The sequence below is a fragment of the Pseudoalteromonas sp. NZS37 genome, assembly GCF_015864265.1.
Taxonomy (GTDB): domain Bacteria; phylum Pseudomonadota; class Gammaproteobacteria; order Enterobacterales; family Alteromonadaceae; genus Pseudoalteromonas; species Pseudoalteromonas arctica.
On the sequence record NZ_JADYXL010000006.1, the window covers coordinates 115,343 to 230,685 of the forward strand.

General features: G+C 38.7%; 100 protein-coding genes (2 of these 100 running past the window's edge). 57 read left to right on the forward strand and 43 right to left on the reverse strand.

Features of this window, described 5'->3' with window-relative positions:
* From I6F47_RS13005 to I6F47_RS13015, 3 genes are all read left to right on the forward strand, one after another.
* Positions 1–1,723: the 3' portion of an Ig-like domain-containing protein gene (locus tag I6F47_RS13005; RefSeq protein ID WP_197183984.1), read on the forward strand. It extends 1,376 nt beyond the left edge of the window; only the last 1,723 of its 3,099 coding nucleotides appear in the window; its start codon lies off the left edge, out of view; its stop codon occupies positions 1,721–1,723.
* A gap of 542 nt (positions 1,724–2,265) precedes the next feature.
* Complete coding sequence (locus tag I6F47_RS13010; protein WP_197101447.1) at positions 2,266–2,763, forward strand: (2Fe-2S)-binding protein; 498 nt, start codon at positions 2,266–2,268, stop codon at positions 2,761–2,763.
* Positions 2,760–5,021 (forward strand): xanthine dehydrogenase family protein molybdopterin-binding subunit, encoded by a 2,262-nt coding sequence (locus I6F47_RS13015; RefSeq protein WP_197183985.1) that lies wholly within the window; start codon positions 2,760–2,762, stop codon positions 5,019–5,021. The genes I6F47_RS13010 and I6F47_RS13015 overlap by 4 nt, the downstream gene beginning before the upstream one ends.
* A gap of 68 nt (positions 5,022–5,089) precedes the next feature.
* Here I6F47_RS13015 and I6F47_RS13020 read toward each other — a convergent pair whose 3' ends face one another.
* Positions 5,090–5,287: a CsbD family protein gene (locus I6F47_RS13020; protein WP_007581220.1), complete on the reverse strand. Its 198-nt coding sequence runs from the start codon at positions 5,285–5,287 to the stop codon at positions 5,090–5,092.
* Positions 5,288–5,567: 280 nt separating this feature from the next.
* Between I6F47_RS13020 and I6F47_RS13025 the strand changes: the two genes are divergently transcribed.
* From I6F47_RS13025 to I6F47_RS13045, 5 genes are all read left to right on the forward strand, one after another.
* Positions 5,568–5,981: a group II truncated hemoglobin gene (locus tag I6F47_RS13025; protein WP_197183986.1), complete on the forward strand. Its 414-nt coding sequence runs from the start codon at positions 5,568–5,570 to the stop codon at positions 5,979–5,981.
* Between the two features lie 83 nt (positions 5,982–6,064).
* Positions 6,065–8,491, forward strand: a complete 2,427-nt coding sequence (gene hrpB / locus I6F47_RS13030; protein WP_197183987.1) for an ATP-dependent helicase HrpB — start codon at positions 6,065–6,067, stop codon at positions 8,489–8,491.
* A gap of 96 nt (positions 8,492–8,587) precedes the next feature.
* The gene (locus I6F47_RS13035) at positions 8,588–9,052 is read left to right on the forward strand and encodes a nuclear transport factor 2 family protein (RefSeq protein ID WP_165721290.1); all 465 of its coding nucleotides are present in this window, start codon (positions 8,588–8,590) and stop codon (positions 9,050–9,052) included.
* Positions 9,053–9,067: 15 nt separating this feature from the next.
* Complete coding sequence (locus I6F47_RS13040; protein ID WP_165721291.1) at positions 9,068–9,412, forward strand: DUF6694 family lipoprotein; 345 nt, start codon at positions 9,068–9,070, stop codon at positions 9,410–9,412.
* Positions 9,413–9,809: 397 nt separating this feature from the next.
* A complete protein-coding gene (locus I6F47_RS13045) occupies positions 9,810–11,375 on the forward strand; it encodes a diguanylate cyclase domain-containing protein (protein ID WP_231609224.1) in 1,566 nt (521 codons plus the stop codon).
* A gap of 49 nt (positions 11,376–11,424) precedes the next feature.
* Here the strand turns inward: I6F47_RS13045 and I6F47_RS13050 are convergent, their stop codons facing one another.
* Positions 11,425–11,640, reverse strand: coding sequence for a hypothetical protein (locus tag I6F47_RS13050; protein WP_002958138.1), 216 nt, complete (start codon positions 11,638–11,640; stop codon positions 11,425–11,427).
* Between the two features lie 170 nt (positions 11,641–11,810).
* Here I6F47_RS13050 and I6F47_RS13055 point away from each other — a divergent pair, with 170 nt between their 5' ends.
* The 4 genes from I6F47_RS13055 (at position 11,811) to I6F47_RS13070 (ending at position 17,087) form a co-directional block, all read left to right on the forward strand.
* Positions 11,811–13,718 carry a DUF1800 domain-containing protein gene (locus I6F47_RS13055; protein WP_197183988.1) on the forward strand — a complete coding sequence of 636 codons (1,908 nt, stop codon included), beginning with the start codon at positions 11,811–11,813 and terminating at the stop codon, positions 13,716–13,718.
* 9 nt (positions 13,719–13,727) lie between these two features.
* Positions 13,728–15,068, forward strand: coding sequence for a DUF1501 domain-containing protein (locus tag I6F47_RS13060; RefSeq protein WP_010555167.1), 1,341 nt, complete (start codon positions 13,728–13,730; stop codon positions 15,066–15,068).
* A gap of 108 nt (positions 15,069–15,176) precedes the next feature.
* Positions 15,177–15,890, forward strand: coding sequence for a DUF1499 domain-containing protein (locus tag I6F47_RS13065; RefSeq protein ID WP_121954096.1), 714 nt, complete (start codon positions 15,177–15,179; stop codon positions 15,888–15,890).
* Positions 15,891–16,040: 150 nt separating this feature from the next.
* On the forward strand, positions 16,041–17,087 hold the full coding sequence (locus I6F47_RS13070; RefSeq protein WP_007581239.1) for an NAD(P)-dependent alcohol dehydrogenase: 1,047 nt from the start codon (positions 16,041–16,043) through the stop codon (positions 17,085–17,087).
* Between the two features lie 61 nt (positions 17,088–17,148).
* Here the strand turns inward: I6F47_RS13070 and I6F47_RS13075 are convergent, their stop codons facing one another.
* Positions 17,149–18,354, reverse strand: a complete 1,206-nt coding sequence (locus I6F47_RS13075) for an MFS transporter (protein ID WP_197183989.1) — start codon at positions 18,352–18,354, stop codon at positions 17,149–17,151.
* 360 nt (positions 18,355–18,714) lie between these two features.
* On the opposite strand from I6F47_RS13075, the gene I6F47_RS13080 reads away from it, so the two are divergent.
* The 3 genes from I6F47_RS13080 (at position 18,715) to I6F47_RS13090 (ending at position 23,507) form a co-directional block, all read left to right on the forward strand.
* Positions 18,715–20,013: a methyl-accepting chemotaxis protein gene (locus I6F47_RS13080; protein WP_165721295.1), complete on the forward strand. Its 1,299-nt coding sequence runs from the start codon at positions 18,715–18,717 to the stop codon at positions 20,011–20,013.
* Between the two features lie 154 nt (positions 20,014–20,167).
* Positions 20,168–22,333: a TonB-dependent receptor gene (locus I6F47_RS13085; protein WP_197183990.1), complete on the forward strand. Its 2,166-nt coding sequence runs from the start codon at positions 20,168–20,170 to the stop codon at positions 22,331–22,333.
* Between the two features lie 211 nt (positions 22,334–22,544).
* Positions 22,545–23,507 (forward strand): TDT family transporter, encoded by a 963-nt coding sequence (locus I6F47_RS13090; protein ID WP_101217769.1) that lies wholly within the window; start codon positions 22,545–22,547, stop codon positions 23,505–23,507.
* A 2-nt stretch (positions 23,508–23,509) separates the two neighbouring features.
* Here I6F47_RS13090 and I6F47_RS13095 read toward each other — a convergent pair whose 3' ends face one another.
* On the reverse strand, positions 23,510–23,701 hold the full coding sequence (locus I6F47_RS13095; protein ID WP_007581250.1) for a DUF2986 domain-containing protein: 192 nt from the start codon (positions 23,699–23,701) through the stop codon (positions 23,510–23,512).
* A 137-nt stretch (positions 23,702–23,838) separates the two neighbouring features.
* On the opposite strand from I6F47_RS13095, the gene I6F47_RS13100 reads away from it, so the two are divergent.
* On the forward strand, positions 23,839–25,326 hold the full coding sequence (locus tag I6F47_RS13100) for a dipeptidase (RefSeq protein ID WP_165734711.1): 1,488 nt from the start codon (positions 23,839–23,841) through the stop codon (positions 25,324–25,326).
* A 53-nt stretch (positions 25,327–25,379) separates the two neighbouring features.
* On the opposite strand, the gene I6F47_RS13105 is transcribed toward I6F47_RS13100, so the two are convergent.
* Entirely contained in the window at positions 25,380–26,156 is a 777-nt protein-coding gene (locus tag I6F47_RS13105) for an EAL domain-containing protein (RefSeq protein WP_165734712.1), read from the reverse strand.
* 218 nt (positions 26,157–26,374) lie between these two features.
* On the opposite strand from I6F47_RS13105, the gene I6F47_RS13110 reads away from it, so the two are divergent.
* Positions 26,375–26,560: a 2TM domain-containing protein gene (locus I6F47_RS13110; protein WP_165734713.1), complete on the forward strand. Its 186-nt coding sequence runs from the start codon at positions 26,375–26,377 to the stop codon at positions 26,558–26,560.
* Positions 26,561–26,626: 66 nt separating this feature from the next.
* Here I6F47_RS13110 and I6F47_RS13115 read toward each other — a convergent pair whose 3' ends face one another.
* From I6F47_RS13115 to I6F47_RS13125, 3 genes are all read right to left on the reverse strand, one after another.
* Positions 26,627–27,064 carry an OsmC family protein gene (locus I6F47_RS13115; RefSeq protein ID WP_197183991.1) on the reverse strand — a complete coding sequence of 146 codons (438 nt, stop codon included), beginning with the start codon at positions 27,062–27,064 and terminating at the stop codon, positions 26,627–26,629.
* A 124-nt stretch (positions 27,065–27,188) separates the two neighbouring features.
* Positions 27,189–27,329: a DUF2256 domain-containing protein gene (locus I6F47_RS13120; protein ID WP_197183992.1), complete on the reverse strand. Its 141-nt coding sequence runs from the start codon at positions 27,327–27,329 to the stop codon at positions 27,189–27,191.
* Positions 27,330–27,331: 2 nt separating this feature from the next.
* Entirely contained in the window at positions 27,332–28,855 is a 1,524-nt protein-coding gene (locus tag I6F47_RS13125; RefSeq protein WP_197183993.1) for a cryptochrome/deoxyribodipyrimidine photo-lyase family protein, read from the reverse strand.
* 120 nt (positions 28,856–28,975) lie between these two features.
* On the opposite strand from I6F47_RS13125, the gene I6F47_RS13130 reads away from it, so the two are divergent.
* From I6F47_RS13130 to I6F47_RS13150, 5 genes are all read left to right on the forward strand, one after another.
* Complete coding sequence (locus tag I6F47_RS13130; protein WP_197183994.1) at positions 28,976–29,584, forward strand: flavin reductase family protein; 609 nt, start codon at positions 28,976–28,978, stop codon at positions 29,582–29,584.
* Between the two features lie 298 nt (positions 29,585–29,882).
* The gene (locus I6F47_RS13135) at positions 29,883–31,550 is read left to right on the forward strand and encodes a YHYH protein (RefSeq protein ID WP_197183995.1); all 1,668 of its coding nucleotides are present in this window, start codon (positions 29,883–29,885) and stop codon (positions 31,548–31,550) included.
* Positions 31,551–31,559: 9 nt separating this feature from the next.
* Complete coding sequence (locus I6F47_RS13140) at positions 31,560–32,090, forward strand: hypothetical protein (RefSeq protein WP_101164173.1); 531 nt, start codon at positions 31,560–31,562, stop codon at positions 32,088–32,090.
* The gene (locus tag I6F47_RS13145; RefSeq protein ID WP_197153127.1) at positions 32,090–33,535 is read left to right on the forward strand and encodes an ATP-binding protein; all 1,446 of its coding nucleotides are present in this window, start codon (positions 32,090–32,092) and stop codon (positions 33,533–33,535) included. Before I6F47_RS13140 ends, I6F47_RS13145 begins: the two co-directional genes overlap by 1 nt.
* Positions 33,536–33,574: 39 nt before the next feature.
* On the forward strand, positions 33,575–34,249 hold the full coding sequence (locus I6F47_RS13150; RefSeq protein ID WP_101217776.1) for a response regulator: 675 nt from the start codon (positions 33,575–33,577) through the stop codon (positions 34,247–34,249).
* A gap of 27 nt (positions 34,250–34,276) precedes the next feature.
* On the opposite strand, the gene I6F47_RS13155 is transcribed toward I6F47_RS13150, so the two are convergent.
* Positions 34,277–35,134: a PA4780 family RIO1-like protein kinase gene (locus tag I6F47_RS13155; RefSeq protein ID WP_007376869.1), complete on the reverse strand. Its 858-nt coding sequence runs from the start codon at positions 35,132–35,134 to the stop codon at positions 34,277–34,279.
* Between the two features lie 311 nt (positions 35,135–35,445).
* Between I6F47_RS13155 and I6F47_RS13160 the strand changes: the two genes are divergently transcribed.
* Together I6F47_RS13160 and I6F47_RS13165 are read left to right on the forward strand one after the other, a co-directional pair.
* Complete coding sequence (locus tag I6F47_RS13160) at positions 35,446–35,721, forward strand: EF-hand domain-containing protein (RefSeq protein WP_007581281.1); 276 nt, start codon at positions 35,446–35,448, stop codon at positions 35,719–35,721.
* A gap of 12 nt (positions 35,722–35,733) precedes the next feature.
* Positions 35,734–36,189, forward strand: a complete 456-nt coding sequence (locus tag I6F47_RS13165; protein WP_101217777.1) for a hypothetical protein — start codon at positions 35,734–35,736, stop codon at positions 36,187–36,189.
* Positions 36,190–36,277: 88 nt separating this feature from the next.
* On the opposite strand, the gene I6F47_RS13170 is transcribed toward I6F47_RS13165, so the two are convergent.
* The 5 genes from I6F47_RS13170 to I6F47_RS13190 all read right to left on the reverse strand — a co-directional run bounded on the left by I6F47_RS13170 (position 36,278) and on the right by I6F47_RS13190 (position 42,685).
* Positions 36,278–37,657 carry an FG-GAP repeat domain-containing protein gene (locus tag I6F47_RS13170; RefSeq protein WP_165734720.1) on the reverse strand — a complete coding sequence of 460 codons (1,380 nt, stop codon included), beginning with the start codon at positions 37,655–37,657 and terminating at the stop codon, positions 36,278–36,280.
* A 520-nt stretch (positions 37,658–38,177) separates the two neighbouring features.
* Complete coding sequence (locus I6F47_RS13175; protein ID WP_197183996.1) at positions 38,178–40,118, reverse strand: putative bifunctional diguanylate cyclase/phosphodiesterase; 1,941 nt, start codon at positions 40,116–40,118, stop codon at positions 38,178–38,180.
* 262 nt (positions 40,119–40,380) lie between these two features.
* Complete coding sequence (gene yghU / locus I6F47_RS13180; RefSeq protein WP_024589239.1) at positions 40,381–41,226, reverse strand: glutathione-dependent disulfide-bond oxidoreductase; 846 nt, start codon at positions 41,224–41,226, stop codon at positions 40,381–40,383.
* A 77-nt stretch (positions 41,227–41,303) separates the two neighbouring features.
* Entirely contained in the window at positions 41,304–41,885 is a 582-nt protein-coding gene (locus tag I6F47_RS13185) for a rhomboid family intramembrane serine protease (RefSeq protein WP_010555361.1), read from the reverse strand.
* A gap of 116 nt (positions 41,886–42,001) precedes the next feature.
* On the reverse strand, positions 42,002–42,685 hold the full coding sequence (locus I6F47_RS13190) for a type 1 glutamine amidotransferase domain-containing protein (RefSeq protein WP_170072057.1): 684 nt from the start codon (positions 42,683–42,685) through the stop codon (positions 42,002–42,004).
* 157 nt (positions 42,686–42,842) lie between these two features.
* Here I6F47_RS13190 and I6F47_RS13195 point away from each other — a divergent pair, with 157 nt between their 5' ends.
* On the forward strand, positions 42,843–43,766 hold the full coding sequence (locus I6F47_RS13195; protein WP_197183997.1) for a LysR family transcriptional regulator: 924 nt from the start codon (positions 42,843–42,845) through the stop codon (positions 43,764–43,766).
* A gap of 43 nt (positions 43,767–43,809) precedes the next feature.
* On the opposite strand, the gene I6F47_RS13200 is transcribed toward I6F47_RS13195, so the two are convergent.
* From I6F47_RS13200 to I6F47_RS13220, 5 genes are all read right to left on the reverse strand, one after another.
* On the reverse strand, positions 43,810–44,544 hold the full coding sequence (locus I6F47_RS13200) for a dienelactone hydrolase family protein (RefSeq protein WP_197183998.1): 735 nt from the start codon (positions 44,542–44,544) through the stop codon (positions 43,810–43,812).
* Positions 44,545–44,788: 244 nt separating this feature from the next.
* Positions 44,789–46,120: a glycerophosphodiester phosphodiesterase family protein gene (locus I6F47_RS13205; protein ID WP_197183999.1), complete on the reverse strand. Its 1,332-nt coding sequence runs from the start codon at positions 46,118–46,120 to the stop codon at positions 44,789–44,791.
* 69 nt (positions 46,121–46,189) lie between these two features.
* Positions 46,190–47,041 (reverse strand): carboxylate/amino acid/amine transporter, encoded by an 852-nt coding sequence (locus tag I6F47_RS13210; protein ID WP_197184000.1) that lies wholly within the window; start codon positions 47,039–47,041, stop codon positions 46,190–46,192.
* Positions 47,042–47,160: 119 nt separating this feature from the next.
* Positions 47,161–49,296 (reverse strand): M3 family metallopeptidase, encoded by a 2,136-nt coding sequence (locus tag I6F47_RS13215; RefSeq protein WP_165721311.1) that lies wholly within the window; start codon positions 49,294–49,296, stop codon positions 47,161–47,163.
* A 208-nt stretch (positions 49,297–49,504) separates the two neighbouring features.
* On the reverse strand, positions 49,505–49,714 hold the full coding sequence (locus I6F47_RS13220) for a hypothetical protein (RefSeq protein ID WP_024590275.1): 210 nt from the start codon (positions 49,712–49,714) through the stop codon (positions 49,505–49,507).
* 201 nt (positions 49,715–49,915) lie between these two features.
* On the opposite strand from I6F47_RS13220, the gene I6F47_RS13225 reads away from it, so the two are divergent.
* The 6 genes from I6F47_RS13225 (at position 49,916) to yegD (ending at position 56,915) form a co-directional block, all read left to right on the forward strand.
* The gene (locus I6F47_RS13225) at positions 49,916–50,776 is read left to right on the forward strand and encodes a mechanosensitive ion channel family protein (protein ID WP_007581304.1); all 861 of its coding nucleotides are present in this window, start codon (positions 49,916–49,918) and stop codon (positions 50,774–50,776) included.
* 420 nt (positions 50,777–51,196) lie between these two features.
* Positions 51,197–53,464 (forward strand): TonB-dependent receptor, encoded by a 2,268-nt coding sequence (locus tag I6F47_RS13230; RefSeq protein WP_165721312.1) that lies wholly within the window; start codon positions 51,197–51,199, stop codon positions 53,462–53,464.
* Positions 53,465–53,580: 116 nt separating this feature from the next.
* The gene (locus tag I6F47_RS13235) at positions 53,581–53,880 is read left to right on the forward strand and encodes a hypothetical protein (protein ID WP_101217785.1); all 300 of its coding nucleotides are present in this window, start codon (positions 53,581–53,583) and stop codon (positions 53,878–53,880) included.
* 75 nt (positions 53,881–53,955) lie between these two features.
* On the forward strand, positions 53,956–54,612 hold the full coding sequence (locus I6F47_RS13240) for an HAD family hydrolase (RefSeq protein ID WP_101217786.1): 657 nt from the start codon (positions 53,956–53,958) through the stop codon (positions 54,610–54,612).
* Between the two features lie 33 nt (positions 54,613–54,645).
* Positions 54,646–55,488, forward strand: a complete 843-nt coding sequence (locus I6F47_RS13245; RefSeq protein WP_101217787.1) for a DNA ligase — start codon at positions 54,646–54,648, stop codon at positions 55,486–55,488.
* 62 nt (positions 55,489–55,550) lie between these two features.
* Entirely contained in the window at positions 55,551–56,915 is a 1,365-nt protein-coding gene (gene yegD, locus I6F47_RS13250) for a molecular chaperone (protein WP_007581315.1), read from the forward strand.
* A gap of 19 nt (positions 56,916–56,934) precedes the next feature.
* Here yegD and I6F47_RS13255 read toward each other — a convergent pair whose 3' ends face one another.
* The 3 genes from I6F47_RS13255 to I6F47_RS13265 all read right to left on the reverse strand — a co-directional run bounded on the left by I6F47_RS13255 (position 56,935) and on the right by I6F47_RS13265 (position 59,307).
* Positions 56,935–57,399: a methylglyoxal synthase gene (locus I6F47_RS13255; protein WP_002958191.1), complete on the reverse strand. Its 465-nt coding sequence runs from the start codon at positions 57,397–57,399 to the stop codon at positions 56,935–56,937.
* Positions 57,400–57,466: 67 nt separating this feature from the next.
* Complete coding sequence (locus tag I6F47_RS13260) at positions 57,467–58,111, reverse strand: LysE family translocator (protein ID WP_101164159.1); 645 nt, start codon at positions 58,109–58,111, stop codon at positions 57,467–57,469.
* Positions 58,108–59,307, reverse strand: coding sequence for a multidrug effflux MFS transporter (locus tag I6F47_RS13265; RefSeq protein WP_101164158.1), 1,200 nt, complete (start codon positions 59,305–59,307; stop codon positions 58,108–58,110). Before I6F47_RS13265 ends, I6F47_RS13260 begins: the two co-directional genes overlap by 4 nt.
* A 183-nt stretch (positions 59,308–59,490) precedes the next feature.
* On the opposite strand from I6F47_RS13265, the gene I6F47_RS13270 reads away from it, so the two are divergent.
* Entirely contained in the window at positions 59,491–59,964 is a 474-nt protein-coding gene (locus tag I6F47_RS13270) for a hotdog fold domain-containing protein (RefSeq protein WP_007581322.1), read from the forward strand.
* 21 nt (positions 59,965–59,985) lie between these two features.
* On the opposite strand, the gene I6F47_RS13275 is transcribed toward I6F47_RS13270, so the two are convergent.
* The 12 genes from I6F47_RS13275 to bcsR form a co-directional block, all read right to left on the reverse strand.
* Positions 59,986–60,468: a bactofilin family protein gene (locus I6F47_RS13275; protein WP_007581324.1), complete on the reverse strand. Its 483-nt coding sequence runs from the start codon at positions 60,466–60,468 to the stop codon at positions 59,986–59,988.
* The gene (locus I6F47_RS13280; protein WP_165721313.1) at positions 60,458–61,621 is read right to left on the reverse strand and encodes a M23 family metallopeptidase; all 1,164 of its coding nucleotides are present in this window, start codon (positions 61,619–61,621) and stop codon (positions 60,458–60,460) included. The genes I6F47_RS13275 and I6F47_RS13280 overlap by 11 nt, the downstream gene beginning before the upstream one ends.
* 143 nt (positions 61,622–61,764) lie before the next feature.
* Complete coding sequence (gene fahA, locus I6F47_RS13285; protein ID WP_165721314.1) at positions 61,765–63,078, reverse strand: fumarylacetoacetase; 1,314 nt, start codon at positions 63,076–63,078, stop codon at positions 61,765–61,767.
* Positions 63,079–63,214: 136 nt separating this feature from the next.
* On the reverse strand, positions 63,215–64,261 hold the full coding sequence (hppD, locus tag I6F47_RS13290; RefSeq protein WP_010555129.1) for a 4-hydroxyphenylpyruvate dioxygenase: 1,047 nt from the start codon (positions 64,259–64,261) through the stop codon (positions 63,215–63,217).
* A gap of 303 nt (positions 64,262–64,564) precedes the next feature.
* Positions 64,565–67,312 carry a metallophosphoesterase gene (locus I6F47_RS13295; protein WP_197184001.1) on the reverse strand — a complete coding sequence of 916 codons (2,748 nt, stop codon included), beginning with the start codon at positions 67,310–67,312 and terminating at the stop codon, positions 64,565–64,567.
* A gap of 145 nt (positions 67,313–67,457) precedes the next feature.
* Positions 67,458–68,951, reverse strand: a complete 1,494-nt coding sequence (locus tag I6F47_RS13300) for a peptide MFS transporter (protein WP_007581335.1) — start codon at positions 68,949–68,951, stop codon at positions 67,458–67,460.
* Between the two features lie 246 nt (positions 68,952–69,197).
* Complete coding sequence (locus I6F47_RS13305; RefSeq protein WP_197184002.1) at positions 69,198–73,016, reverse strand: cellulose synthase subunit BcsC-related outer membrane protein; 3,819 nt, start codon at positions 73,014–73,016, stop codon at positions 69,198–69,200.
* Complete coding sequence (gene bcsZ, locus I6F47_RS13310; RefSeq protein WP_010555125.1) at positions 73,007–74,137, reverse strand: cellulose synthase complex periplasmic endoglucanase BcsZ; 1,131 nt, start codon at positions 74,135–74,137, stop codon at positions 73,007–73,009. The genes I6F47_RS13305 and bcsZ overlap by 10 nt, the downstream gene beginning before the upstream one ends.
* A complete protein-coding gene (gene bcsB, locus I6F47_RS13315; RefSeq protein ID WP_197184003.1) occupies positions 74,137–76,383 on the reverse strand; it encodes a cellulose biosynthesis cyclic di-GMP-binding regulatory protein BcsB in 2,247 nt (748 codons plus the stop codon). The genes bcsZ and bcsB overlap by 1 nt, the downstream gene beginning before the upstream one ends.
* Positions 76,376–79,045, reverse strand: a complete 2,670-nt coding sequence (gene bcsA / locus I6F47_RS13320; RefSeq protein WP_197184004.1) for a UDP-forming cellulose synthase catalytic subunit — start codon at positions 79,043–79,045, stop codon at positions 76,376–76,378. Before bcsA ends, bcsB begins: the two co-directional genes overlap by 8 nt.
* Position 79,046: 1 nt before the next feature.
* The gene (gene bcsQ / locus I6F47_RS13325; protein WP_165721319.1) at positions 79,047–79,763 is read right to left on the reverse strand and encodes a cellulose biosynthesis protein BcsQ; all 717 of its coding nucleotides are present in this window, start codon (positions 79,761–79,763) and stop codon (positions 79,047–79,049) included.
* Between the two features lie 20 nt (positions 79,764–79,783).
* A complete protein-coding gene (gene bcsR / locus I6F47_RS13330) occupies positions 79,784–79,972 on the reverse strand; it encodes a BcsR/BcsP family cellulose biosynthesis protein (protein ID WP_007581346.1) in 189 nt (62 codons plus the stop codon).
* 114 nt (positions 79,973–80,086) lie between these two features.
* Here bcsR and bcsE point away from each other — a divergent pair, with 114 nt between their 5' ends.
* The 3 genes from bcsE (at position 80,087) to tyrR (ending at position 85,209) form a co-directional block, all read left to right on the forward strand.
* The gene (gene bcsE, locus I6F47_RS13335) at positions 80,087–81,709 is read left to right on the forward strand and encodes a cellulose biosynthesis protein BcsE (protein WP_121954445.1); all 1,623 of its coding nucleotides are present in this window, start codon (positions 80,087–80,089) and stop codon (positions 81,707–81,709) included.
* Between the two features lie 169 nt (positions 81,710–81,878).
* Positions 81,879–83,459 (forward strand): cellulose biosynthesis protein BcsG, encoded by a 1,581-nt coding sequence (gene bcsG, locus I6F47_RS13340; RefSeq protein WP_197184005.1) that lies wholly within the window; start codon positions 81,879–81,881, stop codon positions 83,457–83,459.
* 193 nt (positions 83,460–83,652) lie between these two features.
* Positions 83,653–85,209 (forward strand): transcriptional regulator TyrR, encoded by a 1,557-nt coding sequence (gene tyrR / locus I6F47_RS13345; protein ID WP_197111176.1) that lies wholly within the window; start codon positions 83,653–83,655, stop codon positions 85,207–85,209.
* A 28-nt stretch (positions 85,210–85,237) separates the two neighbouring features.
* On the opposite strand, the gene I6F47_RS13350 is transcribed toward tyrR, so the two are convergent.
* On the reverse strand, positions 85,238–85,732 hold the full coding sequence (locus I6F47_RS13350) for a hypothetical protein (protein WP_165744524.1): 495 nt from the start codon (positions 85,730–85,732) through the stop codon (positions 85,238–85,240).
* Between the two features lie 105 nt (positions 85,733–85,837).
* Here I6F47_RS13350 and I6F47_RS13355 point away from each other — a divergent pair, with 105 nt between their 5' ends.
* Positions 85,838–86,374, forward strand: coding sequence for a thioesterase family protein (locus tag I6F47_RS13355; protein ID WP_024603739.1), 537 nt, complete (start codon positions 85,838–85,840; stop codon positions 86,372–86,374).
* Positions 86,375–86,459: 85 nt separating this feature from the next.
* Here I6F47_RS13355 and I6F47_RS13360 read toward each other — a convergent pair whose 3' ends face one another.
* A complete protein-coding gene (locus I6F47_RS13360; RefSeq protein ID WP_197111178.1) occupies positions 86,460–87,113 on the reverse strand; it encodes an OmpW/AlkL family protein in 654 nt (217 codons plus the stop codon).
* 304 nt (positions 87,114–87,417) lie between these two features.
* On the opposite strand from I6F47_RS13360, the gene dapE reads away from it, so the two are divergent.
* Positions 87,418–88,560 (forward strand): succinyl-diaminopimelate desuccinylase, encoded by a 1,143-nt coding sequence (gene dapE, locus I6F47_RS13365; protein ID WP_197184030.1) that lies wholly within the window; start codon positions 87,418–87,420, stop codon positions 88,558–88,560.
* Positions 88,561–88,607: 47 nt separating this feature from the next.
* On the opposite strand, the gene I6F47_RS13370 is transcribed toward dapE, so the two are convergent.
* On the reverse strand, positions 88,608–90,314 hold the full coding sequence (locus I6F47_RS13370; RefSeq protein ID WP_024589427.1) for a GNAT family N-acyltransferase: 1,707 nt from the start codon (positions 90,312–90,314) through the stop codon (positions 88,608–88,610).
* A gap of 129 nt (positions 90,315–90,443) precedes the next feature.
* On the opposite strand from I6F47_RS13370, the gene I6F47_RS13375 reads away from it, so the two are divergent.
* Together I6F47_RS13375 and I6F47_RS13380 are read left to right on the forward strand one after the other, a co-directional pair.
* Positions 90,444–91,364 carry a 2-hydroxyacid dehydrogenase gene (locus tag I6F47_RS13375; RefSeq protein ID WP_197184006.1) on the forward strand — a complete coding sequence of 307 codons (921 nt, stop codon included), beginning with the start codon at positions 90,444–90,446 and terminating at the stop codon, positions 91,362–91,364.
* Positions 91,365–91,461: 97 nt separating this feature from the next.
* On the forward strand, positions 91,462–91,608 hold the full coding sequence (locus I6F47_RS13380) for a hypothetical protein (RefSeq protein ID WP_197117865.1): 147 nt from the start codon (positions 91,462–91,464) through the stop codon (positions 91,606–91,608).
* 178 nt (positions 91,609–91,786) lie between these two features.
* On the opposite strand, the gene I6F47_RS13385 is transcribed toward I6F47_RS13380, so the two are convergent.
* Both I6F47_RS13385 and I6F47_RS13390 read right to left on the reverse strand, forming a co-directional pair.
* Complete coding sequence (locus I6F47_RS13385) at positions 91,787–92,032, reverse strand: hypothetical protein (protein WP_002958222.1); 246 nt, start codon at positions 92,030–92,032, stop codon at positions 91,787–91,789.
* A 106-nt stretch (positions 92,033–92,138) separates the two neighbouring features.
* Positions 92,139–92,582, reverse strand: coding sequence for a hypothetical protein (locus I6F47_RS13390; RefSeq protein ID WP_121954439.1), 444 nt, complete (start codon positions 92,580–92,582; stop codon positions 92,139–92,141).
* Positions 92,583–92,695: 113 nt separating this feature from the next.
* Between I6F47_RS13390 and I6F47_RS13395 the strand changes: the two genes are divergently transcribed.
* A complete protein-coding gene (locus tag I6F47_RS13395; RefSeq protein WP_002958224.1) occupies positions 92,696–93,079 on the forward strand; it encodes a response regulator in 384 nt (127 codons plus the stop codon).
* A 75-nt stretch (positions 93,080–93,154) separates the two neighbouring features.
* On the opposite strand, the gene rpsT is transcribed toward I6F47_RS13395, so the two are convergent.
* Positions 93,155–93,415 (reverse strand): 30S ribosomal protein S20, encoded by a 261-nt coding sequence (gene rpsT / locus I6F47_RS13400; RefSeq protein ID WP_002958225.1) that lies wholly within the window; start codon positions 93,413–93,415, stop codon positions 93,155–93,157.
* A gap of 295 nt (positions 93,416–93,710) precedes the next feature.
* Between rpsT and murJ the strand changes: the two genes are divergently transcribed.
* From murJ to I6F47_RS13465, 13 genes are all read left to right on the forward strand, one after another.
* Entirely contained in the window at positions 93,711–95,249 is a 1,539-nt protein-coding gene (gene murJ / locus I6F47_RS13405) for a murein biosynthesis integral membrane protein MurJ (protein ID WP_374703123.1), read from the forward strand.
* 84 nt (positions 95,250–95,333) lie between these two features.
* The gene (gene ribF / locus I6F47_RS13410) at positions 95,334–96,284 is read left to right on the forward strand and encodes a bifunctional riboflavin kinase/FAD synthetase (protein WP_197184007.1); all 951 of its coding nucleotides are present in this window, start codon (positions 95,334–95,336) and stop codon (positions 96,282–96,284) included.
* Between the two features lie 5 nt (positions 96,285–96,289).
* The gene (ileS, locus tag I6F47_RS13415; protein ID WP_007581369.1) at positions 96,290–99,118 is read left to right on the forward strand and encodes an isoleucine--tRNA ligase; all 2,829 of its coding nucleotides are present in this window, start codon (positions 96,290–96,292) and stop codon (positions 99,116–99,118) included.
* 12 nt (positions 99,119–99,130) lie between these two features.
* Positions 99,131–99,631, forward strand: a complete 501-nt coding sequence (lspA, locus tag I6F47_RS13420; RefSeq protein ID WP_007376920.1) for a signal peptidase II — start codon at positions 99,131–99,133, stop codon at positions 99,629–99,631.
* The gene (gene fkpB / locus I6F47_RS13425) at positions 99,628–100,068 is read left to right on the forward strand and encodes an FKBP-type peptidyl-prolyl cis-trans isomerase (RefSeq protein ID WP_002958231.1); all 441 of its coding nucleotides are present in this window, start codon (positions 99,628–99,630) and stop codon (positions 100,066–100,068) included. Before lspA ends, fkpB begins: the two co-directional genes overlap by 4 nt.
* Positions 100,068–100,997: a 4-hydroxy-3-methylbut-2-enyl diphosphate reductase gene (ispH, locus tag I6F47_RS13430; RefSeq protein WP_007581370.1), complete on the forward strand. Its 930-nt coding sequence runs from the start codon at positions 100,068–100,070 to the stop codon at positions 100,995–100,997. Before fkpB ends, ispH begins: the two co-directional genes overlap by 1 nt.
* 39 nt (positions 100,998–101,036) lie before the next feature.
* Entirely contained in the window at positions 101,037–102,071 is a 1,035-nt protein-coding gene (locus tag I6F47_RS13435; RefSeq protein WP_010555108.1) for a sensor histidine kinase, read from the forward strand.
* Positions 102,068–102,769: a LytR/AlgR family response regulator transcription factor gene (locus I6F47_RS13440; protein WP_197101529.1), complete on the forward strand. Its 702-nt coding sequence runs from the start codon at positions 102,068–102,070 to the stop codon at positions 102,767–102,769. Before I6F47_RS13435 ends, I6F47_RS13440 begins: the two co-directional genes overlap by 4 nt.
* A gap of 183 nt (positions 102,770–102,952) precedes the next feature.
* Positions 102,953–103,513 carry a type IV pilus modification protein PilV gene (pilV, locus tag I6F47_RS13445; protein ID WP_197101531.1) on the forward strand — a complete coding sequence of 187 codons (561 nt, stop codon included), beginning with the start codon at positions 102,953–102,955 and terminating at the stop codon, positions 103,511–103,513.
* Position 103,514: 1 nt separating this feature from the next.
* On the forward strand, positions 103,515–104,510 hold the full coding sequence (locus I6F47_RS13450) for a PilW family protein (protein WP_197184008.1): 996 nt from the start codon (positions 103,515–103,517) through the stop codon (positions 104,508–104,510).
* Entirely contained in the window at positions 104,498–105,001 is a 504-nt protein-coding gene (locus I6F47_RS13455) for a hypothetical protein (RefSeq protein WP_024589418.1), read from the forward strand. Before I6F47_RS13450 ends, I6F47_RS13455 begins: the two co-directional genes overlap by 13 nt.
* Before the next feature lies 1 nt (position 105,002).
* Complete coding sequence (locus I6F47_RS13460; RefSeq protein ID WP_197117875.1) at positions 105,003–108,185, forward strand: pilus assembly protein; 3,183 nt, start codon at positions 105,003–105,005, stop codon at positions 108,183–108,185.
* 9 nt (positions 108,186–108,194) lie between these two features.
* Positions 108,195–108,611 (forward strand): type IV pilin protein, encoded by a 417-nt coding sequence (locus I6F47_RS13465; RefSeq protein ID WP_024607276.1) that lies wholly within the window; start codon positions 108,195–108,197, stop codon positions 108,609–108,611.
* A 6-nt stretch (positions 108,612–108,617) separates the two neighbouring features.
* Here the strand turns inward: I6F47_RS13465 and I6F47_RS13470 are convergent, their stop codons facing one another.
* Together I6F47_RS13470 and I6F47_RS13475 are read right to left on the reverse strand one after the other, a co-directional pair.
* Positions 108,618–109,148 carry a GspH/FimT family pseudopilin gene (locus I6F47_RS13470; RefSeq protein WP_024589415.1) on the reverse strand — a complete coding sequence of 177 codons (531 nt, stop codon included), beginning with the start codon at positions 109,146–109,148 and terminating at the stop codon, positions 108,618–108,620.
* Between the two features lie 79 nt (positions 109,149–109,227).
* Positions 109,228–109,779, reverse strand: a complete 552-nt coding sequence (locus I6F47_RS13475; RefSeq protein ID WP_197184009.1) for a GspH/FimT family pseudopilin — start codon at positions 109,777–109,779, stop codon at positions 109,228–109,230.
* 160 nt (positions 109,780–109,939) lie between these two features.
* Between I6F47_RS13475 and glnB the strand changes: the two genes are divergently transcribed.
* A complete protein-coding gene (gene glnB / locus I6F47_RS13480; protein ID WP_002962211.1) occupies positions 109,940–110,278 on the forward strand; it encodes a nitrogen regulatory protein P-II in 339 nt (112 codons plus the stop codon).
* Between the two features lie 47 nt (positions 110,279–110,325).
* On the opposite strand, the gene I6F47_RS13485 is transcribed toward glnB, so the two are convergent.
* Positions 110,326–111,090 (reverse strand): outer membrane protein assembly factor BamD, encoded by a 765-nt coding sequence (locus I6F47_RS13485; RefSeq protein WP_007581382.1) that lies wholly within the window; start codon positions 111,088–111,090, stop codon positions 110,326–110,328.
* A 141-nt stretch (positions 111,091–111,231) separates the two neighbouring features.
* On the opposite strand from I6F47_RS13485, the gene rluD reads away from it, so the two are divergent.
* The 3 genes from rluD to clpB form a co-directional block, all read left to right on the forward strand.
* Positions 111,232–112,209: a 23S rRNA pseudouridine(1911/1915/1917) synthase RluD gene (gene rluD, locus I6F47_RS13490; RefSeq protein ID WP_007581384.1), complete on the forward strand. Its 978-nt coding sequence runs from the start codon at positions 111,232–111,234 to the stop codon at positions 112,207–112,209.
* A complete protein-coding gene (gene pgeF, locus I6F47_RS13495; RefSeq protein WP_197184010.1) occupies positions 112,209–112,940 on the forward strand; it encodes a peptidoglycan editing factor PgeF in 732 nt (243 codons plus the stop codon). The genes rluD and pgeF overlap by 1 nt, the downstream gene beginning before the upstream one ends.
* Positions 112,941–113,036: 96 nt before the next feature.
* Positions 113,037–115,343, forward strand: the 5' portion of a protein-coding gene (clpB, locus tag I6F47_RS13500; RefSeq protein WP_007581388.1) for an ATP-dependent chaperone ClpB. 270 nt of this gene lie beyond the right edge of the window; 2,307 of the gene's 2,577 nt are visible here — the first part of the coding sequence; the start codon lies at positions 113,037–113,039; the stop codon falls past the right edge of the window.

Sequence of the window (115,343 nt, forward strand, 5' to 3'; positions counted from 1 at the left end):
CGATTGGGATAATAATAATTTAGTTACTACTGCTCAGCTGTTTGATGATGGTAAGAATTATATTATTGCTGGCAGCTCTGCTATATACGATGCGAATGTACAGGTGTTTTCACCTGAAACGGGTGAAGAGCTATTTCAAACATATCTTGGCGACGGAGACTACATTAGTACCTTAACAACGTTAGATATTAATAATGATGGCAAGCTAGAAATAATAGTAGGTAATGGTGCTGAGCATACAGGAAGTGAAGGTACCTTTTTTAAAGTATTAAATGGGCAAACTGGAAAGTTATTAAAGACATCGCCTCGCTTAGGATTTTATTGGGGCGGTATGAGTTCAATAGTAACTGGAAGCTTTCTTAATAACGAAAATATAGATGTGGTTAGTCTCGTTAGTGATTACCTCATTAGTTATGACTACTCTGAAAACACTATATCTAAAGTTGCTTTGGAGCAGAGCTTTAACGGTTTGGTTAACACTGTTATTAATGGAGAAGAAACTTTAGTTGCATCTACCTATAACGGCTCACTTTATAAAGTGGCATTAAATGGGCAGACAACATTAATTAGTGAAGTGTGCCAAAACACTTTAAATAACATTGTGTCTGTAAGAGCTGGGTTTGTGCAGTATTCGTGTTCAGATCTGTTTGGTGAATATAACCTAGATAGCAATGTGGTTTCATACACTGTTGAGCGTAATAATAATGACAGTTGGTTAGCAACTTCTACGTATAATAATGTTGATTATACCTTGTTGGCAGGTCAGTCATTGGAGGTGTTCTCTAATCAAGTTGCTGAGCCTTTAGCTAAGCCTGAAGCTGTAAGCTACTCTGATCATGTTTTAAAAAGCATACAAATAGATTTACCTGTATCAGATGATATTGATTATGTAGTTTTAAATAAGAGACCAACTCTGGGTAGGGTCGAGTTTACAGACAGACAGGCGGGTCTATTAACTTATATACCTTCGGGGACTGTAGGCATTGATGAGCTTAGTTATTACACAGTAAAAGATCGTTCACGTTCAGCGTTATCAAGCTTAACGTTAGAGCTAAAAAATACAGCACCAACAGCAAATAATATGACACTGCAAACTCATTGGAATACACCGCTTAACTTTGATCTAGAAGGTATGGATGAAGACGCAGAGCAATTAGTATTTCAAATTAAAAATTCGCCTGCTCATGGGCAAATTCAGTTAATGGACTCTGCTTTAGGTAGCGTGACCTTCTCACCAAGTGGTGACTCGGTTGAGCCAGTATCAGTTAGCTTTACAGTGAAAGATTCTTTAGTTGAATCTGAGCTTCATAATGTTGTTATTGAACTTACAAATACAGCCCCACAAGCTCAAAATGTAACATATAACACCTCTTATAAGAGTGAAGTGAATGGTCGCTTTTCAGCATTAGATAGCGACAACGATACACTTGAATTTGAAGTGGTAACAGAGCCAAACTCAGGAACTCTAACATTTGAGCCTGATACTGGATTGTTTAAACTAACTCCTACGAGCGAATCCGATCATGTAGTAACGTTTAGCTATGTAGCTAAAGATAAATTTGATAGTTCAGCAGTTCAAACTGTGACTATAAACGTTGAAGGTAAGCAAGCTGCTGCGCTAGCGACTCCTTCATCTGATTCAGGCTCTAGCTCAGGTGGCAGTATTTATTACTTACTTACGCTGCTATCAGTGGTTTTATTTGGTAGACGCCGTTTTAATTAGTAGTTAAAAGCTTATTTACACTATCTAAAACCGCCAAATGGCGGTTTTTTATTTATTAATAATCTTTTTAAAATCAACGATTTATTACTTGCTTTTGTTGTGGGTATTGTACAACCCTAAACTTTGCAAATAAACGATGTGGTTACTTAATACGATTTTTGCTTAAATATATTGTAAGTTTTAACTTGGGTGTTTTTAGGCTTTTATTTAGGGCTGTTTATCTTTCGAGGTTTAACATGCACTGCCCCGAGGATTCTGCATAGGGGCAATTTACGCTTTGTTGTTTACAAACCTCCCGCCGCGATTAAATCTCCCCTAGATTGAGTGAACTTCAATCTAAAAAGGTCTGCAGTCCCTAGTCTAATCCTAATAATCAGACGTTAATAATTTCAATGTGGTTTAAACGTTCTAATAATTAGTATTTTTATAAAATAGATCTAAGTGGTAGGCTAAAAGTAGTAAGTATAAAATAGTAAGTAATTAAAAATAGTTCTCGCGCAACAAGGAACCCTCCTGTAAAGCGCTTTGCCAAGGAGTTTAGTATGATCACGCTTACCATTAATGGTAATAAACATGAGTTTTCTGGCGATCCGTCAACGCCAGTATTATGGTATCTCCGAGACGAATTGAATTTAACTGGGCCTAAATTTGGCTGTGGTATGGCTCAGTGCGGTGCGTGTACGGTGCATATAGATGGGGTAGCTCAGCGCTCGTGTGTATTGCCTGTAGCGGCAGTAGCGGGTCTTTCAATTACAACAATTGAAGGGTTAAGCGAGCAGGGCGACCATCCAGTACAACAAGCATGGGTTGAGCATAAAGTACCGCAGTGTGGTTTTTGCCAGTGCGGCCAAATGATGCAAGCTGCAAGCTTATTAGCTGCAAATCCAAACCCAAGCGATGATGAAATAGTAAGTAATATGTCGGGCAATATTTGCCGTTGTGGTACATATCCGCGCATTCATAAAGCAATTAAATCAGCCGCTAAAACTATTGCGGGCGTGCAGTATTTTGACCCAAATGAGCAAGGGGAAGAAGTATGAGCCAAGATAATAAATATTTTGATTTAAACCGCCGTAAGTTTTTAAAAACCAGTGCAATAGGTGCGTTGGTACTCGGTACTTATTTTGTAGGCAGTGCGCCAAGAGCGATTGCTGGTGTGTTAGAACAGCCATCTGAGCTGGCAAAGCGCGCAAACTTATTTATTGCACTGCGACCTGACGGCATGGTTGAAATAACCTGCCATCGCTCTGAAATGGGTCAGCAAATTCGCACCGCGATTGCACAAATAGTTGCCGATGAAATGGAAGCCGCATGGGATAAGGTTATTGTTATTCAGGGTAAGGGCGACCCTAAATACGGCGATCAAAATACCGATGGCTCGCGCAGTATTCGCTACAACATGCAGCGCCTGCGTGAAATGGGCGCAAGTGTACGTTACATGATGCAGCATGCTGCCGCTAAGTATTGGAACGTTGATCCACAAACCTGTACTGCTAATCAACACGTTGTTACACACAGCTCAGGTAAATCGCTTACTTATAAAGATTTAATCGACTTAGCGCTTACAATAACGCCACCAGAAGCTGACAAACTAATACTTAAAACACGCAAAGAATGGCGTTACATTAATACCGGCATGGCGCACATAGATTTAGCCGATTTAGTAACAGGTAAAGCTATATTTGCAGCCGATGTACGCGAACCACAAGCGCTGGTGGCTATAATTGAACGCCCGCCGGTAGTAGGCGGTGTTGTTAAGTCATTTGATGCCAGTGCTACAAAAGCGATAAACGGCGTTATAGATGTTATTGAAATACCTGCACCAAAAGGCGCACCGCAGTTTCAGCCAAAAGGCGGCATTGCGATTATAGCTAAAAACACATGGGCTGCATGGCAAGGGCGTAAAGCATTAAAAGTCGTGTGGGATGATGGCAAAAATGGCGATTACAATTCAGAAGAATTTAAAAAGTCATTACTAAAAACAGTACAAACTCCACAGGCAAACATACGTGATAAAGGCGATGCCATGGGCGTGTTGGCTAAATCGAGCAATAAATTGGTAGCTGATTATTACGCACCGCACCTTGCTCAAGCACCAATGGAGCCGCCTTGTGCAACAGCTATGTACCACAAAGATAGTGTTGATATATGGGCTGCTACGCAAAATCCACAAGCCGATATGAAAACAGTGGCGGCAATGCTTGGCATGGATGAGAGCAAAATTAATGTTCACGTTACCATGTTAGGAGGCGGTTTTGGGCGTAAGTCAAAACCTGACTTTTCAGCAGAAGCAGCTTACCTTTCAATGAAAGTAGGCAAACCTATTCGTGTGCAATGGACGCGTGAAGACGACATACAACATGGTTTTTACCATGCAGTTTCGGCTCAGCACATTGAAGCATCGCTAGATAAAAATGGCGCTATAGAATCTTATTTACACCGCACCGCGTTTTCACCAATTACCTCTACCTTTTCAGAAGGGGCGACTACGCCAGGAAGCTTTGAACTGCGCTTAGGATTTACCGATAACCCTATTAACACACCTAATATGAAGTTAGAAAACGGTGATGCGCAAGCCAAAGCACGAATTGGTTGGATGCGTTCTGTATCAAATATTTTTCATGCCTTTGCTATTCAGTCATTTATTGGCGAAGCAGCGCACAAAGCCGGTCGCGACCAAAAAGACTATTTACTAGACACTATAGGTCCGAGTCGCATTGTTGATGTAACTGAGCAAAATGCCACATACGATAATTACGGTGGCGATAAAGCGGTTTATCCTTTAGATATTGGCAGACTGCGCCATGTTATTGAAAAAGTAGCTGACATGAGTAAATGGGGGCGAGAGCTTCCTAAAGGTCGAGGTTTAGGAATAGCAGCACACAGAAGCTTTTTAACTTACGTAGCTACGGTAGTTGAAGTAGAAGTGTCGGATGCTGGCGATTTAAAAGTAATTAAGTCGTGGGTTGCCATTGATGCGGGTACTGTTGTAAACACCGACACTGTTAAAAACCAAACCCAAGGTGGCTCTATTTACGGTATTACAACTGCAATCAGCGATGGTATTACCTTTGATAAAGGGCGCGTACAGCAAAGTAATTTTCATGATTATCGCGTACCGCGTATGAGCGACGCACCTCTTGAGATTGAAGTTGAAATTGTACAAAGCGATGCACCACCAGCAGGGGTAGGCGAGCCATCTACACCGGTTTATGCGCCAGCATTATGTAATGCTATTTTTGCAGCGTGCGGAAAGCGTATTAGGCAGTTACCGATTGGTAACCAATTAAAAGCGTAGCTAAATAACCTACAGCTTAAACAAAAAAACCGCCAAATGGCGGTTTTTTTAAAAGCGGTTAACGCGGTTTAACGACCTTTTTCAAACTCATCAACTTCACGCTCTGCTTCTTCTTTAGATTTACCGTATTGCTGCTGGATTTTACCAACTAGCTCTGTACGGCTACCTTCAATTTTATCTAAATCGTCGTTGGTAAGATCGCCCCATTTTTGTTGAGCCTTACCTTTAAGTTCTTTCCAATTACCTTCGATACGATCGCTGTTCATAAGTTTATCCTTACTTTAGGTTAGTGAATTAACTGTCAGTTATAAAGTAGCAAGCCTTGTACCAATGAATAATAATGGTTTTATTGTTTTTATTATCAGTTGGTTATATTTTTATGTTGAGCGATTTTGTTTTTAATATTGAGCTTTTTATTAAAAAATATACATAGCAGCCTGTAATTATTGCTGACATAAGTTACGCCGCTTTGATGTAACTCATTCTTAAATTTTTGTTTTAAGCTAATATGCAGGTATTAAACAAAGTAGTTAACCTGAGTGAGTTATGAATACAAAAACGTGTGAATACGGAGTGGATGACTGCTCATACAAAATGGCAGGTGAGTTAGCAGGTATTACACAATTGGTGAATGCGTTTTACGATAATATGGACGCTTTAAAAGAGGCTGAAAATATAAGGAGTATGCATTCAAAAGATTTATCAGCATCACGTAAAAAGCTCGCTTACTTTTTGTCGGGCTGGTTAGGTGGTCCTAAATTATACGCTGAACATTTTGGCAGTATTAACATTCCTCAAGCGCACAAACATTTACATGTAGGAATTGAGCAAAGTGATGCATGGCTTTTGTGCATGCAAAAAGCGGTTGATGAGCAACCTTACGAAGCACCATTTAAAATTTACTTAATGCAGCAATTACGAGTGCCTGCAGATCGAATTAGAATAGTATCTGGTAGTTAATAGCAATTATTAATAAATATCAACCGCAGCTAGGCTTTGGTTTTTTGTTACAATGCCTGCAAAGCAATTTAGGGTAAATAGCTGTGCTGCCGGTTCAAGACATATATCAACAACTCGTTACTACATTACAAAGTAATCCTATTACGTTATTACAAGCGCCGCCTGGTGCGGGTAAATCTACGTGGTTGCCGCTGCAACTAATGCGCGATGGGTATTTTAAACGTATTGTAATGCTAGAGCCTCGCCGTTTAGCTGCTCGTAATATAGCCAGCTACCTAGCAAAGTGCCAAAACGAGAGTGTTGGGCAAAGTGTGGGCTTGCGGATTAGGGGCGAGAGTAAAGTAAGCGCTAATACGCGTCTTGAAATAGTTACCGAAGGCATGCTAACGCGCATGTTGCAAAACGACCCCGAATTAAGCGATATTGATTTACTGATATTTGATGAATTTCATGAGCGTTCAATTGCAGCCGATACCTCACTTGCCTTTGCGCTCGAGACCCAAAGTGCGCTGCGTGAAGATTTAACCATTATGCTTATGTCGGCAACGCTTGATACCGAGCGTTACACTGCGTTTTTTGATTGCCCTGTAATTCAATCAAGCGGTCGCAGCTACCCAATAGACGAAGTATACATACCCATAAAAGATGAAAGCCGTTGGCTTGATGCAATTCCTACCATAATAAAACAAGCACTTAATGAGCAAACAGGCAGTGCGTTGGTATTTTTACCTGGGCAATTTGAAATACTACGCGTGCAACAAGCACTCACCGATTTACCTAGTAACTGCCAAGTCGCAACGCTATTTGGCGAGCAAGATAAAGCTAATCAGCAAGCCGCTATTGCTTCTGCACCAAACGGTATGCGCAAAGTAGTGCTTACCACCAATGTAGCCGAAACCAGTTTAACTATTGAAGGCATACGCATTGTAATTGACAGCGGCAAGCGCCGTGCAGCTACCTTTAATTTAAAAACAGGGGTTACAGAGCTCACAACACAAAGTATATCGCGCTCCTCTGCTGTGCAACGTGCAGGACGTGCAGGGCGAATAGAGCCGGGCATTGTTTATCGAATTGGCTCAAAGCAAACCTTTGAGCGACGTAATAGCCACGACAATCCCGAAATACTCACATCAGACATAAGCCAACTTATGCTTGAGGCAAAGCAGTGGGGAGCCAGTACTGATGAGCTAACCTTGCTCGATAAGCCCACTGAGCAACAATGCGAGCAAGCAAGTAACTTGCTTAACATGCTAGAAGCCATTGATAGCAAAGGTAAGCTCACACCGCTTGGCAGTAAAATGTTAGGTTTTGGTGCTGATATTCGCTTGGCACATATGCTATTAAAAGCACAAATACTTGATGACCAACTCCCTGGTATTTTTAGGCTCGCTATTTATTTAGTGGCATTACTTGAGAGCCGAGTAAACAGTGCAAACGAGTTGAGTTTAGCGCTGCATAGCCAACAGCAACGTCCGCATCCGGTATTTAAACAACAGTTAAAATATTGGCAAAGCCGCTTAAAAGTAAAAGACGAAAACAGTGAATTAAATACGCATTATATAAGTTTGCTGGTGGCATTGGCATACCCCGATCGCATCGCTAAAAAACGTGGTAATGGTTATTTACTTGCCAATGGTGCAGGTGCTGAGTTAAATGCCGATTACTGGCACAACGACGATTACTTAGCTATAGCAACCATGGGCGGGCACAAAGGAGGGCGTATATTTGCAGCCACCGCGCTTAACCCATTTGAGTTACAAGAATTTTTACCGCATTTATTTAGTGAACTTACTCGCTGTGAGTTTGACGAAAAATCAGCACGTTTTATTCATCAAGATGAAGTAAAGCTCGGGGCTATAACGCTCAGCAGCCAGCCTAGTAAACAAAAACTAGATAAGAGCGAGCGCGCTAAAGCGTGGCTAAACTTATTTGCTAAACACGGTTTTGCATTATTTAACGAGCAACCTGATGCGCAGCAATTGCTGATACGTATGAGCTTAGCAAGTAATTTAATGCCTGATAAATTCCCAAAAACAAATGAGCAACAACTCATTCAAAATGCAGCGCAGTGGCTAAGCGTGTTTTTAGAAGATATTAAAACGCTCACGCAGCTTAAAAAGTTTAACTACTTTGAAGCATTACAAAACTGTTTTGATTGGCAACAACAAACCGCTTTAAAAGCACTGTTACCACTGCGGTTAACGGTGCCAAGTGGCTCAAATATAAAAATAGAATACCAGCTTGATGGCCCCGCAAAGCTAAGCGTGCGTATGCAAGAAGTTTACGGCTTGACCAGTACGCCTATGCTTGCCAACGGTAAACTGCCACTGCTTATGGAGTTGCTATCGCCAGGTAAACGCTCACTGCAACTTACTCAAGATTTAGCACACTTTTGGGCTAGCAGTTACCGCGATGTGCAAAAGGAAATGAAAGGTCGTTACCCTAAGCATTTTTGGCCAGACGACCCTGCCAACAGCGTTGCAACGAATAGAGTTAAGAGCAAAATGTAGATGTTAGTTACTTAAAGTTATTTGTTTTATTATTGAGCGTATTAATATAGTGTACCTATAAATGAATCAATATTTTTAACTACAGGGAAGTAAGTGATGAAGCTACTTTTAACGTTAGGCTTGGCCTTAGTAACTGCTTTTTCGGCTTATGCTGAAAAGCCACTCGACTTAAATGCGTTTGCGCAGCAGTACTATAAAACAATGACCGCCACACAAGCACCTAACGCAGGTGCTAAAGAGCTTGAGGCTTACCTTGCATTGTTAACCGATGATATTGGCAATCAGCATATTCCGTATCAACCGGATGACTCACGTACTCCAGATGGTAAAAAGCAGATGCGCAAAGGTATGAGTTTTTACTTAGGTGCGCACACATTGTTTGAAAGCACACTGCTTAATACATTTGTATTTAACGATACAGGCTTTGCTATTCGTTATAAGAGTCATGCAAAGGGCATTCACCCGCAAAGTAAGCAGCCAATAGAATACACCTCCACAATGATGGAAGTAATAGAAGTTGAAAACGGTAAAGTGGCGATGATCCGCAAGTATCACGAATAACAAATAAGGATATATATGAAACATTTACTTATCGCACTATCAATATTAATGCTTAGTGCATGCGCTAGTACAAAAAGTGATTTTAGATTTGATGGCTCTACACCAGAGACAACTCAAATGGGAGTTAATAAAATTTTAAAAGCATTAAAGCCTCAAGATTCCATGCGTTTTTTAGGCGCTTTAATCGCAATTCAATTTTCTGACGTGCAAAGCTTAGACGATATTATGGGCGACCCGACCATGATGGGGGAAATGAATTATTTTATTATTGGCAAAAAAATAGATGGTTTAAATTATTACGAAGTACTGGAGCTTGCGAGTTCGTCTCCATCAAAAGTTGAATTTTCTGTAGTGGAATAATTTCAGCTTTTTGTACTACTTTAAATGTGTAATACCAATCCGCAATAATACTTAATCATTTTGCGGGGCTAAACGTGTCGCTACCTGCGTTAAAAAATTCTCATTTAGAACAACTAAATAGCGAATTTTTTGCCTAGCTATCAACACGTTTTTCCGCCCTCAAAATAGACCACTTAATTAAGCGAATTGGTATAATTTTATGTCTATATTAAATATATTATTGAAAGGGCTAAAGTTTTAACGCTATAAAATTTAATAGTAAACTTTGTTTATTCCTGCTCATGAATTTATACTACGCTTTAGTAAGAAGCTAATTATTTATTATTTAGTTACAGGGAGTCTAAAATATAAAAATGTAAGCTACTTTGACTTAATTTTACACGATTAGATAGAGACTATGACATTAAGATTTTTTGTAATAATAGGTACTTTGATTTTAATGTGCTTTGTAACAAGTTTATTAGTAGGGTACCGCTATTTCTTTAGCCTGCCGACCATAAACACTAGTATTGAAGATTATCAAAATCGTGAATTATTAAGTCTTAAAATTGCGCTTGATAGAGAGTTTATATTTTTAGAAACACTCAATTATGACTACGCCGTATGGGATGATACCTATAATTACATGGCTGATTTTGACGTAGAATATGTAGATTCAAACTTTGTAGGTGACACCTTCTACTCTCTCAAAATTGATGGTGTGTTTATCTACGATATAAACTTTAATATGGTTTACGGGCAAGCGTATAATTATATTAAACATACTGAGTTTGATGCGCCTGATTTAGATTTACAGGTTAATAAATTAAACCGCGCAATTATTCCTAATTCAAAAGCCTCTGAAGACGACAACAGTTTAAGCCATTCTGGTTTTTTGCAAACAGCGGACGGCCCTGTCATGTTTGCATCGCATGTAATAAAGCGAACAGATAAAACAGGTGAGCCTGTTGGTAGTATTGTTTTTATAAAAAAAGTAAGACCGTCGTTGATCAAGTCCCTAGCTGAGATTGCACAAGTGGAGCTTAGCTACTTACAAATAGAACAGGCTAGTTCTTTAAACGATATTGCGACGCTTAAAGGGAGCCTCCAAGGAGAGGACATTGCCACTCAAAGGAAAAGGGTGATTCTAGATATAAACGGTAATCCACTTATTGCTTTGAACATTAAGCACCACCATCAAACACTGCCAGTTTTATTTGATCACTATTTAAAACTTATTTTGTTAATGTTTTTTGTAATGTCACTTTTGAGTTTCTATATTGTAAATCGTTACTTTATTGAACCACTTATTAACGGTGCGTCCGCTATCAATTCAATGTTGGTTAAAAACGATTTACAGCCTCTGAGATTCAGTAATAAATTTTTAGAAATGCGCGTTTTAATTAGCGGGTTTAATGCATTAATTAAACAAGTTAAAGATCAAAATTTTAAGCTTGAAAAAATAAGTAAAATTGATGGGTTAACCCAAATTTACAACAGGCGTGCCTTTGACGAAATTATTGCGGCGCAATGGGAACAGGCTCAACAGCAAAAAAATGCCTTTGGAATAATATTACTTGATGTAGACCATTTCAAAAATTATAACGATTTTTATGGTCACCAAGGCGGAGACAACGTTTTACAAGCTCTTGCCCAAAAGCTAAAGCAAGTAGCTAAGCAAAACACAGGTACAGTGGCGCGCTATGGCGGCGAAGAGTTCATATTATTCTTTAAACAGCTTTCTTATGAAGAGTTTGTAGATATATCTCAGCAATTGCTTTTGGCGGTTAGGGAATTAAATTTACCTCATGAAGCGTCGCCTGTACGTAAATATTTAACAATTAGTGCTGGGTGTGTATTTGCTACAAAAGAAACCTTAAGTAGTAATAATGTGTCTATGCAATCACTAATTAAAGAAGCTGACATAATGCTTTACGAAGCGAAAAACTCAGGTAGAGATAAAACATCAATCAAATCTATATAATTCAAGTGAATTATTAAAGGTGCATCAGCTGTTTTTTATTATAAAACGCTTAAACCTCTTTCCCGCCATGGCTCTGTGCTAGGTCGTCAAGTTCGGCGCAAGTGTAATCAAAACCACTTTCATCGTATTCGTATGTCACTTTTACACTATCACCGCCATTAAAAAGTCGTGTTTTTACATCGTTAACCGGCCAGTCTTTCAGCTCGTGTAAAAACCGGTTAGCAACTTGTGAAGATTCAAAACAATAGCGAATTTCTGTTTTCATAAATAATAAAGCTCTGGCTGTTTACCCCTGCAGCTGGTGCATTATTAATGGGGCGTTCATGATTCGGTTACAAAAAATAAAGAGTTAAATTGTAAATTTTGTGTTTCAATAAATGCATCAAACTCGGTACACACTAGCGTACTTTAATTAACAAATGATGACGACTTTACATGCATTATAAATTTGCTCTGATCGCAAGCTCGGTTTTTATACTAAGCGCTTGCGGTGGTTCAGGCTCCGATGATACGCCAACCGTTAACGGAAATAAAATCCCCATTTTGTCAGTAGCTGATATTCCTAGTGAATTAAGTAAAGGCCAAACAATTGAGCTAACAGCAACAGCCAGTGATAAAGACGGCACTATTACATCGGTTGTGTGGCAACAAACGCAAGGGCCTGAACTTATTAGTGGGCCTTTAGAGGCAGCAACTACCTCAGTAACACTGCTAAATGCGCAAAGTTATAAGCCTGTTGATTATGCTTTTTCGGTCACAGCAACCGATAATGAAGGGGCAAGCAGTGTAAAAACAGTAAGCTTTACAGCACGTAATAATATGGATGAGATTAGCGCCGCACGGTTGCTACACCAAGCAACAATGGGACCTAAGCTCAGTGAAATACAAAACGCACAAGGTTTAAGCGAGCAGCAATGGCTTGATAAGCAAATAGCGCTACCGATTAATTATCACCGTGATTATTTAGTAAAGTTAAATGACGATGATGACTTTAAATACATAAGCCGCATAGACGCATGGTGGAAAGCAGTAATGCAAAGTGACGATCAACTTCGTCAACGTGTTGCGTTTGCGTTAAGTGAAATATTAGTAGTGTCAGATGAAAACAGTGCCTTAAGAGGCCAACCTGAGGGCATGATCACTTATTACGATTTGCTACTCAAACATGCCTTTGGTAATTATCGTGACTTACTCGAAGATGTGACGCTTTCGCCTATTATGGGGACTTACTTAAGCCATTTGGGTAACGAAAAAGCAGACGATGCACTTAATATTCGCCCAGACGAAAATTACGCACGTGAAGTAATGCAGTTATTTACTATTGGCCTTGAAGAGCTAAACCTGGATGGCAGCGCCAAGCTTGATGCACAAGGTAATACCATTGCCACTTACGGACAGTCAGAAATAGAGGGTTTTGCACGCGTATTTACAGGTTGGACGTTTGCCGATAGTGAAACATTTAAGCGCAAAAGTCGTGATTATATTAAGCCAATGGAAGCATTTGACGAGTACCATTCTAGTAAACAAAAAACCTTACTAAACGGTGAGGTTATACCACAAGGTTATGCAGCAGAAGAGTCATTGCAAATAGCGCTCGATAATTTATTTAATCATCAAAATGTTGCGCCGTTTATTAGCAAACAGCTTATTCAGCGATTAATTACCTCAAACCCAACCCCCCAATATGTTGAGCGAGTAGCTAATGTATTTATTGATAACGGCGCTGGTGTACGCGGCGATTTAGCGGCGGTAGTAAAGGCTATTTATTTAGATGATGAAGCGCGGCATTTTGGCTCAGTGCTTAATTACCAAGGTAAAATTAAAGAGCCTATTTTAAAAACTGTACAGTTTTGGCGAAATCTCGATGCTAAATCGCCAGCGGGTTATTATAAAACATGGAATTTAATAAATAGCTACGGACAAGGACCCATGCAATCGGCTTCAGTATTTAACTTTTTTAGGCCTGATTATCAAACCGCAGCTTTGCGAAATGAAGGTATTGTTGCGCCAGAATTACAAATAGCAAACGACGCAACACTGATTGGCACCATGAACGCGCTTTACGCAAGCTTAGTATGGAGTACCGCAGAAGCGCGCAGTGATTTAAATTCAAATAGTATTTATGTTTATGTTCAAGACGACATGAATTTTTTAGAGAAAAACGGTGTTAGCGCGCTATTAGCTCAGTACAACACGTTATATTTTGCAGGCGCAATGAGCAGTGACACGCGCCAAGCGTTACTTGATTTAGATGCCTATTTTAATGAAGAGCAATACCGTGAACGGGTTTCGTATTTATTATATATGATTGCTATTTCACCTGAATTTAACGTGCAGTATTAGGAGCGCATAATGAGCATTAATAGAAGAGAGTTTTTGTCGTTATGTGTAAAAGGCAGTGTATCGGCTGCCGCGTTAACGAGCCTGCAATTACAAGCATTAACTGGAGCGACTAATGCAGTTGAGCTAGGTGATTACAAAGCATTAGTGTGTGTGTATTTATACGGAGGGAATGATTCGTTAAATATGCTAGTTCCGCTTGAAGGCGAGCAACGTAGTGTTTACGAGCAAAGTAGGCAGAACCTAGCGGTAGAGAGCCCACTTGAGTTAAGTATTAAAAGCCAGTTTGCCGGTGGAGTCGGTATTCATCCCTCACTTGAACCTATACAAAATGTGTTTGAATCTCAAAATTTAGCATTTATAGGTGGGGTAGGTACTTTACTCGCTCCCACAACATTGAGTGACTATAAAAATAAAACAATAGGTTTGCCTAAGCATTTGTTTTCGCATAACGATCAGCAAGCTGCATGGATGTATGGTCGAGAAAAACAATCACTTAATAGTGGGTGGGGCGCACGACTTTTAGAACGTTTAGAGCTACAAGATGAGTTTGCAGCTAATGTATCACTCGACGGTACTAATTTATGGCAAACGGGAAGTGCTAGCAATGCATTTGCGCTTAACAAAAGTGGCATTAGTAGTATTAACGCGTTTGGAGGGTATCAACCTCGTAGCGAGCACGTAACTTCTATTATGAACCGCTTACTAGGCAATACGAGCCATCCATTAAGTACAGCTTATGCCAATGGCTTAACAAGTGCGATAAATAACACTCAAGCAATGAACAGCGCGTTAGAAAGCGCGCCTGCACTTATTACCCCATTTAGCGATAATAGCCTTAGTGAGCAATTTGCAGCAGTCGCTAAAACAATTAGCGTACAGGCAAAATTGAGCACTCAGCGCCAAGTGTTTTTTGTTTCTATGGGGGGGTATGATACGCACGATAACCAATTAACAACGCACCCTGCTTTATTAAATACGTTAGCTCAAGGGTTAAGTGAATTTGATAGCGCGATGAAAGAGCTTGATATGGCAGATAAAGTGACTGCGTTTACTATGTCTGATTTTGGTCGCACGTTGACCTCAAATGGCGATGGCACTGACCATGGTTGGGCAGGAAACCAAATAGTAATGGGCGGCGCAGTAAAAGGCGGCAATATATATGGCGAGCTACTAACTCAACATTTGGATGGCCCACAAGATACCGGTGGCGGGCGTTTAATTCCAAGTGTTGCAAATGAGCAGTACTTTGCCACATTGGCTCAGTGGTTTGGTGTGCCAAGCTCTGAGCTTGTTGATATTTTTCCAAACTTGAGTAACTTTGATCACACAACATTGGACTTTTTTGTGTAATTAGTCGCTAATAGTAATCTAAAAGCACTTGTTAGTAGTATAAGCTACTGGTTAATAGTGCTTATCTGTTTTAATAATAAAAATCACACACAATATAGGAATCATAAAATGAAAGTTTTAGTGAGCTTAGTTAGTTTAATCGCTTTTTTACTCGTCATACTGCCAGGGCCTTTGTATAAATTTGGTATTGTAGAATTAGGTGTTGCGTTTACGGGGTTTAAATTTGGCGTTTATGCTGGTGGCGCTGCATTGGTGCTACTTATAGTACAAGCGTTATTTATGCGTAAAACGTTAACGCTAAGCAGTGGTGTTATTGCACTTGTATTTTCGGTTGTGGCTATTGCTATGCCACTTAATATGATGAACAAGGCTGAAGGTGTACCGGCAATTCATGACATTTCAACTGATTTAGTTAATCCACCAAAATTTGTAGCAATTGCACCACTACGTGCAAATGCATCTAACCCAGTAGAATACGCGGGTGAAGAAACGGCAGTACAGCAACGCAAAGCATACCCTGAGCTGGTAACGTTAAGCTTTGCACAATCTAAAGCCGATTTAATGACAGCAAGCGAACAAGCAGTTAAAAATCTTGGCTTTGCAGTGGTAAGTGCAAATACGGCTACAGGTATTGTGGAAGCTACCGATACAACAACGTGGTTTGGTTTTAAAGACGATGTGGTAATTCGTATTAAAGATGAAGGCAGCCAACGTTTTGTTGATATTCGTAGTAAGTCGCGAGTAGGGCGTAGTGATTTAGGAAAAAATGCAGAGCGCATTCATTCAATTATTAATGAATTAAACAGCTTACTTGCAAAATAACTAAATTTAGCGCCTAAGTTACTGGTCCTAACGATTAAGCCCAAACACTGTTTGGGCTTTTTTTGTGCCTATTTTATATTGTCAGGTTCTATTCACAGGCTATGTACTATGCTGTTGATGATTTAAATTTTTAACCACTATGGAGTTATTATGAAAACAGTAGGATATGCAGCAAAAAGCCAAGGTTCTGAATTGACAGAGTTTTCTTTTGAGCGCCGCGATTTACGAAATAACGATGTAGAAATTGAAATTTTATACTGTGGTGTGTGCCATTCAGATTTACACGCCGTACGAAATGATTGGGGTGGCAGTGACTACCCGTTGGTACCTGGGCATGAAATTGTCGGTAAAGTTATGTCGGTAGGTAGCGACGTTAAAAAGTATAAGCAAGGCGACACGGTTGCTGTTGGTTGTATGGTTGATTCGTGCCAAAGCTGCGACCAATGTGATAACGACGAAGAGCAATTTTGCCGCGAAGGCATGATTGGTACTTACGCAGGTAAAGACCGCATTAGTGGTGAAATGACCCAAGGTGGGTATTCTAAACATGTTGTTGTACGCGAAGAATTCGTACTTTCCGTGCCAGAAAATTTAGACCTTTCTCGCGTAGCACCGCTACTTTGTGCAGGTATTACTACTTACTCGCCACTTCATAAATGGGGCGTAAAAAAAGGTAGCCGTGTGGGTGTTGTTGGTCTAGGCGGACTTGGCCACATGGCAGTTAAAAATGCAGTTGCAATGGGCGCAAGCGTTACGGTAATTGGCCGTAGTGAGTCTAAAAAAGATGATGCGGTTAAATTGGGTGCTCAGCACTACTTAGTGTCATCTAATGATGACGAAATGAAAGACTCGCAATCTGCCTTTGACGTCATTATAGATACGGTACCTGTAAAACATGATTTATCTATTTACACACCGCTACTTGATGTAGATGGTACTTTAGTTATTGTAGGCCAAGTTGGTCCTGTAGATGAGCTAAGCACGGTGCCATTATTAATGGGTCGTCGTCGTATTGCAGGCTCACTTATTGGTGGTATTGCACAGACGCAACAAATGCTCGATTTTTGTGGTGAAAATAACGTGCTACCTGAGTGCGAAATGATCAACATAGACGAAATTAACACTGCATACGAGCGTATGGAAAAGTCTGACGTACGATACCGCTTTGTTATTGATATGGCATCGTTAAACGCTTAATTTTACCTAAAAAGAGCCGCTAATTAGCGGCTCTTTTATTTTTAATTAATCTGAATCTTGGTTAATTAGTGGCTTGCGCTGTTGGTTGCTGTTTATTTAGTTGTAAGTAACTTAGTAGCCACATACCCAAACCACCTAAAAATAATGCAGCTGCTACGTAACCTGTTTGATTAGGTGCAGCACCCTGTGCTATTGCAATTCCACCGACCCAAGGACCTATAGCATTGGCAGTATTAAATGCGCACTGTACTAAGGCACCAATCATAGCGTGGCCTTCGGGTGCAACGTCCATTAAAAGCGTTTGAATCAGCGTAGCCAAGCCCACACTGCATCCAATAAAGAAAATCACTGCATAAAGAGCCCAAATATTATGGCTTGCCGTTACATAAACAAAGGCAAATACAATAGTACATACAAGCGCAAGGCCAGTCGTTTTAATTGCTGATTTATCGGCTGCTTTACCCAGTACATAGTTACCGAGCGTACAACCAATACCAAACATTACCATTGCGATAGAAATAGTATACGGAGCTGTTTTTGTTACCACTAAGATGGTGTCGGCAATGTAAGTATAAATACAAAACACCCCGCCAAAGCCAATAATTACAATACCCAAAATAGACCAAACCAGTTTATTTTTAAGTACGCCAAACTCGTTTAGTAAGTTAGAAGGCTTAGCGTTATCTATGTTTGGAACTACTTTGTAAACAAAAATAAAAGCAATAAATGCAAGCACTGCAGCGCCGGCTAAACAATACCGCCAACTAAGGTTTTGACCCACAAGTGTTACAACAGGCACACCAACAATAGTAGCCACAGTTAAACCCATAAACACCTTAGACATAAAGCTAGCACGCTTACCTTTTGGGGCAATATCCGATGCTAATAAAATAGCCGCGCCAAAATATGCACCATGAGGTAAACCACTTAAAAACCTAAATATTACAAGCTGCTCAAGCGACGTTGCCATCGCGCTTAATCCGTTTGAGACAAACATTAAGCTTATAAATATGAGCAATGCTTTGCGCTTTCTCATATTAGCAGTGGTAAGCATTAAAATAGGGGCGCCCACTACAACACCAATGGCGTAAGCACTAATTGCATAGCCACTTTGTGATGGCGTTGAGCCAAATGTTTCGCTAATTAGTGGCAGCATAGGCATCATCGAAAACTCAGATAATCCTAAGATAAATGTGCCAAGCGCTAATACGAGTAAAATAGCGGTTCTGTTAAGTTGACTAGATGCCGACGTTACATCTGATGTCATAGATGATCCCTTAAGGTTTAATTTTAAAAATGAAACTGCACAATAAATCCTGAATAGGAAATATCATGTGTATGCTTAAATTTTGGTGTGAGAGGGTAGTCTGTGAGGGCGCTATTTTAAGTTAAAAAAAGTACAGAGTCATGCATAAATTAGTGGTTTTATTAGGTTTTTAAAATGTTAATTAGAAGAAAATACTACTTAACATTTATAAAATAAAAAAACTATTTATAAAGCATATATATATAAGATATTAAATATTAGCCGAAAGGTTATTTAAAGCTTATATTTACAGTACAGCTACATATTGATATCACATTAATTTGCTAATTTTTGTACTAATTTACTCCTTAAGGTTTTTATATGTTTGGTATTTCTAAAAGAAACGCAAAAATTGAAGAAATGGAGCTTCAATTAATTCAAAAACAATCTATTTTATCGGCAATTAATAAGCACGTTGCTTATATAGAGTTTACACCTGATGGAATAATATTAGACGCAAACCAGTTGTTTTTAAAAACGATTGGGTATAGCAAAGAGAAAATAATTGGTAAGCATCATCGTATGTTTTGCGAACCTGAATATGCAAAGTCAAACGAATATAGTCAATTTTGGCAAGCATTAAAAACAGGGAACTCTAAAGCAGGCTCGTTTTTAAGGTACAAAGCTAATGGCGATAAGCTTTGGCTTGAGGCAACTTACTTTCCTGTAGAAGAGCGCGGCGTAGTCACCAAAGTTATTAAAATAGCCTCTGATATTACGACCAGTTACATACAAAGAAAAGCGCAAGAAGCTATTGCAAATGCACTCGACAAAGCCTTGGCTACAATAGAGTTTACCCCAGAGGGTAATATTTTAAAGGCGAACCAAAACTTTTTAGCAACAATAGGTTATAGCTTAAAAGACATTGTAGGCAAGCATCATAAAATGTTTTGTACTAAATTGTTTTATGAGAAAAACCCACGCTTTTGGAGTGAATTAGCGCAGGGGCAGTTTAAGTCAGGAAAATTTAAACGTATTGCCGCCGACGGTTCAGAAATTTGGTTAGAAGCAACTTATAACCCAATTTTAGATAGCAAAGGTAATGTAATTAAAATAATTAAGTTTGCATCAAATATTACCGATCGAATTAATAATAACAGTGCAGTGACAGAAGCCGCTGCAATAGCACATGAATCGGCGGTAGCTACTGCTACAACCGCTAAAAAAGGCTCTGAAATACTACAAAGCTCTATAGCGAACTCCGACGCCATTGTAAGCCAAGTACTTAAATCGGTAGATTTAATAAAAAATCTTAATGAACAGTCTGCGGTCATAGGTTCCATTGTTTCGACAATTAGCAGCATTGCGGATCAAACTAATTTACTGGCACTTAATGCCGCAATAGAAGCAGCGCGTGCTGGTGATTATGGTCGAGGTTTTGCTGTAGTAGCTGATGAAGTAAGGCAGCTTGCAGCCAGTACGAGTCGATCTACTAATGAAATAGCAAGTGTTGTTAAAAATAACCAAGAGCTCACTAATGATATATCAAAGCAAATAACGTCAGTTTCAGACTCATCAAAACAAGGAAGAGAGCTTATTGCTAATGTGTCTGAGGTTATTAAAGAGATTGAACGTGGAGCCGATATTGTTTCTCAAACGGTAGCTAAGTTAAATACTTAGTTAATTGCATGTTCCTATGTTTAAAGCTGCCTTCTTATGTGCTCAAACACACCTAACAACATTTTAAATTGATAAAGTGCGACAATATGTCGCGCTTTTTCTTTTGCAACTCACACTATAATTAAGCCAATTTTTACAGTGGCATAAATTAACAATGGTTTATAAAAGCAAAACTCAAAAAACATATTTACTAACTCCTGTCGCACTTTTTATTAGCGGTGTGCTATCTCCTTTTGCATTTGCCGACGATACGCCTTTAGAAGTGATTGAAGTACACGGAAATGCTCAAAATAAGCATTTAGCACTTGGTTCGTCAGAATCGTTATTAAGTGATTTAGGTGTCGACTTTTCAGCAGCGGGCGGCGTATCTAACTTACCTATTTTAAATGGTTTAATGGGCGACAGAGTTAAAGTGTTAGTTGATGGTGCAGATGTAACCGCTGCATGCGCTAATCATATGAACCCGCCACTTTCGTATATCTCGGCTAATCAAATTACGTCTTACAATGTGGTTGCAGGCGTGTCGCCAGTAAGCGCGGGCGGCGATAATATTGCCGGTGTAATAAGCGTTAATTCTATTTCACCACAGTATAGCGATAGCAATGAATTAGGTTGGCACTCAGGTTATGTGTCAGCAAAGTACAGTAGCGTTGATAACGGACGTAAACTTGGCGTTGGTGCACGTTTAGCAAGTGACACGTTTAGCCTTAATTATCAGGGTTCGTTTAGTGACGCAGATAGTTATGAAGACGGTAACGGCGATGTAGTATTAGATACATTGTATCGAGCACAAAATCATAGTTTAACCGCAGCTATGCGCGATGATAAACAGCAATTAGTTATAAAGCTAACGCATCAAAAAATCCCGTATCAGGGATTTGCAAATCAGTATATGGATATGACCGATAACACCAGCTACGGTGCAATAGCTCAATACAAACGCTCCTTTGAAAACAGCGAGCTTGAAGGGCAAGTTAACTGGCATAGCGTAAAGCACGAAATGGGTTTTTTCAGTGAAGAAAAAACAGGCATGATGCGAATGAAAACCGATGCACAAGATATAAGTACGCAGCTTAAATGGCGTATCGCGCTTGATAAAAACAGCAGTATTTTACTCGGTCAAGAATATTACAATTACAGTATTGATGATTGGTGGCCAGGTATTGAAGGCTCAACCATGATGGGACCAGACGATTACGTAAATGTAAATAACGGTAAACGAGAGCGCATAGCGGCATTTGCAGAATTTGAGAGCCAAATAAATACAAAATTATGGTTAAACGCAGGCGTACGTATTGAAAGTATTAATACCCACGTTGGAGAGGTTCAATCTTACAACGATGACATGAGTATGATGGATATGAGCGATATGAGCGATATGGGTAGTATGGAAAGTATGACCATGAGCGATACGTCTACAGATAACACTATTGCTGCACAGAATTTTAATGCTGGCGACAAAGATAAAACCGACACTATAGTTGATGCTAACTTATTAATTAACTACCAAATAACAAATTATGATGAGCTGCAATTTGGTCTTGCCCGTAAAAACCGAGCGCCTAATTTATACGAGCGATACAGTTGGGGTGTAAGCACCATGGCAACCACCATGATTGGTTGGTATGGCGATGGTAATGGTTATATTGGTAACCCTGATTTAGACGTTGAAACAGCGCATACAATAAGTGCTACTTATATTAAATCGGCTAAAGATGACCGTTGGCGGTTAAGCACCAATGTTTGGTATACAGATGTGAGTGACTATATTGATGCTGATATTGTAAGAAGCTTCAATAGTTATGACTTGGACAACACTGCGCGTAACATTTTTCAGTTTACTAATGTAGATGCTATTTTGTATGGTGCAAAAATAGATTTAACAGCCAACATTTATGAATCTAAGCAATTAGGTAATTGGCAGTTACACGCTAATGTTACTAATACGAGAGGTAAGCGCGACGATACTAACCAGCCGCTTTATCAAATTAAACCACTGCAAACCCAGCTAGGTATTAGCCAGCAAATAGGTCGATTTGAAAACGCGTTATCTTGGCAGTGGGTCGATACTAAAAGCCGTGTAGATAATGATCGTTTTGAAAACCAAACAGACAGCTACAGCCTGGTTAATTTAAGCTCTAAAGCCACATGGGATTCATTAACGCTAAGTGCTGAAGTGAGTAACGTGTTTGATGAGTACTACCAACTTCCGCTAGGTGGTGTAAGTATTGCGGCACTTAAACAAGATAGCAGCAACGGGTTTGAACAACTTGCTGGGCAGGGTCGTTCATTTAATGTAAGCGTTAGTTACGCGTTCTAACTAAACTAAATTATTAAAAATAAAGCAAAAGCCATAACTGTGTTATGGCTTTTTTTGCGTTTTAATATGTAAGCCGTAAACTTATTTTTATGAAATATTTGTATGCAAAAAGCGTTCTATTAAGCACGCTTGTACTAATTTTACAGCGTTATTTTAAGGCAATGCAGTAAAAAGCAGTAACTTGTTCATCACCCAATAATTAGGAAATACAGTGTTTAAGCAATTTAAAAATAAAGTGATGGGTGCGCCAACAGCTATGGCCGGTTTAGCTTTGGGTATTGCTAGTATGGGATGGGCATGGGAAAACGTTTTTAATTTAAACTCCCAAGGGCAATTTTTGGGAGCGGTACTAGCTGGCGTATTAGTTTTACTTTTGGCTGCTAAGTTTTTACTACACCCTCATTTATTAAAAGCCGATTTAGCACACCCAGTTGCAGGAAGTGTGATCCCTACATTTGCAATGGCTAATCTTGTTATTTCAAACTCAGTTGGGCAATTTAATTCATTAGCTGGCGACATTATGTGGGTTTTAGCTTTTGTGCTGCATCTCACATTTTTGGTGAGTTTTTTATACCAGCGAGCAAAAAAGTTTAACTTCGAGGATATGGCGCCCAGCTGGTTTGTGCCGCCAGTGGGGATAATTATTGCAGATGTTACTTTTTCGGGAAATCCGACATTAGCGTGGTTAGCTTATAGCGCACTGGTGATTGGTATATCAACGTACAGTATTATGCTGCCAATTATGTTTTATCGCTTTTTATTAGCATTAAAAAGTGACTACGAAATACAGCCAACACTTGCCATTTTAGCAGCGCCTGCCAGTTTAACATTAGCGGGGTATTTTCATATTGTAGCTAATCCATCACTCTTTATAGTGGGGGCATTATTTATATTAGCGATAATAAAAACACTGATTGTTTATGTGTTATTTATAAAGTTATTACGCAGGCCTTTTACGCCGAGCTACGCTGCTTTTACATTTCCAATGGTTATTGGGGCAACTGCATTATTTAAAATGAAAGACTGGATGCAAAGTATAAACCTCGCAATGCCATATGTAGATACAGTTAATTACTTAGCTACGTTTGAACTTATAGTTGCCTCGGCAGTAGTTGGTTATGTAAGTGGTCGGTACTTTTGCCACTTTAAACTATCAAAGCAACAGGTAACGTAGAGTTACTCTTGGGTTGCCTGTGGCTCATTACTTTCTTGTTCAGCTAGTTTTTCGCGCTCAGCTTTTGACACATAACCAGGTTTGTTGCTTTTATGTAGTTTAGCGTTAGTGCGTTTATCTTTCTTTTGAAATTTAGTGACGATTTTTTTACGACGGTTCACAATTAAATACCCTGTTAATTTTAAGTCGCGCATTATACAGTCATCCTCATAAAAGCTGCTATATAAATATTCAGCTTAAGTTACCTGCGTGTTTAGCGTAAAGAGCTATAAGTAAGCGCTTCATAGCGTTATAATTACCGCTCTTAGTTATTAATTAAATGGGAATTGTTTTGAAAAAGTTAGCTTTAGCCAGTATTGCTTTATTTGCGTTTGGTGCTCATGCGCAGTTAAATAAAAATATTGATAGCGTTGCCGATTACGCAGTAAATACCTACCAAAATGCTCAAATACACACACTAACTAACTTAGTGGCTTTTCCGACCGTTAATAAAAGCGACATTACCGCTCCTCAAAATCCCGATTTTATTGGCTTTAAAGCACTGTTAAAAATGAAAGCCGCAGAGCTTGGTTTTGACTACCAAGATTTAGGCTACACCGTTTTAATTGGAATGGGCGAGCAAAGCGAAAAAGTAACGGTAGTAACGCACGGTGATGTGCAACCTGCTAATGCTAGCAAATGGAAACAAAGTCCTTTTATTATTGATACATCTGAACCGGGAAAATTAGTTGGTCGTGGTACGGAAGACGATAAAGGTGCAATAGCAACAGCGCTTTACGCCATGAAAGCAATTAAAGATAAAGGCATAACCCTTAATAACCGAATTGAGCTTATGATTTACCTTGCTGAGGAGTCTGATTGGGGTCCGCTTACTCAATTTATGAAAACGTATGAACAACCAAAATATGCAGTAACGATTGATGCATCATATCCTGTAGTGGTTGCCGAGAAAGGCTGGAGCTTAATTGCACCTACTTTTAATGCAAAATCACCACAAACGGGTTTATATGTAAAGGATGTAACTGGCGGTGCGTTTAGAAGCCAAATTCCAGAAGACGCCAGCTTAGTACTTCACAATGCAGACGCTGCACTTATTAATACATTAAAAGCAAAAGCCAAAACATTAAATAAAGTTGAGTTTAACTTTAGTGAGCAAAATGATGCCTTAGCAATAAGTGTTAAAGGTATGTCGGCGCATTCATCAGAGCCGGAGTCGGGTATAAATGCCATTGCTTATTTAGCTGAGTTATTTAAAGGCGTGGAGCTTGAAAATAACAGTGACGGTGAGCTAATCGACTTTGTGAATCAGTTAATTGGTTTAGATATTCATGGTAAACAGTTTGGCGAAATAGCTTACAAGCACGACTTTATGGGCCCGATGACAGTGGCACCAACCGTTATTGAGCGCGATGGTAATGCGCTAACACTTGCTGTAAATGCACGTCGCCCTATGGGTAAAGACGAAGCTGTATTACAAAAGCAAATTGATGATGCGCTCGCTAATTGGCAAGCTGCTAACAATGTAACGCTTGCTAACATAGAAACAATTATTGGCACACCTATGCTGCTTGATAGCGCGCCGCATGCGCAAAAGCTGCTTGATATTTTCAAGCATTTTACGGGCGACGAAAAAGCTGACTTTGTATCAATAGGTGGTGGCACTAACGCAAAGCTGTTTGATAATGCGGTATCGTTTGGTCCTTCAATGCCAGGCAAGCGCTACACCGGTCACTCAGAGCATGAATTTATGACCATTGAGCAACTTAAGCTTAATTTACGTATGTACACAGCGATGATGATCGAGCTGGGTAATATGTAGTTTAAGCCTTACTTAAATTCAATAAGATTTTAATAAATAATAGGTGTTGAGTATTAATCAGCACCTATGTCCTCAAAATTTACTTCAGGCAAGTTTTCAAAGCTTGGTTTGGCAAATAAATACCCTTGCATAAGTTCAACACCTGCGTTTTTAAGCCATGTATATTCTTGTACTGTTTCAATCCCTTCAGCCAGTGCGGTAATGTTTAAATCGCGAAACATATTTAAGCAATGAGTTACTATTAATTGGCGTTTTTTGTCGTTGCTTATATCGCGTATTAGCGCCATATCCAGCTTGATAATATCTGTTTGAAAGTCAGCCAGCAGATTTAAACCAGAATAACCTGCACCAAAGTCATCAGTGGCGGTTTTAAATCCGAGAGACTGATAGTAATCAACAACGCGTTTAATGTGTGCGGTGTCTTCTATTTTTTCTACTTCAGTAAATTCAAACATAATATTTTGAATTGGGAAGTTATACTTTTTTGCAGCTTCTAGTGTGGTGCGTATACATCGCTCTGGTTTATAAATAGCATTAGGTAAAAAGTTAATGCTTAGCATTGATGTTATGCCCAGCTTTGAGGCTAGTTGAATGGCTTTAATACGACAAAGCTGATCAAATGCATAGCGGTTGTCTTCATTCACTTTTGAAATGATTGAATAAGCAGACTCGCCATTTAAACCCCTAACTAGTGCCTCATAGCCATAAATAAGATTAGTTTTACAGTTTATAATCGGTTGAAAAGCCATAGAAAAATCAAATTCGAGATCGTTAGCGTCAGCACAGTTACTACACGTAACTTTTTCACAATCTTTTGATTTTTCGCTCATTTAGCTCATCCTCTTATGTTTATTTGTTTAGGTTAGTTGAGATTAGATTCTAACACAAATAGATTAAAGTATTGTTTTTTATGTTTTTATACATAATAAATGACTATGTAATTAAATGAAAAGTGATGACTAATGTCAGATCACTTAGTGACATTTAGCAGGTGTGTACGTTGCTTATTAAAACAATAATAGCGACATACATTACTTGGAGAATATAAATGAGCAATACAGTGACATTAGACAAAAAAATTAAAGGATATTTACTTATTTTAACTTTGCTAAGCGTTATAAATTTACTAACTTCGCCTAGTTATATATGGGTAGTATGGCCAGCAATTGGGATGGGAATAGGGCTTGTAGTAAGTACTTTGAGTAGGAATAAACCTAAAAATAATTCTTTATAATAAGCAAGCCAAGTAATTACTTGGCTTTTTTAGTAAGGAACTGTCTAAATAGTTAAGTTTAAATATTTAAAATGCTGATTGAAGTGTCGCATCTAGTGATATTTCGGTATTTAAGAGCTTGGAAATAGGGCAGCTCTTTTTGGTTTGCTCACATAAGGCTTGAAACTGCTCGTTTTGAATATCATCAATACGCGCTTTTACCTCAAGGGCAATATGCGTTACTGAAAAACCGTCATCTACTTCATCAAGGCTTACAGTGGCTTTAGTATCAATTTTATCTGCGGTAAAGCCTGCATCACCTAATGCAAGCGAAAGTGCCATACTAAAACATGCACTGTGCGCTGCACCTATTAATTCTTCAGGGTTTGAGCCTGCCTTATCTTCAAAGCGGGTATTAAAACCATAAGGTTGTTTATCAAGCGCGCCACTTTGAGTTGATATGCTACCTTTGCCTGTTTTAATATCGCCAGACCATGTTGAACTTGCCGTTTTTTTAATCGTCATCATCTTCTCCTTGCTTGAGTGTAAGCTTTTCAGGTTAGCTAAGCGTTATTTACAAAATAAACTTATATAAAGCCTTAAAAGCATTAATTACTGATGATGTTGCAAAATAGACGCCAGTTAATTGTTATCCCTGTTTATTTCGCTTACAGCGCTCTGAACAGAAAATAACGTTATCCCAGTCGCGCTGCCATTTTTTACGCCACGTAAAAGGTTTATTACAAATAGGGCATATTTTTTGAGGTAAGTTTAGTTTTTTGTGCGCCATACTTACTTAGCCTTGCTGTTACTTTTAGTATCCGTTTTACTTTTTGTTCGAGTAACTTTTTGAGTACCTCCAACGTGTTTTTTAAGAATCCTCCCTATGGCGCGTTTAACATCGGCTCGCTCACGGTATTGCCATAAGCGTTCGCGTGCTTCTTTTGAGGCTGCTGTTAAATCAAGCATCGGTTCGGGATAATCCTCCCCTAACTTAAAGTCGTTAAAGAGTGCTTCCATTGGAGTTTGCTCCCAAGGCTGATGTAAATATTCAATAGGGAGTTTTTCAAGCTCGGGGCACCACTTTTTAATAAATGAACCTGTTGGATCTTGATCTTCTGATTGTTTAATTGGGTTATAGTGCCTAATGGTGTTTATGCCTGTTACCGAGGCTTGCATTTGAATTTGCGGGTAGTGAATGCCAGGCTCAAAATCTAAAAAGTAATTAGCGAGCGGAAAGCTTGCTTGCTGCCAACTTATATTTAAATGATGCGTTACAAAGCTTACAAGCATGGCGCGCATTCTAAAGTTTATATAGCCGGTGGCTTTTAAGCAGCGCATGCAAGCGTCAATAATGGGAATACCTGTTTGACCTTGCGCCCAGCGTTCAATATCGTTTTTAACATGTTCATCATCGCGATACGGAAATACATGATAACCCGGATTAAGGGCTAAAAACTCCATAGAACATTCGCTCTCAAACTTTTGCATAAAGTGGCAGTGCCAATGCAAGCGCGATACAAACGCTGCTAGTGGGCGTTTCCAGCCTCTTTTATCAGGGTGTTTTGAATGATATTCATCAATGGCCATTTGATACACTTGCCTAAGGCTAATATTCCCCCACGCTAAGTACGGCGAAAGTCGGGAGCAATGTGTTTGGCTTAAACTTGGGCTCGATATTCCTTTTTGATAACCTTTACCGCGCTCGGCAAAAAAGCTCTGCATTACAGTTCGCGCATGCAGCGGGCCACCTTGTTGAAAGCTGTCGTGATTTTGTGTGTAAGCGCTTGGTAGCTCAGGTGTTTGGTAGTTATTGAGGGTAATTGTTTTTATACTCTTCCAATTAGGAACAGCAATAGGTTCTTGCATTGTTTGCTGCCAGTGTTCGTTCCAATTATTACGATTTTTTTTGCCGCGAATAACCGCGCCTGTTTGCGACTCTTGCCAATTAATATGGTTATGCTGGCACCATGCTTTTATTGCTTTATCGCGCTTAAAGGTGTTGTTTAAGCCTATTTCTTGATGGCTAAAAATATTAACTATTTCAAACTGTGCCTTTAACGATTCAAGTAAATCGCTCATATTTAAATTAAAGATATAAACACAGGCGTTAAAACGCGCTAGCTGATTATTTAACTCAACTATTGATTGATACACAAAGCGCCAGTGCCGCTCATTGTAGTGTGCATCTTCGAGCAATAATGGCTCAAAGTTATAAAGTAATAGGGTAGGTAAGCCATTACTGAATGCATTTTTTAATGGTTGATGATCGCTAAGACGCAAATCACGTTTAAACCACACGATGTTTATTTTCATATAATTTGTTTATTGCTTTAAATAGAGATAAAAATTAGCTTGTTATTTAACTGAGTCAGCCAAACCTATACGTAACTAACTTGAATTAAGATTTAGTTTTAATGTATTAAAAGGAAAAGTATGTTTTTAGATTTAACTGTAAATAAAGAGCTTAATGTTTATTCGTATTTAGTTGGCGGGATCAGTCCTCGCCCAATTGCATGGATAAGTACATTAAGTAGCGACGGTGTGGCTAATATTGCTCCTTACTCATTTTTTACAGTAGCGAGTTGTAACCCACCAGTATTGAGTGTGACGCAAGTAAATCCACGCGATAAACCAAGTAAAGATACATTAATTAACTTATTAGCGACTAAAGAATGTGTGATTAACATTGTGAGCCATGAACTGGTTGAAAAAATGAATCAAAGCTGTGCTAATTATCCTAGTGATGTTAGTGAGTTTGATGCTGCAAATATAACTAAAATTGATAGCCAAATGGTCGCAGTGCCGAGTGTTGCTGATTCAAAAGTACGCTATGAGTGTAAGCTACGTGAAGTTATTACTATTTCAAGCGAGCCTGGCGGCGGACAAATGATGTTGTTAGACATAGTGGGTATTTGTATAGACGATGAGGTGCTTGTTGATGGTTATATTGACCCAACACTTTTAGATGCGGTAGGTAGAATGGGTGGGGATTACTATGCAACCACTAAAGACAAATTTGTACTTAAACGACCACAAATTTAGGGCGTGTTGATCTTTGTGGATTGAAATTTGTTCAATCTAGGGGCGATTTAATCGCGGCGCGAGGTTTGTAACCTAGTGGGCTAAGTAAAAACCGAGCAACAAAGAGTCAATCGTCCCTAGAAAGAACCCAAAGGGCAGCGCATGTTTGGTCTTTATGCTGCGTTATCGCCTATTTATGGGGAATAACCACACTTCATAGGCTCTGCCTTGCCTAAAAACTAAACATACTGCTGCAAATTCAACCACCAAAGTTCAACACGCCCTAGTCTTATGTTTATTCTTCCTTAGTTTGTGCACATTGCTTGCACTTTTACTTGTTAACTTTGTTTTATTAAACGTTAAAGTAAAGGTTCAAGCATTGAAAACACTTCTTAAAAAAAAAGTCTCTAATGTAACTAAGTTATTCGCGTTAAGTGCGCTTTGTATCGCTTTAAGCGCATGTAATAGCGATTCTACAAGTACTACAACAGACGGCGAAACGGTCAGTAATAGTGCTCCAACGGTTGACGCCGGTATTGACCAAACTGTTAATGCGGGCGATACCGTTTATTTAATTTCAACAGTTGAAGATGATGGCGAAGTATCCGTTAGCTGGTCACAAACATCAGGCACTACCGTTAGCTTATCTTCAAGTACTGCAACGTCTACTGAGTTTGTTGCACCTGAGGTATTAACCGATGAAGCACTTGTATTTGAAATCAGTGCAGATGACGGCACAAACGATGTCGTTGTAGATACCGTTATAGTTAATGTTATTGCTTCATCAGACTCAGGCTCAGATACTGGTGCAGTTGATAATAGTGCAAAACTTACCAGCTGGTTAATTAACAACGATACAACCTCTACTTATATACAAAACAATGGCGCAGTGGTTGAAGAGGTTCAATCAGTTGAGGTTGTTACTGTTTCTGAGGAAGATGCTGACGTTGAATACATGTATGTGCAAACAACTGACATTCCTAAATATGACGTAACGCTTACACAAGACCAAGTAGACGCGTTAAATAACCGCCCGCGTGCAGCTACCGATTTTTATAACGGTGTAACCTCAGCAGCAGTAGGGCAAACCATTTCGTTTGGTGAAGATATTGGCTATAACAGCAGCACTGAAAACTGTGATGATACAGGCGGTGCAGGCTATTGGCCTCCAGGACCAGGTTGCCCAACAGAACAAACAGTTGAGGCGTATTTTCCGATAACACCTACCGAATTATCTGACACTGAAACTTGTGAAACAGGTTTAGGTACAGTTGGCTTAATGGTTAATGGCACCAGTATATTTAACTGGGGCGATGGTATGAGCTACGGTAATAATATTTGGTATACATTAGCGCCCATTGCTGAGCAATATGATGTTGATGTGTGTGGCGGACATGCTGCTAACGGTGAATATCATCACCATTTTTACACGAGTTGCTTAGCTGATTTACTTGAAGATGATGGCGATGCGCATTCACCTATTTATGGGTTTGCAGCTGATGGCTATCCGCTTTATGGTCCTTATGAAAGTAACGGTCAACTTGCATTAAGCGGCTGGGAAATGCGTGATTATGGCGCGTCAGAAAGTGAAGGTGGTTGTGGTACTGAAGGTGAGCGAAGCTGTACTTTAGTTGATCAATACGATGTTAGCCAAGGCACACAAACAAGTGATGCAGGTCCTGCTATTGGCGCAGAAGTAACGACGCTCTCTGGTAATACATTAAATGCCGACGATGGTTATTACTTTGAAGATTTCTACTACGCACAAAAAACAGTAACCGGTGCTCAATTAGATGAGCATAACGGCCACGATACTAACGATGGCAAGGGTTATCACTACCATATAACACTAACGTTAGACAGTGATGGTAAATTACAGCCTTCTTTTCCTTATCAAATAGGGCCTCGTTTTAAAGGTCAATTAGCCGATAATTCAATTGGTCGCTGTGATACGGGCGAAACAATGGGTCCACCACCGGGAATGTAAGGAGTAACTATGCGTTATTTTAAATACGCATTGATCCTAACTACTGCTGCGCTATTGAGCTTTAAGCTCTTTGCGCAGCAGGAAATGATGGATCATAGCCATATGCCTATAGCAGTGCCAAGTGATACGCCAATCCCGGCATTAAGCCTTAAGTTATTAAAAGATAGTATGTCGGGTTATAACTTAATTTTAGATACGCAGCGCTATGATTTATCTGTACCCCCTGAGGGCGCAATGAACATGCAGCAAATGATGAGCGTTACTACAAACGATGACACGGGCTTTTTACAAGGTCATGCTCATTTATATATAAATGGGGTTAAAATACAGCGAATTTACGGACATGCATTGCATTTACCTGCTAACTTATTTAAAAGTGGTATAAATACCGTATCGGTTACTTTAAATAATCATGGTCATATGTATTGGTCCGCTCAGGGCAAAAAAATAGTTGCTACGCTGTATGTTAACGATCAAACCAAAGAGTTTATAACATACCGATTTGAAAGCTTTCCTAGCAAGGTTGAAAACACGCATTAATGAAAATTCATAATAAACTTTTTTTAATACTATTTAGTTTTACCTTTAGTGTTATTGCAGGGCTAGTAGTACTTATACAATGGAGTATAGGGCAAGGCGTAATTGATTTTGTTAATGCAAAAGAAGTAAAAGCGCTTGAACCACTTGTTGTTCAACTTGCAAAGCAATACGAAAAAACCCCCTCATGGGAACGTGTTGTTGGCAATGGCGAAAATTTTAGAAAACTTATTGAATCGCAGTTAGAAAATAGCCAGTTTTTACCTAGGCCACCAGAAGGTCCAGGCCCCAGAGGGGGAATGATGCGACGGCCGCCACCCGATCATATTCGTTTAGGGGGAGAGCGCCGCCTACCACCTGAAAATATTGCTCACTACGCTTTGCTTGACGAAAATAAGCAGCGAGTAGTGGGTAGATACCTCAGCGATTTAAAATATATAACAACCCCAATTACAGTGGGCGATAAAACAGTGGGTTACTTAGCTGTATCTAAAAGAGATAGCTTGGTTGATGGTTATGAGCTTGATTTTTTACAGCAGCAAACTAACTACTTATGGTTTATTGCTTTAGCCGCTGTATTGCTTACATTGCTAGTTACCTTTTTATTGTCTCGTCACTTAGTTAGCCCAGTAAAGCAAATTGCTAATGGTATGCATCGCTTAACGCAAGGTAATTACGAAACCAAACTTACGCTTGAGCGAAAAGACGAATTAGGCCAATTAAGCGAAGATTTTAATATCCTTGCATTTACACTCGCTAAAGACGAGCAAGTGCGCAAACGCTGGCTTGCCAATATTTCTCACGAGCTTAGAACGCCAATGAGTATTTTGCTCGGTGAACTTGAAGCTATGCTACTTGGCATACGTGAGCCTAATGCAAAAAATATTAACTCGGCTAACGACGAGGCATTGCATTTAAAACGCTTAATAGATGATTTGCATATGCTCAATAGCGCAGAGTTAGGGGGTATGCATTACACTATGCAACCTACTGATATGGCTTTATTATTAAATACTATTGAGCAAAAATATCAGGTTATACTTGAGCAGCACAATATAAAAATTTACTTACTCAATAGCGCTAAACATATAACTGTACAAGCAGATAAAACACGCCTTTTGCAGCTGCTCGATAATATTTTAATGAACGCCGTGCACTATGCACAATGCACCACTATTTCATTAACGGCTAATAATATAAGCATTAAAGGGCAAACCTACTTAGAGCTTATAATTGAAGATAATGGCGTAGGTGTAGAGCAGTCGCATTTATCGCATTTGTTTGAGTATTTATATCGAGTAGATAGTTCGCGTAATCGCCAAGAGGGCGGTTCGGGCTTGGGCTTATCTATTTGCCAACATATAGTTAAAGGCCATAATGGTGAAATAGCTGCTGAAAAAGCCACTTTAGGCGGTCTTGCTATTATTATTAGGCTACCAACTATTTAGTTTATAAAAATAAGGTTGAGGTTACTTACAGAGATGCCTATGAGTGAACAAATACTGATTGTGGAAGATGAAGTAAAGCTAGCTAACTTAATGAGTGACTTTTTAAGTAGCCATCATTTTGTTACTCATCAAATACATCACGGAAATGAAGTATTACCTTGGCTTGAAATTAACAGGCCGAGCGTAATTTTGCTCGACATAATGCTACCAGGTCAAAGTGGTATTGAACTATGTAAAGCAATCAGGCGCTTCTCAAATGTGCCTATTATTATGGTATCGGCAAAAGTAGAAGAAATAGATAGGCTGCTTGGACTTGAGTTAGGTGCAGATGATTATATTTGTAAGCCGTTTAGTTATGCTGAGCTGGTGGCGCGAGTTAAAGCTATATTAAGGCGATTAAGTAACGCAAGTGATGTTACAGAGTCAACAATGAAGCTCGACGAGAGCACCTACAGCGTAAAATACAAATCAAGCAGCATAGAGCTAACGAACTTTGAATTTCAGCTATTTAAACCTTTATTTAACAACCCAAATCGTATTTATTCGCGCGATAGTTTAATGGACACTATGTACGCCGATCAGCGTATTGTGAGCCATCGTACTATTGATAGCCATATTAAAAAGTTGCGTAAAAAACTAGATGAAGTGACACAAACTGAAAGTGTTATTCAGTCTGTTTATGGGGTTGGCTACCGATTTGTGCACCCGCAGTAAGAGGTATTAGTAAGCTATGACGATGAGCTATTCATCATCGTCAGCATTTTTAATTCGCTCTAAACGGTCAAACTCTTCGTATTCGGCAGCTTGAATTTCATCAAGAATAGAATCTACATCAGCAAGTTCATCGCTGTCTTCAAATTCACCTGTAAGCGTTGAATTAGGCGTTAAATTGGCCTCTTCAAATAATGCCCACATTTCTTTAGCGTATTGAGTTTTTAGTATGCTTGGCGCAAATTCACCATAATAGCGGCGGATGTTATTTACATCGCGTGCAAACATAGCTTGTGCACTGTTATTTGCTGAAGCGTTAACTGCTTGCGGTAAATCTATAATTACAGGGCCGTTATTATCTACAAGTACATTAAATTCAGATAAATCGCCGTGTATTATACCTGCGCAAAGCATAAGCTTAATGTAATGCATCATGAGTTTATGCTGCTCAATCGCTTGCTCTTCACTAAAAACGACATGTCCAAGTTGAGGGGCTACGTTACCGTCCTCGTCCGAAACGAGTTCCATAAGCAGCACGCCATCAATACAAAAGTAAGTATCAGGAACACGTACACCCACGCCAGCTAAACGAGATAACGCATCAACTTCGGCATTTTGCCAAATCTCTTCTTCTAATTGACGGCCATAGCTAGAACGTTTACCCATAGCACGCGCTTGGCGTCCACCACGTACTTTTCGGCCTTCTTGGTATTGTGCCGCTTTTTTAAAGCTACGTTTAACCGCGTCTTTATACACTTTTGCACAGCGAATGTGCTCACCACAGCGGACAATAAATACATCGGCTTCTTTACCGCTCATTAGTCGGCTTATAACTTCGTCAATAAGGCCATCATCAACAAGGGGTTGTAGGCGTTTAGGTATTTTCACAGATTGCCTGCTAAGTAGGGTTGGTTATTAATCATTATTTATGAAAGTGCTCTGTATTTGTTTGTTTAATTGGCTCAAGCAGTATATCAGCTTTGAGAATTAAGGGCAGTAACACTACTGCCTGAGAGTAATTAATCGTATTATTTTATTAGCTTATATATTGATTGCAAAGCAATCAACCAGAACTTTTTAAATAAGCATTTAGATTACTATTTTTTATTAAAATAATTTATTACTTCCTCATTATTTGCACATTGTTTGCGTTTTTAAAGCGTAAGCTTAGTTTAATTCTTAAATACGAGGTTATTACTATGAAGCATTTTTCAACTCTTGCCACTGTGGCAATATTATCTATTGCTTTTTCAGCTAATGTAGCTGCTCGAGGCGGTGACAATCCTCCTGAAAAACCTGACTTTTCAACTATTGATACTGATGGTGATGGCGTAATTAGCTTTGAAGAGTTTAGTGCTAAAAAACCGCCACACGGCGATGCACAAACAATTTTTGATTCTATAGATGCCGATGGTAATGGCGAAATTAGTGAACAAGAACTTAGCGATCATAAACCACCTCGTCGTGAACGCTGAAAGGATACTAAAATGATTAATAGTATTAACAGTAGTTCTGCGAATTTTATGCCGCAACAAAGTAGTCAGGCTGCAAAACTAACAACAGAGCAAAGCGATTTTGTTAAAGAAACGCTTGCAGAGTTTGACGCTGAAAACTTAACCGAAGAAAACGCGCAAAGTATTCAAGCGGCATTTAAAGAACAAGGTATTGAACCAACAAAAGAGCTTGCTGATTTAATGAGCGAACTTGAGTTTGATGCTAAAAGCATTGGTGATGCAGGACGAGTGGAAGGTCAAAGACCGCCACCGCCGCCACAGAACTCATTAGAATCAGTAGATACAGACGAAGTAGTCAGCTACTTAGATGAGCTATTAACTGAGTATTCAAGCCAGTTGTCTGATGAAGATAAAGAATCAATCCTTGCATCAGTACAAGAGAAGTTTGGTTTAAGTGAAGGCGATTCACTGCTAAATGTAACTGCTTAGGTGTTATAACTTAGAGTAAAGCTGACTGTTACTCGAAAGTCTTAAGTCCAAAGCTCAACGGTTAACTCTGTTGGGCTTTTTTATTGGCTTAATTTAAGCGTGTTTCTATTTTGCTGGTGCCATCTTCTTCGGTAAATTTAAATACAAAATCTTTTTTACCGTCTTGGTTTATATCTACTAGAAGAATATCTTTATTATTTTTAGGCAGCGTTAGTTTTAATTTTTTACGTTTATCATTTAGGAGTGAGTCTTGCTCTCCGTAATAAATATAGAGCGTTTTTTTACTGTATTTGTATACTGCGTCAATATAGCTGTCGCCGTTAATATCACCTAAATATAGGGCTGGCTCGGAATCATCGCCGTTCATTCCTACTTCCATTTCTAAATCAAGTTCTATACTCGATTTATTGGCAAATGAGCCGTCGGGTTGCTGCTTATAAATGTTCATTTCTACATCTACATCAGTACTGCCACCGCCCAATGCCATAGACGCAATAGTACCTAAGCCAATATCTAAATCCATTTTTTGTAAATCAATTAAGCCATCATTATTAAAATCAGTTTTGAGCAATAACTCACTAGGGCCTTGTGTTTCAAATAAGGTAATGGGCGTATTACTAAAGCCTTTAGCACTTCCTAGGTACAAAGTATGTGCTATTTTTATATCTAACGAATCCATACCTTGCGTTGGCTTAAACTGTCTAGTTGTAAAATCTAGAAATCCGTCGTTATTAATATCAATAATTTGCTTTATTTTGCGAGTTTCGCCATTGCTTAGCTCGCCTAATTCGATGTTAAAATCAATTGAGGTGAGCTTTTGCTCAAAGCCTTCTGGATTAGCAAGTAGTACATCTGCTCCAAAGTCATTTGAAAAAACCAAGTCGCTTAACCCGTCGTGGTTAAAATCAATAACGACGGGTTTATTGTTAATATTAACTTCTAGAGAAAGCCCTTTTCCTGAAAAGCTGCCTTCATACATAGGTGTTTGTTTAAATTTGTTAGGCTTAAAGCTGCCATCTTTATTTTGAATGTATAAAGTACTGCTTGCTAACCCAGGGATGAAAATATCGCTTAGACCGTCGTTGTTGGCATCGAAGACAAAGTCTACTTTTTCAAATTTATCTATTTTTAATTGATTTAGAACCGACTCATAATTAAACAATAGTGTTGGTTTACCAGCTTGGGCTTTGTATACGCCATCACTTGTTAGTACGAGTGCTTGTTTATCGGTAATGTTAGCAAGTGTAGCCACATCAAACCCGATGGCATTTTTTGGTAAAGCAAGTTCACTACTTAGTGATGTGAGTAAATTGATGGCTTCTAGTTGTTTTGATTCTTTATTATATGCAAATAAAATCTCTGAATCGGTTGATACTAATTCATCCGTTGTTTTTATTGCCATTGTTTGAGCTATAGCGCTAATGGGGGTAAGTAAAGTGATGAGTGAATAGCAAAGTGGTTTTATCATGCAAATTCCTTTTTTATATTTAGTTGTATCGTTACATTTTTATTATTCACTTATATAAGCAACATCAGCGCACAACTTAACGTAGGGTCCAGCACTGGCGGTTTGCTAATTAGCGTAAATTTAAACGTAATACACTTATGTAAGTTGGTTTATATTTAGCCTACGCTAATAACTATGTACTAGGTGTAAGTAATTGTAAGATTATGTTTTAAGGAGGGCTTGTTGACCTTTCAGGATTGAACTTTTTTCAACCCAAGGAAGATTTAATCGCGGCGCGAGGTTTGTAACCTAGTAACAAAGAGTCAATCTCCCCTAGGCAGAACCCTTCGGGCAGCGAATGTTTGGTATTTATGCTGCGTTATCGCCTATTTATGGGGAATAACCACACTACATAGGCTCTGCATTGCCTAAATACCAAACAGTATGCTGCAAATTTAACCTCGAAAGATAAACAAGCCCTAATAAGAAAGGTAGTGCAAAACTCATATGGCAGTTAAGCGCTTTTAGCGGGTTTTGGTTATCAACGGCACAGCTTATTTTGCTCATTTAAATAAGCATCTACAAAATCTACTTCCATCGGTTTTGAAAAGTAATAACCTTGCAGGTGAGATACACCAATATTAGTAAGCGTGTTTGCTTGTTCAATAGTTTCAACGCCTTCGGCAACAACAGTAAAATCTAAAGATGAGGCCATTTGTACAATTGCATGAATAATACTTAACCCTCTTTTATCCATATTTTGAATAAAACTTCTGTCTATTTTTACTATATCTACACCAATATCAAGCATGCTTGATAGTGATGAGTAGCCAGTTCCAAAATCATCAATTGAAATACAAAAGCCTTGTTTTTGTAGTGCTTTAACGGCTGTCAAAAATGTGAGTTTATCTTCGGCAAATACTGATTCGGTAATTTCTATATGCAGATCTTTAGGCTCTACTTGATGATTTTTTACTATTTTTAATACCTTAGTTACAAAATCTGGATCTTGTAATTGGATTACCGATACATTCACGCTTACTGCAATTTTCTCCGGTAAATGATTGAATTTTTTTGCTTGTATACATGCTTGTTCTATGACCCAGAGGCCCATTTGGGTTATTAAACCGTATTGCTCGGCAATAGTTATAAACTCATCAGGGAAAATATTTTCACCGTCTAGTTGCCAGCGTAATAATGATTCGAAAGAGGTTACTTTTGATGTTTTGCTATCTACAATTGGCTGAAATACTAGTCTTAAACTGTTTTCTTCTATGGCACTGGCTAGGCGTTGACTCAACAGGTACTCTCTTTCTTGTTTTAATTTGAGTGAATCGTTATAAATATTGATATTACCTTTAGCCATGCGTTTTTGGTGATACATTGCAATATCAGCAGAGCGAATTAAGGTATTTAAATCACTCCCGTGCTCAGGGTACATGGCCATTCCAATAGTTGCTGATACCCATTTTTGATATTTATATGTTTCATGCTCGGCGCTAATGCTTTGAAGCACTTTATTAGCAAACTCGATAAGCTCAGTTTGGTTTTGATACGTTGCTAAAATTAAAAACTCATCCCCGCCCCAACGGCATTTATAGAGTTGTTGGTTGCATACATTACTAATTCTCAGTGCTATTTCTTTTAATACTTTATCGCCCACTTTATGACCCAACGAATCGTTGATTTGCTTAAAACCATCTAAATCTACAAATAATAAAGCAAAGGGTTCTTTAGGGTTATCTGCTAGTTGTTTGTTTGCATTTTTTAAAAATGCGGTGCGGTTTAATAGATTTGTGAGTGGATCGGTATTCGATAAGCGGTAAATTTCTTCAGTGCGTTGTTCGACCTTGTTTTCCATTTCATTAAGCAGCTCTCTGTTTTGGTTTTTGAGCTTGATTGCACTGTGTGTAAATGTGGCTGATTTGTACGAAGAGGCAATCATAATTGTGGCAAAAGTTAAACCTAATAGCCCCAATATGTGATGGTAGTGATCGTTTGAAAGCGTTAGCAAAAAAGAGTAGGGGGCCAATAAAGTAAAGCTATATAAAACAGCTGTAAAACGACTACCAGACAGCAAATTTGCAGAGCCACCGGCAAGCGCTGATAAAATAGCAATGGTCGTAGTAACTTCCACCGTAGATGAAGTGCTATGAAACCAAAGAGCATAGCCACACCAAGACACGGCTGTTGATATACAGCCAATAGCAAAGCGATTTAGATAAAAATGTGTGTTGTAAGGTTGGCGAGAATTTTGAGCTTTCAAAAAAAGCCCTACATCAATAATGCGTAAAGTAAGCACGCACATCATTATGCCTAACCAGACTACTTTATCGTGGTTGGTTTTCTCATTAGTTATATCAAAAGCAAATACCAAAGCAACGCTGACTAGTACAGAGACTGCAATTCCGGAAATAGCATTCGAGTATAAAATTTTGAGCGCTTCTTTTCGCTCATTATTACTTAAATTGTTATATGGCACTAATTAAAACCTTTTTCAAAAACAACCCCTAGGAAATTAAGTAAACCATTTAGCAAATTACACTAATGCAATACTGGTAATACAAAGAGCTTAATAAGCCTTTACGCAGCTAAATAAAACTTTAATGTAAAAGTAAATATAGTTTACGGGAGGGATAAAAAAAGTTTAAGAAGTAAAAAGGCCCAAAATAAATATTTATTTTGAGCCTTAAAATTATCAAGCAGGTTAAAGTGTTAACGACTTTACTTGCTGTTCTATAGATTTAACCTTCGAAATCGCTATCGTTATGGCGCTCTGCCATTTGCTCTTCTTCAGGACCCCATGTGCGATTTACGCGACGACCACGCTTTACAGCAGGGCGCTCTGATACTTGCGTAGCCCAGCGTACAACATGGGTGTATGAGGCAACATCTAAAAACTCTGCTGCATCATATAAAGCTCCAAGCACTAACGATCCGTACCACGGCCAAATTGCAATATCGGCAATTGAGTATTCATCACCTGCCATGTATTCATTTTCGCTTAAATGGCGATTTAACACGTCAAGTTGGCGTTTAGTTTCCATGGTAAAACGGTCAATAGGGTATTGCATTTTACTTGGTGCGTAGCTATAAAAATGACCAAACCCACCACCTAAGTAAGGTGCTGAGCCCATTTGCCAAAATAGCCAGTTACGACACTCTGTTTTAGCTTTTAGATCTTTAGGTATAAGTACATCAAATTTTTCAGCCAAATACTGTAAAATAGAACCTGATTCAAAGATGCGAGTAGGCGGCGTGGTTGAATGATCCATTAGCGCTGGGATTTTTGAGTTTGGATTAATATCAACAAAGTCAGATCCAAACTGATCGCCATCACCTATGTTTATTAAATATGCGTCATAGTCTGCATCGGTGCAACCAAGCTGTAAAAGCTCTTCAAACATGATTGTAGCTTTTTGGCCATTAGGTGTCGCAAGAGAATAAAGCTGAAATGCGTGCTCACCAATAGGTAGAGTTTTGTCATGAGTCGCGCCTGCAATTGGGCGGTTAATGCTGGCAAACTTACCGCCACTTTCACTTTCCCACGTCCATACTTTTGGTGGCGTGTATTCGTTTTTATCACTCATAAATAACCTCTGTTAGATGAAATACATATATGGTAAATGTGGCCATAAAAAATTAATTAAAGGCCCTAATACTTAATTTACCGACCTTTTAATTTATCGGCTTTTGCTAATCTATAACCTAAAAACAATCCGCTTAGTGCTCCAAATAAATGGCTTTCAAACGATACATGATAGCGCTGGGGTAAAACACCCCATATAAAACCGCTATAAAGTATAGCCACTACAACAGCAATTATAATTGATTTTAATGAGCGTCTTACTAAGCCGTAGCATAGAATAAAGCCCCATAAACCATATATAACACCGCTTAAACCAACATGTATGTTACTGCGCCCAAATGCCCAAACTAACAGTCCACCAACTAGAGCGGTAAAAATAAATACGTTATAAAAACGTTTTACGCTGTACTGGCAAATTAGCCAACTTAACACTACAAATGGGATCATATTACTGGCAAAGTGCCACCAGCTACCATGTAAAAAAGGTGCGCATAGTATGCCAATTAATCCTTGGATACTGCGTGGATATATGCCTAAACCATTAAGATTTATGCCAGGTAGACTATTGATCACCTGTAGTACGAAGCAAATAACAACAATACTAAATATTGCGAAACGGGTACTAGTTAGTAATGACAGTGTGGTTGGCTTGGTTGCCATATAATCGCCCTAATTGACTTTAAGAGTTGCCAGTATAGGAATTGTATTTGCTAATGAAAAGCAATTAAAAAAGCACAGCATAAAATGCTGTGCTTAATTTTAATTATTACTCACTATTAACCTAATTTAGTTAATAGTTTTTTTGCAGCTAGTTCAGAGCTTGCTGGGTTTTGGCCGGTAATTACTAAACCATCTACTAGCGCTAATACACCCCAGTCGTCAGTTTTTTGATAATCGCCGCCTTTTTTGATTAGCTCATCTTCAACTAAAAATGGCACGATATCGGTAAGTTGCACTGCAGCTTCTTCAGAGTTAGTAAAACCAGTTACTTTTTTACCCGCTACTAATGCATTGCCATCAGCATCTTTAACATTTAAAAATGCAGCACTTGCATGACATACCGCAGCAACAGGCTTTTGCTCTTTTACAAAGCTTTCGATAAGTGAGATTGAATCAGTGTTGTCAACCAAGTCCCATAATGGACCGTGACCGCCTGGGTAAAATACAGCATCAAAGTCGCTTGAGTTCACTTCACTCAATACTTTAGTGTTTGCCATAAGTGTTTGTGCTGCGCTATCTGCGTCATAACGTTTTGTTGCATCTGTTTGAAAATCGACAAGTGTACTTGTCGGGTCAATTGGTGGTTGGCCGCCAGCTGGAGACGCTAATGTTACTTCAACGCCTGCATCAACAAATGCATAGTAAGGGGCTGCAAATTCTTCTACCCAAAAACCTGTTTTTTCGCCAGTGTTACCAAGTTCTGCGTGAGATGTAAGAACCATAAGTATTTTTTTAGACATTGAATATATTCCTTCTGATGATTTGAATTAGTTTATCTTGCTTACCAATTACTATATGCACTAACAGAGCTTTAAACAACGATGATAAATTTAACTTTATTGGTTTAATAATTGATACAATAAGTGGGTTGAATTTAAAACACGCTACGGAGCACACATGAAGGTGTCGTTTGAGCAGTTAAAGAGCATGGTCGTATTTGCGCAAATTGTAGAGCAAGGCAGTTTAACCGCTGCCGCTAAACAGTTAGGGCTTACGCGAGCCGTAGCAAGTTATCATTTAAAAAAGTTAGAAACTCAGCTTGAAGTTACTTTATTAAATCGATCAACTCGTACCATGGCACTCACTGAGGCGGGCATTGCTTACTATGAACGTTGTAGAATAATTACCGAACAAGCTAATGCGGCTAACCAACAAATAGAAAATATAAAGAGTGAGCCACAAGGTTTACTTAAAATTAGCTGCCCTGTAAATGTAGGTATGCAGCTAATTGTGCCCGCAATAAATACGTTTAAGCGCCAATACCCTAAAATTCAAATAGACTTACAGCTTACTGACGATGTGGTTGATATTATTAAAAATGGGTTTGATTTTGCAATTAGAGGGGTGGCACTGAGTGACTCCAACTTGCAAGCAACCAAGCTTACTACAATGAGCACTTGTATTTGTGGCGCGCCGGATTACTTTACACATTTTGGTAAACCTAAAACGCCTTTAGAATTGGCAGATCATCAATGGGTGGTTTATCAGCTAGGAAGTAAAACGTTAACACTTTCAAAAGATGGTAAAAAGCACGACATTACAATGCAAGGCGGGTTAAGTACTAATAACGCAGCTGCGCGTACGGCATTTGTAGAAGCAGGACATGGCATTGGGCGTATTCCGCTTTACGATGCGTGGCCTAAAGTACAAGCTGGGCTGCTTGAAATAATATTAGATGATTATAAAAGTAAAGATATAGAGCTTTATGGGGTATTTCCACCAGGAGCTGCGGGTTCTAAAAAACTACGATTATTTATTGATTACTTAAAAGCGTACTTTGTAAAACAGCATACCGCTTTAGGTATGCTGAAAAGTGTTTAATTATTTTCGCTTTTTAAATATTTATAAAGCATTTATAAAACACTTATAAAGTACGGCTAAATAATGCAACCGCTTGTTGATACATATTAATTGCAAGGGCTGCATCGTATCGCTCACCTTCATCACGCATAAAGGCATGCTGGGCATTAACTTCTTGCCATTGGTAATTAATGCCAGTGCTTAAGCATTGCTGGTATATTTTAGTGCGGCCTTCCTTTGGCACATGCGGGTCTTGTTTACCCCATATAAAGTGAATTTCGCCTTGTATATCAGCCATGCGTTCAAATGAGTTGTTTCCAGCTTGTGCAGGCAATGTGTCGCTGTGAATGTCAGTCGCGTATAAGCAAAAAGCCGCTTTAATTTCAGGATTAAGCGCCGCTCTGTAAGCTAAATGCCCGCCAATACATACGCCCATGGCGCCCACTGTACCTGTGCAGTAATGCTGCTGCTTTATAAAATCGATCATGGTTTGCGTGTCGCTATCATGATGCTCAAGTGGTTTTGCCCACTTATCTGCATTGCCTTTATCTTTACCTGCATCGTCGTAAGCAAGTACAGTGCCCATAGGATTTAACTCGTGAAATACTTCCGGTACGAACACTACAAAACCATGGCTTGCTAAAATAGCTGCACTGCGAGCAATAGGTGCAGTTTGCTGAAAAATTTCAGAATAAAAAATAATAGCAGGGAATTGCCCTTGCGCCTGAGGGCGATATACGGTTGTTTGCATTAAACCTGTAGGTGTTGGCAAGTCTGCACTATGTTGTTGAATTATCATAAAAGCGCTCAGTTAAATAAAATTATATATAGTGTTATGGTAACTGAGCGCGATAAAATAAACGACTTTTGTTGTTGAGTATTTATACCAACCTGCATAAATCTTTGATCAATTTAACGAATTAAATTTCACTATAACGTCGTTAAAAATTTTTTATTTAGAACAACTAGATAAAAAAAATTTTGCCTAGTTCTAGCGTAATTTTCTTAACGTTAAATAGACCCCATATATAAGCAGATTGGTATTAAATACTTGCAGGCATTTTATTACAACTAGCGTAATAACTTACGGTAGCCGGCCAATCTGAAAATATAGCCATTACCCCCACGTCTTGTGCGAGCACATCAACGACCGTCATCATATCGCCATCGTTATCTATAACATCAGCAATTGATTGATAGTAATAACCACCACCTTCATTAAGCGGACCTGAGCGCTCAAGGCTCCATGCAATAAGCTCTAAACCTGCTGCTTTAGCGTCAATTGCGTATTGTGATGGCACAATATTGCTTTCGTTATCTATTGTTAGCATCATCCAAATTGGAGGGGCTAAAATTTTAACGCCATCAGCCACTAACTCATCCATACCCGGTTGCCATGTTTGTGGGTTACTTGTATCAAATCCGGCTTCACTGTCGCGACCATCTAGGTATACGCTTTTATCTGCAAAGTCAGGGTTAGTGTTAATCCAGTATTTTACGTCATCAAGGTTAAACGATTGCGGATAAACTCTTGAGGCTGGCACGCCCATTTGTGTGTACTCGTCTAGCATTTTTTGCGCATATTGCTCTTGCGTCATTCCATCAAATGGCATGCTTACTTGTGGTGATTTTAGCTCTGGGGTCATTTTCACCCCCATCCCATTAAACAGTGTAATGCTTTGTTTATGGGTCATCAATGTGCCGTTGGTGGCATATAAATCAGTGCGCCAACTTGGTGTACCATCCATGTAATCGGCAACGGTAGTTGCATTAGTGTTTGCACCATCCATTTTACCTTCAAGGGTTAAAAATTCCGCTAAGCTTATATCGCTGGTACAACACTTTGCAGAAGCAGCAACACCATTAGCAGGGTCTGCTGGTGTAAATGGCACACTGCATTTAGCTGCAAGTTCAGGAATGGCTAAAATATTAGTTGTGGTGTGTAAGTCGCATTGGGAGTGGCGACATACTAGTTCTTTATCGTTTGTAAATGTAACATCGCATTCAACAATGCCTGCGCCCATTCTAGCTGCAGCAATGTAGGCTTCTTTAGTATGCTCAGGGTATTGCATTGATGCACCGCGATGACCAATAGAAAAGTCGGTGCGGTAAAAAGGACCTTCACTGCATGACTCTAATTGTGTTTTTAAAGCGCTGTCGCTCATATCATTGACTAAATAATACGGACGAGTGCCTAGTTGAATATCTGGCGCATCACCGTTTGGTACTTCTACAATAACAGGCGTAGGTACTTCAACAATCTCAACTTCGGTGTTGGTAACAACCACTTCTTTTTCTACTATTTCTACATCGTCGTCGCAGCCAGCAAGTGTGGCTAACAATATACAGCCTGTAAGTAAGGTAATACGTTTCATTGTTTATCCTTAAAAAGTAAAATTTGTACTACCTTAATGATTATTAATGACAATTTAGCTACAAGTTTATTAATTTACTTTTTTATTAAGTATTTGATTCACTAATAATGCACCTAACATTATAGCTGCACCAATACTTAACCTAACTATGTCAGCATCTCTGTTCCAAATAAGCACGTTAACAATAATCCCTGCTGGGATAAGTAAGTTATTCATGACTGCCAGAGCTCCAACGTTAACGAGTGTTGCGCCTTTATTCCACATAAAGTAACCAAGGCCTGATGCAACAACCCCTAAATAAATCAATATGCCCCACTGAGTAGAAGTGGTTGGTAATTTATTTGAATTACCAAATAATGCATAACAAATTGTGGCAATAATAAGTGCGCCTATAAAAAACCATCCAAATACGGTTTTATCATCAAGCTTATTGTTCATCATTAAGCGTTTATAGGTTACTTGGCCTACAGCAAAACTTATGTTCGCACCTTGAACTAATAATAAGCCAATTATGAAATTGCTATTTAGGTTTTCGTAACGAATGGTGATTGCACCAATTACAGCAATAAGTGCGACTATAAAAAAGCGTGGGTTAAAATGTTTGTTCAATGCATCATTTAGCAAGGTAATGTACAAAGGAGTCATTACTGTAAATAGCAGTACTTCGGGGACGCTTAAAAATAAAAAGGAGTGGTAGTAAAAGCTATACATAACACCAAGTTGTATAGCGCCAATCAGCATAAGCTTTAAGGCTAAAGGTTTAGGTGTTTGTTTAAACTTTAAAAATGGTAAAAATACGAGGGTTGCTAGTGCTATGCGAATTAACACACTAAACCATGCATCAACCTGACCTGCTAAATACACGCCAATTAAACTAAATGAAAATGCCCAAAGTAAAGTTACTGCAAATAAGTACCGCATAGCCGTCGTCTTTAAATAATTAATGGCAGCAGTTTATCTGTTATAAATTAATGTATAAACAATAAAAGCCCGCAAGCGGGCTTTTATAAATTTAGTATATCAATAAATTAGTTTATTGATTACTCAACTAAACCACGGCGCTTAAGTAGTGCGTCGGTAGTTGGTTTCTGACCTCTAAACTCAATATAGCTTTGCATTAAGTCGCGGCTGTTACCTTTTGATAGGATTTCTTTACGGAACTTATCACCATTTTTACGTGTTAAGCCGCCGTTGTTTTCCATATGTGCAAAGGCGTCTGCTGCAAACACTTCAGTCCATAGGTACGCGTAGTAACCCGCTGAATAACCACCTGCAAATGTGTGGCTAAAGAAGTTTGATTTATAACGCGGTGGAACAGGGTAGTAAGCAATACCGTGTTTTTCTAGCGCGTCTTGCTCAAACTTTTGAACGTCAGCTACTTTTTTATCAGAACCAAATGAATGCCATTCCATATCAAGTAGTGCAGCGGCTAAGTATTCAGTAGTGCCGTAACCTTGGTTGAATTTTTGCGATTCAAGTACTTTATCAAGTAAAGCTTGTGGAATTGGCTCACCTGTCTTGTAATGCTTAGCATAGTTTGCAAGTACTGTTGGTTCAATCATCCAATCTTCATTTGCTTGCGACGGAAACTCAACAAAGTCACGTGCCGTTGCAGTACCTGCTAGGCTTGGGTATTTAACATCTGAGAATAACCCATGTGCAGCATGACCAAATTCATGGAACATAGTAGACACTTCGTCAAACGTCATTAGCGTAGGCTCGCCTGCAGCAGGTTTTGGAATGTTCTGCGCATTGTAAATAACAGGTTTGGTGCCTTTTAAGCCGCTTTCGCTAACGTATGCACTCATCCATGCGCCGCCACGTTTACCTTCACGTGCGTAAGGGTCTAAGTAAAATAAACCAATAGCGCTGCCATCAGCGTTAAATACTTCGTATACGGTTACATCTTCATGATAAACAGGAAGGTCTTTACGTTCTTTAAACGTAATACCGTACAGTTTGTTCATTGCAAAAAATAAGCCATCGTGAATAACCGATTGCATTTCAAAGTATGGTTTAACAAGTGCTGGATCTAAGTTGTACTTTTCTGCACGTACTTTTTCAGCATAAAAAGTCCAATCCCATGGTTTAAGCTCAAAGCTTTCGCCTGAATCGTTAATCACTTTTTGAATAGCGGCTGCTTCAATTTTTGCTTTTTCAACTGCTTTTGGTGCTAGGTCATCAAGGATGCCGTAAACGTTTTCAGTTGTTTGCGCCATACGCGACGTCATTACATAAGAAGCCCAATCTTTGTAGCCTAAAAGCTCTGCTTTTTGAGCGCGTAGGTTGGTTTCTTTAATAATAATAGGGCCGTTAGTTTTTGCTGCACGGTTTGCAGAAGCTTTAAAAATTCGCTCACGTAGGTCGCGGTTTTCAAGGCTGCTTAAAATTGGTTGTTGCGTTGTATTTACCAAAGTGATCATGTAGCCGTCTTTGCCCGCTTTTTTAGCTGAAGCTGCAAGGCCTGCAATTTCGCCTTCAGAAAGACCCGCTAATTCACTTTTATCTGTAACTACAATAACGTCTTCTTTAAACGATTTTAAAATGTTTTGTGAAAACGCAGTAGATAGCTGAGCTAGCTCTGAGTTAATTTCACGCATTTTAGCTTTTTCAGCGTCATTTAATTTAGCACCTGCTTTTACAAACTGCTTGTAGTAAAAATCAACTAGGCGTTTATCTTCTGCGTTTAATTTATCTTGATTGTCGTAAATTGTTTGTACGCGCTTAAATAATTCACCGTTTAAGTAAATATCATCTGAGTGAGCAGATAGTACCGGCGCCATTTTTTTGCTAATGCGTTGGTATTCGTCATCTGAGATTAAGCCTGATAAATTGAAAAACGCAGCCGATACGCGATTTAATAGCTCCCCTGACAATTCCATTTTAACTAAAGTATTTTTAAATGTTGCAGGAGCAGGGTTGTTAGCAATCGCTTGTACTTGCGCTGTATGCTGCGCAATACCAGCGTCAAAGCCTGCTTCGTAGTCTTTTGTACCAAATTTATCAAACTCTGGTGCCATGTATTGTAATGGGCTTGGCTTAAATAAAACATTGTTTGCGTTCATGTCTTGCACTTGTGCTGCGCCTTCTTTTGCCATGTTTTGTGTATCGTTAGATGAACAGGCCGATAATATTAAGGCACTAGCAATAGTAGTGGCGATCAGGGTTTTACGCATAATAACTCCATAGAAAGATTAGCCGGAATAGGCTTTGCGAGTCGAAAAACCTAGTTAACTTATCAAATTTTGGCGTTTATACAATAAAGTTTATCGGTATTAAGGGGGATTTGAACGCAAATTAGCTAATATTTAGCTTTAAGGGAGGTAAAAGTAGCTCTAAAAGTAAACACCTGAGCTACTTAATAAGTCGTTGAGTCATAATTGCTTAGTTATATCCAAGTACAAATTTTCTCTCAGAGCCAAAGTTGCTAGGTTGTTGTTGGCCAAACTCTTTGTTGATAGATGCCAGTGTTTGCTCTTGTTCTGCAAGAAGGCACAAAATTTTATTTCGGTAATCTAGGCTGCTTTCAAACAAATGTAAGTCTACCTGCGGCTGCAAAGTAGCGAGTCTTTGATTTAAAGTAAGTTGTGTCATATGTGATCTCCAGTGCTTGTACACTATTTATATAGCACTCGGTGCAATAAAGAGTTAATAAATTGTTCATAAAAAGTATATTGAACTTATTAACTTGGCGTTTTAGTTATATTATGACTGCTAAACTTACCCAACACTGAACCGCTTTCACTTTATAGCGATTTAAATTTAAAGCGCTCCTTTGCTTGTTTTGGAAAATAAATGACCTTAGAACACATAAACCAAATTCTTGCCTTTGTTGTATTTAGTTACAGCGATGTACACATTACCGTAGCAAAAATTATTAAAGTGCCTTTAATACTTTTCGCTATTTGGTTTATTGTGACGCGTATTGGCAAGCTAATAACAAAAACATTATTGGCAAAAAAGTTAAGCCAAGATGCCGTGCATTTATTTACACGTATCTACTTTATTTTAAGTATCGCTATTTTAATTTTTACATCTTTAGAAGTATTAAGCATACCGCTTACTGCGTTTGCTTTTGTTTCAGGTGCTATTGCCATTGGTGTTGGTTTTGGCGCGCAAAATATTATTAATAACTTTATTAGTGGCTGGATATTAATGTGGGAGCGCCCAATACGTATAGGTGACTTTTTAGAAGTAGGTAATGCAAAAGGTGTGGTAGAAACAATAAATACACGTTCAACACGTATTCGCCGAAACGATGGCGTACATATGCTTATACCTAACAGCCAACTACTAGAAAACACAGTAACAAACTGGACGCTAATAGATGGCAATGCACGCTCATCGGTCAGTGTAGGCGTTGCGTATGGATCAGACGTGATACTGGTTAAAAAGCTTATTCAACAAGTGCTTGATGATCATGAAGCAATATTGGCTAATCCAAAGTCATCGGTGTTATTTGATGACTTTGCAGATAGCTCGCTCGTATTTAACGCTATTTTTTGGGTGTGCGCCGAGTCTGAAACCATGCTTAGAAAAGTACGCAGTGATATTCGTTTTAGTATTTACGCTGTATTTGAAAAGCATGATGTAGTGATTGCTTTTCCGCAGCGTGATATTCATATCGACGGTGAAATTGCATTTAAGCGCTCATAGTTCAAATATAGTAAATATTAAAAGTCGCTCTTGGGCGGCTTTTAATAAAAACACAGGTGTTTCTATTTTAGGTTAACATGTAAAACAATCCCTTCTTCCTACTCCATTTTATTAAATTCAATAAAGGACATATGTCCTTAATATTAGGATTTTGCATCTAAATAGTGATAAAAACACGTGATTTTGTAGTTAAATGTTGCAAAAAAGTTTCTAATTATGTCTATATTTATGCAGTAAAATTGTCACACAATGGTATAATCTTAATCGTTCGTTCAGCCTTATAACATCGTTTTTGTACTCTCGGTAATAAGGTCCGCGCGCATGACGCAAGTCGCGAAAAATTGAACGAGCCCGCAATGAATACATTGCGCAACACAAAAAACCGTTGAACAAGAGTGCACAAAAAAGGTTAAACCCAACATGAAAGCAATGAAAAGATCTACGTTAGCTACCCTAATCAATGCAACGTTGTTCTCTGCAGTAGCAGGTACTTCATTTTCTTCTTTAGCTGCTGAAGAAAAAACAGCTAAAAAAAGTAATCAACTAGAAGTTATTCAAGTAACAGCCCGTAAACGTGTAGAAAACGCTCAAGAAGTACCAGTAGCAGTATCTGCTCTACAAGGTGATAACCTTGATGCGTATAGCTCAGCTGGTATGGATATTCGTTTTTTAAATGCGAAAATTCCAAGTTTATCTATTGAATCTTCATTTGGTCGTTCATTCCCACGCTTTTACGTTCGTGGTTTAGGTAATACCGATTTCGATTTGAATGCATCACAACCAGTATCACTTGTTGTTGATGAAGTCGTTCAAGAAAATGCAATTTTAAAAGGCTTCCCAGTATTTGATGTTGAACGCGTAGAAGTATTACGTGGTCCTCAAGGAACTTTATTTGGACGTAACACGCCAGCTGGCCTTGTTAAGTTTGATACTGTTAAACCAAGCCAAGAATTTGATGGTTATGGCTCTGTTTCATACGGTAGCCGTGGCGCTGTAGACACAAGTGGTGCTGTAGGTGGTGCTTTAACTGACCGTTTATCTGCTCGTGTTTCATTATTATGGCAAGATAAAGACGATTACATTGATAACCAAGCTCCAGGCTTTGAAGCTAAAGACGAGCAAGGTGGTTACACTGAAAAAGCGGCACGTGTTCAATTTTTATATGAAGGCGATGATTTTACTGCTTTATTAAACTATCACACACGTGATTTAGATGGCTCGCCAATTGCCTTTCGTGCAAATGTAATTAAAACGGGTACTAACGAGCTAGTAGATAATTATGAAAGTGATGTTGTTTATCAAGATGCGGCATCTCGTTCTACTCAACAAGTAGAATCTGAAGGTGCAAGCTTAAAGCTTGAGTGGGAACTTAAAAATCACACAATCACTTCAATTTCTGCATGGGAAAGTGCTGAAATTTATTCTCGCGCTGACATCGACGGCGGTTACGGTGCTTCTTATATTCCAGATTTCATGGGGCCTGGTTTTATCCCTTTCTCTTCAGAAAGTGCTGATGGCATTCCAGATCACGACCAGTTGACGCAAGAGCTACGCTTATCTAGTAACTTTGATGGCGATTTAAATTATCAAGTAGGTGTTTTTTACTTCGATGAAGAACTAACAATTGAAAACTACAGCTACGATACATTCTCAACACCCGATGCTGGTGCTTTAAATGGCTATGTTCGTCAACAGCAAGATACTACAGCTTGGGCTGTATTTGGTTCTGTAGATTATACTTTTTCAGATGATTTAAAAGTAACAGCGGGACTTCGCTACTCTGACGATGATAAAGATTTTGTCGCTGACCGTACACTTAGCCCAATTGGCGGTGGTGCTTTACTAGTAGAGCGTGATGTTAGTGACGACCATGTTAGCTGGGACTTATCTGCAAATTATAAAGTAAACGATGATGTTAACTGGTACGGCCGTGTAGCAAACAGCTTCCGCGCACCTAGTTTACAAGGTCGTATTTTGTTTGGTGATGATGTAACAACAGCTGAATCAGAAACTGTAACATCGTACGAAACAGGTATTAAATCAGACGTGTTAGATGGCCAAGGTCGTGTTAACGCGACTGTGTTTTATTACACAATGGACGACCAGCAACTTACCGCTGTAGGCGGTGGTGCTAACTTTAACCGTTTAGTTAATGCTGATAAAACGACTGGCTATGGTTTTGAGTTAGATACGCAGTGGGTATTAAGCGATGAGTTTAATGCAACGTTTAACTTAAGCTACAATAAAACAGAAATTAAAGATAACGATTTAGCTGTCGCTGTTTGTGCTCAATGTACTGTAACTGACCCAATTAATGGTTCTGGTCTTGCTGTACTTGATGGTAATAGCTTACCGCATGCTCCTGAGTGGATCTCTAACTTTACGCTCCGCTACACTAAAGAACTTGCCGATGGTAACTTCTTCGCTAGCGGTGATATTTCTTATCGCAGTAAAATCAATATGTTCCTTTACGAATCAGTAGAGTTTGAAGGTAAAGAGCTTATTGAAACAGGTTTGCGTACAGGTTACACATGGTCTGAAGGCGATTACGAATACGAAGTAGCCGCTTTTGTTCGTAACTTATTTGACGAGCAACAAGTTATTGGTGCTGTAGACTTTAATAACAATACGGGTATTGTTAACGAAGAACGTTATGTAGGTGCTGAGTTTAAAGTTAGATTTTTCTAACTAATAGCTAGAAGTATTTATTTTAAAAGCCTGCATTGCGCAGGCTTTTTTATTTGTATAACCCCTTTTAGAGCTGCTAAAGTAGCGCCTAATTGGTTTATTTAAAGAGAAGAGCAATGGCTGGATTTTGGAATTACCGTGTAATTTTTTGTGAAGCAACGAAAGATGAAGCAGCGCAATATCAAATACACGAAGTAGAATATAATCTGAACGGTAAAGTGACTAACTGGTCAGAAACAGGCGCAGCCCCTTTTGGTACAACACTTGATGAGTTGAAAGATGACTCAGATCGTTTAAAAACAGCATTTGAAAAGCCTGTACTTAAAGTTATGCGTAAAACGCGTGGCTACGAGCTTGTTGATGTTGAAACAGGTGAGGAAGCAACGGGTGAGCCACCAGCAGGCTTAACGCAATAACAACAATTTAATAAAAGGTGCTTAAGGCGCCTTTTTTATTGTCAAAATTTGGCTTAGGTTAAATAAGGAATGAGGATGACATTAGAAGCAGTATTATTTGATATGGATGGCACATTAGTTGATTCAGAAAGCATGCACTTTGTATGTTGGAGTAAACTACTTAAGCCTTATGGTGTTAGTTATTTAGAAAGTAATTTTTGTCAGCGCTTTTCAGGACGACCCACTTTAGAAGCTGCAATAGAGATTAAGCAAGAGCATAACTTATCAGTAAGCGCACAGTTTTTAGCGGATGAAAAATACAGTTTATTTGGCGAATATGTAATAACACATTTACCACCACTAATGCCGTTTACTGAGCAAACGTTGAAAGCTGTAAAAGCGAGTGGCTTAAAAATGGCGCTAGTAACGGGCAGTGCTAAAAGTGAAGCTATGCCAATACTTAAAGGTTTAGGATTTTATGAGCTGTTTGACACGGTGGTAACAAAAGACGATGTAACTAATCCTAAACCTGCTGGAGACCCATATTTACTGGCACTTAAGCAGATAAATATACAGGCAGGCAATGCAATCGCCGTTGAGGATACATTTACCGGCGTTACGGCGGCCAATAACGCCTTGTTACGTGTTGTAGCCATTGCTAATAGCCACACAAAAGATCACGATTTTAGCCAAGCTACCTATAAAATGAGTAACTTAGATGAGTTTTGGCAATGGGTGCAATCTCAACTATAGTTTAAGCCAACTTTTACTTGCTTGGATGCGCTAATGTCTACTATTAAACACCTGTTTTTAATTGTTTTTGTACTTTTTACGCAATGTATAAGTGCAGCACAACCCTCTGTTTTACTCGCGAAAGTATATGACGAAACTAAGCATTACGATGTAAGTAAATATTTAGTCAGTGAAAAATATGATGGCGTAAGAGCTGTATGGACCGGCACGCAGTTTGTTACTCGCAAGGGTAATATTATTAATGCGCCAAGTTGGTTTACAGCGCCATTGCCAAACGTATGGCTTGATGGTGAGCTGTGGACCAAACGTGAGCACTTTTCTGCGCTTAGTGGCATAGTAAGAACTAAAACCCCTAATAATCATGATTGGCAAACTATTACTTATAAAGTATTTGATATGCCAGATAAAACCCTGCCTTTTAGCATTCGCTATAAAAACTATAATGAGCTTATTACTAGCCTAAACTCGCCGCACATTAGCGTTGTAGTTCAATATAGCTTTACTAATAATGAGCAGCTCACAGAGTATTTTGAAAATATAACTAAGCAGGGCGGCGAGGGTGTAATGCTTCATTTGGCCAGTGCTAAGCACAGCAATGGGCGAAGCAGTGCATTACTAAAATTAAAGCCTTATTTAGATGCAGAAGCGATTGTAATTGCGCACTTACCAGGTAAAGGCAAATACCAAGGTATGTTAGGTGCATTAAGAGTAAAAACAGCACAAGGGCAGGTGTTTTCAATTGGTACTGGGTTTAATGATGCAGAGCGCGCCACTCCACCTGAGATAGGCAGCGCTGTAACGTACCGGTATCATGGCTTAACAAAAAACGGGTTACCGCGTTTTGCTAGTTTTTTACGAGTTAGAGATAATTTATAACATTTATAAATTTTACAAAGTGTGCTAAATTGCGCGGCCTTTTTGGTAATGTGTGGTGAAGTATGTTTGTAGGTTTTGATTACGGTAGTTCTAATTGTGCTATGGGTGTAATGAGCGAGGGTAATGTTCAATTAGTACCGCTAGAGCAAGGAAAACATTACTTACCGTCTACACTTTACACTCATCACAGTGCCTTGGTTGTTGACTTTGTTGCTAAGCACTTACATGGCACAGCCCATGAGCATGACTTTTTAACACAGCGCCAAGCATTATTAAATACCTTACCTCGTATTAAGTCAGACCTTGATTTACAGCCTTCAGATGAAACCCTATTTATTGGTCGTGAAGCGATTAGCGAGTACGTGCAGTTCCCTGAAGAAGGCTACTTTGTTAAGTCCCCTAAATCATTTTTTGGCGCAACAGGTTTAAAGCAAGGTCAAATTAACTTTTTTGAAGATATCGCAACCGCGATGATCTTAAAAATTAAGCAACGCGCTGAGCTCTCTTTAGGTAAAACACTTACACAAACAGTGATTGGTCGCCCAGTAAACTTCCAAGCTGTGGGTGGTGAGCAATCAAATCAACAAGCGGTCGGTATTTTAGAACGCGCTGCTAAACGCGCTGGTTTTAAAGACGTAGAGTTTTTATATGAGCCACTTGCTGCGGGTATCGATTACGAGAGTGATTTAACTCAGGATCAAAAAGTACTCGTTATTGATATTGGTGGTGGTACAAGTGACTGCTCATTTGTACAAATGGGCCCAAGCTTTAGAGGAAATAGCCAGCGCGATGGCGACTTTTTATCTCACAGTGGTAAACGTGTTGGCGGAAACGATTTAGATATTGCTTTGAGCTTTCATGGTTTAATGCCGTTATTGGGTTTAGGCAGTACGTTTAAATCAGGTCTACCTTTGCCTAATCAAGCGTTTTGGCAAGCGTGTAAAATTAACGATGTAAATTTACAAAGCCAATTCTATAGTGAAAGCCATACCCGAGAGCTAAATGCACAATTACGTGATGTAAGTGCACCTGAGCTTTATAAGCGTTTAATACATTTACAGCAAAACAAGCAGGGTCATCAGTTAGTACAACAAGGTGAAGCGGCTAAAATAGCACTTTCATCAGCTAGTGCGTTTGATTGTGATTTAAGCTTTTTAGATAGTGGGCTGAATAAAAATGTATCGGTAAGCGATTTAGCTGTTGCCGTTGAGAGTAGTATTAGCCAAATAGTTACTTTAGCAAAACAAGCAATCAGCGACGCTGCGACCACGCCAGACATTATTTACTTAACAGGCGGTAGTGCACAGTCACCATTGATTAAAGCGGCTTTAAGTGAGCACTTAGGTAATATAAAAATGGTTAACGGGGACCACTTTGGTAGTGTAACTGCTGGCCTGACTAAATGGGCCAGCATGCTTTATAAATAACCTAGATTACAATTGAGGTTTAAAGATCTATTTGTCGGGTTGCGAGGTATTTTTCGTAATCTGGCAATGTACGTTCAAGCTCTACATCCATAAGTGGTGAGCTTAATAACATATCTGCACTCACCTCATTACACGCCACCGGAATATTCCAAACAGCGGCTAAACGCAGCAGTGCTTTAACATCAGGGTCATGAGGCTGTGATGCTAATGGGTCCCAAAAAAATATCAAAACATGTATCTCATGTTCAGCTATTTTAGCGCCAAGTTGTTGATCGCCGCCCATAGGACCACTTAATAGCTGAACCACATCAAGTCCCGTGGTTTTTTGAATTAAATGCCCGGTAGTACCTGTGCCATATAAAGTGTGCTTACTTAGTATTTCTTTGTGCTTTTCACACCATAATTTTAATGCTGCTTTTTTACCGTCGTGGGCAACTAAAGCAATATTTTTTTGTGCGGGAAGAGATTGTGTTTTTTGTTCCATGCTGATTCTTTTTTATTAGTTAGCTTAAACTCTGGGTAATAAATCTCTTAACCAAAGTGCAGGTTAGTTAAAATAATAGATTGATAGCAAGGGCTATAAATACAATGCCGGTGATCCTATCAATCCAAAGTTGGCTATTTGGGTTACGTCTAAAAAACTGTGCAATTTTGTCGCCAAAATAAATATACGTGCAGTCAATCGGAAAAGCAAAAATAGGGTAAAGCAAGCCAAAAAAAGCGAGTTGAAAAGTAGCAGATGAAAGCGTTGGATCTACAAATTGCGGAATAAATGCAATAAAAAACAGCGCCACTTTAGGGTTTAGCACTTCAGTCATCATGGCTTGAAACATGACATTACTTTTTTTACTGGTACTTATATGCGGTTTATCGGTTTGCTTGTCATCAGATATAGGCTCTGGCTGCTTTAGCGTGCCTTTAATCATCATAAATCCCAAATAACATAAATATGCTGCGCCTACATATTGCACTGCGGCATAGGCACTTGGGGAAGCTTTTAGGACTGCGCTTAGGCCTACAACAGCAAATAGAGTATGAATAACCCCACCTAATGCAAAACCAAAAGCACTTTGCATACCGGCGCTTCGACCATTAGCAAATGTTTGTGCCATCAAAAATGCATTTGATGGCCCAGGTGCTACAGCCATTAAAAAGCTGGCTAATAAAAACGAGGCTAAAAAATCAGGATTGATCATTGAGCGCTTTTAGTTGGGTGTAAAGTATGTGCTTTTTTGCTCATTAAAATAATCCAAAGCGGAACTAGTAATAATAAATGAAAAGCAATTAACCACGGTGTACTTAACCCCAAATATTGGGTTAAAACAACGAGTATACTCGCGCCACTCATTTGCATAGCACCAAGTAATGCCGAGGCTGTGCCTGCTTGTTTAGGAAAACTCGACAGAGCCATACCTGCAGCTGAGCCTAAACTTAGAGCAAAGCCTAATGCTGCAATTAAAATAGGTAACATAAGCGCAAATGCCGTCTCTATACCGCTAAGGGCTAGCATTAAAACACCTGAAAAAACCAGTACACTCACACCGACACGCAAAGCACGTTGGCTATTTCGTTTAATGTACGTTGGTAAAATAAAACTAGCGACAATACTTATTACGGCGTTTAACGTAAACCAAAAAGTAAAGTCGGCTACAGTGCCGCCTAAATGCGTAATAAGCCAGCCTGGAGCTAGCGTCACATAAACTAATATTGCCGACATTGAGACCATGCAAATTAGGCTATTAAACAAAAATACCGGTGTTTTTATAATAGGTGTAAAGCGACGTAAATCTAAAATATGCCCCTGATAATGGCTATCAGCAGGACGAGTTTCTCTAAAAAAGAATAGCGTAACAACAAGCCCTACAATGGCAAACGCGGTTAAAAACATAAAGTTCATACGCCAACCAAATTGTACGGTAAGCCAAGCTCCTAAAATAGGTGCCATTGCCGGAATAAAGCACACAATCCCGTTAAGGTAGGTAATCATTTGTCCACTTCGTTCACTGCCATATTTGTCACGTACTATCGCAAATGCGACAACAAATGTGGCACAGGCTCCAAAACCTTGCAGGGCACGTGCAATCATCAATACTTCAAAAGAAGGCGAGTAATAGGCAAGTAATGCTGAGCCTGCATATAAACTTATACCTACTATAGCCACTGGCTTTCGGCCAAACCTATCGGCCAAAGGCCCCGCAATTAATTGGCCTAAACCTACTGTTAGCATAAAAATAGCAACGGTTTGCTGAACTTGTTGTTCTGTAACTGCAAATTGTTCTGCAATAGTAGGAAAAGCGGGTAAGTAAATATCGATTGCCATAGGGCAAAATATAACGAGTAACGCTAGGATAAGTAACAAAGTCATATTAGGTTTAGCGGGCTGTGTTTGCATTGAGTCTCCTTTTGCCGAGTATTTTAGGTGGGCACTCGTAAAAAAGAAAGGGCTTATGACCCCTGCATAGGTTGTCATTTTTATTTTTTGATTGGATTAAGCTAAAAAGGCAGTGTAAATGCACTTTTTAAAACTGGTCTGATGTGTTAATTTGAAAAAAGTAACTGTTGATGGAAAATAATAATGAGTAATAAATCTGCACTTGTACAAACATGGCATAAATTTAAGCGTCTACCTTTTGGGAATTGGCTTTTTACTAAAGCTGTTTGCTTTAAAGCGCCATATTTTGGTTCAATGAAACCTTACGTGCTCGACCTTCGAGAAGGGCATTGTAGTGCGTTGGTTAAAAATCGTCGCAGCGTTCATAATCATATTGGAACTATTCATGCTATTGCGCAGTGTAACTTAGCTGAATTGTGTGCAGGTGTAATGGTTGATGCAACAGTGCCAGTTAAAACGCATCGTTGGATCCCAAAAGGCATGACAGTTAGGTATTTGGCTAAAGTAGATACAGATGTAAGGGCAGTCGCTGAAATTGATTTACCGCATAAGTGGATTGATAAAGAAGACTTAGTAGTACCGGTTAAACTGTATAATACCCGCAATGAGCTTGTTTTCACTGCAGATATTACAATGTACATTACTGAAAAAAGGTAACTTACGTAAAGCTGATTCTACTTAGTTTTTATCAGCGGCTTGTTTATTTACAAATGATAAGTCGCTGCCATCTTCTTTCAATAATGCTTTAACTTCTTTTGCGGGTTTTAGTTCTTTTGAAATTAGTTCCGGCTCTTCTTTTTCAAAGCGCTGTTTTAAACTGCCTTCAATTACTGCACCTGCATCAATACTCAATGTATCGTGAAACACATCGCCATGAACATGAGCGCCACTTTGTACTTTCACTTCACTGGCATTAATTGAGCCAATAACTTTGCCTTTAACAATAACGCTTTTAGCTTCAACAATACCTTCAACAACACCCGTTGAGCCAATAACTAAATGCTCCACTTTTATATCGCCATCAATGCGGCCATCAAGCTGTACTTCACCTTGGCTAACTAAAGTGCCTGTAAGGCGTACGTCTTCAGAAATAATAGACGGAGTGTGATTTACTCTTTTTAAATTAGAGCTAACTGTTTTTTGTTTTTTTCTACCAAACACGAGAAAGCGCCTTTGTTATTTTTAGAGGATTGACTTGTTTACCGTTAAGTAATACTTCGTAGTGTAAATGAGTACCTGTACTTCTGCCTGTGCTGCCCATTAAACCGATTACATCATGTTTAGTGATTGATTGACCTTTCTTTACTTTAATTTTATTTAAGTGTCCAAATCGAGTCACTAAGCCATTTTTATGTTCAAGCTCAATAAAGTTACCATAACCACCATTGCGACCGGCACGAAGCACTACAGCGTCTGCTGGGGCAAATATCTCGGTTTTATGCCAACCGGCTAAATCAATTCCTTTATGAAAGGCATGATTACTATTCATTGGATCTTTTCTAAGACCAAAACTACTCGAAATATAATATTTAGCTTTAGCTAAGGGGAGGGTGTTTGGTAGTTCAGTTAAAAAGTTTTCTAAATTATTTAATGCTAATAACTTATCAACGATGGCTAAAAAGTGGCTTGGAATTTTTGTTTCGTTAAATGTATCAAGTGGGCCACCTTGTGCGGTTGTTTGGGCACTTAATATTAAGTGTTGCTCAAGCGCTGACTCAATTCCTGCGCCTTTGACCATAGCTAAAATGGCTTGATGACGTTCACTAATTTGGTTATCTAAATAGGTAAAGCTTTGCTCATAATGATTATTTAAGTTGGCCACTCTTGTTGCGAATGTAATTGGAACGATTAACTGTGCTTGTTTACCTTTTTGATTTTCATCGACTAATGGCTCATGAAATTCATTGCCATTTTCATTAATAGGTACATCAAGTTCTGTATCAAGCTTAATAACATCTTTGCTAATTGAAGCAGGAAGGGACTCTATCATGCTTTGCAGTAGCGCCTGCTTTTGCTCAAGTATCGCAAGTTGCTCTAACTGCGTTGCTTGAAGGGCTTGTTGCTCACTGACTTTTTGTTGCCAAAGTGTTTGCTTGTTTATTTGACTTTGTTCTATGTCAGATATTTTATTAGTTTGTGTGTAAACACGAAAGCTCGAAATACTCAGCCAAATAAAAGTGGCTAAAATAAGCGATGCTACAAGAAGTTGAAACCAAGAGGCTAAAACAACATGCTTAACTTCGCCATTTTGGCGAATAAGTAGCTGACGAGCTGGGAAAAATTTATGATAAAAAGACTTTATAAATACTGACATGGCATATAAACACTGGCTATTAACCGAATTAAGATAGCAATTTGAGTTAAAAAAGCTAGAAAAAAATTGTAACTGTTCAAAAATTAATAAAAAAGGGCTGCTTTTAGTAAGCAGCCCTTTTAATAATTTTTTTAATACTCGTATTACTTTGTAGGCAGTACTGTGCTCTCTACAGAGCCAAAACCTATGCGTGCATAGCCTTCTTTTTCACACCAGCCGCGCATAATAACGTTATCGCCATCTTCTAAAAAGCTACGTTGTTCGCCATTGCTTAGCGTAATTTTTTCTTTACCGCCACGAGATAGTTCAAGTAAAGAACCCGCTTCTTCGTGCGTTGGACCAGACTGAGTGCCCGAACCTAACATGTCACCTGGCATAAAGTTACAGCCATTTACTGTGTGGTGAGTAACCATTTGTGCCACAGTCCAGTAAGAGTGCTTAAAGCTAGATGTTGATACACGCGTTGGGTTATGGCCTTCGCTACGCATTTTTTGCGTTTGGATTTTAACATCCATTTGAATATCAAAAGCACCTTGGTCGCGATTCGCTTTTGACTCTAAATAGTCCATAGGCTGTGGATCGTTTTCATCACGCGTCCAGCTTGTTCTATAAGGCGCTAGCGCTTCGGTTGTAACAATCCAAGGCGATACAGTTGAGGCAAAGTTTTTAGCTAAAAAAGGACCAAGCGGTTGGTATTCCCACGCTTGCAAGTCACGTGCTGACCAATCGTTAAATACACAAAAGCCAAATACGTGGTTTTCTGCATTTTCGATAGCGATTGCATCGCCCAGTGCATTGCCTTTACCTAAGTAAATACCTAGTTCTAATTCGTAATCAAGACGTTTACAAGGACCGAATGACGGCACTTCTGCATCAGGCGCTTTAGTTTGGCCTTTAGGGCGATGAAATGTTTGACCTGATACGTCAATAGATGAAGAACGACCATGGTAACCAATGGGTACCCATTTATAGTTAGGTAATAATGGGTTGTCAGGGCGAAATAAACTGCCTACGGCTGTAGCATGATAAATAGAAGTGTAAAAGTCAGTGTAATCACCGATACGACAAGGCAAAGAAAACTCTATATCAGATTGTGCAACAAGCGTATCCCTAAGTGCTTGTTGGTGCTCAGAGCCTGCTCTTAGTGCTTTTGAAAGGGCTAAACGCAGTGCTGACCAATACTGCCCCCCTAAACCCATAAATGTATTTAGAGTTGCTTCACTTGCTGCATCAGCGGCTGTTTTAGCGTCACCTGTTAAAACATTTAATTTACTCAGTTTTGCTAAATCAATTACTTGGTCACCAATTGCAACACCACCACGAAAGGCCTCATCAGACCCTTTACGGCGAAACTCTGCAAACGGTAAGTTTTGAATAGGGAAGTCGCAATTATCAACATTAGCTGACTCTACCCAGCTGGTTAAATTAATATCGTGGGTTTCGTTAATTAGGCTCATTACATTTCCTTTGGATTTTACTGTATGGCGACAAGGTATAGTTTATTTAATCATACTTGTACTTGGCGCCATACTTTTTAAATATTAAAACGACAAAAAGCAGCGAAGTTCGCTGCTTTTAATTTACTCAAATATTTTATAAAACGCCGCGACGCTCTTGGTCGCGTTCGATTGATTCAAATAATGCTTGGAAGTTACCTTCACCAAAGCCACCATCATCAACGCGTTGGATCATTTCTATAAAGATTGGACCAAATAAGTTTTTAGAGAAAATTTGTAATAAATAACAATTTTCACTTTGGCTATCTACGAGTATCTGGTGCTTACGAATTTTTTCTTTATCTTCAGCAACCCAAGGTACTCGGTCAAAAATAGTATCGTAGTACTCTGGGATAATATCGAGCGTTGCAATTGTTGATTTATCAAGCTTATCAAGAGAACTTACTAGGTCATCTGTTAAAAACGCTAAATGTTGAACGCCTGGGCCGTTGTACTCACCAAGGTATTCATCAATTTGGTTGTTATCGTTACCTTTACCTTCGTTTATTGGAATAGAGAAGGTGCCACAAGGTGATTTTAGTGCATACGAAATAAGCGCTGTTTTTTGACCTTTAATGTCAAAGTAGCGTACTTCTGTAAAACCAAATACGTCTTTATAAAAGTTAGCCCATTTTTCCATGGTGCCTTTATAAACGTTATTGGTTAAATGATCGATTCGGATAAAGCCTTTATCTTCTACAACATTTTGCGTTTCTAAATCTTCAAAATCACTTTCGTAAATAGTGCCTTTGTCGCCAAAATTTTCAATAAAGTAAATTAGGCTGTCGCCAATGCCATAAATTGCAGGGTAAGGCATGTTTTTATGTGTTGAATCAGTGGCTGGTTTTGCACCACGCTCTACTGCAGTTTCAAATGCTTTTTGCGCATTCTCAACACGCCAACCCATTGAACAAATAGCAGGGCCATGGCTTTTAGCAAATTCTGCAGAAAAACCTTCACGCTCGTTATTCAGTAAAAAATGAATATCGTTTTGGTTGTAATAAACAATGTCTTTACCTTTGAATTTTTTAAGCTTAGAGAAGCCAAAATCAGTAAATACTTTATCCATATAATCAGCATCAGGTGTTGCGTACTCGGTAAATTCAATACCGACTAAACCTAAATAGTTATTTACTTCACTCATTATTATTACTCCCGCAATTAAGCACTGCGATTATGTGTTGTTGTCATATTGCAGTAGATAATCAACCAGATTCTTGATTTGGGGAAGAGGGGGGCACTATTTAGTGTGTAGTGTATGTGTAAATTTTATAGGACGGTTATTATAAAGTTACGTGTTTGTAATACAGTTAAGTAAAATGAAGTTATATGGTATAGGATTGAATAGTGGTTTTTATTCTTAATGTGTTGTTTTTAAATAATAAAAAGGAGAGTTCACCTGCGTGAAGCCTCCTTTTAGAATGAACAAGCAAAAGCTTGGTTGTATTTAATTATTTACACTTTTAGAGTTGCCACCAAAGAACTTGTTACGTTGCTCAATCCATTGGTTTGTTTTTATCGCTGGCGCAGCTTGATAGTGACGTTCAATCGTTTGGTTTAACACTCGCGTTGGTTGCTCAAAGGACAACTTTTGTTGTGCGCCGCCCATACTTTTAATTTCACCGCGAGTCATAGCACGACCAGCATAGAGTAATGCATTTAAGTAACCAGGTCGGGTTTCGTAGTTGTTATCTGTAAATAACAGGATTGTTTTATCAAGTGCCCATCGACGGTTTATCTCACCTTCTTCTTTAACGCCTTCGAGTTCACCATCTACGTATATTTCAAATACGCCATTTGTTGGTGCGGCATAAAATACAAAGGCAATACGATGCCAGTTACCTGGTTCAGTATCGCCAAAGTATCCACTATTGCTGGTTGCTTCACCGTACCCACCGTCTGGGCTTGCAAATATATCTGCGTCATCTGTATCGTAGTTTTCGGTATCTGCTTGGATTATTGCGCGGTAAATGTCGTTTGTTTCCAATGGCCAGTTTATATCCATAACTATTGTGTAGTCAGACACTAACCCGTCATCCTTAAAATCACCATTTGCAGCTGTGTTTAACGTAATTAATAGGCCTTCTGTTGGAGAGTGACGAGTAAAAGCCATTACACCAGAAGGACCATCAGTTAAATCGGCAATATTAAGATCAGTGGTTGTCTCATAGCGTGTATCTTCTGGGCCCCAACCGTCATTTTCTGGGTCAAAGTAGCTTAAAACAGATGGGCCTGAGTCTGGAGTTAGTGGGTTTGTTGGATCGTCAAAGTTCCAAGTTGTTATATTTGCAACATCTTGGCAAGCATTAAGCTGTGTGTCTGTATCAAGGTGAAGACATTGAGTTGTTCTAAAGCGCGCGTATTGATCAAGTAGCCACCATGCTTCGGCAATTGGCTTTACATCATTAAAAGTAACACTGCTAAAAAATAAATCTGGATTAAGTGCCGGACCTTTAAATAAAGCGACATTATAATTTGTCGTTACTTGAATATCTTCTGGCTTTAACACAAACCAATCGGGTTGGCTGGCAATCATTGTATTTAAATCAGTGCCTGTAACGGTTACTTGATACAGCGAATTAAAGCCAGGTGTGTTTGAAGGCTGTCTTTCAACATAAAATGCTTTGTGAAAATCTTCTTGTGTAACAGTGCCTGGCGTCCATCTTTTTTGTACAAGTTCAGGGTTAAGCAGCGCTGCGTTGATTGAGCTTGAATGTTTAGTTGCAAGTGCTGCTATTTCTGCAACTTCAAAACTACTTGGGTAGTTTTCTGAAATGGCAATTTCTGTATCAGCATCGGGTGCATATCGGCCCATTACTTCATCGATAGCTAGCTTGGTTTCTTCGTCAGGTTCTATAGATGTTCGCGTATCTACATGTTGATAATCGTAACGACTTAGTGCTTTATCTGCAGTATTAAATACTAAATTTAAATCGGTGACTCCGCGAGCATAAAATTCTGGTTGAATGACTAAAGCATTATTTTCAAGCTCTATAAAGTCTTCACCACCATGAGTATGCCCACCAAGCACTAAATCTATACCGGGCACATTGGTTGCTATCTCAACGTCAGTTCCTTTACCTAAGTGGCTTAGCATTATCATGTAATCAACATCACCGCTGTATTGGCTTACAATACTTTGTGCGATTTGTTGCCACTTCCAACTCATTTTAAATTGTTTTATAAAGTCAGGAATAGGGTCATCTTCAATTGGCTCGTCAAGTTCATCCCATGGTACTGACGTCATCCCAAACACACCCAATGTTATGCAGCCAACCTGTACTTTAGCAAAGTCCACACCGCCAAAACTCTTATTTTGTTCTCCCTCAAAGCGGGTGTTACTGGCGAGTACAATGGCATTATCGTCTTGTGAAAACTCAAGCAGCTTTTCAGGACCCCATGCATAGTCATGATTCCCTAAAACACGTAAATCAAAAGCCATTAGCTTTACGGTCTCATCAGAGGCTAAGCCTTGTGATATTTGCTCTGCAACGGTCCCTTTTTCGTAATCATCGCCACCATCGGTAAATAATGTATGCGGAGATTCGCTTAGCGCTTTTTTATAATAAGCTTTAATGCGGCTAAAATATTGTTCCTGATACCCAAAGCGAGAATGCATGTCGGCAACGTGCACAAATCGTATAGATTGCTCTGTTGCATTTGCATCACAGGTTGGGCCAACATCAGAAAACGCGACAGTACGTTGCATTTCTATTGCATAGCTACCTAGTTGGTCTACTTGTGCGCTAACAAAGCCTTGCGATACCGTTGAATTAGTAATACTTGACCAAGAATCGCCGCTCAAACGCGCAATAGTTAATTGGCCGCCTAATACATAGTCGTCAGGTATTTTTATAGTGATTGTCATTGGGCTAGAAAGTTGGAGTGTATTCGGGGTAAGCGTATGTATATCTGAAATGATATTTTTTGCTTGATTATTCTCATCAAGGACTAATTTTTCGTAGGTTATTTCAGTATCGTTAGCCACTATTTCCCCAGGGGCATTGATAGTAAAGTTACCTTCATCTAATGACGTTTGTAAGCCATTAGCATTGGTAATAATTAAGCCACTAGGCTCAGGCTCTACAGGATCATTTGGATTTACTGTAACTTGATCTTCGGCTCCACCACAGGCAGATAAAAAAATAAGGAGAAATGCTATTAGAGTGGCACGTAATAATGTTAATGAATGCATATACTGCTGTCCCTGAGTCTATTCAATAATCAATCAGGACATAATATCAGTTAACGGGGGCAGGGCAAAGTTGAATAAAAAAATTCCCCCATAGAGGCTATGGAGGAATGTTTAGGTTATGTTGTTATATTAAAATAAACAACAATTAAGAGACTTTCTCTTCTAACCCTTGTTTTTCCCATACTTTAGCTTTAAAGGTCATTAGTACTAAGACAGCACCAACACCAATGCTAAATAATGCAATTTGTAAGTATAAGTTAGGAATTTCAGAAACATTATTCGGATCGAAATTACCAGCAAGTAAACCCGCAATAATATTACCAATCGAGTAAGTTAATACAAATACACCCATCATTTGACCTGTGTAACGTCTAGGCGATAACTTACTTACAGCACTTAACGCTACAGGGCTTAAACAAAGCTCACCCACTGTATGTAAAAAGTACGTAGTAACAAGCCAGTAAGGCGCTACTTTTAAACCTTCAGCTGCGTAATGAGCCGCCATAAACATAACTAAAAAGCCAGATGCCATGATAATTAAGCCAATTGCACATTTAACGCTGTAGCTAGGTGACACTAAGCTTTTAGATAAGTTAATCCAAAGTGCTGCAAAAAATGGCGATAAAGCAATAATAAACAGTGAGTTTAATGATTGAAACCACGTTGTAGGGATTTCAAACGTACCAATAAATCGGTCGGTGTAATCACGGGCAAATAGGTTTAATGAAGAACCGGCTTGTTCAAAGCCAGACCAAAAACATGCAGAAGCAATACAGACTAAAAATAGTGCCCACATTCTTTGTTTTTCGGCATCGGTTAATTTACCTGTAAAGTAAATAACACCAAAATAAACAAAAAAGATAATAGTAAATACAATCGCTGTGTAACCTGCAACCACTGTTGGATTGATTACAATTGCGCCGGTCATTGCAGCCGTAGTAACTGCAGCAGCTGCAATTACAAATGCAGCAATACCAATCCATGCACGTGAAGTACCTTTAGGACCAAGTGGATTAGCAGGTAAAGCGCTGTGCTCTGGTAAGTTATTAAGTGTGAGTTTGTACTGAACTAAACCAATGGCCATACCGACAGCTGCCGCACCAAATGCCCAGTGCCAGCCTACGTTCTCCATAAAGTAACCACATACGTAGTAACCGATTAAAGAACCCATGTTAATACCCATGTAATAAAGAGCGTAACCGCCATCACGACGCTCATCTGTATCACTGTATAGTTGGCCTACCATTGCACTGATATTTGGTTTTAGCAAACCAGTACCTGTTGCTACAAATATTAAGCCAATGAAGAAAGAATAATCATGTGGAATAGCCAAAATAATATGGCCAATCATAATAATTATGCCGCCATACCATACTGCTTTTTGACCGCCAAACAATCTATCTGCTAGCCAGCCACCTGGTAAACCTAAAAAGTATACCGCACCTGTGTATAAACCATAAATTGCAGCAGCTGAGGCAACAGTAAAGGCAAGGCCTTCTTCTTGTAAGCTTGCTGTCATGAATAATACGAGCATAGCTCGCATACCGTAATAACTCATTCGTTCCCACATTTCAGTGAAGAACAATGTCGAAAGTCCTTTAGGGTGGCCACACCAACCACTATCTGGAGCTGAACTCATATTTACTTCCTAACTTTAAGAATTGTTGTAATGGCCTTATAATTTTTTGCTTTAGCTATTTTAGAATTTGTAACCACTAAAATGCTCGACCATCAGTATATTATTTGTAGCTAAGATAATGATTTGCTATATGGCAGTAACACCACAAGGTAAGAGACACACCCTTATCCTAGTTACAATTGCGCTCAAGTATACATATACCTTAGTGCTAGGGGAAGTGTTCGCGGTGTATCACCTTATGCCAAGTTAAAACTCAGCATAAGGAACAATAGGGGTGCCTGGAAACTCAAGTGTTCCGTACACAGGATTAAAGTAGTAACGTATATAAAGCTGACCAAAATTTGGTTCGTAAAAGTCAGAACGATCGATGGCTAAGTAACCACCAAAGAACCAATTCGGCGTTATTCTATACTCAAAACTACCTTCAAGATTATATGAAACACCAGAACTTGTTTCACCTTCAAATACAGGATCAACACCTGTTATTGACTCTCTATCATATGCAGCTATTTGCAAATCGCCATCATTAGGGAAGAAATCAATAGATTGAGTTTTTGTTTGCGAGTACGAAACACCGGTTTTTAATCGATAAACAAAATCATCTCCCCAACGCGCGTCATAAGTGAGTGGCACAGATAAACCTACATAGTTTTGTGGGCTGTAATAACCACCATGACCCCATGTTTCTTCACTTAAATTATACTTGTATGCCCAATGTAATAAGCTAGCGCCTGCGGTGAATTCACGCTCTTGATTGCTAATTACACGGTAATAAGTACCGCCCATCATACGATAGCGTTGGTTGTCTTTTACATTTTGGCCTTTATATAGGGTAAAGTCGGCGCTTGACCAAAAACCCCATTTTCCGCCTAAGTCGTGTGATACATTAGCAGTTAGGCCTGTAGAGCGAACACCACCCCAAACTTCACCTGTTTTTACATCTTTAAGACCTGCATAAGAAAGTACTGAGCTCGTAACTGGGCGTGTTTCAAGTTCTAGGCTGTATCCAAAGTCGCCAAAACTGTCTGCGTAATTTACACCCCATACAATGTCTTCAATTAAAAAGCCAAGTGGGGTAGTGCCTACATCAACACGCCAGTTTTCATTTTGCCAACCAATACCTATATCTACACCACTTTCCTCAGGTGTTACTTCATCGATTGAACAGGTAAAAATACACAGTGCACCTTGTCCATAGCGGCTGCCAGCAAATTGCTCATCAAAGCGCGTTGTTTGTGCGCTAATAGTAGTCGGGTCTACTTTAATAAACCCTTGGCCTTGCCAAAGCGGAAAGTAAGCTTCAATCGGGACTAAGCCCGCACCAAGTGTTGCTTCGCTTTCAGTACTTGTTTGCCCGCTAAAGTTAACACCAATAGCAATGTATGCTTGGTTTTTGTTTTGCTCGTTTATTAGCTCACGTTTAGCACCGTTTACATACCATTCATCGTTTTCATCTATTTTTGAAAGCGCTCCGTAAAGCTCTTTTTCATTTAATGTACGATTAGGAAATAGGGTTTGCGCGTACCAAGATTGTGCTTGTTCGGTTTCGTTGAATTTGCTGGCTACTTGAGCGCCTAAATAACGTAGTTCTTGATCGTTGGGTGACTTTTCAACAAGTTGCTTAGCTAAGTAAAGTGCATCCCCTGAGTAATTAAACTCATTGAGAGATGACATGATTTGGCGTTGCAAATAACCTTCTTGCGATGTGGTTTGCGTAATCGCTTTTTGCGTAACTTCTTTTGCTTGAAAGTCGTCCCCAAGTTCTATGTATGCATTAGCAATAGCGAGTAGTGCTTGAGGTTCAATGGTTTGTTTATTTTGTACTTTTTGCTGGTACAAAATAACGGCCGCTTCGCGTTGTTCAAGTGCTAAATTTGCATTAATAAGGGCAGTAGTTGTTGCTGGAGTATTTTTATATTTTTGATCCAGCTGGTTAAGCTTAGCGATTAAATCACTACCATTGTAATACTGAGTAATATAGCTATTTTGTAGTTGTACATATTGAGTTGTTTCGTTTTCAGTTGCGCTCTCTGGTAATACGTACTTTTCAAACCATTGCTTCGTTTTATTTTCATCACCTTGCTCTAAAAGCCACTCACCATAAAGTGTATGCCAATAAGCAGAAAGAGAAGGCTCAGCTTCCAGTGCTTTGTTTATAAGTTTTATAGCGTGTTTTTTTTCATTAATTCGATACCAGCTTCGCGATAACTCTGCCTGCATAGCGGGTGTTAAATTTTGTGCCTCTAGGTTGCTTAAATGATAGATTGCAGTGGCTTTATCTTTAGCATCAAGGTGGCGCTCACTTTGTGTTAAAGACTCATTAAGTTGCAGCTGCTGTTCAAGCGCAATAATGTCTTTATCTCTGGATTTAAATGGAATGTACTGCAAGGTTTTAATAGCACCTTGATAATCATCAAGAGAGCGTAAAAAAAGCGCGTGGCTGTAACGAATCTGAGGGTTTAACGGAAATTGCCACAGCACATTATTAAATAAAGCGCGGGCTTCTTCTGTCAACCCCTTTTGTTGGTATATAAAGGCTAAATCGTAGTATAACCAAGGCTGTTCTGGCGCTATTTCAATAGCGTCTTTTAATACTTTTTCGGCTTGCTCTAAATCTCCCGACTGTGCAAACGTATTTGCCTTTGCACGGTACTGACTACTTAAAGATACAGAATAAGATTCTTTAATTAGTTTCTTTTGATTAAACGATAAGCTGTTGTAAAAAGAGGTTAGGGCTTTTTCATTCTGCTCTAATTCAGCTATTTCAAGTAGACCTATTAAAGCGCTGCTATTAAGTGGATCACTTCTTAAAACAATTTGATATGTAAGTGCAGCCTGTGAATATTGCCCTTGAGCAAATTGTAATAAACCTTTGTTATATATTACTGTATTAGTTTCTTGTTCTAAGGTGGCTGCTAAATCAAGCTTAAGCTTAGCCGTTTTAAATTCTTTATTATTAATGGCATTTTTAGCTTCGCGTATATAAAGCCAAAGCTTAGCTGTTTTTGCTAATTCTTGTAGTGTTTCACGTTCAGCGAACTCAGTTGTGTACTTTTGTGCACGAGTAAAATATTGATACGACTTTTGGTTTTCACCAAGGCGTAAATAGAGTGTGCCAAGGCTTCGCATTATAGCGCCGTCTTGCGGTCGGCCTCTTAAAGCTTTTAAAAGTAAAGGCTCTGCGGCAGCAAGTTTATTTTTCTCAAGTAATCTATCGCCCCTAACCCAAAGCTGATAGGCGGGGTCGGCAAGAAGTGTTTGACGTTTTTTATAATCTTTTAGAAAATCTTGGTATTGTAATTCACCTTTACTACTAAAGGGATAAAGAGTGAAATAGCGCTGATACTGCTTAACTGTATCATCCGTTAAGGGCATTTCTAGCAAAGCACTAAGCCAAATATATTCTACTTCATTAATAAAAGTAGGGCCTGCGCCATATTTACTTAAAATATCAATCGCTTTTTTATCTGTAAGATTACGCCTAAGTAGGTGACGGGCATAAGCAATTTCTATCTGCGCAATACTTGGGTAGCTTTGAGCTAATTTATTATAGCCTTTTTTAACACTTTCCCATTGGGAGCTATCTTGTCCATACCAGCTTAAATGCTCAAGCTCGTAATCTAATGTAGGGTAGACGTTTTTAAAAATATTATTATAGATTTCGCGAGCTTGTTCATAACGACCCGCGCGAGCCAATAATTTAGCTTGCTGAATTGAAGATTTGTCTTTTCCTTCAGTACGCGAAAAGACTTTTAGCTTTTCAACGCACGGAGCTTGTTTGGTAAGCCCATTATCTATTTTACTTAGTAATTGGTTGGCTTTCGCTGATTCGCCATTGGCAAAATCATAACGCGCTACTGCGCACTGCGTTTCTATTCGGGCAGGGGCAATAGCGACTAGCTTTCGTAAGCTATCTTCAACTAGTTTTTTATTTTGCTGTGCTTCACCAATACCTATTTGGCTTAGTAACCAATCAACAGATTGCGTATCAATATCGTTGACTGTGTTAGCGCTCAATCCAGAGCTAAGCGCTAATGTGCAAGCGAGGGCAAACCTTAACGGCATTCAGTGCTCCATACCGGTTGTAGCGTCCCATCTGCTGTAATTGAAAAACGCTTATTTAAAGCACTTGTACCAAACAAGTTAAGCACGCTGTCGTAATAACGAGTCTGGGTAAATGATTTATCAATCATTAGTTTTTGCTGAATAGCCATTACTGTAGAATTATCGTTATTAGTCGCTAGTAAAGGTAATAGAGCTGAGTTAAAGCCTAGAGGGCCTCTTTTTTCAGACTTTCCTGATTTAGCAAAAGTATTTAAAGGCACGTAACCACGTTTATTAATTGTTTCTATAAAAGGGTTAAATTGCGCTAATAGCTCTTTTTTATAAGGTGCGTTGTCTGCCATCATACTTGCCCATAAATATACTCTAATAGCGTTGTAACTGCCCAAATCGCTCGTTTTTTTATCGTAATAAAAGCCGTTATTTGCATCAAACATTACCCAGTCAGGGCTAACACCTTGCTTTGCTGTATCTAAAATTAGCTTTGCTGAGCCTTCGTGCAATTGATGCCAAGGGGAGTGTGGGTAGAGCTTTTTAAACTGCTGATAAATAAATAATGGTGAGTAGCTCGGGTTTAACTTAAAACGTTCATTATCAAATTCAAAACCGGTAGGAGCAGGTAGTAATGATAAGCCTAGGCCCGAAATATAGGCTGTTTCTTCACGCATTATTCGCTGTGCAAGTACGGCTGCTAATATGCTGTAGCGGCGGTCATCCCAAAGAATAGCAGCTTGCGATAAACTATATGCTATCCATAAGTCAGAATCAGACGCTGGATTTGAATCTAAAATTCCGCCAACATTTTGATTGTTAACACCCCATTGCCATGCCGGTAAACGAGTGCTTAAATCACCTTCTGATAAATGTTCTTGCGTCCAATCCAGGACCAGGTCAAACATTGCTTTGTCATTTGCTACGACAGCAAAAAATAAGGCATAAGATTGGCCTTCAGAGGTTGTGACTTTTTGCTCACTCCCCAAATCAATAACGCGACCATCTTGGCTTATAAAGTTACTTTTAAACGTTTGCCATGCATCCCATGGTTGGCATTGCTCTATTTGTGCATTGGCATTAAAGGTAAATAATGCAATCACGGTAAAAAATACATTAATGAGTGACTTCATTACTTATCTCCTTCAGCTAATCGTTTGTATGTTAATGCTTGCAGTAATCGCCATATTATAAATGAGATCAACAGTAGTGTTAAAATAGACAATAGCGCCAGTACAAATGGGTGATCCGATAAATGGAACCAAATTAGGGTATGAACAGGAATGTGACCAACAAAGTATTGCTCATCAGTTTTAATTGTCTTAATGCCTTGAGAATTTATGACCGCAGCACTGCCTTTAATTTGCGCAATAGCTTCTGAACTCATTAACGCATCATCTAGTAGAGTAAAGGCTTTTTGTGATGTTGCACTAAGCGATACAATTGAACGCTCTGAATTAAAGGGTGATTGAAAACCAGTAATAACAGCCATATCACCACTACTTTTTATACTTACTTGGACTTTATCTGTTGTCTGCTCATCGTAAGCACCGTTGTATATGGCTTGTTTTATAGCGCGCTGATTATTATCAAGCAAGATATTAGTTTGCGCATCTTCATCTAAGTTGTTAGCAATGCTATTAGGTTTGGCGATTACTAAGATGTCTTTATCATCTAAGTTGGCATCTTCATTTAAATGAGCAACACTTATTCTATGAGCTGGGTAGCCTGTAATAGCACCAAAGTGGCCTGTTAAATTAAACAATACAGATAGTGCTTTAGGTGATGGAACTTCATCTATCAATACTAAAGTTTGTTGTAAGTCTGCGTATTTTGTAAATGGGAATCCGCTATTTGCAAATACATTTAAATCAGGTAAAGCCATGTAATGATCAAACCCACTTACATCAATGTTAGAGTTTCCATCAATTACCCCGTACTCGCCACCAGGTGGAGCAACGGCACATTCGCCTTTTTTAAGTACTGCAAATCTAAAGTCAAAATTTAACTCATTTCGGCTGGCAAGATTAATACCGTCTAATGAAAAGTCTTCAGCGCTTTGCGTTGTGTCTGTATTAGCAATTAAAGGCAGCAACGTTTTAGCGGTAGTTAACGATGTGTCTTTTTTATCAAGTAAGAAACCACTTATAAATTCTTGGTTTATTAGCATGTTTAAACGTGAATTTAAGGTTTCGCTCTCTGGGGTATTACGGTATTGCAAAGTAATAGGAATACCTTTTTCACGCCAAGTAAATAAATCAGGTGCAAAACGAACATTTAATTTTATAGGGCCGTTGTTAAGACCCTCAGCTTGTAACTGAGTTGGGTAGTCAATAAGCTCGTCAAAGTGCACGGGACGATCGTTTCTTAGCCATCTCGGCGCATCATAAGCTTTACGCAGTGGGAGTTTGTTAATAGCTTCGATGCTTGCACTTCGGCCAGTCATAATTTTATGACCAAATACAAGACCAGTGACCGCTATTTTTAAGTCTTTTTCATCACGCCCCAAAATTAACAGCATTTTATTGTATCTGTGAATAGGGCTTGAAATTAGCTCGACGGTTGGCTTTTCAACATCTGGATAATCTTTTAAAAAATCAGGTTTTGAGTCATTAGTAATAAACACCACACTATGCTGCTCTGGTGCTTTATTTAAAACGACTGGAAAGTTAGCGCCACGCCAGTCAGCTTGTGCGCCAAACCAACTAGATAAAGTGGCTGCAGCTTCTATTGCTTGTGTATTAGGTGTACTTGCAAATACAAAAGGTAAGTTTAATTTGTTGTAATCTTTAGCATCAAAAAATGGTTCTGGTAAATATTCAAGGCGGCTATCAATTGCTAACTGTTTTTGATCAAGCGTGATGTGGCTTGATTTGTTTATTTCAGTCCAAATTGAGCGGCTAAAGTAATCTTGGCATCGTAAATCGTAGTAGCCAACTAGTTCAAAGCGAATTTGGTTGTAGTCTTGAATGTATTTAGCATTTAGGTCTAGGCTATGACTTACCGTATTTTTTACAATACTTAATTGCTCATTAATAGGTAAAACAGTAACTAAGTTATCGTTAAAATAAACTTTTAAATGCGATACATTAGCCAGCAATGAAGGTGAGTTGGTGTACGAAAAGTTAAGCTTTAGATTAGTGCTTAATTTATCAATTCTATTTGTGAAATCGACTCGAGAATTATTATTCACGCCGTCGAGTTTATAGTCGTTGAACCCTAACTTTTCAAAGCTAAGACGTAAACTAGAAACCTGAGCGCTCTCAGGGTAGCCATTTACAAACATAGTTTTGTCGTGCATAGGCTCGATAGCGAGCACTTGATATGCGCTACTAATAAGTAACAATGTTAGAAATGTATTAAGTAACTTTTTAATCATAATTATTATGCACTATCGGTTTTTTTGGAGTAAATGAATTTATGTAAATGACAGTATTAGTCATAAACTTAATTATAGGTTGTAACGCTCTTGGGGCATGAAATAATAAATTACTAAAGCCCCGTAAACTGGTTTTTTGCACTTCTTTGAAGCTATACGATGGACGGTCATGTCTAAAGTTATTTTGCCAATCTAGCCAAGCATCTGCTCTGGAGAAAGTACACTGTATAAAAGCTCTTTGCTTTTCGAGAGATAAATCTTTAAGTGTAAGGCCAATTTGTTTTTTACGGGTATTACATACATACGTTGTAAACGAAAATTGCTTGTTACCGCGACTCATTAATAATTCAATTTTATCGTTAACGCGGCATAAATGTGCGTGTTCAGTCTCTATACCTACACCGTTATCTGAATAATCCGTTATTTTTACTTTTAAAGTATGACCATTTGCTAAACGAACGCCGGCAGGAAAGTTTGCCTTTATACGATGCGAGTGCCTCACTTGGCGAGCCTCAGCAGCAACCGCAACCGCAGCACCCAAAATAATAATATTATAAAAAGCCCAACCCATACTTATTATAAGTACGCCAATCTGGCTTGAATCACCTAAAAACAGACGCAATACACCCACTATTATTCCAAGTAAGTTAATAAGTAAGAGAATTAAATACGGTTTAGAAATCCCCCAGTCGTAATGCTCTTCATCATTTAAACCGCCTTTTTCGGTTACGTTAAATTTACCTTTATTAGGATTAAATAAAGCAACGGTAGTTGGTTTTAGTATGTACCAAGCAAGTACTGACTCATACACTTCACCCCAGAAGGAGTAACGGTATTTACCTTGAATACGTGAGTTAGTCGCTTTTATTTGAATTAGTGTCGGTACCACATAGATAAAAATAGCAATAAAAGGAGCATAAATTATGTAGGCATTAAAATATATTAGCGCTAAAGGAGCTGTTAAAAATACAATACGAGGAATACCCGAAAGGAAATGCAACATTGCGTTTATATAGCATAATCGTTGAGGAATGCTTAAACCTTTACCCATCAATGGATTATCAAGCCTAAATATTTGCGCCATACCACGCGCCCAGCGAATACGTTGGCCTATATGCGCTGACAAGCTGTCGGTTGCAAGGCCTGCGGCTTGTGGGATGTTTATATATGCAGTTTTATAACCTGCGCGCTGCATACGAAGGGCCGTGTGAGCATCCTCAGTTACTGTTTCAAATGCAAAACCACCAATATTATCAAGCGCTTCTCGTTTTAATACGGCGCAAGAACCACAAAAGAAGGTTGCATCCCACATGTCGTTACCATCTTGAATCAGTCCATAAAACAACATGTTTTCGTTAGGGATTTGACTGTGATTATTAAGATTTCGCTCAAATGGATCGGCAGAAAAAAAGTGATGCGGTGTTTGGACCAAACACACTTTACTGTCTTTTAAAAACTGTCCCATTGTCATTTGTAAGAACGAGCGAGCAGGAACGTGGTCACAATCAAAAATTGCGATATATTCGCCATCGGTATAACGCATAGCGCTATTCATATTACCGGCTTTAGCATGATTGTTATCCGAACGCGCTAAATAACCCACTCCAATCTCGGCTGCAAAATCCTTAAACTCTGAGCGCTTACCATCATCTAATATATAAACATTTAGCTTGTCTGCAGGCCAATCGATACTTAAAGCAGCGAGAGTAGTAGGTCTTACAACGCTTAACGGCTCGTTATAAGTTGGAATATATACATCAACAGTTGGCCATAGGTCAGTTTCTTTAGGTAAAGGCACTGGTTTTCGCTCAAGCGGATTAACTGTTTGAAAAAAACCTAAAATCAGTACAAGCCATGCATATGTTTCAGCAAGTAGTAAGCCGCCACCTAGTGCAAGTGCAAGCGGATCATCCCAGTTTAAAGTCTCAGTGTAACGCCACCATAAGTAACGAGAAGAGGTAGTTACTGACAAGGTGATCATGACAATGGTTGCCATTTGGCCTTTTACTCGTTTAAGTGCATACGCAACTAATAAAATAAAGCTTATAAATACGGCTTGAGCTTCCAAGCTAAAAGGAATTGTAATGAATATTGCTAATAAAAATAAAATAAACGCGAGGATGACGTATTTAACTAATTTATTTTGCCATACACGTGCATCAGCCATGGCTTTAAATGCACTTTTTTTAGGGCCTTTTTTGTTTTTTGATAGTAGGCGTTTTAATAATTTACCTAACTTTAAATCAAACCAACGTAATTGCCTTAAAAGGTAGCTAACGCCATCATAGAAATAATTAACTGCATCTTCTTTTACTGAGCTAGATTTAAGCTGGTTTTTAAAAAACACTAAAAAAACACTTTGAATAATAAAGCGTAATATATTTGAGTAAATATAGGTTCGGTAAGGCAACCTTAAATGAGGGTAGTAGTCATAAAGGGTAAACTCAAAGCTGATTTTATGCTGTTTAATGTTTATAAATAGCGAGCTTAAAAGCGTAATAAAAGGCATTAAGAAAGCTTCAATTACATTTACTTTATGTTGATTAAAGTAGCTATGAAACTTGAATAAAATGTACCGAACTAACTTATCAGTAAATAAAATGCTCAGCAGCAAGTATAAAGTGCTGTGAATAGGGCGCTGATAAAATAGTGTAATGCTCATTTTATAAGGCCGCTTTACTAACTAGCCAACCAGCTAATGTTTCAAAGTCATCGTTTGCGACACTATATGGCGCGCAGTTAAGTGCTACATTTCTGTATGCGGTTGACTCTTTAATAACTTCGTCACTATTAATAAAAAAGGGAGCCATAAGGGGAAGTGTCGATTGCCATAGGGAAAATAAGTCAAATTCTAGCGTTGATGCAGAGTTATAGCGGTTAACTAAAAAGTAATGTTTCCAATTGGTATCTGAATTTTTAAGTCTTTGCAGGCGCCTATAAATTAAGCTGTGACAAATAGCGTCGCAATTAACAAGTTCAATTACAATATCGTCTTTCTCTAATGGGTAGTGAGAAAGGTTAATATGTGAAGGGCAGTCAAAAAGTATCCAGGCTTCGTTGTTATAATTTAGGTTTTTGCATTTATTGACCATTTTAGTGATGTTATCGGTGCTAGTGTCGTCGTTATCACCAAATGGTAAAAATATAATGCCATCGTTATCTTGGTGAAAATGCGTAAGTGCATCTTCAAAGCGAACTTCATTACTCCAGCCTTTGGTGTATTTCCACGGTAAACCAAAATGTAAACCTAAGTCACTTTTTGCATCTAAATCGATAGCAACAACGTCAACGTCAGACTTTTTTAGCACGCATGCAAGATTGGCAACTACAGAAGTACTGCCTAAACCGCCTTTGATACCTTTAATGAAAACTCTTTGCAACGGGGTTACCTATCCTTAGTTTAACTAGTGTACGTGTTTAGTTCGTTGTTTATCTCTTTAAGCAATGCATATTTATTAATTGTATTATTATTTTGCTGCTTGTTTACTATTTCTATGTAGTCATCACTCTTTCCACCAAAACGCAGTGTAAGGTTTTCTATATCACTCGATGTTAACGTTTGTGAGTTTTTAGATGTTAAGTTGTTCATCTTTACCTTTACAGTTACTTTAATTATTTTGATTAAAAGTGGACAATATTTGGCTATTATATATAGAATAACGGTTAAAACTAGTAAAAAAGTATTTTTTATAGGGCATTTTAAGTGCATAACTTTAACATAACGGGATTAGAGCCTGCTGCAAAAGAGTTAAAATCGGCTTCAAGTTATGCTGTTTTAGCGCCTTTGGACAATTTTGCAATCGAATTAGCGTTACATTCAATTAACCAAAGTTTGGCTAATGATATATATATAGTTTCTCAAGAGGCTGAATCATTTTTTGATTCTTCTTTTTCTGCATCGTTAAATTATGCTTATGAACATAATCGAGTACATCCTTTTTCGTTGGCCCCAGAAACACAACACTATTCAATTGAGCGAATCAATTCAGGTATTATAAAAGAGATAAGTGCTTATAAACGTCTAAACGAAGCGCTCATTTTTGTTCATTTTAATACAACACAGTTAAACAGTGTTGGCGAAAAAAGCTTAAAACTGATGATGAATGAGTACAACGACTTTGTTCGTCGTACCGGAGCTACATTACTATTTTTAATATCTGGGCCTGATATTGCTAACTACCGTTTTTTAGTTAGGCGATTAAATAATGTATTTGATGGGCTGGTTTTTGTTGATAATGATTCTGCAATGCGAGTTCTTGAATATGATTATTGGCGCCATAGCACGGGTGTTATTGCTGGTGAACATTACCCGTTATTATTAAGTAATAATCAGTTTGTTGTTCAAAAGGGAATAATAAGCGAGAGCAAAGCACCTAAAAGTTCAGACTTTTCCGATGAAGACGATGTTTGGCTTGTACAAAGTGCGGTGCCCGAAGGTACTAAATTACCAATGCACTATAAAAGTGTAAAAGATAATAATGACTTATTTAATAAAGGCCCAAAGGTAGAAGCAGCCACCTTAATTTTTGCAGTAACGCGTTACACTGATTTAGCGTTATTAGGTAAGCAGTGTTTTGAACTTAGAAAAAACTGTGGGCGCTGGTTAAAGCTTGTTATTCAAAATGTTGATGGTGTTATTCGCCATCAAGATGAATGTTTATTTTTAACATTGGGTGTAAACCTTATTCTATATAGTTTTTCAGAGCCTTCTCGGTTGCTCTCACAAATTCAATCTATTCAAGGTTTTCAGTTTTCTAGGCCTTTACCTCCCTCAGTTGAGGACGTATTGAAATACACCGAAAACACTTTTTCGAAAGGATATTTACCTTTCATTGAGTTTACAAAACAAGTAGAAATTCATAGTGACTCAGCCGTTAATTTAGGTGTGAGCGGTGTGCTAGTAAAGCTTGAATTACTGCCACGAATCGACCCAATACACCCTTTGCATTTATTTCATATTAAACGCGAAGGTGATGTATTTAGTATTGCAGATAATACAGTTTATTTATATTTGCATGCTTGTAGAGAGAATGACGTTGATAATGCGATTAAGCATTTGTTTAAATTAAAAACAAGCGATTTTTTTGTACAGCAAAATGTAATTTCTGATCACTTTTACATTCAACAAGAATGTAAACAATTAAGGCGTTTTTATAAAGGTAAGAGTGTTGTAGATTTCTCGCAAAAACTTGCCGAGAATGATAGCTATAAATTTGCACCTGATATAGCAAACAGCGTTACTGAAAATATTAACACACCTGAATTTTCTAGCAAAAGCCGCCCAGATGCTAAGCCTTTTATAATGAAATTAAGAGATAACTTATGAGTATGAATCAGCTTTTAATTACCGTGTTTCTTGCAATGGTGCTTGGCGCGGTGCTTTGTATGCTAGGCAAATACATTTTATCTCAAATAACAAAATATTATTATAAGCTTACTTTTAAACATGAAGTACTAGAGCCTTATACACCAAATACAGTAAAAAAGGATAAGAAGTGAAATTATCAGGTTTAGGGGTTTGGAACCTTTATTTTTTAGTTAAGTTTGCTCTGTTTTATTATGGTGCAATTGATTTTAACGTATTAACTAATGCGGCTTTTGCTGCGTTGCTTGCGATTAAATTTAAACAGCCATTAATAGAGAAGGCAAAACATATAGTAGGTGCTGTGTTTGCTGTGGTATTACTTTACCAAGACTCATGGTTGCCACCAATAAACAGGTTGACTAAACAAGCGGGTAACGTTCAAGATTTTAGTTTTGGTTATTTTATTGAGTTATTAACCCGTGTTATTAACATTGATATGTTATTGGCTTTGTTCGTAATTAGTGTGTGTTTTTGGTATACATCGCAATGGATACGCTTTACAACAGTCACTATCGTTGGGCTGTTAGTTGTAGGATGGCAAGGGGGTAACTCTCAATCACAATTCGTTAATAATGTGGCTAACCCTGAGCCGGTTACACAGAGTCAAAGTAATCCTCAAACACAAGTGATCACTCAGGCAGCACAATCTCCTGATCAAAAATTAGCTGATTTTTATCAACAACAAAGCTTATTAATGAGTCACTTTCCAAGCCAGGTAAATGGTGAACTGTTTGATGTAATTATTTTGAACATATGCTCAATGGCTGTTGCTGATTTAAATGCTATTGGTGTAAGTGTTACTGATATGTATAAAGACTTTGATGTGGTGTTTTCAGACTTTAACTCGGCTACATCATACAGCGGACCAGCTGCGGTAAGGCTACTGCGCGCTAGTTGTGGCCAAACTAGTCAAACGGCATTATTTAAAGAGGCACCTGAACAATGTCACTTGTTTAAAAACCTAGAAAAACTAGGTTATCAAAATAATGTTGTGATGAATCACGACGGACATTTTGATGAGTTTAAAGGTTTAATAAATAAGTACGGTGGCCTAGATAGCACGCCATTTAATATCGATTCAATGCCAGTTGCGCTTCGAGGATTTGATAATAGCCCTATTTACTCTGATGAAGCTGTGCTGGATGGTTGGTTAGAGCAATCTGAGGACTGTAAACCCTGTGCAATGTACTACAACACAACAAGTTTACATGACGGTAATCAGCTAGAGAATCAACCAAGGGTGAATAGTAAAGAGACATACCCAATCAGGCATAAAAACTTGTTTGCTGATATTAACCAGTTTGTAAAAAAATTAGAAAAGCGCGGCCGCAATGTGATGTTGATGATAGTGCCTGAGCATGGCGCTAATTTAAAAGGTGATAAGGTACAATTTGCAGGTTTACGTGAAATCCCTAGTCCTGCGATTGTGTCTGTACCTGTAGCGATTAAGTTTATAGGCCCAGACGTACAAAATTACTCGCAAATTGTGGTTGATGATTCAACAAGTTACTTTGCGCTTTCAGAGCTGGTAAGTAAGGCGCTGCAAACTGATGTGTTTGGTGGGAATAACAGTGTTGCTAATTTACTTGAAAACCTACCTAAAGCACCTAAAGTTGCTGAAAATGAAGGCACAATAATGATGTACGTTAATCAACGACCATTTATACAATTAGATGGTGGAGATTGGTCAGCTTATCCACAAGGTAAGTAGTCTCATAATAAGAATTAATAAACAGCATTGATATTGTTAAATATAAATATCAGTGCTGTTTTTCTTCGTTTAATTACATCCCACCCTTTGGCTTTAAAAGCTGTTTTGTCCAAAAATGTTTACAATAAACTACCTTCTCAAAGCGACTTAGCGTATTATTCGGCTAATATAGTTTTTCCTTCTTTGAGGATGTATGCGTCTAGATATTCACTGTGCTGATCGAATTGGTATTGCTCAAGAAATCCTTAATATATTAGTTAACTACAGCGTTGATTTAAAAGGAATTGAGGTCGATTCTGTAAATTGTCGTATGTACGTTAGTTTTCCCGAAATTGAATTTGAACAATTCCAAAAAATTATGCCATCGATACGTTTAATCGACGGTGTACATGATGTGCGTACCACTGCATTTTTACCATCTGAGCGTGAACACAACGAATTAAATACTTTACTACGTGCATTGCCTGATGGTGTTATCTCTATTGATGCCAAAGGTTGGGTACGTTTATGTAATGATGCAGCATGTAAAGACTTACAGCTAATTGAAAAAGACGTGATTGGTGCAAATATTAATAACCTGCTTAAAGGCTTTAACTTTACACGCTGGTTAGAAGGTAAAGAAGTACTCGGACAAACTACACGCGTTGAAGTTGCTGGTGAGGATTTTATTGCAGACATTTTGCCAATTGCAGTTCCTCAAGGTAGTGAAGGTGATGTGCTTGCTGGTGCGGTTATTAATATTAAATCGCAAAGTCGCTTAGGGCAGCAAGTCAGTGCATTTAGACGTTACGGGCAAGAAAGCTTTGCCACTATTCATAACTTTAGTACGGCAATGCGCCGAGTTGTGCGCGAAGCCCGAAAAATGGCGCAACTAGAAGCCCCTATTTTGATTACTGGTGAAACAGGAACAGGTAAAGAGTTATTAGCTAGAGCGTGCCATTACGCATCTAATCGTTCTGTTAAACCTTTTATTGCTCTGTCGTGTGCTTCTCTTCCTGATGATGTTGCTGAGTCTGAATTATTTGGTTATGCCGGGTACGAAGAAAATGCAGCGCCAAAGCGCGGTGTATTAGAGCAAGCCGATGGTGGAACTGTATTTTTAGATGAAGTTGGCGAAATGTCGACTCAACTACAAACTAAGTTACTGCGTTTTTTACAAGATGGTACGTTTAGAAAAGTAGGCGATGAGAACGAAGTTAAAGTAAATGTACGTATTGTTGCTGCTACTCAAAAAGACTTACCTGCAATGGTACAAGAAGGGGTTTTTAGAGAAGACTTATATTACCGTATAAACGTGCTTACTTTAGAAATAGCGCCACTAAGAGATAGAAAAGCAGATGTAGGACCACTTGCAGAACATTTTATTCAAAAATATGCGCAACAAAATGGTCATGCAATTCCTGTTTTATCACAAGAGTGTTTGAACTTTTTACAAGAGTATCCGTGGCCAGGAAATGTGCGCCAGCTTGAAAATGCAATTTACCGTGCAGTGTCGTTACTAGATGATAGCGAGCTTCGCGTAGAGCATTTACAGTTACCCACTTTTACTCACGATTTAGGGTATTTAGAGTCTGATTTTGAAGGTTCGTTAGATCAAGCGGTTAAACGTTTTGAAGCGACCTTACTTCGTAAACTCTACCCAGCTTATCCGAGCTCACGCCAGTTAGCTAAGCGATTGGGCCTAAGTCACACCGCTGTAGCTAACAAGTTACGTGATTACGGAATTAACCGAAAAACAGTAAAAGTGTAATTAACATAAAGACATTAAAATATGGGGACTAATTTTTAGTCCCCATATTTTTTGTAACCCCATCAATTGCAATCGTTTCAATACCTTCTTCATTAAAGTTCATTACAATACTGGCGTTATTACGAGTGAAAAAATAGCTACGGCCATTAAGTTCAATAACATAATCGCCTTTTACGGGGTCGCTAAATTGCTGCTTTTTTAAAGTGATCCTATGTTCGCCAATTTGCCATTCAAATTCTTTAATAAACCCATTATTAAATTCTTGCACCCATACTTGGCTGTCATCTTTTGAAAGCGTTATAGCAACTGAATAAGAACTAGGGATCTGCTCCATATTGTAACTTTTAGAGCCAATAATGAATTTTTCAGCTTTTTGTTGCCATTCAAAACCAAATTTAAACTCTTTAACTACACCGGTAGGGTAAGTAACAGAGCCTTTACCTGGTAATGAAAAGTCGGCAAACGCACTATAACTAGGTATTAATAAAGCTAGCGCAGTGATAATTTTTCGTTTTGATTTCATGAGTTATCTTTTTATTATAATAATGATTTAAGATTAAAGTAGAATATTCGTCTTCGCAAGAGGCTATGCTACACTCGAATAAATTTAACTGGTAAGACCTTTTTTGTGAACTTATATATTCGACTTTTATTATTGTTTTTTAAAATCAAACGTAACAAGCAATATCAAAATTTACTTGATACGGTAGATATTGATTACAAAGCTTTACCTACTGATTGTGACATTAATTTACATTTAACAAACTCACGTTACCTTGCGATGATGGACTTATCTCGAACTTGGATGACAGAACGAGTTGGCTTGTTAAAGCAAATAATGAAGCGTCGTTGGTTTCCCATTGTTAACGCAACGGCCATAACTTATATCCGCGATATTAAACCCATGCAGCGATATACAATAAGCACCAAGTTAGTGGGCTGGGATCATAAATACTTTTATATTGAGCAAAAGTTTCACTCAGAACGAGGCCTACATGCTATTGCTTATGTACGCGGTGTATTTAAAAGTAAAAAGGGTATTATAAGTATTGAAGAAATGCTTGAGGTTGCTGGTTTTGATGGGCAAACACCTATATTGCCAAGTGAAGTAATGCACTGGAAAGAAATGCTAGAACAGAAAAAGTTAAGTAACTTACCAAGGTAATTAATACTCTCCAAATGAAAAAAAGGCCTTTCGGCCTTTTAACACACATTGTAATTGGGTAACTACGTACTATTTTATATATGCTTTAAAAGCTGTATCTAACACCGAACATAGCAACAACGGGGTCAAGCTCAACAGTTGATGTAAGTGCTTTTGCACCATTTGCATAAACAGTGGCATCGGTATCAATATCCATAATTGATACCATAGCGTGTAAACCCCAGTTTTTATCAATTTTATAGTTAGCACCTACCTGAGCCATAAAGCCAAACGAATCATCTAGCTTTACTTCTACATCATCTGTTCCCAGCGTCGCTTTAAGTGCTTGAGAAGGTTGCTCATCAAAAAATGCAGTGTAGTTTATGCCTACGCCTATAAAAGGTCTTAGCGCATAGCTGGTATCTAAAAAGTGATATTGCGCAACTAAAGACGGCGGAAGTTGTTTTATATCAGCAATTTTGTTGCCAGCTAAGGCTCCGGCACCATTCACATCGTGTGAAAACGGTGTTGCTGCTATCAGTTCCAACACCCATTGATCGTTAAAAGCATAATCTACTGTGATACCTAGTTGGGTATCTGAATCACCTTTAAGACCCAGTGTCGGCGCCTCATTAATTGCTGAGCTACTGTTATCTGGATTTACGTTAATAGCGCCAACATTTACGCTAAAGTTAGCGTGTGCAGCTGGAGAGATTGCTAATAAAGAGGTTAATAATGCGATGCTAATTTGGGTTTTCATGTTGTTCTCCAAGAACTACTGTTTAATTGGCGCTATTATTACCGAGCAATAAAAATGAAAACCTGTTCTAGATCAAAGTTTAAAAAATATTTTAACCTTGTGAATTGTTTTATTGATTTAGATTAATTTTAGTGTCGTTCTGTCTTTGTAACGATTGACATATATATTCCATTAACAGTCATATGAATGTATTAAGGCTGACATCGCTTAGTCATATACTCACGTTTTAATAAAGGCACATTAAATAATAAAGTGTGTTTACCATGTTTTTAGAAGCATTTAAAAAAAATCAAAAACAACGGATATTCAAAAAGAAGTTGTAAAGCACTTACAAACACTAATTCGCTTTGAATCAGTAACCCCTAATCAAGCGGGTGCAATTGATTGGCTTGCAGTTAAATTGTTGGGTTTAGGTTTAAGTTGCGAGCAATTTACTATAAATGGTGTGACTAATTTAATTGCCTGCATAAAATTCAAAGATGGCCCATGTGTTGCTTTCTCAGGGCACATTGATGTAGTACCAGCAACAAGTAGCGGTTGGTTAAGTCCTCCTTTTGAAGGGCGAGTGCGAAATGATGCAATATACGGTAGAGGGGCGGCCGATATGAAAGGGGGTGTTGCCGCCATGCTTAGCGCCACAAAAAAGTTAATTAATAGTAAATCCGCTAAAGTAGGGACTCTTTACTGGCTTATCACGTCAGATGAAGAGGGAGAGGCTGAATTTGGTTCTCAAGAAATAGTTAATAAGCTTGCCAAGCAAGGTGTTGTATTAGATGGCTGTATTGTCGGGGAGCCATCAAGTGTGGCACAAGTTGGCGATACGGTTAAGAATGGCCGTCGTGGTGCGCTTTCAGCTCGGATTTTAGTTACTGGTAAGGCAGGTCATGTAGCTTATCCTCAAAACACACTCAATGCTGCTCATATTGCTGCAAAAATAGTAAATAGCTTGAGTGATCAGATCTGGTTACTCGATGTGGCTAGCTCAAAAACCACACTGCAAGTGACTGGAATTAACATAAATAATGTGGTCGATAATTTAGTGCCAAGTCATTGTGAGATTACATTTAATGTACGTTATAGCCACGGTTACAGTAGTGCAGCAGTTAAAACGCAATTAATGAATACCCTAAACAAGTTTGCTGAGCATTTTACAATTGAGTGGGAACGCCCATGCGAGCCTTATTATACAAGCCATAATACGGGTTGGAGTTTACTTACTCATATTGAGCAGGCTATTTACAAAAACACTTCAAGTTACCCATTACTAAGTACAAATGGAGGGACATCAGATGGACGATTTTTTGCCAGCCCCCATACTCAAGTTATTGAATGTGGTGTGCGAAACAATACGATTCATCAAGCTAATGAACACGTATCTATTAGTGATTTACTTAAAATTGAAGCTATTTATACAACTTTACTTGAGCAGATATTTATAAATAATTAAATATAAATCGAGTACTTTATAAATATAAAGCACTCACTTATTATTGGCTATTCTAAATAACGTTTGGCTTTGTTTTCTTTTACATTTTCAAGATCGACCAATACCAATCCATCAATACAATTATTAAAATCGGGATCAATACTAAAGCTTAAAAATTGCACGCCACCTGGTTTACAAAGTTCAGTGTATTGTTTAAATAAAGTAGGGACTTGAGCCCCCATATTAGCTAACACATGCTTTAACTCTACAAAATCTTCTTTTACGTCATTGCCGCAAAAAAGAGTATTGCACTGGGTTAGCTGTTGCTCAGTTAATTTAAATTCATTATTAGGCGTAGCTAATTCAATACCACTTTTATAGTAATGCTGATAGTAATAAACGAGCATGGCTTTTGCTTGCTCGGGTAGAGCATTTGATACACTTACAGCACCAAACAAGTATCTGTACTGTGGATAGCTTTTTATAAAAGCGCCAATGCCATACCATAAATAGTCGAGGCTCTTACGTCCCCAATATTTAGGCTGTACAAAGCTTCTACCAAGCTCAATTCCTTGTTTTAGATAGGGCGTCATAGCGTCGGTATAAGAAAATAAGCTATCAGTATACAAACCTTCGCGGCCATGTTTTTGTATTATCTGTTGTGCACAGGCTAATCGATAAGCACCTACCAGCTCTAGCTGCATTGGGTCCCACAGTACAAGGTGTTGGTAATCCATATCGTATTTATCTATATCACGACGCTTACCACTACCTTCACCAACTGCTCTAAATGCTATTTCTCTCAGGCGCCCTAACTCTCTAAAAATAGGTGAGCTACCTGCATATTGGTATAGATGAATATGCATACCGTCTTGCGTTTTACCAAGTAGTTGGCATTGCTCAATTGCTTTTTTTAGCTCTTTTCTGCACTCGGGAACAGCGATAGGTGTTTGTGTTTTTAGCGGCAGTGCTTTTTTTGTTGTAAGCCTATAAAGCTGTTTACGGATGAGGTTTACAACTTCTTTATCTTTAAGATTTTCTATTAAGTAAGATTCAGGAGGGATAGAGGCGCCAATCTCAAACTCTAAAGATTTTTGGCGCTGCTTAAACATTTCGGCCACTAATAGTAAACTTGCCAAAGGTTTATAAATCATTGATGTGCCATAAAAAAGTGGACTGTTTTTGGCTTTAATATAAATAGGTAAAATAGGGCAGTTAGCTTTTTTTGCCATACGTAAAAAGCCACTATTCCATTTGCAGTCTTTAATACCTGTTGGCCCTAATCGCGATACTTCTCCTGCCGGAAATATAAGTAATGCGCCTTCATCCTTTAAATGGTTTTGTATATTACTAAGCTCTTGTTTCTTACTCATGCCTGATAAGTTATCTACGGGGAGTAAAAGTGAGTGCATTGGAGTAACCGACATCAACATGCGGTTTGCCACTACTTTTAAATCCTGTCTTACAGTTGAAAGTACTTTAATCAGTGCTAAAGCATCTAATGAACCAATAGGGTGGTTAGCAACGATAACAAGTTTACCCTCATTAGGAATATGTTCTATCTGCTTAGGTTTATAGCGCGTATCAAAGTTGAGTTCATCGAGCACTTGTTCAACAAATTCTAATCCTTGTAGGTGAGGGTAGGCATCACCAAAAGCAACAAACTCTTGTTCATGTAATAAGTAGCCTAGGCCTTTTTTTACTAAACCTTTTACTTTTGGAGAGTTCTCTAGTTGTGGTAAGTTTGCAGCAATTACTTTATCAACACTTATCATATTAACCTCATATTCCGTTTGGCCTATTCGCCATACATGTAAGATTAAAAAAAGGGTGTGACAGTTACTTTGCAGTAGTGTGACTTTTTAAAGTGCTAACTTATAAACTGTGTATTGTTAGGAGAATTTATGTCGGTATTGGTTGCTATAACTGGGCGTGACAACACAAAACTAATAACGAAGTTACAAGAGCTATTACCAAATACGCTGATAGAGCAATGGCCTGATTGTAAAAACGCACATGATGTGGATTTTGTACTTGCGTGGAAAGCGCCAGAATCTATGTGGCCACAGCTACCTAACTTAAAGGCTGTGTCGTCATTTGGTGCTGGCGTAGACAGTATCGATTTAACATTACTCGACGAAAGTGTTGAAGTAGTACGTATTGTTGACATGCAACTAGCTGAAGATATGGCGGAATATGTACTGACACATGTGTTAGCTCAAAAGTTACGTTTAAAAGAGTATTACATTAAACAAACACAGCAAACATGGAAGCCAAAGCGGGCGCATAGTAATAAACATGTCGGCATACTTGGGTTTGGTGAATTAGGTAAAGCATGCGCGCAAAAGCTTATAAATAATGGCTTTAAGGTAAGTGCCTGGGCGCAAAGTAATAAAAGCGCGGCTAATGTCGAAATTTTTTATGGCGAGGAAGGCCTCAATAGTATGCTTTCTGATGTTGACTACCTTGTATGTCTATTACCCCTTACGCAAGCAACGACAGGCATTATTAATCACTCAATGCTCGCAAAGCTACCTAAACATGCTGTTGTTATTAATGTGGCACGCGGTGCTCATGTTGTTCAGCAAGACTTACTAAGTGCATTAAATAACGATAGCTTACGCGCAGCTACACTCGACGTATTTGATCAAGAACCTTTAGCGTCGAATCACCCTTACTGGGGAAACCCCAAAATAACGCTTACACCACATTGCGCGGCGATTTCTGATTTAAATAGTGTTCTAGAGCAAATAGCCGATAATATTGAATGCTTGAATAAGGGGTTAGTACTTAATAATCCAATAGATAGAACTAAAGGTTATTAGCTGATAGCTAATTAGTTTAAAAAACAGCTTGTTAACATTTGTAATTTTCATTAGTGTAAAAGGTATTCTCACTAATAAAAAATACAAAGAGGGTGTTATGAAATCGAGTCAAAGTGGCGTTAAATTAAGCCTAGTTATTGTTTCAATTATTATACTTGGTGTTTCAGCTTGGTTTAATCAGGCTAATGCAGAGGATACTCCTTCTAAAATACAAACCCAAAGCGAGTTAATAATAGCGGACTAGCCTACTTACTATGTATTCCTCTTTTTAGCAGTACACAAGCATTATTTTCAAAGTAGTGCTTGTGTGCCCCTGAAGCTCTAATTTTCATCTTGATTGAAAGTGCTTTTTAATATTTTTAAATTCTTAACAAAAAAAAGCCCAGCAATGCTGGGCTATTAAATATTCTAGGGAAAAGTTGTTAACTTTGGGTTACATTAAATTGCCCAAATGTATAAACTTTAAACAAGTAAAAAGTATTGATCAACACTAAACTCATATTTGAAATAACACTCGACGACATAAGATCTAAGCTAAATGATAAGAATAATAAACCACACGCACTAATGGCGGCAACGCGCAGCAGTGTTATCTGGTTAATAAAGAATGCACCTAAACCTAGTGCAAGTAGTGTAGTATTTAAAAGCCAATCTAGCTCGTTTAGCATGGTCGTTTCAATAGTTCAGTTGTTGAAAAAAGGAGCGCCATTATGTTGATCTTTTGCGCACCTTTCAACCAAGTAATTTTAAATTTTCAGATTAGTTTTTTTAATGCTAAAAGTAGCTACCGATTGCTGAAAATAAACCATTATCAGCAATTACTTGATACTTTTGGCAGCTCTGCGGTTTTTGTAAGTCACTGCATAAATAAAGGGACTCACGGCTAGAATCATAGGTGGGGTGTAGGTTTGAATCAATTAAAGTAGCCCCCTTGCCAAAGAATCCGGGCCAGTAAACACTCTCACTTACCATCCCTAATTTTTTATAGGTGAGTAAGGTAGGTTTTGGAAAAGCTAAAATTATTACAGCAACGACAGCGAGTGATATAAACAGTCCTTTTTTTTGCGTTGTTTTTTGGCTTATATCATTCTTTGCACTGGAATTTAACTCGCTAGGTGAAGGGCGCTGAGTAGAACGCTGAGGTTTTCTTTTTTGCGCTGTTTTTTTTCTTGCCGGTGCTTTACCTAGCAACGATTGTTTATTTGGGGTTTTAGACATAAAGCAAATCTGGCCTTTTTTCCGTAGGTCTCTATAATTAAATGAGTAAATTTATATACTAAGCTAATTATTATGATAACTTAAAGTTAGCTTATAGCCTACGAGGAATAAAGATGAATACGCAGCTATCAATTTTAATTGTAGATGACGTTAGCACAGTGCGTAGTTTTTTGAGCCAAACGCTCATGCACTTAGGGATAGATAACGTAAAGGAAGCATCTACTGCCTCACAATGTATTAGTGAGTGCCAAGCTGCAAATTATAATATCATTTTTTTAGACATTGAATTGCCAGACGGTGATGGTAAAGATTTGATTGCACAAATCAATGAATTAAGCCCAGAGACAAATGTGGTTATGGTGTCGGCACATTCAGGTATTGAGAATGTTAAGGATGCAATTGATAAAGGCGCTAAAGGGTTTGTAGTAAAGCCATTTACACCTAAAAAAATAGCGGCAATGCTTAAGAAGTTTTATCCAGATTTAGAAAATGTCTAATAAAGTAAGTACATTTAAAATTTAAACAAAAAAAAACCGGCAAAAGCCGGTTTTTTATATTCTATCAAAAACAAATTATAGAGCTTTAATCTTAGCTGCTATACGGCTCTTATGACGAGCTGCTTTGTTTTTGTGAATTAGACCCTTAGTTGCGTAACGGTCTAGGATAGGTGTAGCAACAGAAAAAGCTTGCTGTGCAGCTTCTTTATCGCCCGCTTCAATAGCAACAATTACTTTTTTGAAGTAAGTGCGCATCATTGAACGACGGCTTGCGTTGTGCTGACGGTTTTTTTCGCTTGTGATAGCGCGTTTTTTTGCAGACTTGATGTTAGCCAAGGTTTGCTCCTAACAATCTTAAAATAAAGCTTAAATTAAAGGCCGTGGAATATGCCTGTTTCTATCATGGATGTCAATTTAAATTTAACAATCCAAGAAAAACTGCACCATATAACGAGCATCAATTTGCCGCTTTAGCAGTTAATACCGACATTGTAACAAAGCACAGACCCCCAGCCTAGTGCTTTAAAGCGATTTATAAAAAAGACTGTGGCATAATCGCTTATCTTGAGGATTTTTGAGTAGGTTTAAGGTGTCAAAAGGTTTATTTCGCTCCGGTATGATTGTTAGTTGTATGACTATGATATCGCGTATTTTAGGGCTCGTTCGAGATGCTGTTGTTGCCAATTTATTAGGCGCAAGTGCGGCGGCTGATGTTTTTTTATTTGCTAACCGTATTCCTAATTTTTTACGTCGTTTATTTGCAGAAGGTGCCTTCGCACAAGCATTTGTACCTGTGCTGAGTGAAATTAAAGAAAAGCAAGGCGACGACAAGGTCAGACTTTTTGTTGCACAAGCAGCAGGCACATTAGGAACCATTTTACTGATTGTCACTATTATAGGTGTTGTTGCTTCACCCGTTATTGCAGCATTGTTTGGCACCGGTTGGTTTATAGATTGGTGGCAGGGCGGACCCAATGCCGAAAAGTTTGAACTTGCAAGTTCATTACTTAAATTTACATTCCCTTATTTGTTTTTTGTAAGCTTAGTTGCGCTTAGTGGTGCGGTAATGAACGTGTATAACCGTTTTGCTGTTGCTGCATTTACACCTGTTTTACTCAATGTTTCTATCATTACATGTGCAATTTTTTTACATGATAAATTTAGTGTTGGGGCTTATTCACTCGCAATTGGCGTATTTATTGGTGGCGTTGTGCAGTTATTGTTTCAACTTCCATTTTTATACCGTGCAAAAATGTTGGCGCGTCCACGCTGGGCATGGCAAGACGAAAACGTAAAAAAAGTACGTAAACTTATGCTTCCTGCTTTGTTTGGTGTATCTATTAGCCAAATTAATTTGTTGCTTGATACCATGATTGCTTCATTACTGATGACAGGCTCGATTGCATGGCTTTATTATTCAGACCGTTTAATTGAATTTCCATTGGGCTTATTTGGTATTGGTATTGCGACAGTTATTTTACCGGCGCTCTCTAGGTTACATAGCAGTAAAAAAAGTAGTGACTTTCAGCATACCCTCGACTGGGGAGTGCGTTTTGTTATATTTTTAGGCCTGCCAGCAATGATAGGTCTAATGATCATCAGCCCGCTTATTATCACCGTATTGTTCGACCACGGTGCGTTTAAAGAAGACAGTGTTGATCATGTTAAAGCAGTAAGTTTAGGTGTAGTCGCATATTCAGTAGGGCTTGTAAGCTTTATGCTGATTAAAGTACTTGCTCCTGGCTTTTATGCTCGTCAAGACACTAAAACGCCGGTGCGTATTGGTATTATTACCTTGGTACTGAATATGGTATTTAATATTATGTTGGCTCCTTTCATTGGTTATTTAGGGTTAGCACTCGCTACTTCGCTATCGGCTAGTTGTAATGCATTTTTGCTGTATAGGCAGCTTAAAAAAGAAAATGTGTATCAGTTTTCATCAATGAGTATGCGCTTTACACTTAAATGTGTTGTTGCAAGTATGGTTATGGGAGCTGTTACATGGTTTGTGAGCAGTTACTATTACTGGGCTACATGGGCTTTTACACAGCAGGTAGTCTTATTAATAGCACTCGTGGCTTTGGCAGGTATTAGTTACTTTGCAATGCTATTTTTGATGGGCGTTAGACTAAATACGATAAAAAGTGTAGCAATTACTGAATCAAACTAAAAAAAAGATTATAATCGGCAACTCTGCGGCTTTAATTAATTTTTAGTCGTAATTAATAGCTCGCTAAACAAGGCATTAGGTGGCATGGAGTTAATTAGAGGTATACACAATATTCGCCCACACCATTTTGGTTGTGTGTTAACTATTGGTAATTTTGACGGTGTTCATTTAGGCCACGCAGAAGTACTAAAAGGCTTACTTACTGATGCTAAAGCGCATAGTTTGTCTAGCACTGTAATGCTATTTGAACCCCAGCCACAAGAATTTTTTGCTAAAAAAAATGCCCCAGCACGGCTAACGCGCTTACGAGATAAGCTACGTTTGCTTAGTGATTTAGGTATTGAGCGAGTTATTTGCATTAGCTTTAATCAGCAATTTGCAAACATGCATGCTGAGCAATTTGTTAATGATATTTTGATTAAAAAGTTAGGTGTTAAAGCTCTCACTGTTGGCGATGATTTTAAGTTTGGAAAGCAGCGCCAAGGTAACTTTGACTTACTTGCTAGCATGGGCAAGCAAGCGGGCATGGACGTAAAAAGCACCGCGAGTTTTCGTCAATTAAATGCTAGAGTAAGCAGTACTTTAATACGAGATGCTTTAGCATCTGGCGACTTAGCAAGTGCTAAAATAATGCTTGGTCACGATTATGCTATTTCTGGGCGTGTTATACACGGCTGGAAAAGAGGACGTGAACTCGGTTTTAGAACGGCAAATATTGCCCTAAAACGCCAAGTGTGTCCTGTCAACGGGGTGTTTGCAGTGCAAGCAACGATTGCAGGAAAACAGATTTTTGGAGTTGCAAATGTAGGCAATAAGCCGACATTTAATGGAACTCGTGCATTATTAGAAGTTCATCTTTTTGATTTTGCACAGGATATTTACGGACAATTTATGCATGTGGAGTTAATAAAAAAACTTCGCAATGAAAAAAAATTCGAGACATTAACACAATTAACGGCGCAAATAGCAACTGATGTTGCTGCCGCTAAGCAGTGTTTTGGTTTAAATCAGGTAGCCGATAGAGACGGAATGTAGGATAAATGAGCGACTATAAACATACTTTGAACTTACCGGAAACACCGTTTCCAATGCGTGGCAATTTGGCACAACGTGAACCAAAAATGCTTAAAGCATGGTATGAAGACGACCTGTACGGTCAAATTCGCAGCGCTAAGAAAGGTAAAAAGACCTTTATTTTGCATGACGGCCCTCCGTATGCAAATGGCGACATCCATTTAGGCCACTCAGTTAATAAAATATTAAAAGACATTATTGTTAAGTCTAAAACATTATCTGACTTTGATTCACCATTAGTCCCAGGTTGGGATTGTCATGGTTTACCAATCGAGTTAATGGTTGAGAAAAAAGTAGGCAAGCCGGGCGTAAAAGTAACCGCGAGCGAGTTTCGTGAAAAATGCCGTGCATACGCTAAAAAACAAGTTGAAGGTCAAAAAGTTGATTTTAAACGTTTAGGCGTATTTGCAGATTGGGATAAGCCTTACTTAACAATGAACTTTGACTTTGAAGCGAATGCAATTCGTGTACTTGGTCGTATTATTGAAAAAGGTCATTTGCATAAAGGTGCTAAGCCTGTGCATTGGTGTACAGATTGTGGTTCTGCATTAGCAGAAGCTGAAGTTGAGTACCAAGATAAGCAATCACCAGCGATTGATGTACGTTTTACATTTGTTGATCAAGATGCTGTTGTTAGTGCATTTGATTTGGCTGATGGTCATAAAGGTGAAGGCAGTGTTGGTACTGTTATTTGGACAACAACACCGTGGACGCTTCCAGCAAACCGCGCAGTGGCTGTGCATGCCGATTTAGAATATGCATTGGTGCAGGTTGAAGATGAAGGCGTACAACAACGTCTAATTTTAGGCTCTGAGCTTGTTAAAGATGCAATGGACCGCTTTGGTTTTAATCACTTCCACGTATTAGGTTATGTAAAGGGTGCTGCACTTGAAAACTTACAAGTAGCCCATCCTTTTTATGATTTTAATGTACCAGTGATTGTTGCAGAACACGTAACGACTGACTCAGGTACCGGTGTTGTACATACAGCACCAGGGCATGGTCAAGAAGATTTCGTGGCTGGTTTAAATTACAACCTTGAAGTAGCTAACCCTGTTGGCGCTAATGGCGTTTATTTACCAGATACTGAACTTTTTGCAGGTCAGCATGTATTTAAAGCAAATGCGAGCGTAATTGAAGTATTAAAAGAGCACGGTGCATTAATGCATCATCATGCTATAACTCATAGTTACCCACATTGTTGGCGCCATAAAACACCGATTATTTTCCGTGCTACACCACAATGGTTTGTAAGTATGGATCAGGCTAACTTGCGTGAAGATTCTTTAAAAGAAATTAAAAACACGCAGTGGTTGCCAGAGTGGGGCGAAAGCCGTATTTCGAACATGGTTGAAAGCCGCCCAGATTGGTGTATATCTCGCCAACGTACTTGGGGTGTGCCAATTGCATTGTTTGCAGATAAAGATACCGGTGCACTTCATCCAAATACTCAAGAACTCATTGAGCAAGCTGCACAGCTAGTTGAAAAATCTGGTATTCAGGCATGGTACGATTTAGACCCTGCTACATTACTTGGTGAAGAAGATGCCAAGCAATACATGAAAGTGCAAGATACGCTAGATGTATGGTTTGACTCAGGTGTTTCACACGCATGTGTTGTAGACGCACGCGAAGACTTGGTTGGTCCAGCTGATTTATACCTTGAAGGTTCTGATCAACACCGTGGTTGGTTTATGTCATCAATGATGACATCAGTGGCTATTAATGGTCATGCGCCATACCGCCAAGTATTGACTCATGGTTTTACTGTTGATGAAAACGGCCGCAAGATGTCTAAGTCACTAGGTAATGTTATTTCACCACAAAATGTGATGAATAAACTAGGTGCCGACATTCTACGTTTATGGGTTGCCTCTACCGATTACACGGCAGAAATGACTGTGTCGGATGAAATATTTAAACGCTCTGCCGATCGCTACCGCCGTATTCGTAACACTAGCCGTTACTTACTAGCTAACCTAAATGGTTTTGATCCAAAAACTGATCAAGTTGCTGTTGATGATATGGTTGAGCTTGATAAGTGGATTGTTGGTCGTGCTGCTCAGTTGCAAGACGAAATATTAGCCGCATACGATAGCTACCAAATGCTATTAGTAACGCAAAAGCTAATGAACTTCTGTACGGGTGAGCTTGGTTCGTTCTATTTAGACGTTATTAAAGATCGTCAGTACACAGCTAAGAGTGACAGCCATGCACGTCGTTCTTGTCAAACAGCGCTTTATCATATTGCAGAAGCAATGACGCGTTGGATGGCACCTATTATGAGCTTTACCGCACAAGAAATTTGGGAAGCTTTACCGGGTGAGCGTAGTGACTACGTATTTACATCTGTTTGGTATGATGGCTTACAAGCGCCAACAAATAGCCAATTTAGTAACGATGACTGGTTAGAAATTCTAACAGTACGCGACGAAGTAAACCGTTTATTAGAAGCTGCACGTAAAGAAGAAGTCATTGGTGCAACGCTTCAAGCAACGGTTAATTTATTCACGGGTAAAGAGCTTGCCGCTAAATTAAATGCGCTTGGTGATGAACTTCGTTTTGTATTATTAACATCGGCCGTAAATGTTTCTGAAGTTGATAGTCAGCCAGCTGATACACAAACTACCGAAATTGAAGGTTTATTCATTAGTGTTGCTGCAACAGATGCTGCTAAATGTGAGCGTTGTTGGCATTACAGTGAAGATGTAGGTGTTAACCCTGCTCATCCTGAAATTTGTGGTCGTTGTGTAAGTAATGTTGACGGCGAAGGCGAAAAGCGTCAATTCGCTTAGGAGTTATTCTTAGTGAGCAAACTAGCCCAAAAAAGTGGTTTAGTGTGGCTTTGGTTGAGTCTATTACTACTAGTAATAGACTTTGCCAGTAAAACACTTGTTGTAGGGACTATGGCTTATCAAGAGTCGATAAACTTACTCCCTGTTTTTAGTATTACTTATGTGCATAACTATGGTGCTGCTTATAGCTTTTTAAGTGAAGCGGGTGGTTGGCAGCGTTGGTTTTTAAGTGCGATTGCCATTGCTATTAGTGCTTTGCTTGTGTGGTGGCTAAAACGCTTACCTGCAACAAACAAAGTACTATGCGGTGCTTATGCTCTGGTACTTGCAGGCGCTATTGGTAATTTATACGATCGTATTGCGTATGGTTATGTAATCGACTTTATTCACGTATTTTATAAAGACTCACATTTTCCTGTATTTAATATTGCTGATTGCGCTATTTGTATTGGCGCAGCATTATTGTTATTTGATGCCTTTACCGGCGAGAGTCCGAAGGAGCATAAAGCATGAGCCAAGCTGTAATTGGTGAAAACTCGCAAGTTATTTTCCATTTTTCTATTAAATTAGAAGATGGCTCTGCCGCTGATTCTACCAAGGTGCACAACAAACCTGCTAAATTAACAATGGGCGATGGCAGTTTAACGGCAAACTTCGAAAAGTGTTTATTAGGTTTAACTGCAGGCGAAAGTAAAACGTTTGAATTAGAACCTGAAGATGCGTTTGGTCAGCCAAATCCAGATAATATTTACTACGTTGACCGTAGTAAATTTGGCCCAGAAACACCAGCTAAGGTAGGTGCAATTATTGCGTTTACTCAACCAGACGGTACTGAGCTTCCTGGGTTAGTTCGCGAAGTGCAAGGTGAGTCGGTAACGATTGATTTTAATCACCCTTTATCTGGCCAACGTTTAACGTTTGAAGTTGATATTATTGAGGTGGAAGGTTAATGGAAATATTACTAGCTAATCCACGCGGCTTTTGCGCTGGTGTTGACCGTGCTATTAGTATTGTTGAGCGCGCCCTAGATATTTTTGAAAAGCCAATTTATGTGCGCCACGAAGTAGTACATAACCGCTATGTGGTTGATGGATTAAAAAGTCGTGGTGCGGTATTTGTTGAAGAGCTTGATCAAGTACCTGACGACAGCATTGTTATTTTTAGTGCACATGGTGTTTCGCAAGCTGTTCGCAGCGAAGCTAAACGTCGTGATTTAAAAGTATTTGATGCAACGTGTCCGCTTGTAACTAAAGTACATATGGAAGTTACACGTGCGAGTCGTAAAGGTATTGAGTGTATTTTAATTGGACACCATGGCCACCCTGAAGTAGAGGGAACAATGGGACAATATGATAACTCAGCCGGTGGCATTTATCTTGTTGAAACCGTTGATGATGTTGTTGCGCTTAATGTAAAAAATGCTGAAAATCTTTTTTATTGCAGCCAAACAACACTCTCAGTTGATGACACAGCAGATGTTATTGATGCACTACGCAATAAGTTTCCATCAATTGACGGACCTCGTAAAGATGACATTTGTTATGCAACGCAAAATCGTCAAGACGCTGTTCGTGACTTAGCTGATAAAGTTGATGTGCTATTAGTTGTTGGCGCTAAAAATAGCTCTAACTCTAATCGCTTACGTGAACTTGCAGATAAAATGGGCACAGTTGCTTATTTAATTGATGACGCAACTGATGTACAAGAGCAGTGGGTTTCAGGCTCTAAATCAGTTGGCGTAACTGCGGGAGCATCTGCGCCAGAAGTACTTGTACAACAAGTAATAAGCCGATTAAAAGAGCTTGGTGGCACACAGGTTGTTGAGAACCCAGGTGAAGTAGAAAATATAGTATTTGCTGTTCCTGTAGAGCTACGTTAATTTAAATATATTAAACATTTAGATTAAAGGAGAGTCGTTATGAGCAAGTCACTTCAAAATGATGGTTTGCTTTTTTCGGCTCTTTTTAATGAGCGAGGCGTATTAGCCACGCTTATTGTTTCTCAAGTTATTGCTATTGTTTTAGCTTTTGCACCTAATGTAGAAGGAGATATTTGGCTACGACTTGGGATCATTAGTTTGTTTATGCATTTAATTGTTTTAGTCGGTACCTCTTCTTTATACTTCTGTAGATTTTTCTTACAAAAACGTACTCAAACTTTTCAATTAAGTCTATTTTTTGCCTTTTTTTTATTATCTACCTGTATTTTTAGTATTTTATTTTCTCATTTTGCTTTTGATATAGATGATACAAATAACCTAATTTATTTCACACTTCGCAATTGCATTATAGTGGCTTTACTGGCGGCTTTATTCGTCCAGTTTTTATTAATTCATTTTGAAAAAGAGCAGCAAACTAAAGCGCTTTCTCGTGCTGAGCTTGATGCCCTACAAGCTAGAATACGTCCTCATTTTTTATATAATAGTTTAAACACTGCTGCAGAACTTACTCATCATGATGCCGATGCGGCAGAACAGGCTATTTTAGCATTAGCCGCCTTATCGCAGGCTGCAATGCACTCGGGGAAGAATGTATCTCTTGAAGATGAAATAACGCTGAGTAAGCAATATATCGCACTTGAAACGTGGCGTTTTGGTAATCGCTTAAGAGTTGATTGGCAAATACCTAATGAACTACCCGCATTGAGTATTCCTTGCTTAACCCTGCAGCCATTAATTGAAAATGCGGTATGCCACGGCGTTGAAACAAGTGAGCATGGTGCAGAAATAAAAGTAGAGCTACATATCACTACCGGCTATATAACCATGATTGTTTCTAACCCTATAACAATTTCTAATGCTCAAACTAGGCCTAATAACGGAATGGCGCTTGAAAATATTCGCCAGCGATTAAATATTTATTATAAAAATAAAGCGCAGCTAACAATTACTAATAAAAATGATGTGTTTAGGGTCAAGGTCGTTATCCCTAAGCTAATTGAGGGCAGTGTATGAATGTACTCATTGTTGATGATGAACCTCTTGCGAGATCTCGCTTAATCCGTTTGTTAACACATGATAAAAGTATAGTTGTACAAGGTGAGGCAAGTAATGGTAATGAAGCCCTAGTACTTGCTAAAAAGCAAACGCCGGATTTGATTTTTTTAGATGTTGATATGCCTGGTATGAATGGTTTACAAGTTGCTAATGAGCTCAATAGTTTAACTCTACCTCCTGCTATTGTTTTTATAACTGCTCACCCTGAGCATGCCTTCGATGCTTTACAATTAAGCGCTGCAGGTTATTTAGTTAAACCTATTTCAGAGCAATCATTGCAAAAGGTGCTTAAGCAAGTTGGGCGTTTAAATAAAGTACATATTCAAAAACAACAAAATGTAAAAATCTCTTATCAGCTAGCGGGTACTCTACGTAGTGTTGATATAAATGATGTTTTGTACTTTAGTGCAGAAGAAAAATATACCAAAATGATATTCTCAGGTGGAGAGGCTTTACTGGAGCAAAGCCTAAAGCAATTAGAGCTGCAATATCCCGCATATGTTTTACGAATTCACCGCAATACTTTAGTGAATAAACAAAAAGTAATAGCCTTGCATTCAAAAGGGAATGGCAATCATATGATTGAGCTACAAGGGTGCAGTGAGTTATTGCCAGTGAGCCGCCGCGAGCTTAAATTAGTTAAAAATACGCTTTAGACTTATTTCGCAATTAAGTTGCCTCTGACTTAAATGCATTTACATTTAATTACTACTGTTTTGTTGAATGAGCCGATTTAATTAACCGTTTATCAACAAATATAACCGCTTGTCTTAGTCCTCATTGATTCCTCAAATAAATAGCATAAACTTATAATCAGATAATTTTTATTTGGTTCTACTATGCAGTCATCTCAAACAAAAGTGCAAAGAGGCTTCACTCTAATTGAAGTGTTAATTGCATTTATTATTCTTAGTTTTGGCCTTTTAGGCGCAGTTGCCCTGCAAGCAAAAGCAAAGCAAGCAAGCTTTGATTCTATGCAGCGCGCTGCTGCAGTTGCACTTGGTAATGATATTGTGCAGCGTATCCGTGCTAACGATACCCCTCAAATAGCGGGACTGTACACACAAACATTTGATAGTGAAACTGCAACGACAACCTCGCAAACGTGCTTTACAAATACTTGTAGCGCAGCGCAAGTTGCGGCCTTAGATCTTGAGCAGTGGAAAAGAGCTATAAGAGCTCGAGAAAATACGGGGTCTTTAGATGGTGCTACCGTATGTATTGCACCTACAGTAGTTGCTGGCTCGGGTGGTAAGGCATTTAATTTAGAAGTAATTGTTTCGTGGCAAGGTCGACAAGAGTTTAATGCAAATGATGCTACTGGCGCAATAAAGTGTGGAACGGCTGACAAAAAGCGCCGCTTAGTTGTATTAACTAGTTACATTTACCTTAGGAGCTAACATGAAGCAAAAAGGCTTTACACTTGTAGAAATGATGATTTCATTATTTATTGGTGGATTAATACTAGGTGGCGTTATGTTCACCTATATAGGTATGAAAGTAACCACTAAAGATACGATGACTATTGGTGAACTTCAAGAATCAGGGCGCCTTGCAATTAACATAATGCAACGTGATATTGAACAAATTGGCTTTTGGGGAACTTATTATGACGATTCGTTCACTGCAGTAAATACAGATACACTAGCAAACCCTGGAACAGACTGCTTTGAAGGATTAAATAATGGGAGTTTTCCTGATTTTGCTACAGCTAGTAATTTTAGAACTATTTACGCAAAGGTTGCTGGAGAATCAAAAGAGCTTAACTGCCTAAATAATCCGATTAAAAGCACTGACATTATTCAATTAAAATTTTTACAAGGTAAGAGCTTAACAGTTAATACAGTAACTAATGAGACTCAGGCTGATGAAAACTACTTTGTAGCTGAGCAAGAAAAAGCTCAATTTTTCCGTGGAACGGTTAACGGTGCGACTCTTAATGTTAATGCAACCGTTTGGCCTTACAGCCATCATGTTTATTATCTATCAGAACAAACTTATAAAGTTAATAATAAGAATTTAACTGTACCTGCATTAATGAGAAAGCGCCTGGTTGGTGGAAATATCAACACAGAAACTATTATGGAAGGTGTTGAGAACATGCGGTTTGTTTTTGGTCTTGATACTAACAGTGATAATCGTGTAGATACCTACCGAAGTATTCAAGATATGAAGTATACAGATTGGGAAAATCGTAAAGGTATTTTAACTGTTCAGGTTTTTTTATTAATACGCGCATTACAGCCAGACCCAGGAGTTAAAATTAAAAACCAAACTTATACGTTAGGTGAGGATGAAGATAAGCGTGTATTAACATTTACCGATAATTTCAGACGTACTGTGTTCACTACTACTATTCGATTAAATAATGTTGGATCAAATTTATGGCGTATTTAAAACAATCACAAAAAAAACAGCAAGGTGTAGTTCTAATTACAGCTTTAATAATGGTTATTGCAGTGACCGGTATTGCTGTAACACTTATGAGCAGTAGTAGTATTGATATTAAAATTACCAATGCAGCACAAGAGCGCGAAGTGGCCGAAAATGAACTCATTGGTGAAGTGCAGCGCATGATCTCTGATGAGGCAAATCAAGGCGCTAATAATCAGTTCTTCCTGACTCCCGATGAAGTAACTGCAATCGCGGATGGTGATGACAAAGGTATGGTGATTGCAAATCATGCAGATATGCAAAGCAAAATGACTAACCTGAACAAGGGGGCGTTAGATTTAGAATGTCCTCGACGCTTTAATTTTACTGCAGGTATATCGTGCAATATGTTACAGGTTGCCACCACAATAGAATATGGATCTAAAAGTAAGCATGAACTAACTATTGTTACAGGTATAGCACAAGAAATGGCCAGCGTAAGCAAGGGGATTTAAGATGAAATTTAAATTAAACAAAGTGTTAGCCTCTTTGCTTGGCTTAACAATAAGTATGTCGGTATTCGCTGAGGATATTGAGCTTTATGTAAATCATGATGTAGAGACAGACGAAAATCCAAGAGTGTTAATGATATTTGATACCTCTGGGAGTATGGCCTGGGATGTTGTAGATGGAGGCCAGTGTTATCGTCGATATCAAAATGGACAGTTTTATACATCAGATTGTTTTAAAAGTCAGACTTACTTTAGTTACACACAGCAATGTTACAAGTCTGTAAACGGATATGCACAAGCTGTTTGTGAAGATAGCCGCTTATTAGTAGCAAAAAACGCTGTTAGCCAACTTATTACCGATAATGATGATATTGATTTTGGTTTAATGAGATTTAGAGAAAGTTCAGGTGGCTATGTACTAGCAAGGCTTGGTGCTAACAAAAACACTTTACTTAATGAAGTTGACGATTTGCCTGCAAGTGGTGCAACTCCTTTAACTGAAACATTATGGGAGGCGTATAGGTATATTACTGGGCAAAGCCTTTATTATGGGTATGGTATTAACAGCAGAGATAAAGCAGCCGATGCTAATGGAACTTATAAGTCACCATTTAAAAAGGAATCAGGAGATCCTCTCAGGTGCGATAACTCAATTAATATTATTTTGATGACTGATGGAGACCCTACTAACGATGATGGTCGTGATGATCAGATTAAAAGTGTACATAATAATTTATTTAATGATTCAATCCCTTTTGTGAGCGGTGATTATTCTAATAGCTATTTAGTTGCTCTATCAAAAATAATACATGGAACAAATAATACAAAAGTAGATTTATACTCTGATACAAGTGATGTGCTAGATACTGGTAGAGTTTTTACCATTGGCTTTGGCACAGGAATGAGCGAGGGCGGTATCGACTTACTAGAGAAAGCTGCATCAGTTGGTGGAGGCCAGTACTTAGAGGCGCGAACTTCAGAAGCTTTATCTGAAGCATTAAAAAATACTATTTCAAGAATTAGAGAAGTAAATGATAGTTTTTCATCGCCTTCAGTTGCGAGTAATAATGTAGATCAAACTCGTAGCCGGGATGCTGTTTATTTTGCCATGTTTTACCCTGAAACCGGTGCTCGTTGGCGTGGAAACTTAAAAAAACTGAAAGTATCAGGGAATCAAATTGTTGATTCAAAAGGATTGTCGGCACTTGATGAGAATGGCTTAATTGACGAAAATGCAGAAACATTTTGGTTGCCAAGTGGGGAGCCAGCGGATGGTAACTTAGTTGCACAAGGTGGTGTGAACCTTCATTTAACGACATTAGATTCAGATAGCCGTAATTTATACACTGACAATCAGGGAGCTATAGTAAATTTTAATACCTCAGTTGTGAGTGATATTCTCAATTTAGTCGATAACAATCCGCTAAGCTTATCGAGTAATGATATCAAATGGGCAATGGGTATAGACGTTGATGATGAAGATGGCGATGGGTCTAGCGTTGACCAGCGCAAAGATATTTTTGGTGACCCTCTGCATTCTAAACCTGTTGCAATCGATTATGGTAATGATGATATTCGAGTTTTGATAGGAACTAATGCTGGCTTTTTACATATGTTTAAGGATTCAGATGATAGTGTAAGTGAAAGTTGGGCATTTATACCGTCTGCTTTATACAACATTATTGAACCTCTACGTGAAAATCAAGCCGATACGAAAGTATATGGTGTGGACGGTCCTATTAGTATTTATTTTGATAATAAAAACTTAAATAGTGATGGTTTAAATGACGGTATTATTGATGCGAGTGGCGACGATAAAGTGTGGGCTTTTGCGGGGATGCGTCGCGGTGGTAAAAATTACTACGGACTTGATATAACAAATCCGAACATACCGAAAAAATTATGGGACGCTCCAATCGAAGGTGGTAAAGGTGATTTTAAAGAGCTTGCACAAACCTGGTCAAAGCCACAAATAGCCTACATTAAAGCATTTGGGGATAAACCCTTATTAGTTTTTGGTGCTGGTTATGATACTAATAAAGACGCAGCTATCCGTAGTGAAGATAGTACAGGGCGAGGTATCTATATTGTTGAAGCCGAAACAGGTAAAAGAGTATGGGCATTAACACCCGATATTAATGGCTTTAAAGGTAAGCATAGTATTGCTGCAGATATAACCACGCTTGACTCAGATTATGATGGATATATAGACCGAATTTATGCGGCAGATACAGGTGGAGATATTTGGCGTATAGATATGCCTGGTAGTAATACTAGCGAGTTTAGCCACTTTAAATTAGCTGAGCTTGGTAGTAATAAAGCAACTGAGGACCGACGCTTTTTCTATAAACCACTCGTAGCACGTACAATTTATAGTAAAGTAAGCGAGTCAACAGTTAATGGTAGCACCGTTATAACACGCTTAGATACACCGTATGATGCGATAGTTATCGGCAGTGGTAATCGCTCAAAACCAACCGGCACCAATGAAAAAGATCAATTGTTTATGATCAGAGATGAAAATACGGTTACTAAATCGTATAAAACGAATGCACCAGATACTATTGTGCCTGCTGATTTGATGCAAATGAATTCAGACCCATTTGGCAATGCTCTAGATGACGTTGATGATTTTGTTGACTTAGAAGTAGACTTGGCTAAATTTAATGGCTGGAGATATGAGTTAGGAACGGGTGAAAAGTCGCTAGCTGCTGCCACAGTTGTTGGAGGTGTTGCCTATTTTACAAGCTTCACACCTGCATCAGATACATCGACTGAAAATCAATGTTCGCTAAGTGGTGGTGGTGGTTCTTTATACGCTTTTCACTTACATTACGGTACTAAGGTGTATGACGACCTTAAATTTACAACCAGCTATGATGTACCAGACACACCTCAGTTATACTTTGGTGAAAGCCCTTCATGTGTAGATGGTAATGGCGATGGTAAATGTGATGACGACCCAACAGTTGACGTAATACAAGAAAGTCAGTTTTATTTAATTGGGCCTGGTATTAAAGGTGAAAATGCGGAAAATCCAATGAAACCTGTAGAAATAAAAGGTCCTGGTTTAACTGTTGTCGATGGTAAAGTTGTGTTGGTTAATGACAATACAGTAGGGTTTGGCTTTAAAACCCAACAAACATATATCTATAAACGTGAAGAAAATGACGAAGTTAATAATTAAGGAAATTAGATGAAAAAACAACACGGGTTTACCTTAATTGAGCTGATGATAGCCGTTGCTATCGTCGGCATACTCGCTTCAATTGCGCTGCCTAACTATACTGAATATGTAAAGCGTGCTTCGCGCGCTGAAGCTGCTGCAGCATTGTTAGATGCTGCAAACAAGGAAGAGCAATATTTTGTCGATAATAGGGAATATACAGAGACATTTACTGATTTAGGATTGCAAAGTAAAACCGAAAATGGCCATTTTGAGCTATCCATAAAGGTAGTCGATAGCAATACCTTCACTATTACAGCTAAACCTATAGACGGTGCTGTAAAAGGCGATAATGATTGTAAAGAGCTTACAATTACTGACACAGGCCTCAAAGGTGCAAAAGGGTCTAAAGGAGACTCAGATGTTGACTATTGCTGGGGTCGATAGCCTAGATTACTTCTTCTGACACTTATCAGTTGATTTGATGCGAATTCTACCCGTTTGACTTACAGATAAAGCCAATCCTTCGAGATTGGCTTTATCGCTATTGGGGCAATATATAAAAGTCCCATTTTGAAAACCATTTAAAGAACCATCTGGACGAAATGTAATGGCGTTGCGCGGATACTCTAAAGTATCAGCATCATGAACATCCTCGAAAGTGCTTAAGAGTAACTCATCATCATCTAGAGTCGTTGATTTATCTTTGTCGATAAATAGTGACATTTGACCATCCCACTCGTCCTTTGTGCATTGACTGCCTTTTAGTGCGCAAAGCGTGACGTAAGTACCATTTTCAATTGCGTAAAGACGGCCATAATTTATATTTCGGTGTAGTAGATTCACATGGTTATCTAATCGGTTTTTAGCCAAGAAGTCTGGATAAAACCACATCGATAATTGACTGATTACACTGACAACAGCAATTGAAACCATTAATTCAAGAAGTGTCACTCCCTTGTTTTTTGATATTGATAATCTCATCCTTGAAGACCTGAGTTAATAAATGATTAACTCAGTCTAGTAAATGATACAAATATGACAAGATTAATTTGTATGTTTTTTAACCGCAAGTCTGAGCTGTATCACCAGTATAAAAAGAAGTACCAGATTGAGATACTGTTAAAGCTTTGTTATTTTCATTATCACTATTAGGGCAATAGATAAAGTCTCCCGGATTTGTTGTAATACGACCACTGGTATTAAAACGAAGACTTGTCTCGTTACCACTATAACTAAGGCTATCAGTTGCAGGAATATCCTCTATAACTCTCAACAAGGCATCGTTAGCTACGTTATAACTTCCATTGTTATCAGCATCAACAAAAACAACAATGATTTTATTCGTGTCCCATTCTGGTTCACATTCAAACTCATTTTTAGCTTGTTTAATAGCGCCTTCTTGTGCGGGACATAAAATAACTATTTCATCCGTACTTGCCGCTTGAGAGCGTGCATAAGTAATGCTTCTTTTTAATTCCAACAAAAAATTCTCAGCTCTATTTTCTTCTAGCATATCGCTGCTATTCCAAATCGCAATGGATGCAATGATCCCAACGATAGCAACGGTTACCATGAGTTCTAAAAGAGTGAATCCGTTTTGTTTATTTTTCATATTAATCTCATTTACTGCTAGTCATTTAAGTATCGCTATTTTTATACAATAAATTATACCATGATCGGTTGTTTTATCACCGTAATTCAATCGCTTTGTTTGCTATGAACATCATGATTGTCTAAAATCGAGGCAACTGGAGCTTTCAAAAGTAATTAATATGAAAAAAATAGAAGCAATTATCAAACCTTTTAAGTTAGACGATGTGCGTGAAGCGTTGTCGGATGTAGGTATTACAGGTATGACGGTAAGCGAAGTTAAAGGCTTTGGACGTCAAAAAGGTCACACTGAGTTATATCGTGGCGCAGAGTATATGGTTGATTTTTTACCTAAAGTAAAACTTGATATTGTATTGACTGATGAAGATGTAGACCGTGCAATTGAAGTTATTGTAAAAACGGCACAAACAGGAAAAATCGGTGACGGTAAAATATTTGTCACTGATGTTGAGCGTGTAATACGTATTCGTACTGCTGAGGAAGATGAAGAAGCTATTTAAGATTTTCTTCTACGCAGTAAAAAGGCGCTTACTAAGCGCCTTTTTGTTTATTTAGTTCTTTTATTTAGTCTTCGTGTTTGCTTTGCGTGCTCACTAAGCTCAGTTAAACCTAATTGGTCGTAACTTTTTTCCATCATTTCAAGCGCGGGATCCAAGTAACTGCTTTGTGAGTAGTGTTCAACAACAAACTTACCTCTATTAGCAGCAGCTAAATAAGCTTCACGCTCATAATAGTAAGTGGCTACTTTTAATTCATAACGTGCCATACGATTTAAAAGCCATACTAAACGACGCTTAGCTTCAGGCGCGTAATCACTTTTCGGAAAGCGTTTTACTAGTGTCGATAAATCGGTAAATGCAACACGTGTACGGTTTGCATCTCTATCAGCTCTATCTACACCAAAGTACTCTTGGAACGCATTTTTATCTGCTTTAATGTTTACTAAACCACGCATGTAATACATGTAATCTAGGTCTTTATGGTTTGGATTTAAGCGAATAAAGCGGTCAATGGTTGCAAGTGCTTGTTCAGTATTACCTGATTGGTAATGTGCATACACTAAGTCCATTTGTACTTGTTTAGAGAATGGGCCAAACGGGTAGCGAGAATCTATTGCACTCAAAAGTTCAATTGCGCGAGCATATAAACCAGAATCTAGTGTTTCTTTTGCATCTTCATATAAAGCGTGTGCAGACTTATTCGGTACACGTTGAATGTCTTCTTGGTCTGGAGCAGACGAACAAGCGCCTAAACTAAGTACAGAAACTGAAAAAACAATGGCAAATGCACGTTTCCCTATTTTATTTATCATTTTATTTGTTACCTTCGATGTCTTCGGCTAGGCCAAGTCGGTAAAACCGAGTAAACTATGCGTATTATATTATGCTTTTATTAAAAGCGATTCTAACCCAGTCGAGCAAAGCTTGCACTGGTAAATTGGGTAAAGTTACTAATGTCAGAGCAAATTTCTCTTCAAGCCGACGTTCCAACCGAATTAGGTGGTAAACGTCTAGACCAAGTATTAGCACAATTGTTCCCTGATTATTCACGTTCTCGTATAAAAACGTGGATATTGGATGATAAAATCACCGTAGACGGTGAAATTTTCAACACTCCACGCGAAAAGCTACTAGGTGGTGAAGTTGTAAGTGTTGAAACAACAATTGAAGCACCACGCGAATACGAAGCACAAGATATCAAATTAAACATTGTTTATGAAGACGATGATATTTTGGTAATTAATAAACCAATGGGCCTAGTGGTTCACCCTGGTGCGGGTAACCCTAATGGAACAGTGCTAAACGCATTACTACATTACTACCCTGAAATAATTAACGTACCACGCGCGGGTATTGTGCATCGTTTAGATAAAGACACGACCGGTTTAATGGTTGTAGCTAAAACGATTCCAGCACAAACGCATTTAGTAACAGCGCTACAAAAGCGTGAAAACTTCACGCGTGAATATGAAGCACTGTGTAATGGTACTATGACCGCAGGTGGTATGGTTGAAAAAGCGATTGGCCGCCATCCGACTCAGCGTACGCATATGGCAGTACATGAGCTGGGTAAACCGGCAATTACACATTACCGTGTTGCTGAAAAATTCCGTGCTCATACTCGTTTACGCCTGCGCTTAGAAACAGGTCGTACGCATCAAATTCGCGTGCACATGGCACATTTAAATCACCCGCTAATTGGCGATCAATCTTATGGCGGCCGTCCGCGTCCACCTAAAGGTGCAACACCTGAGTTATTTGAGTTACTTCGTAGCTTTAGACGCCAAGCACTTCATGCTGTAAAATTGAGTATTGCGCATCCAATCACGGGTGAAATGATGACATGGCAAGCACCTATCCCAGACGATATGGTTGCTATGACACTCGCATTACGTGAAGATACTAAAGCTAATCCTGATATCGATAGATAATGCACTTATTGTCAGCTACATGGCAAAACCTTCATAAAGTAGGAACGTTAAGTACTACTTGTGGAGGTGGTGTTTCAAAAATCCCATTTAAAAGTTTTAATTTGGGATTCCATGTTGGTGATAATCAAAATCATGTATCAAAAAACCGCTCATTATTAACAAATCTCCTACCTAAACCTGCCGTGTGGCTAAATCAAATTCATAGCTCTAATGTTGTTATTGTTGATGAACATTTTGATTTTGATGAGTTACACGATGCTGATGCGCTTTATACTCAGTTATTAAATCAGCCTTTGGCTATAATGACCGCCGATTGTTTACCTATTTTATTAGTCAGTGATGATGAAAAAGAAGTTGCAGCTATACATGGCGGCTGGCGAGGACTTGAGCAGGGAATTATTAAAAATACTTTGGAATGTTTTAGCTCAAAGTGTGAAAATATAAATGCGTGGTTAGGGCCTGCAATTGGGCCAACTCGATTTGAGGTTGGGGCTGAAGTGTTTGAGTTATTTCAAAAAAGGTCCCCTTTATTTATTCAAGCATTTACACTACAAACTAATGGTAAATATCTTGCTGATATCTATGGTATTGCGCGTACTTTACTTACCCAGCAAGGCGTTAAAAATATTACGGGTGGCGACTACTGCACAGTCTCTCAAAGTGACTTATTTTTTTCTTATCGGCGAGATGGACAAACTGGACGTATGGCTAGTTTGATCTGGCGCAAGTAATTCACATCTTTAATCATTATATTTCCCCCTACACCTTGAACAAACACCTAAACATACCCATTAATTAAGCAATTAGATTATTTAATAGGTAACACCATGCGTTTAGATAGATTTACAAGTAAATTTCAATCTGCGCTTTCTGATGCGCAATCGCTAGCCCTTGGTCGCGATCATCAATTTATTGAACCCGTACATTTAATGTATTCACTACTAAAGCAAAGTGGCTCTAGTGTACGTGCATTATTTGCACAAACGGGTGTCAGCGCTGACGAACTCAACACCAAGCTTTCACAAGAAATAGAAAAATTATTTAAAGTAGAAGGTGTAGGTGGCGACGTCCAGCTATCAAACAATATGGCATCACTTATTAATCTATGTGATAAGTACGCGCAAAAACGCAAAGACAAATATATTTCAAGTGAATTATTTGTACTGGCGGCATGCGATGATAAAGGTCCACTTGGCGATATATTTAGGTCGTTAAATATTACCTCGACTAAAATTGAAACTGCAATTAAAGCGATTCGCGGCGGTCAAAAAGTTGATGACCCAAATGCCGAAGAAACACGTCAAGCGCTTGAGAAATTCACGATTGATCTAACTGAGCGAGCAGAGCAAGGTAAGCTTGACCCCGTTATTGGTCGCGATGACGAAATTCGCCGCACGATTCAGGTACTACAACGCCGCACTAAAAATAACCCTGTATTAATCGGTGAACCAGGTGTTGGTAAAACAGCAATCGCCGAGGGGTTAGCACAGCGTATTATTAATGGTGAAGTACCTGAAGGATTAAAAAATAAACGCGTACTATCACTTGATTTAGGGGCGTTAGTTGCGGGTGCTAAATACCGTGGCGAATTTGAAGAACGTTTAAAATCAGTATTAAACGAATTGGCTAAAGAAGAAGGCCAAGTCATTTTATTTATTGATGAAATACATACTATTGTAGGTGCAGGAAAAAGTGACGGCGCCATGGATGCAGGCAATATGTTAAAGCCAGCATTAGCACGCGGCGAATTACACTGTGTTGGCGCAACCACGCTTGATGAATACCGTAAATATATAGAAAAAGACGCAGCTCTTGAGCGTCGATTCCAAAAGGTACTTATTGAAGAGCCATCTGTTGAAGATACCATTGCAATATTACGTGGCTTAAAAGAGCGATATGAGTTACATCATTCAGTAGAAATTACTGACCCCGCGATTGTTGCTGCGGCGCAGTTATCTCATCGTTACATTAGTGACCGTCAGTTACCCGATAAAGCGATTGATTTAATAGATGAAGCGGGTTCTTCAATTCGATTACAAATTGACTCCAAACCAGAATCGTTAGACAAGCTTGAACGCCGTATCATCCAGCTAAAGTTAGAAGATAATGCGCTAGCGAAAGAAAAAGACGAAGCAAGTCAAAAACGCCGAGCTGAAATGCAAGAGTTGATCACCGACCTTGATGGGCAATATCGTGAGCTAGACGAGATATGGAATGCTGAAAAAGCATCACTTCAAGGCACGCAAGTAATTAAAGCCGAGCTTGAACAAGCAAGATTAGATTTAGATGTAGCGCGAAGAGCAAGTGATTTACAGCGTATGTCAGAGCTGCAATATGGGCGAATTCCAGAACTTGAACGAAAACTTGATTTAGCCTCACAAGCCGAAATGCAAGAAATGACTCTGCTTAAAAACCAAGTAGGTGAGGATGAAATTGCTGAAATACTGTCTCGCTGGACAGGAATTCCTGTTGCAAGAATGCTACAAGGTGAGCGTGAAAAGCTGCTGCAAATGGAAGATAAGTTACACAGTAAAGTAATAGGGCAAGATGAAGCGGTTGTTGCTGTTTCTAACGCAATACGACGCTCACGTGCCGGGCTTGCAGATCCTAATCGTCCTATTGGTTCTTTCTTATTTTTAGGTCCAACTGGTGTGGGTAAAACCGAGCTGACAAAAGCACTGGCTGGTTTTATGTTTGATACCGAAGATGCCATGGTGCGTATCGACATGTCTGAGTTTATGGAAAAACATTCAGTCGCACGTCTAGTAGGGGCTCCTCCAGGTTACGTGGGTTACGAAGAGGGCGGTTATTTAACAGAAGCTGTTCGTCGTAAACCTTACTCAGTGATATTGCTTGATGAAATAGAAAAGGCGCATCCTGATGTGTTTAATATTTTACTGCAAGTATTAGATGATGGCCGATTAACTGACGGGCAGGGTAGAACCGTTGATTTTAAAAATACCGTTATTATCATGACCTCAAATCTAGGCTCAGATATTATCCAAGAGCAAGCGGGTAATAATGATTACACGACCCTTAAAGCTAAAGTAATGGAAGTATTAATTAATGAGTTTAGGCCTGAATTTATTAACCGTATAGACGAGACTGTCGTGTTCCACCCGTTAGCAAACGAG

Excerpts from the sequence above, each read along its gene's own strand:
- I6F47_RS13010 (WP_197101447.1), top strand. The coding sequence starts at position 2,266 with ATGATCACGCTTACCATTAATGGTAATAAACATGAGTTTTCTGGCGAT.
- I6F47_RS13015 (WP_197183985.1), top strand. The coding sequence starts at position 2,760 with ATGAGCCAAGATAATAAATATTTTGATTTAAACCGCCGTAAGTTTTTA.
- I6F47_RS13020 (WP_007581220.1), bottom strand. The coding sequence starts at position 5,287 with ATGAACAGCGATCGTATCGAAGGTAATTGGAAAGAACTTAAAGGTAAG.
- I6F47_RS13025 (WP_197183986.1), top strand. The coding sequence starts at position 5,568 with ATGAATACAAAAACGTGTGAATACGGAGTGGATGACTGCTCATACAAA.
- I6F47_RS13035 (WP_165721290.1), top strand. The coding sequence starts at position 8,588 with ATGAAGCTACTTTTAACGTTAGGCTTGGCCTTAGTAACTGCTTTTTCG.
- I6F47_RS13040 (WP_165721291.1), top strand. The coding sequence starts at position 9,068 with ATGAAACATTTACTTATCGCACTATCAATATTAATGCTTAGTGCATGC.
- I6F47_RS13045 (WP_231609224.1), top strand. The coding sequence starts at position 9,810 with ATGACATTAAGATTTTTTGTAATAATAGGTACTTTGATTTTAATGTGC.
- I6F47_RS13050 (WP_002958138.1), bottom strand. The coding sequence starts at position 11,640 with ATGAAAACAGAAATTCGCTATTGTTTTGAATCTTCACAAGTTGCTAAC.
- I6F47_RS13055 (WP_197183988.1), top strand. The coding sequence starts at position 11,811 with ATGCATTATAAATTTGCTCTGATCGCAAGCTCGGTTTTTATACTAAGC.
- I6F47_RS13060 (WP_010555167.1), top strand. The coding sequence starts at position 13,728 with ATGAGCATTAATAGAAGAGAGTTTTTGTCGTTATGTGTAAAAGGCAGT.
- I6F47_RS13065 (WP_121954096.1), top strand. The coding sequence starts at position 15,177 with ATGAAAGTTTTAGTGAGCTTAGTTAGTTTAATCGCTTTTTTACTCGTC.
- I6F47_RS13070 (WP_007581239.1), top strand. The coding sequence starts at position 16,041 with ATGAAAACAGTAGGATATGCAGCAAAAAGCCAAGGTTCTGAATTGACA.
- I6F47_RS13075 (WP_197183989.1), bottom strand. The coding sequence starts at position 18,354 with ATGACATCAGATGTAACGTCGGCATCTAGTCAACTTAACAGAACCGCT.
- I6F47_RS13080 (WP_165721295.1), top strand. The coding sequence starts at position 18,715 with ATGTTTGGTATTTCTAAAAGAAACGCAAAAATTGAAGAAATGGAGCTT.
- I6F47_RS13085 (WP_197183990.1), top strand. The coding sequence starts at position 20,168 with ATGGTTTATAAAAGCAAAACTCAAAAAACATATTTACTAACTCCTGTC.
- I6F47_RS13095 (WP_007581250.1), bottom strand. The coding sequence starts at position 23,701 with ATGCGCGACTTAAAATTAACAGGGTATTTAATTGTGAACCGTCGTAAA.
- I6F47_RS13105 (WP_165734712.1), bottom strand. The coding sequence starts at position 26,156 with ATGAGCGAAAAATCAAAAGATTGTGAAAAAGTTACGTGTAGTAACTGT.
- I6F47_RS13110 (WP_165734713.1), top strand. The coding sequence starts at position 26,375 with ATGAGCAATACAGTGACATTAGACAAAAAAATTAAAGGATATTTACTT.
- I6F47_RS13115 (WP_197183991.1), bottom strand. The coding sequence starts at position 27,064 with ATGACGATTAAAAAAACGGCAAGTTCAACATGGTCTGGCGATATTAAA.
- I6F47_RS13120 (WP_197183992.1), bottom strand. The coding sequence starts at position 27,329 with ATGGCGCACAAAAAACTAAACTTACCTCAAAAAATATGCCCTATTTGT.
- I6F47_RS13125 (WP_197183993.1), bottom strand. The coding sequence starts at position 28,855 with ATGAAAATAAACATCGTGTGGTTTAAACGTGATTTGCGTCTTAGCGAT.
- I6F47_RS13130 (WP_197183994.1), top strand. The coding sequence starts at position 28,976 with ATGTTTTTAGATTTAACTGTAAATAAAGAGCTTAATGTTTATTCGTAT.
- I6F47_RS13140 (WP_101164173.1), top strand. The coding sequence starts at position 31,560 with ATGCGTTATTTTAAATACGCATTGATCCTAACTACTGCTGCGCTATTG.
- I6F47_RS13145 (WP_197153127.1), top strand. The coding sequence starts at position 32,090 with ATGAAAATTCATAATAAACTTTTTTTAATACTATTTAGTTTTACCTTT.
- I6F47_RS13150 (WP_101217776.1), top strand. The coding sequence starts at position 33,575 with ATGAGTGAACAAATACTGATTGTGGAAGATGAAGTAAAGCTAGCTAAC.
- I6F47_RS13160 (WP_007581281.1), top strand. The coding sequence starts at position 35,446 with ATGAAGCATTTTTCAACTCTTGCCACTGTGGCAATATTATCTATTGCT.
- I6F47_RS13165 (WP_101217777.1), top strand. The coding sequence starts at position 35,734 with ATGATTAATAGTATTAACAGTAGTTCTGCGAATTTTATGCCGCAACAA.
- I6F47_RS13170 (WP_165734720.1), bottom strand. The coding sequence starts at position 37,657 with ATGATAAAACCACTTTGCTATTCACTCATCACTTTACTTACCCCCATT.
- yghU (WP_024589239.1), bottom strand. The coding sequence starts at position 41,226 with ATGAGTGATAAAAACGAATACACGCCACCAAAAGTATGGACGTGGGAA.
- I6F47_RS13185 (WP_010555361.1), bottom strand. The coding sequence starts at position 41,885 with ATGGCAACCAAGCCAACCACACTGTCATTACTAACTAGTACCCGTTTC.
- I6F47_RS13190 (WP_170072057.1), bottom strand. The coding sequence starts at position 42,685 with ATGTCTAAAAAAATACTTATGGTTCTTACATCTCACGCAGAACTTGGT.
- I6F47_RS13195 (WP_197183997.1), top strand. The coding sequence starts at position 42,843 with ATGAAGGTGTCGTTTGAGCAGTTAAAGAGCATGGTCGTATTTGCGCAA.
- I6F47_RS13200 (WP_197183998.1), bottom strand. The coding sequence starts at position 44,544 with ATGATAATTCAACAACATAGTGCAGACTTGCCAACACCTACAGGTTTA.
- I6F47_RS13205 (WP_197183999.1), bottom strand. The coding sequence starts at position 46,120 with ATGAAACGTATTACCTTACTTACAGGCTGTATATTGTTAGCCACACTT.
- I6F47_RS13210 (WP_197184000.1), bottom strand. The coding sequence starts at position 47,041 with ATGCGGTACTTATTTGCAGTAACTTTACTTTGGGCATTTTCATTTAGT.
- I6F47_RS13215 (WP_165721311.1), bottom strand. The coding sequence starts at position 49,296 with ATGCGTAAAACCCTGATCGCCACTACTATTGCTAGTGCCTTAATATTA.
- I6F47_RS13220 (WP_024590275.1), bottom strand. The coding sequence starts at position 49,714 with ATGACACAACTTACTTTAAATCAAAGACTCGCTACTTTGCAGCCGCAG.
- I6F47_RS13225 (WP_007581304.1), top strand. The coding sequence starts at position 49,916 with ATGACCTTAGAACACATAAACCAAATTCTTGCCTTTGTTGTATTTAGT.
- I6F47_RS13230 (WP_165721312.1), top strand. The coding sequence starts at position 51,197 with ATGAAAGCAATGAAAAGATCTACGTTAGCTACCCTAATCAATGCAACG.
- I6F47_RS13235 (WP_101217785.1), top strand. The coding sequence starts at position 53,581 with ATGGCTGGATTTTGGAATTACCGTGTAATTTTTTGTGAAGCAACGAAA.
- I6F47_RS13240 (WP_101217786.1), top strand. The coding sequence starts at position 53,956 with ATGACATTAGAAGCAGTATTATTTGATATGGATGGCACATTAGTTGAT.
- I6F47_RS13245 (WP_101217787.1), top strand. The coding sequence starts at position 54,646 with ATGTCTACTATTAAACACCTGTTTTTAATTGTTTTTGTACTTTTTACG.
- yegD (WP_007581315.1), top strand. The coding sequence starts at position 55,551 with ATGTTTGTAGGTTTTGATTACGGTAGTTCTAATTGTGCTATGGGTGTA.
- I6F47_RS13255 (WP_002958191.1), bottom strand. The coding sequence starts at position 57,399 with ATGGAACAAAAAACACAATCTCTTCCCGCACAAAAAAATATTGCTTTA.
- I6F47_RS13260 (WP_101164159.1), bottom strand. The coding sequence starts at position 58,111 with ATGATCAATCCTGATTTTTTAGCCTCGTTTTTATTAGCCAGCTTTTTA.
- I6F47_RS13265 (WP_101164158.1), bottom strand. The coding sequence starts at position 59,307 with ATGCAAACACAGCCCGCTAAACCTAATATGACTTTGTTACTTATCCTA.
- I6F47_RS13270 (WP_007581322.1), top strand. The coding sequence starts at position 59,491 with ATGAGTAATAAATCTGCACTTGTACAAACATGGCATAAATTTAAGCGT.
- I6F47_RS13280 (WP_165721313.1), bottom strand. The coding sequence starts at position 61,621 with ATGTCAGTATTTATAAAGTCTTTTTATCATAAATTTTTCCCAGCTCGT.
- fahA (WP_165721314.1), bottom strand. The coding sequence starts at position 63,078 with ATGAGCCTAATTAACGAAACCCACGATATTAATTTAACCAGCTGGGTA.
- hppD (WP_010555129.1), bottom strand. The coding sequence starts at position 64,261 with ATGAGTGAAGTAAATAACTATTTAGGTTTAGTCGGTATTGAATTTACC.
- I6F47_RS13295 (WP_197184001.1), bottom strand. The coding sequence starts at position 67,312 with ATGCATTCATTAACATTATTACGTGCCACTCTAATAGCATTTCTCCTT.
- I6F47_RS13300 (WP_007581335.1), bottom strand. The coding sequence starts at position 68,951 with ATGAGTTCAGCTCCAGATAGTGGTTGGTGTGGCCACCCTAAAGGACTT.
- I6F47_RS13305 (WP_197184002.1), bottom strand. The coding sequence starts at position 73,016 with ATGCCGTTAAGGTTTGCCCTCGCTTGCACATTAGCGCTTAGCTCTGGA.
- bcsZ (WP_010555125.1), bottom strand. The coding sequence starts at position 74,137 with ATGAAGTCACTCATTAATGTATTTTTTACCGTGATTGCATTATTTACC.
- bcsB (WP_197184003.1), bottom strand. The coding sequence starts at position 76,383 with ATGATTAAAAAGTTACTTAATACATTTCTAACATTGTTACTTATTAGT.
- bcsA (WP_197184004.1), bottom strand. The coding sequence starts at position 79,045 with ATGAGCATTACACTATTTTATCAGCGCCCTATTCACAGCACTTTATAC.
- bcsR (WP_007581346.1), bottom strand. The coding sequence starts at position 79,972 with ATGAACAACTTAACATCTAAAAACTCACAAACGTTAACATCGAGTGAT.
- tyrR (WP_197111176.1), top strand. The coding sequence starts at position 83,653 with ATGCGTCTAGATATTCACTGTGCTGATCGAATTGGTATTGCTCAAGAA.
- I6F47_RS13350 (WP_165744524.1), bottom strand. The coding sequence starts at position 85,732 with ATGAAATCAAAACGAAAAATTATCACTGCGCTAGCTTTATTAATACCT.
- I6F47_RS13360 (WP_197111178.1), bottom strand. The coding sequence starts at position 87,113 with ATGAAAACCCAAATTAGCATCGCATTATTAACCTCTTTATTAGCAATC.
- I6F47_RS13370 (WP_024589427.1), bottom strand. The coding sequence starts at position 90,314 with ATGATAAGTGTTGATAAAGTAATTGCTGCAAACTTACCACAACTAGAG.
- I6F47_RS13375 (WP_197184006.1), top strand. The coding sequence starts at position 90,444 with ATGTCGGTATTGGTTGCTATAACTGGGCGTGACAACACAAAACTAATA.
- I6F47_RS13380 (WP_197117865.1), top strand. The coding sequence starts at position 91,462 with ATGAAATCGAGTCAAAGTGGCGTTAAATTAAGCCTAGTTATTGTTTCA.
- I6F47_RS13385 (WP_002958222.1), bottom strand. The coding sequence starts at position 92,032 with ATGCTAAACGAGCTAGATTGGCTTTTAAATACTACACTACTTGCACTA.
- I6F47_RS13390 (WP_121954439.1), bottom strand. The coding sequence starts at position 92,582 with ATGTCTAAAACCCCAAATAAACAATCGTTGCTAGGTAAAGCACCGGCA.
- I6F47_RS13395 (WP_002958224.1), top strand. The coding sequence starts at position 92,696 with ATGAATACGCAGCTATCAATTTTAATTGTAGATGACGTTAGCACAGTG.
- murJ (WP_374703123.1), top strand. The coding sequence starts at position 93,711 with ATGACTATGATATCGCGTATTTTAGGGCTCGTTCGAGATGCTGTTGTT.
- ribF (WP_197184007.1), top strand. The coding sequence starts at position 95,334 with ATGGAGTTAATTAGAGGTATACACAATATTCGCCCACACCATTTTGGT.
- ileS (WP_007581369.1), top strand. The coding sequence starts at position 96,290 with ATGAGCGACTATAAACATACTTTGAACTTACCGGAAACACCGTTTCCA.
- fkpB (WP_002958231.1), top strand. The coding sequence starts at position 99,628 with ATGAGCCAAGCTGTAATTGGTGAAAACTCGCAAGTTATTTTCCATTTT.
- ispH (WP_007581370.1), top strand. The coding sequence starts at position 100,068 with ATGGAAATATTACTAGCTAATCCACGCGGCTTTTGCGCTGGTGTTGAC.
- I6F47_RS13435 (WP_010555108.1), top strand. The coding sequence starts at position 101,037 with ATGAGCAAGTCACTTCAAAATGATGGTTTGCTTTTTTCGGCTCTTTTT.
- I6F47_RS13440 (WP_197101529.1), top strand. The coding sequence starts at position 102,068 with ATGAATGTACTCATTGTTGATGATGAACCTCTTGCGAGATCTCGCTTA.
- pilV (WP_197101531.1), top strand. The coding sequence starts at position 102,953 with ATGCAGTCATCTCAAACAAAAGTGCAAAGAGGCTTCACTCTAATTGAA.
- I6F47_RS13450 (WP_197184008.1), top strand. The coding sequence starts at position 103,515 with ATGAAGCAAAAAGGCTTTACACTTGTAGAAATGATGATTTCATTATTT.
- I6F47_RS13455 (WP_024589418.1), top strand. The coding sequence starts at position 104,498 with ATGGCGTATTTAAAACAATCACAAAAAAAACAGCAAGGTGTAGTTCTA.
- I6F47_RS13460 (WP_197117875.1), top strand. The coding sequence starts at position 105,003 with ATGAAATTTAAATTAAACAAAGTGTTAGCCTCTTTGCTTGGCTTAACA.
- I6F47_RS13465 (WP_024607276.1), top strand. The coding sequence starts at position 108,195 with ATGAAAAAACAACACGGGTTTACCTTAATTGAGCTGATGATAGCCGTT.
- I6F47_RS13470 (WP_024589415.1), bottom strand. The coding sequence starts at position 109,148 with ATGAGATTATCAATATCAAAAAACAAGGGAGTGACACTTCTTGAATTA.
- I6F47_RS13475 (WP_197184009.1), bottom strand. The coding sequence starts at position 109,779 with ATGAAAAATAAACAAAACGGATTCACTCTTTTAGAACTCATGGTAACC.
- glnB (WP_002962211.1), top strand. The coding sequence starts at position 109,940 with ATGAAAAAAATAGAAGCAATTATCAAACCTTTTAAGTTAGACGATGTG.
- I6F47_RS13485 (WP_007581382.1), bottom strand. The coding sequence starts at position 111,090 with ATGATAAATAAAATAGGGAAACGTGCATTTGCCATTGTTTTTTCAGTT.
- rluD (WP_007581384.1), top strand. The coding sequence starts at position 111,232 with ATGTCAGAGCAAATTTCTCTTCAAGCCGACGTTCCAACCGAATTAGGT.
- pgeF (WP_197184010.1), top strand. The coding sequence starts at position 112,209 with ATGCACTTATTGTCAGCTACATGGCAAAACCTTCATAAAGTAGGAACG.